Source organism: Enterococcus hailinensis, from assembly GCF_045862035.1.
GTDB classification, from domain to species: domain Bacteria; phylum Bacillota; class Bacilli; order Lactobacillales; family Enterococcaceae; genus Enterococcus_A; species Enterococcus_A hailinensis.
The window spans coordinates 1-115,343 of the sequence record NZ_BAAFRV010000001.1 but is presented as its reverse complement, the minus strand read 5'-3'; the positions used below and the strand labels follow the sequence as shown (position 1 = coordinate 115,343).

The window sequence follows — 115,343 nt, the reverse complement described above, 5'->3', positions numbered from 1 at the left end:
GTCCGTTCAAGCATCAAAGAAGAAAATTTTATGGATAACCCGAAAGTGAAAGTAACTGCCACAAAAAACAAAATCGATGTCGATGTCCGCGGACGTTTGAAAAAGACTTCTGATTTAGTCGGTCGAACAGATCGATGGACAAAAAATGTCGAATCTGATCTACGTAATTTGATCGGAACAAGTGAAAAAATCTCGATCAAAGTTAAATTCAAAGATCTTGAACCAAAACCAACCACAAATACACGCACGCCGGCTGAGCCGCGAGTAGAATAGGAGGAACAGTGATGCAAGACTTCTTTACACGAGAAAAGCTCCCTGTGATCTTCGGTATTCTCGGTTTTATCTTAGCTGTGCTATTCTTTACGATCGGCTTCTTTAAAACGATTTTACTGATTGTGATCACGGCCATTGGGATAGGTGTTGGCATCTACCTAAAAAACAATCATATTTTAGATGACTATTTGAAAAAATAGTCACCACTTACATTCGGAAAACTTTTTTCTTAAAGGAAAACTTTTTTCTTAAAGGAAAAGTTAAAGCTTTATAAAGTCTAGGAGGAAGAAATTATGGATAATACAACAATCAAATCAACAGAAAACACAGATGTAAAAGATGTTAAGGGCGAATTGACTTACGAAGACAAAGTTATTCAAAAAATTATCGGAATTGCATTAGAAAATGTTCACGGTTTATTGACTGTCGATGGTGGTTTCTTCTCTAACGTAAAAGACAAATTAGTAAACAGTGATGACGTTACTTCTGGTATCAATACTGAAGTCGGCAAAAAACAAGTAGCTGTTGACATGGACGTTGTTGTCGAATACGGCAGAGACATCCAAGACATCTATAACCAAATGAAAAAATTGATCGCTGAACAAGTCAACAAAATGACACACTTAGACGTGATTGAAGTCAATGTGAACGTATCAGATATCAAAACGCGCGAAGAATATGAAGCTGACAGCGAAACTGTTCAAGATAAAGTAACAAGTGCTGCGCAAACAACTGGACAATTTGCTTCAAAACAAACAAATCGTGCTAAAAATGCGATCAGCAATCAATCAGACAAAATCAGCGACAACTTAGAATCAGAACCACGTGTTGAATAAAAATTTTTGGACTACCTGCTTTTGTAGGTAGTCTTTTTCTAACAAAAAAACCTCTTACGTACCCGTACGCGAGAGGTTTTTTCAGCTTGATTTCTAAAGGCGATTGATTACTTCGTCAACATTTTTGATGGTCACAGAGATCGTTCCATCAGGATTATTAACGAACTCGATCAGTTCGGGATTGCGATAAACTTCTAATGGAACGATCAACTCGATGCCATTCGATAATTTCAATTTCTGTTTGCCGTATTTCTTTTCTGTTACTTCACGGACTTCTCTCAGTAAAGGTGCTTGGTCGACATAGCCTTTCTCGATCACTTCTTCTTGAAAAGCCATTTGGGCCGTAATATTATCTTTAAAGACTTTTTGTGCCACGACTTTGGCATCGATCTGGCCACTTTCTTCGACAACATCATAAACTGCTTCCTTCACATCAGCGATCACATCATGTTTTTGATTCTCAAATTTAGCACCGATTTTTTCGGCGACCTTTTTGATCACCCGAACATTTTCTTCTAATGAAGGTGCCGGTTGACTTTCAATCACTTGCGTTGAAAAATACAATCGTTTATCGCCCGAGAATGGGTACTTCTTCTCGATCAATTCATAGCGTAGATTCCCCAAGTTGACCACGATTCCTTCATCGGCTTTTTGTGATTTGTTTGATAACAATGCCCGATGGATGATCAGCTCATTTTTTAAACCACTTTCATCGGAATCGACGATATGTGTATACCCCTCATGATAATTGACTTTCAAAAAGGCTAAATACAGTTGAGTATCTTCTTCATACAATGCAACGAATGCATCCGCACTAGGTGCCTCTTCACTTTCTTTATAAGCTTGATACCAGCGATCAACGATTTTTTCACTCGCAGCTAAAAAATCATGCTCTGCTTGTTGACTCAAAAAGGCAAACGTAGAATCTTCAGTCAACGTCCCCGTCTTTGTTTGAGCAGAAGACAATTTTTGGATTTTCTTCGTCAAGTATTCTCGAATATATTCTTTAGTTAAATCTAATTCACTTTGACTGTAGATGGGATCACCTGATTCACGATCTACGATATGCAGTGCTGCTTTTTTTAAATAAATATCCATGTGTTCCCTGCTTTCTAAAAAATTCGATCTTGTTTATCATACACAGGAAACACCAGATTTAGCAACTATTCTTTCATTATCAATTTTCCATCATTCATTTGATAGATTTTATCGCTCCATTGAGTCATTCGTTCATCGTGAGTCACCATGACGATCGCCTTGTTGCGTTCATGAGCTTCTTTAGCTAATAATTTTACTACGTCATAAGCATGATCTGAATCAAGGCTGGCTGTCGGTTCATCGGCTAAAATCAATTTAGGATCATTGAACAAAGAACGTGCGATCGCTACACGCTGACGCTCCCCTCCTGATAATGCTTTAGGATATTGTTCTCTTAGTTCCCAAATATCCAATGATCTTAATAGCTCTTCGATTTTTTCAGGATTTTTTTGCTTCTCGATTTTTTCTACAAATTGGAATTGTTCCTGTACTTTCAAGAAGGGAATCAAATTAGAGGCTTGAAGGATAAAGCCGATTTCTTTAAAACGGGCTTTGGAGCGTTCTTTTTCATTCATTTGACCAAAGTCAGAACCATTGATCGTGATGTTTCCTTCGGTTGGTGTCTGCAACCCACCAGCGATCGTCAAGAAAGTACTTTTTCCAGAACCCGAAGGACCGATCACACTGACAAATTCACCTTCAGTAACTTTAAAATCAACATCTTTCAAGGCCGTAACTTCTGTATGACCTTGGCCAAATTTTTTGATTATTTTTTCCATTTTTAATACATCATTTGTCATATTATTCCCCTCCGATCGCAGTGACAGGGTCGACTTTTGTGACTGTTCGCATAGAGAACAATCCACCGACCATCGCGACAAGAACTAAAATCACTGCATATAATGCCCATTCAGCCCAGTGAACTGCAAAAGGCATAGCACTCGGCAATACCAAACTAGTCACTACGCTTAAGCCAATCGCTACAGCAACACCGATGATCCCTACTAAAAAGGCTTGTGCTAAAATCGAGCGAACTAAATAGCTAGTAGCAACACCTTGTGCTTTCATCACTCCAAAAATCGCTGTCTTTTGAAGTGTGATCACATACATAAAGATTCCGATGATTGCTGCAACAACTACGAATAAGAAATAAATCATTGTGTTCAGTGTTAATTTTTCTGGTTTATAGCCAGGAATATTTTCAATAAAAGTATTAGGTGTCATTTTTTCTAATTTTGTTTGACCCGTTTTATTTGTGATACTGGTTTTGCCTGTCGTTGCAATCACATTGATAGGATCACTTTCAGTAGGTTGTGCTCCATATTTCAATGTTTTGAAAGCTGGAGAACTAAGATAGATGACTGGTGCAATCGAATAAGTAGTCGCTTTTGTGATACCTACGATTTTAAAAGATTGATCGTTGACTTTGAAGGTTTGATTCAATTTATACCCTTCTGCTAATAAGTTCTCCGAAACGATTGCTTCATGATCATTTTTGTATAATTTTCCTTTAATGACTTTTGGTACAACAAAGGCTTGATTGTCCGTTCCAAAAATTGAAACATTAGTTTTTTCACTTCCGCCTTTTTCCTCGATCGCAGTTGAATAAATTCCTATACCTGCTTTTTCTTTTGCTGATACTTGTTCTAAGTCATCAAGATGCAGCTGTGAGGCATTAGCAATTTTATTACTGTCTTCCGATAAAATAATATTAGTTGCTTGCCAATCATCGACTGCTTGTCGATTTCCGTCCGCCAATCCATTGGCTAAACCAGAAAGCATAAATACAACATAAGCTACTAAGAGCATAATTCCAGCAATCAACCCATATCTTAATTTCGCATAACGAATTTCTTTCCATGCTAAAAACATTTAAATCACCCTTTCTGGAATCATCATACATTAACGGTGACACTTTGTCACCGTTTTTGTTTTTATGTTATACTGAAAATATGAAAAATACGAGGTGAGCTCATGCCAAAGAAAACTTTTTTAAATTTACCTGCCTCCCGCCAAGCTGAAATTCGTGACATTTTATTAACTATTTTTTTTGAAAAACCTGTTAGCCAAGTGAAAGTCAGTGAAATTGTTGAAGCGCTGCAAATGTCTCGTGGAATCTTTTATAAATATTTCGAAGATTTGAACGATGCATATGATTATTTAATTCATTACTATGCTGGACAGATCCATGGTGAAATTATTCAGCACATGTTGGAAAAAGAAAATGATTTTTTCCAAGGAATCGAAAATTTCTTAGTTCTTTACGTTGACCTTGATCATGCTTCTGTGCGTTACCGTCAGTTAGCCTTATTGACTCAAAATACTTATTTGTTTTCTTACCGCCCCGAGTCCACTCGCGGATTGGATACTTGGCACGATATGTTGGAGAAAAATCAGTTTGATATTGCTACACGTGAAGAACAGATCAGTTTTTTATATTTTTCTATGAAGCTCGTGATCGATTCTTTGACTGATATGATCGCCAATCACTGGGATAAAGAAACTTTACTTCAAGATTTTCGGTTCAAAAAGCGCTGGTTGACCACCGGCATAAAAAAAAGCTGAAGCATGGGCTTCAGCTTTTTTGTTTATTCCATTCAAACTTAATAGTGTGCACTTTTTTCTTGGGCCTGTTGATTGACCAGTTGGATAAAGTCCGCTTTATCCATTTCGATCACGGCATCACTGCCATGTTTGCGGACTGAAAATTTACCTTCTGCTAATTCTTTGTCCCCAATCACTAATATATAAGGAACTTTTTTCAATTCTGCGTCGCGAATCTTTTTCCCTAATTTTTCATTTCTTGTATCTTTATCTGTCCGAATCCCCGCTTCGTTGAACTCACGGAATAATTTTTCAACGCCAGCTTCATGTGCTTGGGCAACATTGATCAACGATACTTGTTTTGGCGCTAACCAAACTGGAAAAGCACCTGCATAATGTTCGATCAAAATTCCTAAGAAACGATCCAATGAACCAAAAACTGCTCGATGAATCATTACCGGACGAGCTGGTTGATTGTTTTCGTCAATATAACTCAAATCGAATTTACCTGGCATTTGGAAATCCAGTTGAACAGTTGCACATTGATGGCTCCGATTCAAGGCATCTTTGATATGGATATCGATCTTAGGTCCATAGAATGCTCCGTCACCTTCGTTGATATTGTATTTATAGCCTAAATCTGTCAATACCTTACCTAAAGAAGCTTCCGCCTCATCCCACAATTCAATTTCTCCCATAAAATCATCGGGACGTGTCGATAATTCCACCGAGTATTCAAAACCAAAAATCTTATAGACTTCATCAATGATTTTTAAGGCTAAAGCAATTTCTTGTTCGATTTGATCGCGGCGAACAAAGATATGAGCATCATCTTGACAGAATGTCCGAACCCGTAGCAGACCGTTTAGTGCTCCGCTGAATTCATGTCGGTGAACTTGACCAAATTCAGCCATTCGGATCGGCAAATCTCGGTATGAACGTTTGCGATCTTTAAAAATCAGACAATGCCCGGGACAGTTCATTGGTTTCAATGCATAGTCTTCATCACCGACTTTTGTGAAATACATATTGTCTTTATAGTGATCCCAATGACCCGATTGTTCCCATAATCGTTGATTCATGATTAAAGGTGTTTGAACTTCTTTGTATTCATATTTCGCTTGTAGTTCACGTAAGAATTTTTGGAGTTCATTGCGAATGATCAATCCATTTTCTAAATAGAACGGCATTCCTGGTGCTTCTTCAGAGAACATGAATAAATCGAGTTCTTTACCTAATTTTTGATGGCTGCGTTTTTCAGATTCCGCTAAAAATTCTAAGTAAGCATCTAACTCTGGTTTTTCAGCGAACACGGCACCATTGATTCGTTGCAGCATTTCATTCTTAGCATCCCCTTGCCAATAAGCACCCGATACTTTAGATAAAGCAAAGTAGTTGGCTTTTGATAATTCTAAAGCTGCGGGTTCTAAAAAGAACTCACTGACCTCTCCTAATGAATAAACAAAAACTAGTTGCTGCGGATCCAATTGTGATAAAGCCGCTAATTTCAACTCGTTATCTTTAAAGATTTCTTTTGCTTCAGCAACTGAAATGTGTAAACTTTCGATGTGAATCCCTTTTTTGATTCGTTTACGCATATGGTGTTCCAAATCCTTCAATACTAACGCACTCAGCGGTTGGTCTACCCGCATATCTAACCAGATTTTTTTATCTTCTCGTTGTGGATGTGCAAACAATACTTCAGGATATAATTCTTTGACTGCTTCTTCTAATAGCAAACTGACTAATTGATTGATCGCTGTTTGGCCTTCTTTTGAGGCTTGATCATAAAAAACGATTTCAACATTGTGGTCGATCGGAGTTGCTAAGTCAACAAGTTCGCCATCGATGCTACCAACGATTGCTTGTTTCATAAATTGTTTTTTTATTTCAAACAAGGTAGTGTCCTTAACCACCTCTTGTTTACTTCCATCTGGTAAAACGATTTCGATTTCTTTTGACATACAACTCAACTCCATCCTGTATTTTCTCTTATTCTCGTCCTTGAAAGTATCTGCTTATTCAGTGTAACAAATACTAAAAAGGCATTTCAACTGACAGCCTATCCGGCAACCAGTAAAAATAAAAAAACGTCCCTATTAAAAAATAGGGACGTGAATAAACGTGTTACCACCCAAGTTCCCAAAAAGTTTGCACCTTTTGGCTCTCGTGATACATAACGTGCATCAAACGGACTGGCTTTTTCAGTCGCTCAAAGGGAGTAATTTTATTTTGCTCAACCAGAAGCTTTCAGCCGATGACTTCTTTCTCTTGCGGCGAGGTCCAAATAAAATCTTGTCCTTCTCGTAGTTTTTTCTATGTGACTAAAGCATAGACCTCGAATTTTTCTTTGTCAATCACTTTCTTCAAAATTACTCATTTGATTTCAGTGTATCGATTAGATTGAGGGGCTTTAATCGAAAATAAATACTCTACACCACGCTCAACTATGAATGAAGAATTGCACGAAAAAGTGATGGTTAATTTTTAAATGAATGGATGGGTGCAGGTATACGTCCACCACGGGCAATAAAATCAGCCGACCCCGCCGCGTTAACCTTCATTACAGGTGCTCTTCCCAACAATCCGCCGAATTCAACCATTTCCCCGACTTTACGATCTTTAGCCGGAATGATCCGAACCGCCGTTGTTTTATGATTGATCACTCCGATAGCCGCTTCATCAGCAATCATTGCTGCGATACTACTCGCTGGCGTCGCTCCTGGAATAGCGATCATATCTAAACCGACGGAACAGATTGCCGTCATCGCTTCTAATTTTTCTAACGTTAAATGTCCGTTGTTAACCGCATCGATCATTCCCGCATCTTCAGAGACTGGAATAAAAGCTCCTGATAATCCGCCGACATGGTTGCACGCCATCACGCCACCTTTTTTGACGGCATCATTCAATAAGGCTAACGCCGCAGTCGTCCCATGTGTTCCCACACTTTCCAGGCCCATTTCTTCTAACACATGGGCCACCGAATCACCGACTGCCGGTGTTGGTGCTAGTGACAGATCTACAATTCCAAATGGAACACCCAATCTTTCAGAAGCAATCCGGCCAACTAACTGCCCCATTCGAGTAATTTTAAAAGCTGTTTGTTTTACAACTTCTGAGACCACATCGAAAGATTCTCCTTTTACTTTTTCCAAAGCTCGTTTGACCACACCCGGACCGCTGACACCGACATTGATCACACAATCTGCTTCACCGACGCCATGGAACGCTCCAGCCATAAATGGATTGTCTTCGACCGCATTTGCAAAGACAACTAGCTTCGCACAACCTAAATCAGATGCTTCGGCCGTCGCTTTGACGGTTTCCCCCATATGACTGACAGCATCCATATTGATTCCGGCACGGGTCGAGCCGATGTTGACCGAGGCACAGACAAAATCCGTTTGTGCTAATGCTTGAGGAATCGAATCAATCAAAATTTTATCCCCATGTTGATACCCTTTTTCTACTAAAGCTGAAAAACCACCTAAAAAATTGACACCGACAGCTTTAGCAGCACGATCAAGTGTTTTCGCAAATTTTACATAATCTGTATCTGGCGTAGCAGCTGCGATAATTCCGATAGGTGTTACAGAGATACGCTTGTTAATGATTGGAATCCCATACTCTGCTTCGATCGCCTCACCCACTGCCACTAAGTCTTTTGCTTTCGTGGTGATTTTTTGATAGATTTTTTCACAGGCATTATCACTATTGCTGTCGATACAATCGAGTAATGAGATACCCATCGTGATCGTCCGAATATCAAGATTCTCTTCTTCGATCATTCGGATCGTTTCTAATATTTGATTGGTTTCCACAAGAACCCTCCTTATAATTTATGCATCGTATCAAAAATTTCTTGATTCTGAATCGTGATCGTTACTCCTAACTGTTCGCCTAAGGTCGACAATTGTTGGCGAGCCGCTTCAAAATCCTTCGTGGAATTTGTTAAATCAACTAACATCATCATTGTAAAATAGTCATCCATGATCGTTTGTGAGACATCTAAGATATTGATCGCTTGTTCAGCTAATTTTTGACTGACCCCAGCAATGATCCCTACTTTATCTTTTCCTACCACTGTTACTATGCCGCGCATCTGCAAAACTCCTTTCGGATAATTGGTTCAAATTATAACATATTGATTATAAAATAATTAGTTTAAAGTGAATTTATTATGTGCTTTTTATTTTATTGTTCGGGTTTTGTTTCTCTGTACAAGTTACTTTACTTATCGATCTGAATTCCCTATCATAATCAAGATGATATTTTCAAATCAATTTCTGAAAAATGAAATTTATTCTATGGAGGCTTTTTAAATGGAACTTTTTGACACAATGATTCACCACTCATCCGTCCGTGAGTTTACAGATCAAGCAATTACACCGACGGTAGAAGAACAATTGCTTTTAGCCGCTCAAAGCGCCAGCAGCTCTAATTTCTTACAAGCTTTTTCTTTAGTTAAGATCGTTGATCCAGAAAAAAGAAAAAAAATTGAAACGATTGCTCGTTTCCCAATCGATAACGGCACAAATGGAAATCTGTATCTTTTTGTTGCAGATCTAAATAAACATGCGCAAGTCTTGGCACAAGACCAACAATCAGATCAACATCTACGTTCAATGGAATCATTGGTCGTTTCGATCGTAGACACAGCGATCGCCGCTCAATCGATGGCTGTCTATGCGGAATCGATTGATTTAGGGATTTGTTATGTTGGCGGAATTCGCAATGATCTATTTGCCGTCAAGGAATTACTTGATTTACCTGAATTGACTTATCCGCTTTTTGGTCTGTTTGTCGGCCATCCAGCTAAAAAGAATGAAGTCAAACCACGGTTGCCGCTAGATTCTATTTTAAAAACCGATACCTATCATAGCTTGACTCCTGAAATGATCAGCCGCTACGATCAACAAACCGCGGACTATTACCAAAGTCGAAATAGTAATACACAAAAAGCAACCTGGTCACAAAAAGTTCAACAACATTTTGCTGAACCACGCCGACAAAATACAGCGGACTTCTTGAAAAAACAAGGTTTTTTGATTTAACGCAAAAAAGAAGCCGCGTTAAAAGTAGTGTCTACTTTTAGCGCGGCTTCTTTTACTTTATTCATTTACTAAAACAATTTTTCCTTTAGCATGGTGTGTCGCACTTAATTCATGGGCTTCTTTTACACCCTCAGCCGTCAATGGATAAGTATGTCCGACCACACTTTTCACTTTTCCAGCTTCCATCAAGTCAGCGATTTCCTGCAATTGTTTGCCATCCGGTTGTAACCAAATACTTTTGGCGACAGCTACCTTTTTGGCTAGCGCTTCATCGGGGTCTCCAACGATTGAAATCAAGCGCCCATCTGATTTCAAGACTTTGAAACTATCGGCTTGGGTATCGCCGCCCATTGTATCAAAGACAAGATCGATATCAGTCAATACTTCTGAAAAATCAGTCGTATGATAATCGATCACTTGATCTGCGCCTAATTCTTTCAATAAAGCATGATTTTTTTCACTAGCAGTCGTAATGACTGTTGCGCCTGCATTTTTAGCTAATTGGATCGCATAGATACCGACACCGCCAGCACCGGCATGGATCAATACTTTTTCACCGGCTTTCAATTGACCGTGAGTGAATAGTGCTTGGTAAGCAGTCAATCCAGCTAATGGTACAGCTGCAGCATCTTCAAATGAAACATTTTCAGGTTTTACTGCTAACAAGTGATCATCCACAATCGTATAATCTGCGTACGTTCCAAAACGAGTCGTTTCAGGACGAGCAAAAACTTTTTGTCCAACTTTCCAATCAGTGACCGCTGAACCGATTTCAACGATTTCACCGGCAACGTCCCATCCTAAAATAATCGGAAAATCCCAAGGCATCATTTGTGCTAAGTATCCTTCACGTAACTTCCAATCAATTGGATTCACTGAAGTTGCTGCCACTTTGACGACGACTTGATGTTCACCTAACTGTGGTAAAGTAACAGTACTTTCTTTTAATTGGTCTGCATGACCATATTCTTCAATAATAACTGCACGTGTTTCCATTCGTACATCCCTCCATACTCTTCTATTATAGAATTACTTACAAAAAATCAGAAGAGATATGCTTAGTCAAAAAAATGGGAGTCTAACAAATAAGTGATTTGATACTTTTCCGCTAATTGTTTTAAATAAGGCAGTGCCTCATCTTGCTTAGCGGTCATTGCTTGAGACAAACGAAAAAAGGTAGCCCGCTCTTGAGCCGTCGCTATTTTTTTGAAATAGCCCCATACGTGTTCATAGGCATTTCTTCGCGCCTTTAGATTAAATGATAATTTTTTGACGTTTGAAATTTGTTGCTTGAATTGAACTTCTTTTTCTTGTGACCATTGATTTCCAGAAAAAAGCTGACGTAACTCCAAGTAAGCGGACTGAGAGCGGGCCATCACATAATACTTCCACTTGGCCCATTCTTTTTGCGCTGTTTTTAGTTCACACATTGCGATCACCTCAGAAAAAGCATAGCATGTTTTTAACGTTCCTGATATTGATGCGCTTCGCAAAGCAAAAAACAGGCAGTCTATGACTCCCTGCTTTTCTTGCATTATAAATCACTGATCGTGATACCCGATCCAAAAATACCTTCCCAATCATTGGTAAAATCAGTGACTGCCTGACCGATTGATGGCATCAGCAAGGCTTGTTGAATAATATCGACGCCCATCGTTGCAGCCTGACTGCCGTTTTCTAAAGCAGAGTTGACTTGACCAGCATTTTTAAAACTAGCAGCTAAGATTTTCGTTGAACTTTGTGTCCGTTCAATTTCTTGAGCCATTTCAAAAATTGCTTCTCGCGGATCGATATTTAGATTTTCCATCCGATTAAAATATGGAGCAATATAATCAGCACCAGCAGCAATCGCTAAGTAGGCTTGAAATTTTGTATAGATCGCCGTGGCTGTGATATTTACTCCGCGACTTTTTAATTCTTTGATGGCTTTTAAGCCAGGTTCATTGACGGGGATTTTGATAAAGACCTTTTTATCGATCTTCGCTAAAATCGTTTCTGCATCCTGGATAATCCCTTCATAATCCGTCGCTACTACTTGGACATGTAACGAACGATCTTCCCCAATAATTTGGCGAATTTTTTTCATATGGTCAAAAAATTCGATTTTGCCTTCTTTTTTAACGATCGAAGGGTTCGAAGTTACTCCAGCAATCGGTAATAAATCAACATATTTTTTTATCTCAGCCAAATTTGCTGTATCTAACATGAATTCCATTTGAAAAACTCCCTTGTGTTTTATTTGATTTAAGCATAGCATCTGATGAAAGATTTTTGTTTTATTGATCGAATAAAAAAACGAAAAGCTTGATACCAAGCCTTTCGTCAATTTATCCTGTTAAATTTCGCACAAATGTGCATTTAATATTAAAGAGCTACTTTCGTTTCATTAAACGGAGGATTTCTTCGGCCGTTTCTTGATCGGTAATCAAGGTTTTTAAATACCCTTTTTCAAGTAGCGGAGCGATTGATTTCGCTTTTGTGATTCCTCTTGCTACACCGATTGTTTGTGGGACTTTGACTAATTGATCCAATGAAAGTCCAATCGTTCGCTGATTCAGCGACCCATTCAAACGTTTGCCGTAACGATCGTAAAAACGGCAGCAACAGTCTCCGACGGCTTCTCTCAATTTAAGTTCTTCATAATCTATCGGAGACAATAAATCCCGCCACTGACTTTTTTGATAGCTCAGTGGTCCACCTACACCGACGACGACTAAATCAAGTCGATCCCAATAATTTCTCAACTCTTGAAAATATTTAGAGTTGAAGATTCCTTCGGCCAACGCTTTATTTTCCTGAATGACCGTCGCATTGACAAAGAGACTTTGACCATTTAATTTTCTTGCCAATTCATAGACCAATGTGTTGACATGGTACTGTGAATTGATATGGCTCGGCCCGCCGACGACCGGAACAACGGTGATATCTGAAACTTGTTTGGCCTCGATTTGATTGATCGCATTACCGACACTTGCTCCCCATGATAATCCGACCACCATCTCATCCGTTAATTGGCGCCGAATATAAGTACCAGCTGCTTGAGCGAGCTGATATTCTTTTTGCTCTTCGGTCATAGCTTTATCCGTTGCTACTAATTCGACTGCTTGAAGACCAAAAGTTTCTTTTAATTGCTCTTCCAGTTCAAATAAATGGGCATCAAAAAAATTGATTTTTACTTCAACGATTCCTTCTGCTTTGGCTTGGCTCAGCATTCGACTAACGGTCGTTCGATAAATCAAGAGTTCCTTTGCAATTTGAGCTTGCGTCAGTTCTTGTTCATAGTACATATAGGCAACTTTTGCCAATAATTTTCTTTTATCTGCTTTCATGTCTTCGACCTCCTAAGAGTGCTTCACTTTATTCTATCAAATTTTATTTACTTCATTTGTTAAAACGTGTATTCTTTTAATTATTAAAATAAAATTAGAAAAAATACAAACGGAGGTCTTTTATGTCTGTTGAAACGGTTAAAGCTTATTTTTCTCAATACGGAATCGCTGATAAGATTCAAGAATTTCCTGTTTCTAGTGCCACGGTGGCGCTAGCTGCTCAAGCTTTGGGCTGCACACCTGAACGCATCGCTAAAACACTCTCTTTCAAACAGAAAAAAGCCGAACGGGTGATTTTGATCGTCACTGCCGGAGATGCTAAAATTGATAATGCTAAATACAAAGCACGTTTCAACGAACGAGCACTGATGTTGAAATCCGATGAAGTGGAAGCAACAATCGGTCATCCTGTAGGTGGCGTTTGTCCTTTTGCTATCTCTTCAACGATAGCCATTTATCTAGATGAATCGTTGAAACGTTTTGAGACGGTCTTTCCTGCTTGTGGCAGTTCCAACAGTGCGATCGAGTTATCGATTGCTGACTTAGAACGTTATACCAATTTTGATACTTGGATCGATGTTTGCAAAGATTGGTGATAAAAAAGATGCTCTGCATAAATTAGAACCAGTCGCTATCTACTTTCGATTTACTTCCTTCTCTTGACGTTTGATAATTTAGTCAAAAATCAAAAGATACGTGTATTTATTGGTTCTTCGTTATAATAGAAGGAAGCAATTATGTTAAGGAGGAAGTTTTATGAAAATCACGTATCATGGACATGCTGTTCTTTCGATCGTTACTCAAGAAGGCCAAACATTATTGTTCGACCCCTTTATAACTGGAAATGATTTAACTGATTTAAAAGCAGAGGAAGTCAAAGCGGACTGGCTCTTGATTTCTCACGGTCATAGTGATCATATCGGCGACATGCTTCCTATTGCAAAACGAACCGGAGCAACAATCATCAGTATCGTCGAGATTTGTAATTTTGCTGCGAAAAATGGTATAGAAAAAACACACGGCATGAACATGGGCGGTGCATTTGATTTTCCGTTTGGTCGTGTCAAAATGGTCCCTGCACTCCACAGTTCGGGGTATGAAGTCGATGGAGAAACGATTTATATGGGTGAACCAGCTGGATTTATCTTACAGATTGAAGGAAAGACGCTTTACTTTGCAGGTGATACTGCGATCTATGGCGACATGGCCTTACTAGGTAAAACCTTCGGCATCGATTTGGCCTTTTTACCGATCGGCGATAATTTTACGATGGGGCCTGAAGAAGCTGCTCAAGCAGCTGAATTATTAAACGCCAAACAAGTCGTGCCGATCCATTTCAATACCTTCCCATTGATCAAACAAGATCCCGAAGCCTTTATCAAATTATTACCAGAAAAAGTTGGCAAAGTGATGGCTGTCGGCGAAACATTAGAACTATAAAATAAAAAACTTACGTGTCTGAGGATACGTATCAAAAATAAATCCGTCTTGTTTTTCAGTTTAACCTAACTGAAAAAAGACGGATTTTTTACGCTTAATTGAACTAGTATACTTTTAAATACAAAAATAGCTTCTATTCTTATGAGCGATCAGATTATTTTTTCGTTACTCTGACTAATAATCTCAGATAAAAAAGGAATTGATAACAAAAAATTCTGATCTTATATATAGAAGAATTATTTACTTATCATCAGCTATTTTTTTTAATGCTCTTGTAGTCTTTTTGATTTGGCTTGAAAAAGGCCAATAGCTACGTTGACTAGATTTTGTCGCAGCTAAATCTAGCGACCCTAAATCAGAAAATTGACTTAACTGTGTCTCATCCATTCCCAATTGGTCAGCTAATTGCCACATTTCATCTAATTTTTTATCCAGTCGCTTTTGATTCAGTTGTCCCAGACTCATAATCAAAATAAAACTCAAGATATTTAACCCAAAAGATAAGCTTTGGTTATTACCGAAAAAGAAACCTATCATGAATAGCATAGCAATGAAAATAATAAGATAGCTTGCGAACTGTGTCCTTTTTTTCATTTTTTATCCTCATTAAGTAATTTTTCTTTTAGCTTACTATCATTTTGATTTCAAGTAAATATCAAAGTAAAGGTTTGCACTATTTTTTAGCGACAAAAGATAACGATTGATTTAACTATCCCACCTAAACAAGTTAATAAAGTTGCTTTTTAGATCTAACTATCTGCTACAATAATAGAAAGAGGTTATTTGGAAAGGAGTTTGTATGTTAAATTTTGAAAGCGATTATTTAGAAGGTGCTCACGAAAAGATTTTACAACGGATGCTCGAAACAAATGAAGAAAAACTAACGGGCTATGGCCATGATAAATATTCTGCCTCGGCAGTCGATAAGATTCGCCAAGCGTGCCTTTGTCCAGAAGCGGAGATCTACTTTATCTCTGGCGGAACATTGACAAATGCTTTAGTGATCGCCTCGATGCTGAAAAAATATGAAGGAGTTCTTGCAGCAGAAACAGCTCATATTGCAACTCATGAAACAGGTGCGATTGAATATTCTGGTCACAAAGTATTGACCTTACCGCAAAAACAAGGAAAGATCACCGCTGATCAGATCCGTGATTACTTAACCACTTTTTGGGCCGATGCCAATCACGAATTTATGGTTTTCCCTGGGATGGTCTATTTATCTCACCCCACCGAATACGGAACATTGTATACGAAAGATGAATTAAAAAATATTTCAGAAGTTTGTCGACAGTATCAGATCCCCTTATTTTTAGATGGGGCTCGCTTAGGTTATGGATTGGCCAGTCCTGAAACAGATGTGACGTTGCCAATGATTGCAGAGTATTGTGATGTTTTTTATATTGGTGGAACCAAAGTCGGCGCTTTTTTAGGTGAAGCCATCGTCTTCACTAAAAATAATCGTCCAGAATATTTCTTAGCCCATATGAAACAACAAGGTGCGCTATTAGCGAAAGGCCGATTGTTGGGTCTACAATTTGATACCTTGTTTACAGATCAACTGTATTTTGAAATCAGCCAACATGCGATCGCTATGGCTATGCGTTTAAAAAAAGGACTGCAAGAAAAACACTATCGTTTCTATCTGGATTCTCCAACAAATCAACAATTTATCGTGGTTCAAAATGAGCAATTAGAAATATTGAAAAAATCGGTCGCCTTTGGATTTTGGGAACAATTCGATGAGTCGCATTCCGTGATCCGCTTCGCCACTAGCTGGGCAACGAAAGAATCTGAAATCGATGAATTATTAGCATTGCTTTAATCAAAAATCATATACGCACAAAAAAGCAGCCAGAACAAAAGTAGCGAATACTTTCGTTCTGGCTGCTGTACTATTTGATTATTCGTTTGTTGATTTACGTGATTTACGAACAAAGCTGATGCCAAAAGTTAGTCCTAAAATAACTAAGCCCATCAATTGACCGATGAATCCTGTTTTTTCATTTGTTTGTGGTAAAACACTCGCTTCTTTGACAGTTGCGTTTTGAACGTCTGAAGTTGAATCCGTTGCTTCTACGCTTGACGCTTCTTCTTTAGTCTCAATTGCGGGTGATACTTGAGTTTCACTGATAGCTTGAGTGCTGACCGGTGTCGTCACTTGCAAATTTGTCGCTTTAACTGAAGCAGCTGGAGTATTCACAACTTTCACTGCTGTAGTAGAAGCTGCTGTCGTAACTGTTGAATCCGTAACAGCTGAAGCAGAATCTTCGCTAGCTTGAGTAGTCACTGACTCAGTTGAATCGGCTGCCTTAGTATCAGAAGAATCAGTTGGTTTTGCTGCGGTGCTGTCATCTGTACTTTCAGCTGGTTTTGTCGTAGTAGTTGCTTCGGTTGTGTCTGTCGGTTCAGTTGTTGTCGCAACATTTGTATCAGTTCCAGTTGAATCTGTTGGATCAACTGTTTCATCTGTTGTTTCAGCAGAAGTTGATGGTTTTGTATTTGCCCAGCTTAAGTCATTATCCATATTATATTTAACAGTATAATAAAGCTTGCCATCACTGCCCTTGGTGATACCTATACCTACATCGGTTGTCGCCGCATTGTAAAGATCAATCAACGCTTCACTGCCGTTGCCGCCTGATATTTTCAATACCCCATCATCAATAATATCATCAAGTCCTTCACCCTCATCATACTCACTTGGAATAAAGGCGCCGGAAACGGTTGTGGTCGTGTGTACAGGGTCGCTAGAAGTTGTCGTCACTTGTTTCTCAGTGTCGCCAACCGTTAAATTGCCCGCAGCTTCATCCGCTACCTTTTGTGCGTCTGTAGCAAGTGTTTGATCAGCAGTGATCGCTTTAAGCCCATTGTTCTCACGGAATAAATTAACAGCCTCATAAAATGTGTCGCTCAATTCAGTTGAATTGCTGGTGTCTGTCAAGCCATCGGTCAAGTGATAATACATCGTTGCTGTTTTATTCTCATCATCCACTGTCCAATGATCGTAGGTGTATGAAGAAATTGGTAATGGTGCTAAGTCATCGGCAGATTCTTGCGTACTTGAATGAAGTTCAACACCATCATTAGATTTATATTCAACAGTATATAAATTAGAATCTGAATCTTCACTAGCCTCGTCCTTACGCGCATATTCCATGTAAGAAACATACGTGCCCTTTTTAAGTTGACCAATTGCCAAACCATAATCTGTGGCATTACCAGCAATGTTCTTTAAGATTCGGTTAGCCGCATCTTCGTCAGAGGCCACATTCTCAAGGTGGATAGGAATAATAGTAAATAGATTGCCTTGAGATGTTAAACCATCTTGTGCTAGAACTTGATTACGATAATCAGTATCACCCTCGGTAATTGTATCTGCTGTTCGGGCATTTTCTAAATCAGCCTGTGAAACTTGATTTAAATCAGCATTTACTTTGATTCCTTGGTCACCTAGCTGTTGTTCTACTAATTTCGAAATGTTATCTACATTTGGAATATATGCGCTATCTGCACTTAAATAGACTGAGTTATCACCACTTTGATAGTCGTATACATACTCTTTTCCGTTAGCAGATATTACTTGAGCTGGATAACCTTCTTTGGCACCAGGAGTAACGACTGTAACATCACCAGAAATTGGTACAAAACCAGTTTCATTATAATAGGAAATATTATTAGTTGTTGCATTCGCATTGTCTGTAGCGGTATCAACTGTCGGTGATTGATCATCCGGTGTCACTTCTGTTGTATCATCTGATTTTTTCTCTGAAGTCGTAGCTTGTGTATCAGCTGTTGTTTCCTCAGTTGGAGCAGCTTGAGTTGTTGGGGCAACTACAGAAGATGTTTCTGCAGTTGCAGCATCTGTAACACTTTCTGTATTATTATCCGTTATATTTTCAGCATCATTATTGTCTGAAGCGACAGCTGTTTGAGTCGTTGTTCCCTCTGCAACTGGTTGTACAGCTTCAGTTGACGAATCTGATGTCGCTGAATTTGTTTCTTCTGTTGACGAATCTGATGTCGCAGAAGTTGCTTCTTCTGTTGCTACACTAGTTGCTTGTGTTTCTGGTGTTGCTTGAGCAACTGTTGAATCACTGTTTTGTGCATCAGCACTAGTAGTTGCATTTTCCTCAGTTGGTGTAGTTTGAGTATTATTTGCTGCAGCAGCTACTGCTGTTGTTGTGTTCGTATCGATCGAAGCTGCATGAGTGGTTGTCTCATTTAATAGAAAAGCCCCAGTACTAATTGCAGTTAATACGACTGTTGAAAGCATTAAATGCTTCACATCAAATGGTTTAGATGCTTTTTCGTTCACGTAAATCCTTCCTCTCCCATAACTTACATCCAGTAAATCGTAACCATTACTATTTACAAAAGAATGTAATCATCTTAGCTCAACACTTTTATGCTGTCAATATCTTTTGTTATTAAACTTATTTTTTTGAACGAATATCGGATTTTTATTCGTTGAACAAAAAAACAAAGCGACGCTTTTTATGGTCGCTTTGTTTTATAAACTGATTAATCGATAAATCATGCAGGCTACATAGCATTCATAGCTTTCTGAAAAACGCGTAACATTGTATCCTAAGGTCTCACTGATTTTTTTTATTCGGTATTTTACTGTGTTTTTATGGATTTGTAATTGGTCACCACAAGTTTGAAAGTCCGCTCCGGCATCCAATAAAAAACTACATAGCGTTGTCACTTGTTCTTTGCTACTCATGATCGGTGCTAAAATACGCATCGTTTCCTCAACTTCTGATTGTCCCGTTTGAATCAAATGGCTCGCATATGTCACTTGACGGATCTCACTGATCGAAAAAGTCCGCTTGCCTCGAAAAACTTTTGGCAATCTCATGGTAGCTTCACTCACTAAGTGATAGGATTTTCTGACATCATGTGTATTTCGCATTTGGGGACAAAAGACGATACTTTCGATAGCAGCTTCAAAAGGTGTATTTCGCAAATATTTTCTGCCCAGTTCAAGTTCTGAGCCACTATGGACATAGTTGCCTAACAAGACGACCAATTGATCATCCACCATTTGAACGACTGCTGTTTTATAAAATTTCGCAACGTAAGACAACAAATCTTCCCGTAGTTCTTTGGCCTCGCGAATGTCATTTAATTGTAGCAACCACATCAAACCAATACCTTTGACATCGATTTCTAAATGATTGGCTAAGCGATACATTTTTTCACTTTCATCATTTAAAATCGCTTGTACTAAAGCATATTCACTGACTTCTCCATGTTTTTTCCCCCAGAGATTCGTCGCTACTTGCAAGAGTTCGATCGATTGCTCCCATTCGTGTTGACTTAAAAAATCATGTTCTTTAATCAAATAAAAATGCAGAACACCATTACCTTTATGATAGAGTTCCTTGTAGTAGACCGAATAGTCATTTTTTTGGACTTGCTCGCCTTCTTCAATCACTACCCGCCGCAACAAACGCTCTAAATCTAATGATGAATTGCGCGGCCATTTGATTTCGTTGATCACTTCATTATCCGGATTCGTCAAAACGATATTGACCCGCAACATATCTGACAATAGTTTTAATGTCACTTCAACGGTCCGTAGGTGCTCCGGTAATAAAGAAGCTTTTTCCAATACTTCATTGACGATATTTTCAGTTGAGCGTTCTTTCAAAATTTCAGCCATTACATCGGCGATGACTTCACTATATCGAATCCGACTTTGATCTTTTGGCATTTGGATGATCACAAAGTCTAAGTCTTCCGCTGTTTTTAAAACCTCTGGCGCTAATTTTGGCATGACGATCCCAACGTAATATAAAATAATTCCTAGTTCGCCCATTTTATGTAATTGACTGATCGTTTCACACTGTTTTGCGCTATCATCTTTGATGTTGAAAAAAGAGGTCAGTGCCAATTCTCCAGAATGATATTCACTTGTTTCTGTGAACGCCCCCCAATCATCTAAATCAGAGATCTCTAAAAAAGATAAAGCGGTAACGGTCTGATTTAGGCTATTTTTCCCAGTCAATAGCTGTGCTTCGCGTAAAGAAGGTAACTCCAACAATTCTTTTAATTTAGCCCCCAACACATTCCCTCCTTCATTTTTTTCACATCAAATTTTACGCTTTTTCTAACATTATCAGATTCGGATTTGCTTGTCTATTCAGACTTCTCAGAAAAATCAGATTATTTTGACTAAATAAAAAAGAGACTAGCTGTTGCTAGCCTCTTTTAAACTTTTTATTTATTTATCGCATCGTCTGATTCTACGATTTGACCAACGATTCCATAATCTTTAGCTTCTTCTGCTGATAGCCAGAAATTACGATCAGTATCTTTTTCGATTTGCTCTAATGTTTGGCCTGTCGCATTAGCAATCAATTGATTGACCCGTTTACGCATGCGTAAGATTTCTTTGGCTTCGATTTGGATTTCAGTTGATTGGCCTTGGATCCCACCAGCCGGTTGATGGATCATGTAGCGCGTATTCGGTAAGCTATAACGATCTTCTTTTTCAGCAGCTAAATAAATCGTGATCCCCGCACTGGCTACCCAACCTGTTCCGATCATTTTTACTTTTGGTTTGATAAAACGAATCACGTCATGGATCGTATCGCCAGATTCCACATGACCGCCTTGGCTATTGATAAACATCGTGATCGGTTCATCGCTGATCGCTGACAAGTATAATAACTGTTCCGTTACTGTCTTCGCCAAATCTTGATTAATCTCTCCATAAATCAAAATCGTCCGTTGTTTCAATAATTTCAACAACATTGGATTTTTCTCTTCCATTTTTTCTGTTTCTTCTTCATTAAAAAATTTACTCATATTCCGGTTCCTCCTCTTTCTTCTATCCATATTAAGTATAGCCAAAAAATTTTAGAATGAACAGAAAGAGCTTTCAGAACCAATTTATTCTTATCCAGATGAGAAAATATGCTAAACTAACCGTGAAAAGACAGATTTTAGTGGCATATTCTAATTTTTTGTGGGAAGATAGATCGTATTTTGTGTATAGAAGGGGGATCTTCGTGGCCTATCGAAATAAGCCTCCATCATTTGCTCTATTTTATTAAACTTTTACATTTATTTTTTATGTATAATTTTTGCGTACAAAAATAAATACTTTATTATATTACGAAATAGGAGCTTGCTAAATGATCGAGGAAAAGAAAAGTTTTATCTCATGGCCTGTGCTTGCCATGATGTCGTTTGTTACTGTTATCGGTTTTGATGATATTATTTATAATTTTGCCAACCAAGGTTTAGGTGTTATCACTTCTTGGATTATTCTATTGCTATTATATGTGATTCCTTATTCATTGATGGTTGGTCAATTAGGTTCCGTCTTCAATCATGAAGGTGGCGGGTTGACTTCCTGGGTACGAGGAACTAGTGGCGACCGTTTAGGTTACTTTACTGCTTGGACGTATTGGGCAGCATCGATTCCTTATGTTGTTGACACAGCCAATGCGGTAGTTGTCGGTTTTGGCTGGTTATTCAATGGCAATGATTCGTTGGAAGACACGATGTCGAATTCGATGTTTGCCTTATTGACGTTCTGTGTCTTTTTAGCGTTTATTTTCTTACAACGCCGGTTCAAAAAATCGTTAGAAGTCTTGAGTACGATTGGCGGCGGTGCGATGTTTGTCATGGCCTTATTATTTGTCTTTATGACCTTCGCTTCATTATTTATGCCAAACGGTCATATTGAAACACAGCCAATGAACCTCGGAGCAATCATTCCTAAGTTCAATCTGCATTATCTAACGACGATTGGTTTACTGATCTACGCTATCAACGGTGCTGAGCTAGTGGCTCCTTTTGTCACTCGGATGCGCAAACCGCAACGAGAATTTCCTAAAGCAATGATCATGTTGACGGTTATGACGATCTTTTTGACCGTCTTTGGTTCATTCTCACTCGGTGTCTTCTTCAATGCGCATCATTTACCAAATAATTTGAAAATGAACGGTTCTTACTATGCTTTCCAACGCTTAGGTGAATTTTTCCATCTAGGAAATTCATTGATGTATGTTTTTGCGGTCACACAAATTATCTACATGTGTGCTCTTTTGGCTGTTTTATTGGATGCTATGACTCGGATGTTGATCTCTGATACAGGCAAACAGTTTATGCCGAAAAAATTAACCAAATTGAATTCCGATGGTCTACCGATCAACGGGTATATCTTAACCACCGCTTTGAGTGCATTTATCTTATTATTAGGGGTTTTCTTACCGGAAATGAATGATATTTTTAACTGGTTATTGAATCTAAATGGGATTATCTCTCCAGGTGTGACTTGCTGGATATTCTATGCCTTTATCAAAATTCGTTTAGATAGCCGCAAATTCCAATCAGATTATGTCTTTATCAAAAATGATCGGATGGCTGTTTTTGTGGGCGGTTGGTGCTTGGTCGTTACGATCATCGCGACACTATTTGGTGTCTTGCCCCAAGATGCTCCCTACGGCTCTAGTCTGTTCTGGCATGAGCTGATCATCAATATCGTGGGCATCGTTGTTTTGATCGGTTTAGGTTTCATCATGCCGATGTTGGCTAAACGTGAACGCGAAAAAATTGCTGAATAATTAAAGGTTGAGACAAATATATTTTGTCTCAGCTTTTTTATTTTCTTTGTTTTATGACAAGTTAGATGCTTTTACTTTAATTCCCCTTTTGACTATTCAAAAAGTGACTTCAGCATGTTAAGATGAGTTCTAAACATTATTCCATTTAATTTTAATCAAACTAATAGAAACGGGTGTGGGACTATGTTGTTAGGGTCGGTGGTGAATTGTCTTGCCATTATTGCAGGAAGTTTTGCGGGAGTTATATTAAGAAATATCACCGAACAAACCAAAGATACTGTAACCAAAGGAATCGCATTAGGCGTAATTGCGCTTGCGATCCAAATGTCGCTGCAAGCAAGTTCGTTTATTATCATTATCATCAGTATTTGTATCGGCGGGATGATCGGAGAATTTTTGAAAATCGAGGATTCGATGACACGGCTAGGATTATTTTTAGAAAACCGCTTTGCACGAGGCAATAGTAATTTTGCTGAAGGTTTTGTGACAGCAACACTGATCTATTTGATTGGTTCCATGGGAATCATTGGTGCGATCCAAAGTGGTGTGACGGGTAGTCACCAAACACTGTTCACGAAATCAGTCATGGATGGCTTTATGTCGATCATGCTGACTGCATCTCTTGGCATCGGCGTCTTGTTCTCAGCCTTTCCGGTCCTAATCTATCAAGGTGCGATCACGATTTTTGCGAGTATCATCGTACGTTATCTGCCTAAAGAATTATTGGATATGTTGATGAATGAAATCAGTGCAATCGGCGGGTTGATGATTTTAGCGATCGGCCTAAATGTCATGAAATTGACCAAGATCCGTGTCTCGAATTATTTACCCGGTATCGTGGTGCTGATCGTTATCATGATCGTGCAATATTACTATTTTTAAAAGTTGAAATACACCTTATTTGCAAGGTGTCATGTTAAAAAAACTAGTAAAAATTTTGACTGCTAGTCATCATTTTTTATTTAAGAAAGCTAAATCAAAAGTATTTTCTACTTTTGATTTAGCTTCTTATTTTTTTAGCTAGATAGTATTTAGTTGTTCCTACCATCGGAACATCCGCGATTTCACCAAAAACATGATAGCCTTGTTTTAAATAGAATCCTAGCGCTTGGTAAGCTTTCGTCGTCAACGTGATGGTGTGGATCTTTTCTTGGACTGCTTGTACCTCCATCGCCTGCATCAAAGCAGAATCGATACCACTAACTTGTTTATCCAAGTCTACCCCTAGCAATGAAATATGCAAAGTGTCGTATTGGCGTTTGCCAATGACCGCGCCAATTAGCTTCCCTTGATCCCAAGCGCCCAAAGCAATCGTTTTTTCATTTGCTTGCGGCACTTCATTTGCAAAGTGCAGATTATCTTGTTGCTGAAAGACGGCTTCTAAAAATGGCATAAGTTCTGCTGCTTAGTTTTGTCTAATATCCATAGCTGAGCTCCTATCTGTTTTTCTTTTTGTTTACCATCTTTGGACGTCACTCAACAAATCGATCATTTGATGCCCTTTCCCTGTTTTTCCATTGTATACTAAACAAATACTACTAATAGAAAGAGGCATTCTATGACAAACGAGCTAAATGAATGGCAGGCTTTTTGGGATGAGTTTGCTGAAGAATACGAAGAGATCCAACAAGAATCCAGCTTTCCGATTGCTGACGATCTGGCTGAATTCTTGATTCAACAAAACATACTGCCTTGCGCGACATTTTTAGATTTAGCTGGTGGAACAGGACGATATTTAGAGGCATTCCAATCACTTACTGCAAAATACACTTTGGTCGATATTTCAGCGGAGATGCTAAAAATCGCCGCTGCTAAAGCGGCTAAAAATGTAACCCTGGTCCAACAAGAACAAACCATTTTTCTAACTAACAATAATCAGCCCTACGATCTTGTTTTTTCAGCAATGAATCCGGTGTTGCAGACAAAAGACGACCTGCTAGCCTGTTGTCGGGCTAGCCGCAAATGGGTATTGCTCCTGCGCGTTATCAAAGATGAAGACCAGCTTTTCTCGCCTTTTGAAGAAAAGAATCCGGACCTCTTTTTGAATCAACGCTATAAACACTATTTGGAAGAAGAACAGATCGTTTTTCAAACGAAGTGTTTTGAATATACAAAAACGGAACGGGTCACAAAAAGCTTTTTCCATGATTATTTTGCTTTAGACTTTCTTGCGGAGCAAGTAGATGCGATCACCGAAAAAACGTTTGGTTCAGCCCATGAAAAAGACAATCAGCAATCGCTAGTTTTCGAATTGATTTATTTTCAAGTACCAAACGTTTATAATGGAAACGGTATTCAGTAGAAATTAGGAGATGACCTAGATGGAAGAAAAAACATTTCAACGGATCAAAGAATTGACCGAATTACAAGGCACAAGTGGCTTTGAAGAAGATATTCGCAGCTATATGCGCACAGCGATCACCCCTTTAGTCGATGATGTCCAACAAGATGGATTGGGTGGAATCTTTGGTTTGCGACATGCGGCAGCTGACAAACCGCGTGTCATGGTGGCAGCTCATATGGACGAAGTTGGTTTTATGCTGACTGAGATCACTCCGCGCGGCCTATTCAAAGTTGTTCCTTTAGGCGGCTGGAACCCATACGTCGTTTCGGCTCAACGCTTTACATTAAAAACAGCCAACGGAAATTACCCTTGTATTTCCTCTTCTGTCCCACCGCATTTATTGCGAGGTACAAGCGGCCAAGGGCAAGTGAAAGTAGAAGACATTTTATTTGATGCCGGTTTTGAATCAAAAGAAGAAGCATTGGCTTTTGGTGTCCTACCCGGTGATACGATCGTCCCACAAACCGAAACTGTTAAAACAGCAAACGGAAAAAATATCATCAGCAAAGCTTGGGATAACCGTTATGGTTGTACAGTCGTTTTAGAAGCTTTGGAAGCTTTGCAAAAAGAAACCCTTGATTACACTTTGATTGCTGGTGCGAATGTGCAAGAAGAAGTTGGACTGCGCGGAGCAAAACCAGCCGTTACTAAATTTGATCCCGATTTATTTTTCGCAGTCGACTGTTCAGCAGCAGATGACCTAACCACAACCAACGGGACCTTTGGCCATTTAGGCGAAGGAACATTATTGCGGATCCAAGACCCTGGTATGATCTTACTGCCTCGTTTGCGGGAATATTTATTAGATACGGCTGCGACGCATCATATTCCTTATCAATACTTTGTTTCTAAAGGCGGTACCGATGCTGGCGCAGCACACACCGCAAATCAAGGAATCCCAAGTACCGTTATCGGTGTTTGCGGACGTTATATCCATACGCACCAAACTATGTTCAGCATTGCTGATTTTGATGCGGCTAGAGAAATGGTGATCCAAGTCTTAAAAGGTTTGGATGCAAGTACCATCAAAACGATCGTCGCTGGAAAATAACAACTTAATAAAAAATAAAAGGATTAAACCGGTTTGATTTGACGCTATTTTAGCTACATTCAACTATTTTATTGAAATATTTTGCGTTTTTATCTTGCATTTTTTATTTAATTTCGTTATTCTTTAAATATATTAATAACACCTTAGGGGAGTAATCGGCAACATTGTTGTTGCGATGTCAACAGTAAGTCAACCAGTGATGGTTTTCTGGTATCGTATGAAATGGTGAGACCTAAGACAAGTGTGAACACTTGCCTTAGGTCTTTTTTTGTCGAAAAATGACCAACTCAAGTGAATAAAAAAATTGGAGGATCCAAATTGACAAAAACAACTTATCAAAAAGCAACACCTGAATTGATGCAAGAACTACATACCGCGCCAGAAGGCTTGAACCAGACGGAAGCGCAGCAACGGCTGCAGGAAAATGGTCCCAACCAATTAAAAGAAGCAAAGAAAAAATCGACTCTTGCGCTCTTCTTAGACACATTTAAAGATGCGATGGTTGTCGTTTTACTGATTGTAGCGATCGTCCAAATGGTAATGGGTGCTCATGTAGAATCATTAGTAATTTTTGCGGTCTTATTATTAAACTCTGTTGTCAGTGTCATTCAAACAAAAAAAGCAGAAGGCTCATTGGATGCGTTGAAAAAACTATCCGCACCTGATGCCAGCGTTTTGCGTGGCGGTCAAGAGCAAAGTATTCCAGCAAAAGATATTGTCGTAGGTGATATCGTGATTTTAGAAGCAGGCGATTACGTCCCTGCGGATGGCCGTTTACTAGAAGCGGGTTCATTGAAAATCGATGAAGGTATGCTGACCGGAGAATCAACGCCGGCAGAAAAAGAATTAACGACTTTAACCAATGAAGCTCCTGTAGGCGATCGGATCAACATGGTCTTCAGCGGTACGATCGTCACTTATGGTCGTGGAAAATTCTTAGTCACTGCCACTGGAAATGAAACAGAAATTGGTCAAGTCGCTGGCTTATTAGAATCAACGACTGAACAAAAAACACCATTACAACGTGGCTTAGATAGCTTTAGTAAAAAATTGAGTATTGCGATCTTGATCTTGTCACTGATTATCTTAGGTGTTCAATTACTAAGAATCTTCTTAGATGGTTCTACGGATATGACTCAAGATATCGTCAATGCCTTTATGTTCGCGGTAGCGGTGGCGGTAGCTGCGATCCCGGAAGCATTACAATCGATCGTGACGATCGTTTTATCATTAGGAACAAAGAAAATGGCTAAACAGCATGCGATCATCCGGAAATTACCAGCAGTTGAAACGCTTGGTTCTACTAGCGTGATCTGTACCGATAAAACTGGAACGCTTACTCAAAACAAAATGACGATCGTTGATCATTATTTAGCGAATGGTCAAGTTGGTGAATTCCCAAATGATCCAATGGATTGGGACAAAGACGAACAGCGTTTAGTTGAAATCAGTGTTTTAGCTAACGATGCTTCGATCAGTGAAGATGGCACAAAGCTAGGTGATCCAACGGAGATCGCATTGATCGATTTTAGTGAAAAACAAAACCAATCGTATCGTGAACTGCGTAAGAAATATCCTCGTGAAAATGAATTGCCGTTTGATTCTGATCGTAAATTGATGTCGACCTTACACACGATCGATCAGAAAAAAATGATGCTGACAAAAGGCGGACCCGATGTTGTCTTTGAACGCAGTACTAAAGTCCTATTGAATGACCAGATCGTTCCTATGACACCAGAAATCAAAGCGCAATTTCAAAAGCAAAATGAAGCTTTCTCAGAGCGCGCGTTGCGTGTCTTAGCCTTTGCTTATAAAATAGTTTCAACTACAGAGATCACTTTAGCAGATGAAGAAGAATTGGTCCTTGTTGGTTTGATGGCGATGATCGATCCGCCGCGAGAAGAAGTTTTCCAAGCCGTTGCCGATGCGAATTCAGCGGGTATCCAAACAATCATGATCACCGGTGACCACAAAACGACTGCGGTCGCGATCGCCAAAGAGATCGGGATTTTCCAACCCGGGGATCAAGCGTTGACTGGGGCTGAATTGGATCGTTTAACAGAAACCGAATTAACGGAACAATTAGAAGACACGACAGTTTACGCTCGTGTCTCACCTGAAAACAAAATCAGAATCGTTCGTGCATGGCAAGATAAAGGCCGAATCTCAGCAATGACTGGTGATGGAGTCAATGATGCGCCAGCCTTAAAACAAGCGGATATCGGGATCGCCATGGGAACTGGAACAGACGTAGCTAAAGATGCTGCTTCGATGGTCTTGACGGACGACAACTTCGCTTCGATCATCAAAGCCGTCGAAGTCGGACGAAATGTCTTTGATAATATCAAAAAAGCGGTCGCTTACCTCTTCGCTGGCAACTTAGGTGCGATCATCTCGATCATCTTTGCCTTAGTAGTTGGTTGGGCGAATCCATTTACAGCGTTACAATTGTTGTTCATCAACTTAGTCAATGACTCGTTGCCAGCGATCGCTTTAGGAATGGAAAAGGCCGAGCCAACGATCATGCAACGCCAGCCTCGTGACCCTAACAGCGGGATCTTTACTGGTAAGACATTGACCTCTGTGACCTATCGCGGAATCTTGATTGCAGCTGCCGTGATCACAGCTCAATGGATCGGTAACCAACAATCAGCTGAGATCGGTGTAGCAATGGCCTTTTCAACCTTGATTTTAAGCCGGACGTTACAGACCTTTGCGGCGCGTTCAAATACTCAAACGTCGTTCCAAGCTGGTTTCTTCAGTAATAAAATGGTCACGTTAGCAGTAGTGGTGTGTGCTGGATTATTCAGCTTGACACTATTACCTGGATTAAGAGAAGTCTTTGCTATCCCGGCAACATTTACAATCAACGATATCAGCATGGCACTTGGCTTAGCAGTAATAGCTGTTGTCTTGATGGAAATCACAAAATTGATTATCGTCAAAATCCAACAACCTAAAGGAACGATTGAAACAAATAAAAACTAAATCAACAAAAAAAGGATGTGCGACAAAATGGTCGTACATCCTTTTTCTTATAATAATTGTTGCAAGTAGCGTTTGATACGTGGATTCTCACTCGTAAAGAATGATTGGGTATCGCCATCAAAGGTGATCTCGCCATCTTCTAAAAAGACGATTCGATCAGCAACTTTTCGTGCAAACTCAACATGGTGCGTCACGACGATTTGGCCATTTCCTGTTTCGGCCAATTTTTTGATGACTAATAACACTTCTTGTGCCAACTCAGGATCTAATGCACTCGTAGGTTCATCGTAAAGCATAAATTCTGGTTCCATCGCTAGTGCTCGTGCAATCGCAACCCGTTGCATCTGTCCACCAGATAATTGGCTTGGACGTTCTTTCGCTTTATCGGATAAACCAACTTGTTTCAACAAACTTTCTGCTTGAATCCGAGCTTGTTCTTTTGAAACTTTTTTGACTTGAGTCGGTCCTTCCATCACATTTTGAATGACCGTAAAATGTGGGAAAAGATTATACGCTTGGAACACGATACTAAAATGTCCGCGGTATTTTTTTAATTGAGAAAAGGCGATTTTTTGCGGAAACGTCAATTTATCGTCACCGATCGTGATTGTTCCGCTATCGGGTGTTTCTAATAGATCTATTGAACGCAATAAGGTACTTTTTCCAGATCCAGATGGTCCTAAGATCACAGTTGTTTCACCTGGTTGGAAGGTTAGGTTGATGTCTTTCAATACATGATTGCCATCAAATGTTTTATTTAAATTTTCAATTGTTAACATTGTCTGTTCCTCCTCCTAATAAACCATCCGTTTTTCAAGTACAGATTGTAGATAATTTAAAAGAGTACAGAAAATCAAGTAATACACAGCGACCATACAATAAAGCAGTAACGGTTCGTATGTACGAGCGGCGATTCTTTGAGCCGTCATAAAAATTTCTACGATCGTGATGCTGGCAGCTAATGAGGTATCTTTTACTAAGCTGACAAAGTTATTTGACAATGGTGGCAAGGCAATTTTAAAGGCTTGCGGTGCAATGATGCGGTATAAAATCTGCCAGCGACTCATGCCAAGTGACGCAGCGGATTCATATTGTCCTTGAGGAATCGCTAATAATGCTGAGCGGATGTTTTCCGAAGCATATGCACCTGTGTTCAATGAAAAAGTCAAGATTGCTGCTGTCCAAGCATCCATTTGGATCCCGACAGATGGCAATCCGAAGAAGACAATAAATAGTTGGACAAGTAACGGTGTCCCGCGGAAAATCCAAACGTAAATAAAAAAGATCCCGTTGATCAAGCGATTTTTAGAGATTCGAGCCAAAGCCGTGACCAATGCTAAAATCATCCCTAGTGCAAAAGAGATCAAGGTCAATGGGATCGTCATTTTGATCAGCGCCCAAAATAATGGCAATGCTGAGCTTTGAATAATATCAAGTATTCGTTCCATGTTGTTTACCCCTCGTTCATAATAAGCTGTCGATTATCTTTATCAACAACATTTCCAGACTATACCTTTTTACCTCCTGCCGCATAGCGACAAGAGGTAAAGGAGATATACCTATTTAGTGATATCTTTATCGAAATATTTCTCAGATAATTTCGTCAATGTACCATCTTCTTTTAATTCTTTGATTGCTTTGTCGACTTTATCTGCTAAGTCTTTATCATCTTTATGGAACATCGCAGCCACTTCTGTTGATTCATCTGATGTTTTTACGATTTTGATTGGTGCATTTGGTTTTTGTTTCAAGTAATCATAGTAAGTAACATCATCATTCAAGGTTGCAGCAGCACGATTGTCTCCGACTAATTCAACGGCTTTACTGAAACCATCGACACTAGAAATATCTGCGCCTAAGTCCTCTGCCATTTGAGCATAGTTACTTGTCAATGATTGAGCTGCAGTTTTCCCTTTCAAATCAGAAAAATCTTTGATGTCGTCATTATCTTTGTTGACGATCAATGCTGGATGAGAGACAGAGTAAGGTGTACTGAACAAATATTTTTCTTTACGTTCGTCAGTGATCGATACTTGGTTGAACACGACATCTGTTTTCTTTGCATCAAAAGCAGCTAACATTGAATCCCATGGTGCTTCTACGAATTTAACTTCATAGTCCATTTTTTTTGCGACAGCTTTGGCTACATCTACGTCAAAACCAGTTAATTTATCGTTTTCATCACGATAAGAAAATGGTGAATACGTACCTTCTGTCCCGACTCTTAAAACTTTTTTCGAGCTTGAATCGCTGCTGTCATCTGATTTTGATTGGCAGCCTGCTAAAAACAAGACTCCTACTGCTAAAATACTAGCAACGGCAATAAGTGATTTTTTCATTTTTCTACTTTCCCTCCAACGCTTGTTGCAAATCATTTTTTAAATCTTCAATATCTTCTATTCCTACTGATAATCGTATCAAACCATCTTTGATTCCGGAAATTTCCCGCTTGTCTTTTGGAATCGATGCATGCGTCATCACAGCTGGTACTTCGATCAAACTCTCAACACCACCCAAACTTTCGGCTAACGTAATGACTTCCAATGATTCAACGAATGAAGCGACGGTACTTTCATCCGCTAATTCAAAGGCCACCATACCGCCAAAACCACGCATTTGTTTTGCGGCGATTTCATGTCCGGGATGATCACTCAAACCTGGATAGTATACCTTTGCTACCAAGGGATTGTCGACTAAAAAGCTCGCGATTTCAGCGGCATTTTTTTGATGAGCTTCCATTCGGACGCCTAGTGTTTTGATCCCGCGGTGTAACAACCAACTATCTTGTGGTCCTAAGACCCCACCGATCGAATTTTGGAAGAAGCCGATCTGTTCAGCCAATTCCTCATTGTTCGTCGTGGCAACGCCTGCTACCAAATCACTGTGACCACCTAGATATTTGGTTCCGCTGTGAACAACGATGTCTGCACCAAGTGCCAACGGTTGTTGTAGATATGGGGTCGCAAACGTATTATCGACGATCGTCAACAAGTCATGTTCTTTAGCCCAAGCGGCACTTTTTTCGATATCGATGATTTTCAATAACGGGTTGCTTGGTGTTTCCAAAAGTAAAGCTTTGGTTTGATCCGTTACGACACTTTCAAGAGCAGAGATATCTCGACTATCCACCATTGTATAACTTAATCCCAAAGGTTTAAAGACTTTATCCATCAAACGGAAAGTTCCGCCGTAAACATCGTCTCCCAGAATCAAATGATCACCTGGTTTAAAAATCGATAAGGTCGCATGAATCGCGGCAAGGCCTGAGGCAAAAGCAAAACCTTTCACGCCGCCTTCGAGTTCAGCGATCAATTCTTCTAATGCGAGACGCGTCGGATTACCAGAACGAGAATATTCAAAATCACCTGGTTGCCTAAGTTTCTTTTGACGATAGGTTGATGTTTGATAGATTGGAACATTCACTGCACCTGTCAATGGGTCTTCGCTGATACCACCGTGGATCAATTTTGTTGATAAATTCATAGTTGTTTCCTCCTATTTTTTAGGTTTATCCAAAAATTTTTCATCGATCAGTTCGATTTTAAAGTCTTTCAAGAGCGCTGCGACAACACATGGCAACTCCTCCTTCTTCATTAGGACAGATTTAAATACAAAAAAGAGGTACAAGCTATTAAAGCTGTACCTCTTGCAATCGTTAAAAATAAAGTTCATTTAAACGAGTCCAGAACAGTTAATAGGCATGACAAAACGGTATGATGTTTTTTTGCATCATACAACAACACGCTGATTTAACTGTTTGATTGTTCATCACTGTCATGTTGTTTGTCATGAGTTCTGACCTCCTTAATTGATTGGCTTAAATTTAGCACTTTAAAAATGAGAAGTCAATAAATTAATTTCAGCTACTTTTTAAAATAACCTTAATCTAAAAAAGCTTTTTCTCATTCGTTTTTGCTTAATCGATCTTTCTAAAAAGAAAATGGACATAAAAAAACTAAATACGTCGATCAATCAGGTGAAATTTTCTAAAGAAACATTTGAAGAAATGACCATAGATAACGCAGCAAACGGAATAAAATAAATAAAAGAAACAGATTACCGAAAATAAAACTGACAGCATTGCCAGCACTGGCTTTTAAATTTCCCCAAGTAAAACGACGTAAAAAACGCGGCATTGAACTATAGCCGTTGCGCTTCAAGCGAAACTTCTCTTCATAAGTCAACTCTAATATATCGTAATAAACGATCTGTAAAGGCTCGTTCGCAAAGAAAGCTTTTGAGAAACCAACCATCATCGTATAGCGTTTATTGTTTGACGGCAGATTGCGGACATTTTTCTTGCTGATAGCTACTTTGTCATGATCCATTACTTGATAACTATACTCTGTTTCTTCGATCTGAACAATTTCTGCTTCCGGTTGATTCATAGCTAGAAATGCTTGATAGATCTCAGGAAATTTACGTTGTTGGATGATCAAGTAGATCAATCCTCCGGCTAAAATAGCGATCATTAAAAGATTCAATAAAAAATGATCTTCGAAAAAAAAGCTGTAAGCAGCAATAATCAATAATGCTGCAGCACATAAGCTGATTCGTTTCCAATAATATTTTTGGTACATGTTGCGGATCGTTCTTTGATAATAATCAAAATCGGCGGTCGCAAAATCCATGCGTCCCACTCCTTTCATTTGTCAGCTGTTTTACAGTATAATGGACGTGTGGGCAAAAGTCAGGCACTTTTTTCAACTAAAGATAAATGTTTACTCGCTTTGGACGATTTTAAATGCTTTTTGTGAAAAAAACACTTTTTCATTAAAACGCTTTTTTCTTATTAAGGTTAGGGTATAATAACAGTATAAAAAACGATTACTTTTAACCAAGTGAAGGGGTACACTTATGAAAACTGCGATGATTCTCTCAACTATTTTGATGGCTTTGGTCAATCTTTATCTTTTCTCTATTTATTTTAAAGAGAAAAAAATCAAAGATAGTCTGGAGAAATTAGCCGTGATGTTTGGGGTGAACATGAGTGTGCTATTCATCGACAGCTTGATTTTATTTTTTGGCGCACTAGCTGAAGAAGGTTTCGCGCTCATGACGATCTTACTTGAATTATAAAAAATACCTAGCAGAGATTCTGCTAGGTATTTTTCTCTTAATCGCTCTGACTCGCGGTTTTCTTAAATCTGACGTATGATAAAAGAAACAATTGAAGGAGCTTTTTATGACGATCATTAAAAAAATCCCGCCGCTGCTTTTACTTCTAGCAGTCATCGGTGATTTTTCGCTTCCCTATTTTCTAGGTCCAGATTATCCTGGTTTTGATCAAATGACGATGTTGATCAGTCAACTAGGTGAAGCAAGCAGTCCTGTTCAATCAACTTTCAATCACGGTTCAGTTCTTACTGGGTCCTTATTTATTTTAGGAAGTCTCGGTGTTTATTCTTTTTTTGCGGCTGAATCAAAGCGGATGGCTCAAATCTTGACTGGCGCGATTGCACTTTATGGTTTTGGAGACTGTATTTTGACTGGCATTGTTCATATCAGAGAATCAGCGAATTTTTTCAGCCCTGCCTATTTTTTACATGCTGCTTTTTCAGGGATCGCCATGGTCGCAATGATGTTCGTTCCGTTATTATTGGCCTATGAATCCTCACTAAAAGGAAAGAAAGGTCTGGCCGGATTTTATCTTATTTGTTTAGTAATCGCGGTTATTACTTTGATTTTATTTGCGGCGTATTATTTACCAGTGATCGGTGATCTACTAACGACCACCCGTGGTTTTTGGCAACGTGCCTCGCTTTTATTTCTTTATTTGCCGGCAGCTACGCTAGCCATTAGACAATTAAGACATTCTTCAAGTACGACAGAGTGACTTATCTTTATCAAATCGACAAAAAAGTCCTAGATCAGTTGATCCAGGACTTTTTTCATTTCTATTTATTTTAATAATTCTTTTAGTGCTTCTACATGGCTGGTTAAAGGTCGACCTAAAGCTTTTTCAAAATCAGCTGATGAAACATCTAAATGCCCTGCTTTGATATCTTGTTGGAAAGTCAAAAACATCTCAGCCACGGACTGCGGCAACCCAGCAGCGGCCAAGCTATCCACGAATATTTGATCAGAAGAAGCTACGATTTCGATATCTTTACCAGTTGCTTCCTTTAAAGCTTCACCTAGTGCAGCATACGTGATCGGTTCACCGGATAATTCTAAAATCTCAGGATACTCAGTTCCTGCCACGGCTTTGGCGGCTACTTCAGCGTATTCTCTTCTTAATGCCCAACCTGTCTTACCTTCTTCAGCAGCGTAGACAAATTTTCCGCTAGCCAATGCACTACCAATGATCGGCATTTCATTTTCTAGATACCAGTTATTTCGCAAAAACGTATGTGCGATTCCTGATTCTGCGATAACTTTTTCAGTAAAAATATGATCGGGGGCTAAAGAACTTTTTGAGTCTTTCGCATTTGCGATACTTGTATAAGCGATATAAGAAACTCCAGCTTCTTTAGCTGCGCTCACAACATTTTCATGCTCTGCTTGACGATTACCCGGTGCTCCTGAAACAAATAATAGTCGATCAATTCCGCTCAACGCTTCTTTCATAGATGTGCGATCTGCATAATCGCCGATTTTCACATTAAAACCAGCTTTTTTCAAAGCGGCCCCTTTTTCTTCACTGCGTACTAATGCATAAATTTCATCTTGCGGAACGAATTCTTTTAAAAAATCTAATGCAAGTCCACCAAAACTACCATTTGCTCCTGTTACTAAATAGGTCATCTTATAACCACTCCTCTATTTTAATGATTGAATTTTTTGCTGTACAATTATAAATTACACCTTTACAATAAACAGTATGGTAGTATTAGTCAAGTAAAAAAACTGAAAGGCGCTGTTCCGATGAAATATTCTATTCAATTCAGTGATGCGATCCATATCCTTGCTTACATAGAAATATTTAAAGACACCACTTACTTATCCAGTGAAATGATCGCCAGCAGTGTTGAAACCAACGCTGCCAATGTCCGGAAAATCATGAGTCATTTAAAAAAAGCCAATTTGATCGTTACCCAAACGGGAAAAGCAAAACCGTCACTTGCGAAAACGCCAAATGAAATCACCCTATTTGATATTTATCAAAGTATCGAAGGCAATACTAATCTGATCCAAGTCGATTCCAAGACCAATCCCGATTGTGTCGTAGGGGCGAATATTCAAGCTGTTTTAACTTCGACTTATACTCGCTTGCAAGCATCAGTCGAAGCTGAGATGACCCAAATCACCTTGCAGCAAATCATTGAACAAATTGCCATCGCTGAAACAAGACCGAAAAATGATGCCTTTGTAAGACCTTATCTTCCCTAGCATCTCTTTAATTTTACTCACGTGAAAAGACCGCCCTAAAATATAGGACGGTCTTTTTTGCTACAATTTTTTGATTCCGATCTGAGCAGCACCGATAGCTCCCGCAAACTGGGACAGCTCATCTGTTTGGACAGGGGCTAAAACGTAGTTCGCCAGTACTTCAGAAAAAGCTGTACTTTTTGATAAACCGCCCGTAAATAAAATTGTTTCTCCATGTTTTGGTCGTAATTTTGAATATTGACTACTGATTCGTTGTGCAATCGAATGTAGGACACCTAGTGCGATATCTTCCCGTTCTTCCCCTTTTGAAATCAAACTGATAACTTCTGATTCCGCGAAAACAGTGCACATGCTATTGATCGTGATCGGTGTTGCTGCTTGGACAAAGGTATCTAAATCAGCGATCTCTTCCCCTAGTGTTCGCATCATTACTTCTACAAAACGCCCTGTTCCAGCTGCACAACGATCATTCATACTGAATTCAGTCACACTGCCTTTGCCATTTAATTGGATCGTTTTACAATCTTGCCCGCCGATATCGATGACTTGAGTCACTCCAGGAAAAAGGTATTCCGCCCCTTTGCCATGACAAGTGATCTCAGTGACGACTAGATCAGCTGGGATCAATTTTCGACCATAGCCGGTAGTCACTAACTTCACTTGGGATAATCCATGCCGGTCTTTAAAAATAGTCCACGACTTCAGTCATCGCCCCTCTAGGATTGCCGGCGGTAGGGATCAAATAGCGATCGACAAGCTGATCCGCTGAAAAAAGCACTCCTTTGGTTGTAGTCGATCCTGAATCTAAGCCTATCGTGTACATAAAAGCTCTTCTTCCAACATTTCAATAAAGGCAGTTACTCGTGTATTGATCTGCTCGATATCAGCCGTCGAGTAATCTGTTTCTAAATACAGATAGGGAATATTTTTTTCTTCATTCAAGAAGCGTTTGATTTTTAACGATTCGACCGAAAAAGGAATGCAGTTTTGTAAAACCATATCGATCACGCCATCGACTTGATAGTCATCAATCATTTGGCCTAATAAATCTTTCCGCGGTTGATTGTTTGCCATACAGGCACAGCCGATATTGATATATTTATCCGTCAATGCTTGATACACATCGGCTTCTTCTTCATCCACCAAGCGCTCAACCGCTTTTGCCACTGTACAGTTCTCATAGGCCACGACGATACCGCCATTTTCTTCGATCGCACGGATCACTTTTTCAGTCACACCTCCCATCGGAGAGCCCGTCACTAAGATTCTTGGTTTGGTATCCAGACGTTTACCTGCCGCATAGTCTTCTTTGACTCTAGCAGTTGTTTCTTCTAACATCTGGATGACTTCTTCCTTATCAAATTTATACTGTGAACCATACATCACTTTGAAAATTTCTTGCCCGCTGATCCCTGGCGGATTCAATTGACCCAGACGATAAAAATTCTGCTTTGCTTGACGCTCACGATTTTTCAGTTTGATTGCCGCTCGAATTTTCTCATCCGTGATCTCGACATGTAAAAAGTCTTCCAATTTTTCTTTAAAACGGACCATCTCGCTGTACCATAATTGCTTACTGGCTTCACTCGTACGCGTATGAGGCAGATGCATCAGATAGGTCTCTTTGAATTCTTCCATGTATTCATACATTTTCTTTTTGCCGTCGCAAGTCGTCTCGCCAACCACTAAATCAGAAAAATAAAAATACGGACATTTATCGGTTTTGCCAAAGCCATAACTAGATTTGATCAGCGGACAAAGATTGCGAGGCAGGTCTTCCTCAGCATCAGGAATCGTCTCATCGGAAGTCGAACACAAACTGATTTGGATCGCCTCACCTGCTAGTACCAACTCTTCCGGCATAAAAGTACAATACACACCTACGACTGGTACGCCTTTTTCTTTGATCTCTTTGACTGCTAAAAATCCTTGTCTGCGTGCCTCGCCAAAATCATCAAAAATCTCCGGTAAACTTGTCTTTACATCCATGTATTCCAATCCTTTCTTTTTCGATTAATTCTTCTAAAAAGAAATTCATCCATTCACATCTGTTGAAGTATCTTTCCAGAAGGGAAAAACAGTCCTTAGAACCTCTAAGTGGACAGATCGTCATTTTCATATTCGAACCATTTTTCCACCTCCAGATTTCCAAAAGAATGTAACCCTTTTCATAATCAACTTTAGTATAACGAAAGCTTTTTTTACTCACAATACTTCTAAAAGAGAATCGTTCTCACAATGTAGATTAATTCACAATATTTTTTGTTTTATTGATTGATCAAGTTACTATTGTGGATTCAAACTTTTCCAAATAAAAAAACTGCCGCAATTCTGCGACAGTTTTTTCGAATTTTAATTATGATTCTTTACGATTAAATAAAAAGTAAATCGCTGCTAGCAATACACATGAAGCAATCGATACGATGTGTCCGCTGCTGAGACTGCGTAATACATGATGGATAAACTCATCTTCAACAAACATCGAACCGGCTGTGTAAGCAATCAATAATGCCCCAATCCAAATCAAGAATGGGAAGCGATCCATCAATTTCAAGATCATTTGACTGCCAAAGACTACGATCGGAATACTAATGACTAAACCAAAAACAGCTAATAAGAAATGTCCGTCAGCGACTCCTGCGATCGCTAAAACATTATCCAAACTCATGACTAGATCGGCGATAATGATCGTGCGCACCGCTGAAAAGAAGGTCGTTTCACTTTTGACATTGGCTTCCTCACCATTTGAACGTAATAGATCATAGGCGATATAAAACAATAAGACGCTACCAACGATTTTGACATAAGGAATCGTCAATAATTCTACGGCGATCAACATTAGGATTATCCGCAACACCACTGCTCCAGCAGTCCCAATAATGATTGCTTTATTTCGTGATACATCGGGTAATTTCCGGGTAGCTAATGCGATAACGACGGCATTATCCCCACTTAAAACTAAATTCAACACAATAATCGAAAGAATTTTCGATACCATTGCAATACTCATATTCCCACTCCTACTAAACTAATCTGGTCTACCCTAACACTTTTTTACTGAAAAAATCATGAAAAGGCGCTTATGATTCACTATGACCTGTTCTATTGTAGGACATTCATTCCAAAAAGTATAATAGAAATTAATTATTTTTTTAGGCTAAAATTTTATTTTTAATAATTTATTACAATTCGCTAGTTCAAGCCCTTAATAAATCGCTCCGTGATTTCTTTTGGTCTAGTGATCGCACCACCGACTACGATACCGCTAACACCAAGTTTTTGTGCTTGTTTGGCTTGTTCTGGTGTTTGGATCTGACCTTCGGCAATCACAGGAATATCGAGTGCAACTAATTTCTTCATCAGCTCAAAATCGGGACCTTTTGTAGTCCGATCGGCACTTTCAGGTGTATAACCGCTCAAAGTCGTCCCAACAAAATCCACACCAGCTGCATAAGCATTTTTGCCTTCTTCTAGGGTAGCGATGTCTGCCATCAATAATTGATTGGGGTAGTTATTTTTGATTTGTTTGATAAATTGGCTGATCGTTTGGCCGTCATGGCGTTTTCGCAACGTACAATCAAGGGCGATCACTTCGACCTCACAAGCGACTAGTTCGTCGATTTCTTGCATCGTTGCCGTAATGAAGGGTGCTTCTGGTGGGTATTGTTTTTTGATCAATCCAATTATTGGCAGATCTACCAGTGCTTTGATCTCTTTGATATCCCGAACGGAATTCGCTCGGATTGCTTTAGCACCGCCTTCTTTAGCAGCCAAAGCTAGCAGTGGCATGATCCCGCCTTTTTCTGTGTATAAAGGTTCGCCTGGCAAAGCCTGACAAGAAACGATCAATCCATCCTTGATTTGATCCAAAAAAGTTGCTTTTTCCATTGGGTTACAACACTCCATTTCATTTAATTATTCTATGAAAAGGGTATCATTGAAAACGGTCTCTGACTAGCAAAAAATCCTACCACTAAATAGTGATAGGATTTTTTTATTTAAGAGTTGCAGCTGATAACGCAACATCTCCGATAGCAGAACGAATCGCTTCCGTATTGGTAAAATTTTGAGTTAAGACCACGAGTGCGAATGGATTGTCTTTGGTAAGAACTAAGCCGATATCATTTTCAGCATTGTCCAACTCGCCTGTTTTATTCGCTACAACGATATCCGTTGAGAGTTTGCTAGGGATTTTGGTACGAAGCGTTTGCCCTTCCATGATTTCTAGCATCGTAGCGTAGGGCTCTGTTGTTCGTTGTTGATAAAGACGTTTCAAAAAATTCATACAATCATTCAACGAGGTATAATTTTCTTTGCCTTGTGCTCGAGCGTCGTTATCCAACATCAAACGTTCTAAACGAGTATCCTGATACCCTTGAGTTTGGAAAAATTGATTCAATGTTTCAATTCCAAAATGGCTGATCAGTGTATTGGCCGCGGCGTTATCACTTTGCTGGATCATCGGCAGCAGCCAATCAGTCACTGACTTGCCGTCTACTACTTCGTTGGGATCAGCTTGGGTCAAAGCATATTCCATCACGAACACTTTAATGACACTTGCTGAAATCGTGGGAGCTGAGTTGTTGCTGGATAGCTCTTTTCCACTATTAAAATAATAAACACCGTAGTAAACATGACTTGCATTGGCTTCTAAATTACTTACAGCTAATTCTTCACGCGGTTCGCTCGCTGAGCTCGTTGTCGTTGTCGTTGTCGTTGTCGCTTGGATACTACTTGTCATTGAAGACATTGTACTACTTGATGTTGTCCTCGTTGCTTTCGTTGTCGACGACTGACTTGATCTTGCAGTAGCATCAGACGATTTAGTTGGCTGATTTAATAAAGTACGGCCGACACTATAAGAAGCTACGGCGATCACTAAAAAACATGCGCCAATGCCAAACAATCTGAATCGGTGGCTTTTTTTAGGTCGGATATGTCTTCCCAAACGAATTCAGCTTCTTTCTATATATAAGATCAGAACTTATGATATCCAGACTTCATTGACACCGTCGTTTTTAGTGACGCCATCCGTCAAGGCTAGGCGAGAAGAATAGGATACATAGCCATAATACGTCTGGGTGCTGCCAGCATCCCAAGTCACTGTGATACGGACATTTGGATTGATCATTTTTGTATCCGGCATATCCATTGGGTATTGATCATTGGTTTCATAACTCAAAACATCGCCGCTAGCATTAGTGATCGTTGCTTGGCCAAAATACTGCGTCCCGTTGACATTTTTTTGCGTTACGCTGCCATTGGCTCCGATCGTCAATGAGCCTTGTTTTTGGCTTGATTGAGCATAATAGAAATAGTAGGTATTTGCCCACTTCGCATAATCGCCGCTAAAGGCACTGCCTGAAGATGATTTGGCTGAGTCACTCGTCTTTTGACTAGAATCGGTAGTTTTTTCATCATTTTTCAAGCCATCATCATTCTTTTCTTGCAATTCATCAACTTCATCGGCAATCGAGGCAAATTCGCTTCGACCTAGATCACTCGCTGAGATCTGACTTAATTTTAAATTAGATTTTTTGTACTCACCATTGATCGTCAATTCTTTCGCTTCTGCGATCAACTTGTCATATTTGCTTGGATCGATTTTGTTGGAAGCTGAAGTACTGTTCAATGTAACACCAGTAGATGAAGGTGTCGTTGCTTCATCATTAGAACCGCCCGCCAATGCTAGCCCCACACCAACGACGACTGCTACTACCGCTACCCCAGCTAATACCATCAGCCACTTCGGAAATCCCCCTTTTGGATTAGGAGCTTGATTACTCGGTTCTGAATTATTTTTCAAATTCACGCCTTGATTTCTTTTCGGGCTATTTTCGCCAGACTCGAACGCATGCCCGCATTCTTCACAAAAACGTGATTGGTCCTTGTTTTCCGCCCCGCACTTTGGACAATATTTCATTTTTATCTACTCCTTGGATTTTGCTGCGATCATTTTTTTACGATCGCTTTCTTTATCCCGATTTTACCATATCAAACATACAAACGTTACAGAATATTGGTAAGGACAAAAAAACTTATCCACAGAAGATGTGGATAAGTTTTCTATTTCAACATACTTGCGGCTAAACTAAATTCAGCGATTGCTGTCCGCGTACGCACAATGTCTGATACATCACTAGCAAACACGGCGATCGCAAAGGGCTGTTCTTTATCAAATACGATCCCGATATCATTTTCAACCGTTTGCTGCGCACCGGAAAGATTCGCGATCGTCATATTTTTCGGAATCTTAGCGGGAATTTTATTACGGATCTGCTGCCCTTCCATCAATTGGAGCATCTCTTTTTGCGGTGCCTTTTTACGTTTGCTATAAAGTTTTTTCAACAGCGCCAGACAATCATTGACCGACGTATAATTTTCTTTATCGGTGCTGAGAACATTGATATCCAACATCCGCCGCTCGATCCGCGTATCCTGATACCCTTGGTCTTGGAAGTAGGCATTCATCGCATCCATGCCGTAATGATCGATCAAAACATTCGTTGCCGCGATATCATTTTGTTGGATCATCGGAGTTAGCCAATCACTCAATTTTTTATTCTCGATCACTTGCTCGCTGCCCCCAGGTTGGTTCAGGGCATAATCCATGATAAATACATTGATGACCTCAGCTGCCACCATCAGTTGGGGATTCTCGCTGTTAAACGTCGCTTTATCTTTAAAATAATAGACACCATAAGATACCGTTCCCGCACTATTCATCAACGCTGCCGCGTCTAACTTAGCCGTTTGTTTTTCTGTACTAGCTGATTTACTCGTGCTGGCTTTGGTTTCTTTTGCTTTTGTTGTCGAGCTGCTCTTTTTAGTTGTCTTTTCAGCCGCTTTTTTGACGGAACTTTCTGTTGTAGTACTCACTTGTGTCGAAGAACTCTTTTCAGTCGATGACTGCGTTGCTTTGGTGGCAACTGTTGGCGCTTCTTCTGAACTATTAAAAAGCTTAGCCGCACCAAAAATCACTACACCTGCAATCGCCGCAGTCACTACACCGACTGTGATATATTTTTTTAACTTGCTCTCACTTGGCTCGCTATGTCTGCCCAATTCCTTCACCTTCTCCCGTCGGTCACAGACCCACTATTAGTCAGGATAAGTTTATCATAACTGAGAAATAAAATAATTTAATATGCTGAAAAATGGCTGATTTTTAACAAGACCGAGACAAAATAATTTTTTACAGACAAAAAAACCTGTGGAAGTCCCACAGGTTCAAGTTCAACGCATCAATTTTCGAAAGACATATGCCAGTGCGAACCACAGTACGACGCTGACACCGATCGTGATCATCCAACCAGAAGCATTGTTTTGTAATGGCAGCGGCATGTTCATCCCAAAGAATCCAGTGATGATCGTCGGGATCGTCAATAAGACAGACAGAACAGTCAAGATCCGCATCGTATCGTTCAGATTATTGTTCAAGACATTGTTATAGGTGCCGGATAATTGCTGCAAGATTTGTGAAGACAATTTGGTCATTTCGACTAATTGCTGGGCTTCGATCATCACGTCGTCCAGGCCTTCTTTTTCTTCATCGGTCAAACGACGATAAATGCCATGCGTTTTGATTTGTTGCACTAACAAGACATTTTGCCGAGAAGCCGTCACAAAATAGACGATCCCGGTCTCTAAGTCTGACAGTAATAATAAGTTTTGTTTGGTAGTTTTTTGTTTTAACAATTGGGTGATGCGCTTACGGTCGCGATCCATCCCTTCAACAAATGGGAAATACTCGTCAGAGATGACGAACAAACAGCCAAACAAAAACTCATACAAACTACTCTCAGGATTGCGGTCCAAATAATTCTTAAATTTGAAATACAAGTATTTGCTTTGTTGATTGGTCACGGTGATCAAGGTCCGATCCACCACGAGAAAAGTCATCGGTACCGTCTCATAATGGTTATCGATCTTGCGGCGATTTGGCACATTGAAGATCAGCATCAAAACATCATTGTCTTTGTCATAATCTAAATGGGCACGTTCGTTTCTATCTAGTGAGTACTCGACAAAATCACTGTCGATCCCATAATCCCGGTATAAATTTTTTAATTCATCTTTATCTTCCGCATCAGTATTGACCCAGCGGTTCATCTTATGATTGAATACTTCTTTTGTATACATGGATCTATCTCCTAGCTATCGTTTTATCCGTTTGCATTCTATCATAGAAAAGTTAAAATTACTGCTATAAACGTACAATCGTTATGCTAAAACAGAAATTTTTTACTTCTGCTATTTTTCTTTTATACAACTAAAAAAAGCCCAGCGCTTTTCTTGCGCTAGGCCTTGGATAAATTTAAAAAATTTGGGTTTCGATCGTCTCGATGTATTTGGCGCCAGTGACTGTATCAAAGAGTTTTTTGCCGTCTTTTTCAAACAATTCTACTAGACACATCATTTCTAATTGGGTGCGGATCTCATCGTCGGATAGATTCCGATTGGGGTCAGAAAAATTCCATTGGTGAGCTTTTCCATCATTGTTGGCAAAAGTAGCCGATAATTTCAGCATTGATTTTCCTCCTTACTAAGTTATTTGCTGATGCGTGATTGTTGGGTCAAGACGACACTGTCTAAGTCGTGCTCAGCTGACAGATTGGCCATGATCTCTCCTAACAGCAACACTTTTTCTTCGGCGGGGGCATCGATTACATTTGTAAAGTTGACATTGCGTTTTTTACCTTCCTCGTTTTGCAGTTGGACTTGCAGCTTATTGCCTAATTTTTGGATCATCGCAAAACACTCCTTTCTTGTATTTATAAACGTCGCGACGGTTTACACTAATACTAACGAACCCTTCGTTCCAGATGTTCAAGAAGCTTCATCGTTTTCTGTCCAATGTTGGACCAGTCGCTTTTTCCAATTGCAGACTGTTCCAGCACTGACGTGATAACGCTCGCGGATCTGCTGATACGTCAGTCCCTGTATTCGACTATAAAGAAAACGTTGCTCCCCTAGACTCAGCTTCGGCCACAGATGTGCAAGTTGATCGGTCCGTTCGATATCATCCTCGGATAGGAGCGATCGTTCTTGCCAGTTGCTTTTTGCTCGTTGTAAAATTTTTTGCTGCCGTTGCTGTTTTCGCTGGGCATCGCGCAAACGCCACCGTAAAAAATGATAGATCAGGGTGACTTGCTTACTGTGACAGTCTGCAAAACGCAGAGAATTTTCAAATAAGGCGATCCGTAAAATCTGTAGATAATCTTCGTAGTCAGGATTGCTGCTAAATACCCGGCAATCCCTCAAAACTTTCAGGCATAGCGCTTCGTATTGTTGGACAAATCGTTCTGCTTTTTCTGCGTGCATCTTTTAAGTCTCCTTTGCTTTTTGTATTTACCGGCGACTTAAAAATGCCAGAAAAGGCCATTACTTTCGAAAATGAATCATGCACTAAAAAAGATCATGCTGCACCCTTTTTCTCGTAAAAGCCCGTCATAGCGTACACATAGTTCAGACTATCGAAACAACTAAGCAAGATTCGATCTGTCTTTTTGCCTGATCATTTGGCAGACTATGGTCACATGATCATGTAATAAAATTAGCGAAAGAAGGAACGCATTATGATTATCGACATCAGTGAATGGCAACATCCGGACCAGATCAATTATGCCCAACTCGCCAAACAGATCGACCATGTGATCGTCCGTATCCAGTATGGTTCCGCTTATTGCGACAAGTATTACCAAACTCACTTGCAACGATTCCAAGACTTGGGTATCCCAACGGCCGTCTATGCTTGGGTCCGCGGCACGAGTCAGGAAGACATGGCACAAGAAGCTCGAACCTTTTACGAGCGCGCAAAAATTTTCCAACCAAGTTTTTATTGGTTAGACGTCGAGGAACAATCGATGGCTGACATGCGCGGCGGCGTCGAGGTCTATCGGCAAACCTTGAAAAAATTGACCAATCAAAAAGTCGGCGTCTATGTCGCCCATCATCTTTACCGGCAATTCAATCTAGCCGTCGATCGGTTCGACGCCCTTTGGCTGCCAAGTTACGGCCAGAATACTGGCAGTTATCAAGGTGTCGATCCAACAGTCAATAAACAGTATGATCTGCACCAATACACATCCAACGGCCGTTTAGCAGGCTACAACGGTGTTTTGGATCTCAATCGGTTATCTGGCAAAAAGGCTTTGAGCTATTTCATTGGCAAAGCCGGCAGCCCCGCTGCTTGGGGCATCGCTGAAAAAGGTTACTTCACTCTAGGAAGTGCCATTCATCTGCGGACGGCACCCAGCACGAGTGCTCAAAGCATCGCTGTTTTACCCGCAGGTTCCGTTGTCCAATATGATGCTTTCGCTCATGAACAAGGCTATGTTTGGATCCGCCAAAAACGCAGCGATGGGACTTATGCATATCTAGCCACTGGAAAATCAGATGGCAAAAAACGGATCGATGCCAGCTGGGGAATCTTTAATTAACGCAAAAAAATAAGCGGTGAAAGGAAAATTCCTTTCACCGCTTATTTTTTATTTGTCCACGCGCATAAAGCCCCAGTTGGTCGGCATATAGTAGCCATCTACTGTCATGTCCGACAGATTGCTTGAGACCAGCTGCCCCGTGATGTGATAAATGCGTCGAGCTTTGCGCTCAGCGCCGCCAATTTTTGCTAACAACCCTTCCAGATCGTATTGTCCCATCAAAAAGTAGTGAAACTTATAGCCCTTCAAGCGTTCATGAGTGATCGCTCCTTCAAAGGTCAATAATTTTTGTAATTCTTGATCAGTAAACACAAGATCCGTTGGTGTCAGCGTCAAACCTTTGTAGTCAAATGAATCTGCCATTTCGTTACCGCACCCCTTCGACTTATTTTACCACATCAAAAAGCAGAAGCACTACTCTTTCAGCCAAGCCTTGGCTGACTGGACTTCTTCCATCAATAATTGGTGCCCGCCGTTGGTTTCTGCTATCGTTAATGCGGCCCCGCGTTTGTCAAAAGCATCGGCCAAGTCCTTGAAGGACGTCTCACTGACGATCTGATCCCGCCTGCCGCCATAAGAAGCCCAGACTTTCTTGTCTGACAGATCAAAGACTTTGGTGTGCACCCCTAGCGACATCGGATGGAAAAAGATTCCTCGCGCTAAGGCCGTTTGACGTTCCAATAATAGATGAGCCGCGATATTCGCCCCGTTTGAGTAGCCCACAAGGATCCACTCCGCTAAATCGATGTCTTTTTCTGCACTGATCCGAGTGATCTCTTTTAATAACTGATCCGTTTCTTTTTCAAGACTGACCAAATCAAATTGATTCAAACCATTGCGACGAAAGAAACGATTCATCCCATCTTCTTTTACCTGACCTCGCAAAGACAAAATCGTACTGTCGGCATCCAATAACCGCGCCAAGTCGATCAAAGAAGTTTCGTCACCGCCTGTGCCGTGCAACAAAATAAATTTTTTGCCGATTGGTTTTCCTGCTTGATACAAATACTTCATCACTAGCCACCTCGCTTACTAATTGTAAGTTATCATGAACAATCCATCGATTCAATTTTTTTGTTTCAGCTAATAAAAAAGCAGTTAGCTGAGCCTAACCGCTGATTCGTGTTCGAACTTTTTGACACAAGAAGTAACCGATCATACAGCCAAGGAAATTCGTGATGATATCCCAAATATCAAATGTTCCGATATAAAAGACGTATTGGATCGTTTCGATTCCTAAGATCGTTACCAATGCGATCACAACAGCTTCGATTTTGCTCGCGCGAAAACCGTATAAAAAGCCCAACGGAATAAAATAGCCCGTATTCAAAATCAATTCAATGACCTGCTGCTTATTGTTAAGATACAATTCAAATGGATTCAAATTAAAAGAATGATACAACCGAGCTTTGGTAAACAACATGATGAACAATAATAAAATATAACAGCTGTAAAATAAGTACAGATAAACATTCCACATCTTGCGCTGTTCCCACTGCCAGTAAAACAACCACAAACTCAAAAAGATGAACAGCCATAAAGCCTCATCCGTATATTCAAAACGCTGGGCCACCCGATACAAACGGGGATAATTCGCTAAAGTCGGCATGACCAAGTAATAGACCATCCCATAACTTGCGACTAGCGAAACGATGCCGGCGATGATTTTTTTCATCCCAATCTCCCCCTTTTCATCCATTATACGAAACGAACCTTATCCCTGCATTAAAAAGCCCAAGTTCCCAAGAAAAGCTTAACGAACAGTTGAAAACTATTGCTCACTTATCGATAGAATCTTGCACGCCCAATCGCTAGACCCCGCATCTCTACGTGCATCTCCTAGCAAAATCCTTCCAAACGAGCAAGATTCGCCTTCGTCCTTTTCCGAAAAAAACAGTATCTTAAAACCATCAAAGACAGGAGGGATCGACCATGCTTGCTATCCATACCCCAACTCATAACAAGATCACGACCAAGTTAGTCGCGATTTTCTTAGATAGCACCGGCAAAAAACATCAATGGACCTATGCGGATGTCGATCCCAGTCTGTCGCCTGCTCAGCTGCGGACTTACTGTGAGCAGATCGCCCAATTAGACCTATTTGAAAAAGATGGCATCCTATTATTTACCAAACTTGTCCGGGCCAAACTCGTGACGACGATCGAGACTCCGATCTTTGAGCTGAAAGATACACCTGATCAAAACTTTCCAGCCGATCCCTCGCCGACTAATTCACTATCCACTGCGGATATTCAGATAAATGAATCACCCATTCGATCCTTGGTCGAAAGAATGTTGACCACGATAAATAGGATCACTAAAAGACGAAAATACAGACTGCCTGCTTCCGGATTTACGTAAAAAAAAATCAACCAACAAGTAGACTAGAGTCTACTCGTTAGTTGATCTGTATCACGATTTATCTTTCTGCGTGACGGCGTTTTTGATAGAAATAGATCGCTGCCGCACCGATAATGATCAAGGCACCTAAGTAAGGAAGGATTTCCATTACTTGTTCACCTGTCGTTGGCAATGTACCACCGCTGCTGCCACTGCTGCTTCCGCCGCTTCCACTTGGCGTACCAGTTGTTGTACTACCTTTAGTCGTTGGCAAGTTGCCCCCTGGTGTTCCTGGTTCGCTTGGATCATTAGGTTCGCTTGGTGTATCTGGATCAGTCGGTTTTTTGATTGACAATGTTTGTGCTTCGTCATTGATATCTTCGTGCTTACCGATCAGATTACCGCTAGCATCGTAGATACGTTCGAAGACGACTAACGTCACATCATTACTCAAAACGCTACGACTGAAAGCAAAGTCCATCGTCACATAGCCTGTGCCAGTCTCGCTAGCTACGAATGTCGCATGTCCTTCGACTTCTCTGCCAAAAACAGTGAATGGCGCATTTGCTTCTTTCAACATTAGTTTTCCACGAGCAGTATAGCTCTCGCCAGGAATCAAGTTCTCATAGTAGATGATGTCGCGAATGATGACCGTCTCATCAGTATCTTCACTCAATTCGACAGCTTGTGTACCGACTTTTGGATAATGAACCGTTTGGTCTTTGTCCTCAATATCTGAGTGAGTCGCGATTTTCTTGCCCTCTTCATACAGATCTTCGAAGACAACGATCGTCTTACCAGCTAAGTCTCCTTGCTGGATCACAAATTCCAAGTTCACTGTGCCGTTGCTTTGTGTTGCTGTGAATTCTTTTTCTGCACGAACTTCTTTGTTCTCACGCGTCAAGAATGGCTGTCCAGTTTCTTTATCCATCAAGACACCTTTGACAGTATACGTTTTGCCGACGATCAAGTTGCGATAGCTGACTTCATCGACGATCGTCACGTTGTCGGTCGCCAATCCGATATTCGTACCAGTTTCTTTGTCACTTGCTTTTGTACGGATCTCAGGTTGACGAACCGTCTGTTCTTCGTCATCGATATCCTTGTGCTCGCCGACCAATTTACCCTCGACGTTGAACAATTCTTCAAAGACGACTAATTCTAGATCTTCAGTCAATGCACTACGTGGGAAGGTGAATTCCACATCGATCATGCCGCTGCCTTCATGCTCTGCAGGGATCGTTGCTTCACCCGTCACCGTCACTTCAGCACCTTTTTCATCTTTGACCATAAATGGTTTATTCGTTTCTTTGTTCATCAAGACACCTTTGACTGTGTATGGTACACCTAGTCTTAAGTTCTCATAAGAAACTTGGTCCTTGATCGTGATGTACTCATCTTCCAAGCCAGAGACTTGCGAAGCTTTCGTCCCGACTTTTGGATAGCTGACAGTTTGATCTTTATCTTCGATATCAGCGTGGACCGCGATTTCGCGATTCTGATACTCTAATGATTCAAAGACGACAATCGTCTTACCAGCCAGATCACCTTTTTTGATTACGAATTCTAGCGTTTCACTGCCATCAGCTTCCTTGGCTGTGAAGTTCTTCGTTGCAGTGACTTTATCGCCTTCACTCGTCAAGAATTCTTTGCCAGTTTCTTTATCCATCAAGACACCAGAGATCGTGTATTGATTTCCAGGGATCAAGCCCGTGTAAGTCACTGTATCCGTGATCGTCACACGCTCACTTGCCAGCCCTTCGTTCATGCCCGTCTCACTGTCGACGGCACTTGTCTTCAAGTCGACCTCGGTCACAGAGAAGACTTCACCATACTCACCATGTGTTCCTTCATATAGTACGTTGTCATCATCACTCTTGTCGACTACTGTTACGACCCAGCCATATGTTCCAACTGAATCCATCGTTAAGTTTTCTAAACCATGACCTTTCGTATTGGAAGGATACTCTCCCGCTTTTGTGATCGCGATTGGTTTGCTTGATGTTGCGATTTCTTGTGGATTAGAGAAATCTAGACTATCTGCTTTATCACTGTATTTGTACAGTGTGAATGTTGCTTCAGCATTATTATTGATCGGTGAAGCAGTCACATGCAATGTATCATAGACCAAATCACCAATGTGAACACGTTCTTCATTTACTTTAGTGAAGTATTCTTCATTAGTTGTTACATGAACAGTCTCAGAAGGAATCCCATAATCTGTTTGGAAAGTCGCGACACGTCCTTCGTCATCGCCACCAGTCACAACAACCGTGTAGTAACCCGGCTTATCGAAACGTTTGAATTCTGTTGTATTTAAACTTCCAGAAATCAACGGTGCCTTCACGGTATCAAATACGACCGCACCTTCTGGGACATCACCTTGAACTGGTTTCGTTGGTGAATAGTACATCGTGAACGTTGCCGTTAACGCTGTATCTTCTTTACTCTCACCCCAGCCATCCGGCATATTGTATTCGCCATCTGATGATGGGTCTTGGTTTTTCCCTTTTAATTCAGGGTGGGTATTCCAGTATTTATTGGCAGTATTCCCCTCGCCATCACCTAGTAAGCCCCACATACCTGGCATATCAGTAACTTTGATCTGATCGTGGACCTGTTGCCCCACATGAGCAGATGTAGTAGAGACTTTTGTCGTGATACCAGGATCCCACGGTACCAATACATACTCATTCTCACTACCGAAGTGCGAGTTCCATTGCTCAGTATAATCCGTACCTTCGATTGACTCGACCCAGACATACCAGCCTTTGTCTTCTTCAGCGATTGTAACTTCTGGCGTTTCTACCGTGCCATTTCCTGTGATGACTGTTTTAACCGTCTCATATGGTTCAACATTTCCAGGGATAGTAACTGCTTTTCCACCATCATGCTGATTGCCGTTTTTAATAAAATCTGGTTTAGTTAAGAATGGACCATATAACTTACTTACGATCGTAAGTTCTTGATCTGATTTATTATCAGTCACTTTCAGACGGTCTTTGACTGTACCGCCTGTAGCTGGCAAACGATGACCTTCAACGGTAGCACCATTTTCATCATTAACTATCAAATTCTCTGTCACAACTTTAGGCTGCCATTTTACTAAGGATTGTTCATCCTTATCATTAAATGGCTTTTGGAAATCTGAACCTGCTACAAAGTAATTTTGGTAGCCTTCTTGGTCATCAATAGCAAAACGAATGACTGGATAATAGAAACCATATTTAGTTGCCTCTATATCAGAAGTATGCTCGTAGACACCTGTGTTAGTAACTTCGATGACTTCTGATGCATCGTTTAATTTTTGTACACCTTCCGGTAAATTTTCTAATGGATATGACGTATCACCAAAGTCTGTCTCAGAGTAATACCAATCAAGCATCAACTTCGCTGGAACTTTTTCGTTAGCTTTACCTAAGATAGAACTCCATGTTGTGCCACCAATCAATTTAACATCGATGGCATCTTTTAAGTTTTCTCCTACTTTCAATAAATCAGGTGCACTCGTTGTCGCATCGATCTTGAAAGGTTTGATCAAAGGAACTTTTTCTGTCACAGTGATATCTTGACGATCACCTATTAAAGACATCATAAAATCTTGACCTTCACTAAATGAATATTTCGTCAACTTCGTTCCAGGCAACCCTTTGACATTCATAGCGACACTTACATCACCTGTCTCTGTCGGTACTACTGTAATGGTTGGTGCAGCATTTGATTTGAATGTCAATGTCGATGTGCCATTGTTTGTGAATGTTCCATTCGTCGCTGTTAATGTTACATCATAAGGGTCGACGTTCTTCATTTCCTGACCACTGCCTGCATTGGCTTTGATACTGAAATCAACAGTTGCTGATTGTTGATTTGGGTTTTGATTAAAAGTCAATGTGCCAGAATAAGCGCCTAACTTTCCTTCAGCATACTTGGTCATCTCTTGTAAGCGAGCGCTGATTTGTTTCCAATCATCACGATTTTCTAATTTCGCTTTTGCCGCTGTATACGTAGACTTTGTAGAAGCAATTTCGTAATTATCACGGAAATACATTCCCATCGCCGCATGCGTCAGACGATAATCATTTTGTTGAGCTTCTGATAAAGCATCCCATGCTGCACCAGTTGGTGTACCACGATTAATGAAGTGGTCCACTAGAAAGGCGCCTAGTGCATCGTTTACTTTTCCATCATTAGCCATGTTATCCATTTTAACTGCGACACCCATCTCGATACAAAAAGCATACAATGCTTCTCCCGAGACTGAGTTTGATCCAAGTGTTTTTCCTCCGGTGCTATACGATCCAAAGCTCAATGCGATGCTACCTGTATCACTAGCTGGGTAGCGCTTCCCTAAGACTGCATTGTTCCTACCGGCATCGGGACCTGATCCCCACCATTCAACGGCAGCCTCCGCCCTTATATTAAAGAACCCTATATTACTTATTACCATCAGGATCGCCAAAACTATGCGCAACAATTTACCAAAGTTTTTTTTCATTTTTTTCCCCTTCCTTCTGTTCAAAAACCTACAAGCAACTTTAAAACATAGTTCTTTTCAAATAAAAATAGTCATATTATACAAAATATTTTATTTTATAAGACAATACTAACATGATAATAATATAAATTAAAAGTAATAACACAAATATTTTTTAAAATAATACATAACTAAAGTTATAAATCTTAATTTATTGATTTTTCTGAATTATCAAGCAAATAAACAACATTATAATTGTTACTAATATGAACATAAGAAGAGAAGTACTTTATTAAAACAACAAAAAAACTACGACAGAAAAACTGCCGTAGTCCTACTTGCTATTTTTAGTTAAGTAATATAACGAACAAACTAAAATAAAAAATGAAGCACTGCTAAGATAAAGTGGATAATCCTATAAAGTTTTCGCTAATTGTTTCAGATATTTGCGCAAATCATTGCCGATTTCAGGATGTTTCAAGCCTAATTCGACATTCGCTTGGACCATGCCCAGTTTATCACCAACATCGTAACGCTTCCCTGTAAATTGGTGAGCAAACACGCGCTGCGTCTTGTTCAGCGTATCGATCGCATCCGTTAATTGGATCTCATTGCCAGCACCCGGCTGTTGATTTTCCAAAATCTCGAAGATCTCTGGGCGTAACAAGTAACGACCGATGATCGCCAAATCACTTGGTGCTTCTTCTGGTTTTGGTTTTTCCACAAAGTTTTTCACGTTGTACAAGCCTTTACCTAGTTGAGACTCAGGCGCAACGATCCCATATTTCGACGTCTCCTCATGCGGTACTTGCATCACAGCGATCGTCGAAGAATTCGTCTTCTCATAGTTATTCATCAATTGCTTCGTTAGCGGTACTTGATCGAACATAATATCATCACCCAACATCACGACAAACGGTTCATTTCCGACAAACGACTTCGCCTGCAATACCGCATGGCCTAAGCCCAATGGACGACTTTGACGGATGAAATGTAAGTTGATATCAGTGGTTTCTTCCACCAACTTCAACAACTCATGCTTGCCTTTTGCGGCTAAAGTTTGCTCCAACTCAAGATTCGCATCAAAATGATCCTCGATCGGACGCTTAGCCTTCCCCGTCACGACCAAAATATCTTCGATCCCAGAAGCCTTCGCTTCCTCTACAATAAACTGAAACGTTGGTTTATCAACGATCGGCAGCATCTCTTTGGCAACAGCCTTAGTTGCCGGTAAGAAACGGGTACCCAACCCAGCCGCCGGAATAATAGCTTTACGAACTTTTTGCATAGTAACTCCTCCAATAAACTATTAATTAATCGCGTTTGAAAATATCACGCGTTTGAAACTTCAAAAAATATTATATACTCAATTGATTAGTTTTCATTTTTTACCTTTCCCAAGAAAAAATGGGAAATACTTTTTTATGATAAATGTCTTTCAATTATTACTCACTAAATAAATGATATATACTAAATGAAAAATAGGGAATAAGTATCCCATTAATTTTAGTAGACAAAAATGTTTGGTGTTCTTAGTTACTAACTTAACAATAGTAAATCTGAAGTAAAGAAAAATTAAAACACGTAAAAAATATATAAATTTAATCAATTATATTTAGTTTTCATATAATTTCTAGCCATTTTCGAGCAATTAATTCAATATTAAAATCATTTATACGTATCAACGATTTTTTGCTAAACTCTTCTCTTAATTCTTTACTGCTAATTAGCCTTTTTAATTGACTATTCATTTCATTGATATTTCCCTGTTCAACAATTATTCCATATTTTCCATTGCCCAATACTTCTCTAGAACCAGTCTGATCAAATGCTATAATAGGTAACCCAAAACTCATTGCCTCAGCTAAAACTAAGGGCATTCCTTCCCAACGACTAGTCATAAGATAAATTGAAGAATTTTCAAATACTTTTTTTACGCCAAATTCATCTAAAGCGCCTAATAAGTCTATATTTTTTTTAGAATTATATTTTTCTATATAATTATTAAATGTTTCGTTTTCTTTTTTATTTCCATTTCCTCCAAATTTGATTGTCCATTCTTTAGGAAGCATAGATGATATCTCCGCTAAATAATCTAGTCCTTTATGTTGAACTGCAACACGAGATAAGAATGAAATATTTTTCTTGTTTAAATCTGCTTTACCTTTGACCTTCATAGTTACTGGATTATAAATACAGACTGTTTTTTTATTAAATTTTTGATAGGCAGATAGATCTTCATGAGTGAGACAAACATTCTGATCAGAAACAGCTAATCCTTTTAAAAATGATTTTCTAAAAAATCTAGTATAAGAATTTTTATCATTCCCTAAATATACTTTATAGCTATTATGTAACCAGCCAATACACTTAATAGTTGGAATAGCTTCTTTAATAAAAGGAATGTATGAGATAAAAATAGGTCCATTAAGTACTACAGTATCTATATTTTTTTCTTTTAAAAAAGAAATTAATTTCTTTACTACTACGTCATTTTTTTTTAACGTAAATTCTCTATTTAGATTCTTTATAATTTTGCGTTGAATTTTATGAAGAATATTATCCAAGTTATTCATTATTGTATATTTTGCTAAATATAATTTTGAAATTTCTATTTTATAAAAATTTTTTGGATTGATTGCAGATGCATAAAAATATACATCTTGTTTATTTAATACTAATTCTTCTCCTAGATAGACATTAACCTTTTGTATTCCTCCCAAAGAGAAATCGTCATTCACAAAACAAACTTTCTTTTTCACTAATTAATTTCCTCCACTATAAATACTAAATACTTCAATTTCTCCTGAAAAATAACACGTATAGACTTTTGCTTCTACTTCTTGTAATTCTGATTCAAAAAAATTCGTAACAACTCAATATTAATTGAATTATTTAAATTTTTAACTACTCTCAAACGAAAAATTCTTCGTTATCGAATTTTTGATATTAATCGTTTCAAAAGAGGTCTATTCCAAAATAATGTAAATAACAATAGAATTACAAACAATAGGAATGTACAAGTAAATAAAAGACCTTTGTTAAATATTATTTTCGAAAAAATAATTTGAATTACTATTATTCCACTTCCAATTGCAAATTTTTTATAAGATATCTTCATATCAATAAATTTCTTAGTATCTATATATCTAATTATAAATATTATCAAGAAACTGATTGCTGTACCTATACCGGCACCCGTTAAACCTACAATTGGAATAAGAATTATATTAATTAGGACAGACAAAACTGCACCAATAATAGAAGATGTAAAAACACCTTTTGTGTGCATTGCAGCTGTATAATTTGTTCCAATAAAACTTGAAAGACTTTGGTAACAAACAGCAAGTAGTAAGAAAGGAATAATTTGCCAGCTTTCTTTAAAAGATTCTCCAACTATTCGAGGAACAATTGGCTGTAAAAATGGAATTAGGAATGACGTGCTTAAAAAAAGAAATTGATAGTATGCTTCCATAGTTTTTGAGAAGAATGCGTCCTTACCTTTAGAATTATATTCTTCAAAAGCAGATAATTGCCATGCCTGTTGAAATATTGCAGTAAACATTGTCAATATTGCCGGGATCTTGTTTGCCACCGCAAATAAACCATTTGACGACGTTCCAATAAATAAAAGAATTAGGTATCGTGTAGAACTATTTATTAACCACCACATAATTGTATTTGGAATCAACGGAACAGAATATTGACTCATTTTTTTTAAAAGTTTTGAATCAAAAAAGTAAATTTTGATTCTTTTAAATAGATTACTCACTATACCCAAATAAAGAATTGAAAAAATATTCGCAAATATAAGTGATAACATATATCCCGTCAATCCCATAGACAAATTAACAAGTAAAAGAATATTCATACCTGCTGTTACCGCAGTCATCAATAATCCATTTATAGCAAAAGCCTTGACTAATCCTACTCCTCTCACAAATTGTGATATAGTAATTTGAAATTGCGTGACAACCATTAATAAGAAGAAATATGGTAGTAACTTTCCAAATACACCGTAAAACATTAAAATTGGAAGAATAAATAATGCAATAGCTGTACTTATTAAATTAACCACTATTGCATTGGTCAACACTCTATTTTGTTCCTTTGGTAAATGGTGAGCATCCATAGTATATCTAATGACGGATTCTCCAATACTTAATGAAATTAATGGCACAAACAAACTCACTGTAGTCGTTAACAAATCAACAACCCCATATTGTTGAGTACTTAAAACAAATGTATATAACGGAACCATTAACAGACTAATAATTTTACTTCCAAAATTTCCGACTGCAAATATCAATGAGTTATTTAAAAGCTTCTTGTATCTATTCACCTATATCTCCTATCTATTTTTGAAACATTTTCGCAAATAAATGGTAAAATATTATATTCACAAGTTATTTATTTACAAACTAAACGTTCTCATCAATTAACTTTATAGCTATTCAAAGTTTATTATTTAAACATAAATTTTTATTTATACGAATTAAATTCAATATGTAATTAAATTTATATTCATAATATTTTTATTCAAAAAAATAATTAATAAAATCTTGTTGTTCTTGAGATATTATTGAAACATTTTCAAATAATTGTTTTTTTTGAAAATCAGACATATTTATAAAAGAATCTATTATATCAATAGATTCTTCATTATTAAAATCTACACTAAATTCTTCAATGTCTAAATATTTATAGCATTCCCGGCCTTTTTCTTCATATGATATATTAAGAGCAGGAACACCGTTTATTATAGACAATATACACATGTGCAATCGTGTACCAATAACAAATTCAAAATTATCTTGAATCAATTGTTGTAATTCTTCTAAAGTATGATAACTATCGTCAACTGCTACCATAGCATTATCTGCATAGCCGTACTTATTTATAAATTCTTTAGCCACGATAGAATCATCGACATAATCATCTATACCTTGACATGTAGACAAAAATGTAATTTTATACCCGTAACTTAATACGCGTTTTACTATCCTATCAATTAAGTTAAAATACGAGTCCATGCTACGGCCTTCTTTAGCCCATTCTCTTACTGATATGGCTACTTGTTTATCCTTATTTTTATTTGTAAAATTAGACTTAGTAAGTTGTCCTAATAAAAAAGCTGCATCTTTCGTTAAAACTAAATTTTTAAAATTTCCATAACTTAATGCCCGATTATAAGAAAGCTCATCTCTAACTAAAATATAATCTAAATCTTTACCGTACTTATAAAAAAATCTTTTATCTCTATCACTCAAAGACCCTATAGACTGAGAATATATTCCTACTTGTTTTTTTAACCACTTTTTACATATATACAAAATAAACATCCTAGCTTCTATTCCATAATAGCTGTGTATATAACCACCTGGAGCTGAGATAATATTATCTGCTTTTTTATATTCATTTTTTAAAAAAACTAGATTTATAAAGGTATACAACTTCCATATAAAAGTAAATTTATTTTTCCAAAAACATGCTCTATAAAAAAAAGTTCCAATTCTAGATTTATGCCATCTATATTCTGGATATTTAGATTTTACTTGAGTATAATTTAGGCAGCTAAATTCTATTTTGTAGTTTTTTTTCTTCAGTGCATTACTTAAACCAAATACTAAAGCTGCATCTCCGTTATTTAATGGAACACAATTATCAATTAATACATTCTTCATGTTATACCTTCCTTGATGATTATTTAATTGATGCTTCAATTTATCAATTATATTGTCAATAATTAAAAAAAATACTATATGTAAAAGAGTTGATTATATTTATGATTCCTTTAAAACTATTATTCAAGAAATTTTTCTACAATATACGACTTGGATAACACTTTAACATCTATCTATAGATCTGCTACTATACTTTTTTTTTGCCCGTTCCTCATAGCATCACAATCACTTTGGAGTTAAAATAAACATGAACAATCATTACAATATTTTTTATTTTCTGTGTTAACAAGTTGTTATTATAGATAATACAATTACATAAAAATAGATCTATTTAATTATATTGGCTTTTCAAAAATCTAACTTACCGGACTACTCCTTCTAGCTGAATTTACTATCAAAAAACGAATGACAATATAAAGATTAATTTTTTAAATAAAAACTACCCTTCAATAAAATAAAGTGAATCCCGTTAGATAAAATTAAATCCTACCTCCTTTTTTATAATTCAAAATGTATATATTAATTAATCTCTTCTAAAAATATCTCTTGTATAGACTTTTTCTTCAACTTCTTGAAGTTCAGGTTCAAAACGATTAGTAATAATTACATCTGAAACTAATTTAAATTCTTCGAAATCTTTGATTACTCTTGAATGGAAGAATTCTTCATCATCTAAGGTTGGTTCAAAGACAACGACTTCGATTCCTTTCGCTTTCAAACGTTTCATGACACCTTGAATCGAAGAATATCGGAAATTATCTGAATTAGCTTTCATCGTTAAACGATAGATACCGACTACTTTAGGATTTTTCGCTAAAATTTGTTCAGCAATGAAATCTTTTCGTGTCGTATTCGCATCCACAATTGCTCCAATGATGTTACTTGGTACTTCTTCATAATTAGCACGAAGTTGTTTCGTATCTTTTGGTAAGCAGTAACCACCATAACCAAATGATGGATTATTGTAATGATCACCGATGCGTGGATCTAAACCAACACCTTCGATGATTTGTTTACTGTTCAAGCCACGGGATTCCGCATATGTATCTAGTTCATTAAAGTAAGCTACTCGTAGAGCTAAATACGTATTCGAGAACAATTTGATTGCTTCTGCTTCGGTAGAATGTGCCAATAAAACGGGCACACTTTCATCTAAAGCATTTTCTAAAAATAGATCTGCAATCTCTTGTCCACGATCTGAACATTCACCCACGATAATTCTCGATGGATGCAAGTTGTCATATAAAGCCCGACCTTCTCGTAAAAATTCAGGTGAAAAGATAATGTTCTCTGTGCCATATTTCTCTCTTAATTCATCTGTATAACCTACCGGAACAGTCGATTTAATGATAAATGTCGCATCTGGTCGAATCGCTAATGCTTTTTCAATCACATCTTCTACAGTAGATGTGTTGAAGTAATTTTTCTTTTCATCATAATCCGTTGGTGTTGCAATAATCAAATAGTCACCAAACTTGACCGCAGATTCAAAATCTTGCGTAAACTCAACATTCAGATCATCGCGTTCAATGAATTCATGGATTTCTTTATCTTCCAATGGAGATTTTTTATTGTTAAGCAGTTCGATTTTTTCAGAAACGATATCGTATGCTTTTACTTGTTCATTTTGTGCTAATAGTAGGGTATTGGCTAAACCAACATAACCAAGTCCAAAAATAGAAATTTTCATTTTTTCCTCCTAAAAAATATTATTTTCTAAAATTAAAATAATATTTCCTCTAAAATTAAATTAAGATGTAAATATTGAAATTAAATTAAAAAAATTTACTATTACTTTTAATTATATCTACTAAGTTATAAATTCAATTAAAATACCTGATTATTTCTTGACTGTTTGACCAATTTACTTTTCTACAGAAATAGTATTGATTACTAATTCTAATTAGTTCTTCAAGATCAGTGTTCACAAAAACATAAGGATTCCCTCTCTTCCAATCTATATATCTTAAATTAATATTAGATACTTCATTGATAATATTTTCGCTATTCAATGCTACCGTCTGTACTAATAACTCATCACCACAAAAAGAATTTGTTAACAAGAGATCAATAAATTTACTGAACTTTTGAGAAAGTAATTCTTTTACAAGCTTATCAGTAACGCTTACCCAGTTGCTTCCTTTTCCTAAACTAAAATTGATTTCTTTTAACCTATTAATTTTTAATAATCTTTGGATAGGAAACAATAATTTTTTAGTTAAAAATGAATATGGACGTCTACCGAACATCTTTATAACAAACTGTGGCGCCGAGTAAAATTTTATTCTCTCTAAACTACTATTAGACAGATTAGAACGTTCTGCAAATGCAATATATTCAGTTGGATAGTTTTTTTCAATATCTTGATGTATCCTCTTTGCTTGTTTCAAGGGAAAATCTATACCAGAAAGTACATGGTAATATGAATAATTAACATCTGAATAAAAAGCTTTTTTAAATAAAGTAAGCTCTGCTTCTATCTGTGAATAGGTTCCCCAAAAAACGCTATTATCTAAAATTAAGTTCACATTTCTTTCTTCAAATTTCTTTTTTAGCGTTTCAGAAAAATTCAACAAATTTTTCTTATCAATTAAAATATAAAAATCATTATATTCGTAAGTAAGCGATTCTATTAATTTCTCTAATAATTCAAATTGATTATGCGCTATTATCAAATATGCGTGTTTTCTCATGTTTAGACTCTTTTCATAAATTTTACTTTTCAACTGTTTAATAATCTTCTATTCAGATACTTTATGTTTTTTATCAAAATAGCTTATCTTATACTAGAGTTACCATTTATAAACGTAAGCTATAGTTCATAAATAGTTCTATACTCTCATATAAATTTTAACTAAAAGCATGTAATTTATCTATTCCGAATCAATTTTCTTGAATGATTCCAAGTTAGTATTTTATTGGGGATAAGTATCGCTAATAAAGGTTTTAATACATAATGAGTATATTTAGGTAGCATTCCCATCTCTTTAAAGTTTCTATACCTAAATTTGGATTCGCCTATTCTACATTTCCAATTAATTTTAGTAAAATAATTTTGATCCTTATAATAAAAAACCAACTTTTCTTGCAAATTATATCCTCTCATTCCTAATGTATACATCCTTAAGAAAAGGTCATAGTCTTGCCCTCTAACGGTTTCTCTCGACACTCTGTACCCGTCTACACGTTCTAGCGCTTCTTTCCTGAACATCACTGAGGGATTAATAAAAGTACTCGTTTTTAGTAAATCATATTTAGAAGGTTGTTCTTTCTTAATTATTTCTCCGTAAATACCTTCTTTATCCCATAAAAAAACATTAGAACCTACAAAATCGTAACCTAAATTATTATCCAAAAATTCAACTTGTCTAGTCATTCTTGTTTTTTCACAATAATCGTCATCATCTAACTGCATAATATATTTGCCTTTTGCTTTTGAAATAGCATAATTCCTAGTAAAAGCACTTTTGGAGTTATGCTGATTCTGATAGATTCTAACTTGACTATAATTTTTTTCTATTTTTTTCAACAAATTCCAAGTATTATCACTTGAAACGTCATCTACCAATATGATTTCATAATCTTTATACGTTTGATTAAAGATAGAATCTACAGCTCGTTCAATAGATTTTTCTGCATTATAAGTAGGTATTATTACACTAACCTTTACATTATTAATTTTATTACACTTCTTTCTTTTTTATTATTTTAACCACACCGAATAGGGTAAAACCTGAGAGATATTACTGTTTAGTTGAAATAACAATGGTACTAGTAACACACAAAATAAAATAATATATGTTAACCCATATATTCCTAATTCATGTGAACCAAAAAGTTTAAGAAAACCTCTTATAGAAAATGGTATTATTAATATTTGAAATATAGAAAAATAATTTTCGATACGTCCTAGTAATATATCACTACCAAAAAAGATACTGATAATACAGCCAACTATAGACAGAGCAATTATGACTCCGTATTTTTGAGTATCTTTATTCACAACCTTTGTTGAATTAAGATAGAATATAGCTAAAATTATTACCACCATATAAAATAATCCCAAAAATTTTTTATTTCCCTGGCTAATAGATTCAAAATTTTCAGAATTGTATAATGAATAGTGTGTAAATATAGTAGAAAATACCTTAAAAACTTCATTTTTCAATTTTCCTATTACAAAAACCAACAGCGAAAGTATTAAATAAGATTTAGATGACCAATTAATTTTTCTAAATATAAAATAAATTAAATAAAATATTGAAGTGTTATGAACAAGCACTGCCACTAAACAAATTAATAATGGAATAAAAACTTTATTGGTTTTTATAGATAATATTATTGCTAAAAATGATATGCTCAAAGCTAAATATTGCCTGTTTAAATTGAAAGCATTCAAATAAAAATACAAGGAATAGAATAATATTATACTTTCTCCAAAGGATTTTTTATCAAACATATAGATGGCAATTATTAAACACCCTATCATTAATGCAGCTGTAATTAGAAGATATACACCATAATTCGATGAGATATAATAAATTAATTTATTCCAATAAAAATACAAATATGTAGATCCTTCATATTGATTGTATGGTGTTTCCCCATAACTCATAAAAATTCTGCCGTATAACCTTGTATCTGTTCCTACAGAAAAACTTCTTAGTCCCATTGGTACGACCAATATACCGCACAATAAAAAAACTTCTACACCTTTCAACCTAATAAACTTAAATGATAAGACTATAATAACAATTAGTACATACTGTATTAAATATAATTCCATATTTTCACCACATATCTTCTTAATTACATAAATATATTTAAAATAAACACTTACATTACTATATTAATTTTTTCAACTAATTTTGTTTTAAATAAAATTTACCTATCGAATCTATCATTCTACTAAGGCTATAGTTACGTTCAAATTCTACTTGAATTGATTTTTTTTGTAACACAAATGTATTTTTGAACACTTCAAAAATATTATTTATTTCATTTAATTCAATTAAATATCCATTTTCTGACTGATTAATTAATTCTTGATTTCCAACAACATTTGTTGCAATTATAGGTACGCCTGCTCGCATTGCTTCTATTGGTGCATAAGGTAATCCCTCATATAACGAAGTAATCAAAAAAATATCATACCCGGCTACAATTAATTCACTATCTTCTCTATATCCAAATAGATGGATATTATCCTCTATATCATTTTCTTGAATGAATCTTTTAGTATCAGCCATCAACGGGCCATCTCCTACCCAAATAAAATGATAAGAATTATTTTTGTTAATCAACTCTTTCGCAATTTTCATAAAAAGCATGGGATTTTTTTGTTCCGACAATCTTGCATTGTTTCCTATAACAATATCTGTAGACTTTAAACCTAGCTGTTGCTTCACTTCATTTTTTTCAGGTAATTCAATAGCCGGTAGTCCGTTATAAATAACTGAAAATTTTTCGCTTTTATCTATTTTATATGATATAGCAGAATCTTTTTCTCCTTTAGAAACACAAAACGTTTGAGTTGTCGCATAACGGCTTAAGAAATGTTCAATTAAAATGAATAAATTTTTTTTATATCCCCCAAACTCAGGAGCTAAAAAAGAATAAGCATGTGGGGTATAGAAGATTTTCTTTATCCCATGCCTCTTAGCAGCTATCCTTCCAATGACTCCAGCTTTAGAGCTATGACAATGAACAATATCTGGTTTTATATCTTTTATTTTTTTTGATATATATATATATGCTGCCTTGTCTTTTTTAAGATTTATTTCTCTTGTTAGCGTCTCACATTCATATAATGCAGCCTTGTCTTCATATTTTTTTAAATTATCTAAAAATTTAGTATCTGATCGCTCTGGAGAATAAATAACACTAAGTTCAAATAGATTTTGATCTAGGTTTAGAATCAGATCTTGTACATGTCGACCTCCGCCACCTCCCATCGCTTCAATAATTAAAAGTACTTTCTTCTTATTCAATTAAAACGCACCTTCTTTTTTCAGCACTGTTACAAGTGTCAGTACTAAAATCTTGATATCTAACCCTAGACTCATTTTGTCAACATATTCTAACTCTAAATCGCAACGTTCTGGATACCCGATGTTACTTCTACCAGAGACTTGCCACCAACCAGTAATTCCTGGTTTTACACTCAGAAGCTTATTCTTACGTAAACCATATTCTTCAAGTTCTATATCCAAAATGGGGCGTGGACCAACTAAACTCATGGAACCAAAAAAAACATTCACTAGCTGTGGAAGTTCATCCAGACTGGTCTTACGTAAGAAGGCCCCAACTTTAGTTATTCGGGGATCTTCTCCTTCACTCAATTTATAGCCGTTAGCAACAAATTTTTCATACAAGACTGGGTCTGCCATTAATATTTCTTCCGCATTCAGACACATCGAACGAAATTTATACATTTTAAATTTTTTACCATTCTGACCGTTTCGCGTATGTCCGAATAAAATAGTACCTGTTGGTTCCTTTATTTTCATTAAGATAGCAACTATTAAAAATACTGGTGAGAGAAAGATTAGCCCTAATCCACTAACAAAAACATCTAATACTCTCTTCGAATATAGGTACGTAATTCTGTTTTTTGAAATATCGAATTGTTTATATGTTTCTGTATACTCAATTTCATTATTATCTAGTTTCACACTTTCTAAACTATTTTCACTTTTCATTGCTAACTCCCCCAACAATTTTTACTTAAAAAATTTAAAGCGTGTCTCTTTCATCTCCTGATAGGCCGGTCGTGTGACTGGATCGCCATTGACGAGATCTCTCGCCATTTGATCCATCGCCGCTACCATTTTTCGGCCGCCGATTTTTCGGATTTCAGCATAAGCTTCTTTTAAATAGAACGAACGTTGTTTTAAATTGTGTGCATCAGAGGCCACCATATACAGCATCCCGTGTTCTAGCATTTGTCTGGCGGTCTTTTTGATCTCTTTTCCGAATATTCCGACAATGCTTGGTGCGGTCAATTGGGTCAAGACGCCCATCTCTAAAAACGGGATCAGTCGATTCAGATCTGCCCGAAAGCCGGCATTCCGTTCTGGATGCACGATCACTGGTGTATGGCCTTGACTTAGCAAGCGGTAAAAAAGTTGTTCGGCATATTCTGGGATCTCATTAGTGGGAAATTCGATTAACAGATAAGTGTTATTTAGATCGGTGAACAGTATTTCACCTTGTTCGATCTCTGACAGCAGATATTCTGTTAAGCGAATTTCCTGTCCTTCTAATAAGGTCAGCTCGATCCCCCGTTGATCTAGCTCTAGCTGCAGCTGATCGACAGCTGGGATGACTTCACTTGCGGGGTTATTGAACTTGCCATTGTTATGATGCGGCGTACACATCAGATGAGTGATTCCTTGGTCGACAGCTTTTCGGGCCATCGCCAAGCTATCTTCTAACGTTGATGCACCGTCATCAACACCTGGCAGGATGTGACTATGTAGATCGATCATCTAGTCTCACTTCGTTCCTTCCGTACCATAATAATAGTAGGATTCTTCGCCTTGTTTCTTGCCGTTATAAACTACACCGATGATTTTAGCTTTTACCATATCAAGTAAATTTTTAGCTTCAATGATGGCTTGCTTATTGGTCTTACGTTCACGCACGACTAAGATCGTCCCATCGACATAGGCCGACATGATCTGTGCATCGGTGACGGTTACGACTGGAGGCATGTCAAAGATCACGAGATCAAAAGATGCGGCTAATGTATCGACCAATTCTTGCATTCGTTTTGAAGCTAATAGTTCAGATGGATTCGGTGGTGTCGGACCACTTGGGAAAAGATAAAGATTTTCGATATCAGTCTCAACTAAGCGGCTACCGATTTGATTATCCCCTTGGGCTAAGTCTGCGTGGTTTGTCCCATGATTAGTCAAAAAGCTATCATTTGTGGCATTCGCTTCGGTCAGATAGTTGCTTAGACCATTAACGTTAGGAACGCGGAAGCTTAAGGCGATATTGGGTTTACGTAGATCGGCATCGACCAATAGGACTTTACTACCAGCATTGGCAAAGACTACTGCCAAGTTCGCCGCCGTCGTCGTCTTACCTTCAGAAGGACCTGAAGAGGTCATGACTAATGTTTTGATCTTTTTATCAGCGGAAGAAAATTCGATATTGGTCCGGATCTTCCGATATTGTTCGGCTGCGGTAGAAAAAGGATTGATTGCAGCGATCAGATTAACAGGCGTGATGCCTTTACTTTTTTTTGCCATCTAAATTTTTGCTCCTCATTCTTATTTATCTAGACCCGTCTACGCTGACGAGTGGTCGTTTTTCGATTGTGATTATGACTGATTGAGTCATTTGTTGGTTCTTTTGGTGTCGCATCTGCAGCGACACGTGACTTAGCCAATTCCTTTTTGCTGACTTCTGAGACTTGACCTAAGATCGGTAATTCTAAGACTTCGGCGATAAAACGTTCGTCTTTGACTGTTTTGTCTAACAATTCAATCAAGAAAGCTAGTCCCACACCGATCATCAAACCAACTACAGCACCGATCAATAAATTCAATTTATTATTTGGGAAGACCGCACTGGATGGCACGACGCCTTTCGAGGTAATCGTCACTTTATTGACGGCTAAGACATCTTCGGCTTTTTGTTCGAAGACCATCGCTGTCGTATTGGCGATTGTTGCCGCTTTTCTTGGTTCTGGTGATGTCGCCACGATTTGGAACATTTGTGAGTTTTGTGATTGTTCCACTTCAATCATATTTTTTAATTCGCTGTTGCTATACGTGTATTGGTATTTGTCGCTTAATTCTTTTTGGACCGCATCGATCACGACATCGCCTTTGATCATATCTTTATAGGTATTGATCATCAGCACGTTGCCGTTGATATCATTTTGTAAATTAGTATTCGCTGCCTCATTCTGTGAATTTTGCACGATCAATTGGGCAGCAGAATCATATTTGGGTGTAATCAAAAAGAATGTGACGCCTGCTGCGATTCCGATCCCAGCAATTGTCATCATAATAATAAGCAGTGCCTTTTTCTTGAGTACTTGGAATAGTTCTTCTAAACTGATTGTTTCTTCCATAGTCATTTCCCTTCATTAGTGACCTTTATGTAATTTTTTGTTACGCATGTGTTCGCTGATCAAGACTAATAGGATCGCTAAGACGATCAAGATCAATCCAGCAAAGACAAAGGTCAAGTCAAACGCAGTGACATAGCCAGTCACAAAGCGGTACAACCCTTCTGATGAGATTCCTAAACGTTTGATGACACCGCTAAAATAAATAATTGCTGGTAAAACCAAAAGCATCAGTCCAGCGCCTAAGATCGGTATGCTGCTCCAGCGGACTCTTTGATGTCGCATCCGGACCATCAAGATCAATCCGATGAAGACGAATAAAAAGGCCACGCTCATGATGATCAAGATCAGTGTCAACGCTGATTGGAAGGCCATGACTTTTTGGCCGTAACTCAATAGATAGGGAATCTCGATGAACGAAGAATAATTTTTCGCTGCATTTTCAGCCAGATTATTCAGATTGGTTTGGGTCGTTTCATCGATCGTCATATTTTTTTGTTGTGCGTATTGTTGGACATTCGTTAAGATTTTTTCTTTCAACTCGTCCTGTCCTTGAATCTTGAACGGCACATCGTTGTAGATACTGCGAATGTAATTGTCCACATTGGTCGCGACCGTCTTTTCAGTAACGACATCGGCCAATACTTCCGGCGGGATATTACTGCCTCGGCCAACATCTTGGATACTATCGGTCAAGTCTTTGCGGACTACTTCTGTATAATTGGTGCTATGGACTTGGCGGATCATAAAATTTTGATTGAACAGCGTCAATCGGATACAGATCAAAGCAACGGAAGCAAACAGGAGCAAAGACCCGACAAACGCTAAGATCCACCGAGGTATATTTCGTGTTCTGTGACTCATCTTGAGGCTTTCCTCCTACTCGTCTGCATTGATCATCGGCCCAGAGACAAACTCTGCAATGGCAAATAATCGTTCATCCGTCAATCCTAGGCTATCTAGTGGATAGCATGTATACAGGATCAAACGACGATCATTGCGCTGATAGATCATGTTGTCGATTTCTTTATCATTTTTATTGCGTACATCTAATTTGGTGATCCGGTACGTATAATTACCATAAGTCGTTTGGATCTCGATCTCATCACCGACTTGAGCAGCACCTAGCTTGCCGAAGTCATCGACATTGTGACCGCCGATCAACGACGTCCCGATCTCACCTGGGTATACCGAACCCATAAATTGGCCGGCCCCTTTACGTAAAATTTCATCGGTATCTCCGAAATATAAAGGAACATCCATTTTTAACTTTTCTATTTTTACTTTCCCATAAAGCTGACCTCCGACTGGATAGTCGACCTCGCTCGATGGCAATTCATCGTTGGCATTGGTTTTGACTGATTGGTTATCTACAGCAGTGAATGACTGTTCTGTAGCTTGAAAGTCGGGAGTATCTGTCAATAGAAATACTTGAATAGAAGAAGTTACGAATTGGATCACAGGTTTTCCTATCACATACATCAAAGAATAACCGCAGATTAGAAAGATGATCGGGGTGACCAAGGTCACCCCAACCCTCTTTAATCTAGAAGATTTATGCAATCTTCTTACGTCCTACTACTGCTGCACCTGCTGCAACAAGTAATAAGCTTGCGAATGAAATTGCACTAGCAGCGTATGTCGCGCCAGTTTGTTTCACTGCACTACCTGATGAATAAACGATGTTTGATCCTGACGTACCATTAGAACCGTTCGTTCCGTTTGTACCATCAACGCCATCAGTTCCGTTCGTACCATTTGTACCATTAGAACCATTGATCGTGAATCCACCTGGATGGAACGAGATCGACAATCCTAAGATATTAGCCGCAGCTGTGATGATATCCTTCAACTGATTCGTAAGATCTGCCGGTAACGCTTTTAGCAAGTCCTCGATCGAGTTGATATTTGAAACATCAACGCCTGAGTTTGCGATCAACGCACGTGCTTGTTGGATTTTAGCGATTACTTGGTTTGCCTCACTAGCTGAGATATCATTTTGTTTCAAATGATTCTCTGCTTGCGCGATATCAGACGCGCGTAGGTTAAACGTTTTCCCTCCAACAGAAACTCCTTGGTTCAATTCATCTAGAATACGTTGCTCATCGGCAGTGATCGCTCCAGCTGCTTGCGCTGTTGGTGCGAAGAATAAAACGACTGCGACAAGTGCAATGATTCCACTTACAACTTTCTTCATTTACATACCTCCCTTACTCCATATTTTTGTTACAAATTTCACAGTTAGCAAAAAAAACATAATTTTTCTTGCCTTTTTTAGTATACTGACAAAACTAAAAAAAAACAATGTATATAAACGTTTAATTTTAATAAACCTACACTTATTTATTTCTCTAAAAAACATTAAATTATTTTTTTGTTACTATTATATTAACAAATGTGATTAACAAGGTACAAAATACATTAATATTTCTTCTGAATCCCAATGATATTATCCGTAATTATTCTAATAACAGCCTAAATGCGTGTTTTTAACGATAATTTATGTTTTTTTTGCAAATTGTTATGGTTTGCCATTTTTAGCAAATCATCATTAAACCTGTCTAGCCCATTTACTAGCGCTTACTTTCTTATGATTTAGCGGTTGCAAAATGTCAATAATTGATATTTTTTAATTGGTCTATTCTAAAAATAAAATGTGAATTATTTTATAAAATTACAATATAATTCAAATAATCGTTTGGAATGAGAATTGCGTGATAACGATTTACTAAATATGCTATTTTTTCACGAAAAAGCACTGCTTATTTAGCATAATTATAAATAAATAGAAATTAGCTTAAAATTATAACAATTTTGTTTTTGAGCAGTTAAAAGTATTTTTCCACAAAAAAGCTCGGTCTGTGTCGCTTTCGCGTTTCACAGACCGAGCTTTATCTTTTGTTTCTATTTTTCGTAGCTATTTTCGTCTTTTTCGCCAGACGATCAAGCCGATTACTACTATTATAATGACTCCGCCGATGATCGATAAGAAGCGGGCTTTTTCTTCACCCGTTTTTGGATAATACCATTTATGCGATCCCCCGCTATTGGTTGGCGGCGTCTTAGTATTTTTCGCGATCACTTTTACAGTCTCTAGTTTGCCTTGATGACTGACCGCAATCGTGAAGCTGATCGTCTTCGTCGCTAACTGGTAACCAGCCGGCGCTTTGATTTCCTTGAAAGTGTATCGACCTGGGGCAAGTCCATTCACCGTCAATTGACCTTTTCCATTTGTAGTCAGAGCTGCTTGGATAACTTTTTGATTGTTATCTAGCAATTGGAATGTCGCCCCGGCTAAAGTTTTATTCACATCAGCGCTATCGACCTTCGTTAACTCGACATTTCCTTGATAATTCTCAAGCGTGCCTAATTGAATTGCGGTCACTTTACCTGGCTGAGGAGTGACTGTAAATTTATGTGCCGTCGTGTCTAAGACATAACCAGTAGGTGCTTTGACTTCTTTCAACACATAATCACCAACACTCAATCCTCTAGCAAATAATTTACCGTTTGCTCCAGAAGTGATGACCGTTTGTGTCTTCCCGGCTTCATCCGTTGTCGTGATCGGATCAGCTAAATCATCTGCACGGTACAATTTAAATTCGGCACCGGCTAATTTTTTATCTCCACTGACTTTGGTTGCCTCGATGAAGCCTTGATAGTTTTTCATATCGACAGAAACGCCTATCGCCTGATTGTTCTCAACAACGAAATAGACTGGTTGACTATTGAGCAGATAATTGTCTGCCGTTTTTGTTTCGATCAATTTATAGCTGCCATTCTCTAGTGCTAAATTGCTTAAATCAATCGTACCGTCATTTTGCGGACTCAAATGCTCTTTGACTAATTTTCCATCTGTCGAACCATCATCGTAATACAATGCAAATTCTGTCTTCGTTACATCTAAATTACCATTTGGTTCGCCATCAGTCTTTTTGAAGTCTATTTCTTTACGTCCGTTTTGGAAGTCACCAGTATCGACGATGTACTGTCCATCTTCGATCGTATTCAAATATCCTTCTTCATCAGTATACGTACTGTCTGCTGTTGAATTTTCTAAAACTTCCGGTGCGCGTTCAGGAATCACGACTTTCACTGGGAAGGTATTGACTAGATAACCTTTCGGTGCCGCGGTTTCTTTCACGTAATAGGTTCCTGGTGCCAAATCATCAAATTCAACCATACCCGTTTGATCAGAAACCACCTTGACAGGCTGTTGATCGCTGAAATCTGCTTTTGTATATAAGGAGAATTCAGCACCTTCAAGGCCGACGACTTGATCATCATCCTCGATCGAAGGTCCAACTTTATGCAGTAAGATCTTTCCGCGATAATTTTGCACATCGCCTTCGATTTTTTTCACTCCCGGATCGCCAGCCTTTTCAGCTGGAACCGTAAAGGCCAATTCTTTACCTGATAAAATATAGTTTCCTGTTGTGCCCGCTTTATTAGGAGAATCTGTTTCAACAAAACGATAGTCTCCCGGTGCCAGTCCGGTTACTCGGACTAACCCATTCTCATCAGAAAGAGCTGTTTTTCCTGCGACATCTTTGCCATCCGCATCGATGACTTTAAATGCAACACCCGCTAATGGATTGCCTTGGTCATCGGTCTTCGTTAATTCAGCCGACCCTTGGTAATTGATCAATTCTTGAGATGCCGAAATAACTTCTGGATCACCTTCGAAGCGATCAGGAACGGTGACCGAAACAGTGTCTAAGTTTTTGATATAGCCAGTTGGCGCTTTGATTTCTTTAAACGTATACGTATCTGGGGCTAAGTCTTTAAAGACGACCTCACCATCAGTATTTGACCTTTGGATTTTGCCATCTCTCACCTCATCGCCGGCGCTATTTAATAAGACAAATTCAGCACCCGCTAATGGATTGCCGCTAGCATCATTTTTGACTAATTTCACTGCACCTTTATAGTCTTTAAATGGTGCTTTGATTACTTGGGCTTTTGGTTCGCCTGCGGCTGAATTTGCGATCTCAAATGTTACCGTTTGAGTATTGATCAAATAACCGGTTGGCGCTTCGGTTTCTTTGATCGTATATTTACCTGGTGAAAGTTTATCGATTCGGACTAGGCCGTCAGCATTGGAAGTTCCCGTGCCCGCTTCATTGCCTTCACTATCATAAATTGTAAAAGTGGCCCCCGCTAATGCTTGATCGTCAGGACCGACTTTTTTCAATTCTAGGCTGCCTAAGTAATTTTTCAAGCTTAATTTACCATCCTCATTACTTGTGACCACGGTCGGTTTGCCTTCTGCTTCAGCTGGGATCGTAAATGGCACTGTCGTCTCATTGACTAGATAGTGATCATCTTTTGTTGCAACTTCTTTAAAATAATAGTCTCCTGGTGCTAAACCAGTTGCGGTCACCTTTCCGTCGGCATCAGATTCGATACTGTCGGTCGTGACTTTTTGATTATCTTTTGTATAAACATCAAAGCTTGCGCCGGCCAAAGCATTAAAGCTGTCGTCTGACTCAGATTCGGCTTCTTTATAAAGCTGAGCAGAACCTTGATAGTTTACATTTTGATCGTCAGTGATCTCAATGTTCAATACTCCAGGATCAGATTATTCTGCATCATCTATTTCAAATCTAATTACTTTAGTATTCAATACATACCCAGTTGGCGCTGTTTTTTCAATAAAGCGATAATCTCCTGGTGACAATTCTGTCGCATGGACGGTACCATCTAATGTATCAGAAGTAAATAAGCCGTCATTACCCGCACCATGGACTTTATCCGTGATAGCTGTCTACTTATCGTCTTTTTTGATTTCTAATTGATACTTCGCTCCTGGCAATCCATGCCCCTCTTCATCGACTTTTTGGAACTGTGCGCCTTCTTTGTAATTTTTATACGGCGTTTGTTCATCGATGACTTGCTTTTGATCTGCAGAATTGATCGTTACAGCAGTATCACTTTGATTCGTCGCTGGCGTGGTAAAGCGAGCGACTTGTTCATTTTGGATATAACCTGGTGCCGCTTTGGTTTCTTTAAAACTATAAGTCGTGCTTGGGTCTAAGTTTTCAAAGGTGAAGTAGCCATCCTCGCCTGAAGTGACTTCCTCGCCGATTTTATTCGTTCCGCTTGCATCATACAATTGGAACTTCGCACCAGCCAGTGCCACCGTATCGCCTTGATTAAATGCATGTCCATCGACTTTCATGAAACGAGCATTTCCTTTATAGTTGATAAAGTTTTCGCCGGCGTTTAATTCGATCGTCTCAGGTGCTTGATCCCCTTTGCTTACTGGTTGGATCGCAAAGCTGAACTCCGTACTATTTAAATAGTAGCCATCAGGAGCTTGGCTTTCTTTTAGTTTGTATTTACCTGGTGCTAAATTTTTCAGATTCAACAAGCCATCGCGATCAGTGACATAAATTGATTGATCGCCATAATCACTATAATCCTCAGAATTTAATTCCGCCCGTTGGAGTTGGAAGTGTGCTCCCGACAATGCCGTCCCGGATTCATTAGTTTTCTTCAAGACAGCTGAACCTTGGTAATCTCTTAATTGCAAGACACCATTAGCCACTGCTTGGTCATTTACATACACACTGCGGGAATTATTGTCATTCTTCTTGATTTCAAAATTGATCAAAGTTTGATTGATTTGATACCCCGTTGGAGCGACCACTTCTTGGATGCGGTATTGACCGTCTGCCAAACCAGAAAGATCCATGCCATTCGTTGTCGGAGTAAAGCTGCGAACAATCGCATAATTTGGATTTTCTTTTGTCCCTGTATTGCGGAACAAAGTGAACAATCCACCGGCTAACGCTTGACCATTCCCATTCGTTTTTTCAAAGACGACTTTGACTGGTTGGTTTTCGATTTCGGTGATTTCCGTACTATTATTAGTATTCACCGTTACCCGTTTTCCATTCAATAATTCATCTGGAATCGTATAGCCGTCAGGGGCTTCGATCTCTTTGACGTAATATTCATAGAGCGAGCTAGTTGCGATCAAATTCCCGAAAGTCGTCATCCCTTGGCTATCAGTCGTTGTTTGATAAAGTACAACGGATTGATTTGTTTGGGTATTCTTACGGACTAATTGTAAGACCGCTCCCGGTACGACTTCATCCTTGCCATTGACTTTTTGGACAATGACTTTGCCTTTTGTCCCATAGGCCGTACCACTGGAATCTTGGATTCGGACTAAGATCGTCCGTTGGGTATCTTTTCCTGGCAATTCTTTGCCTTCACTCGAGATCGTTGCATTGTTCGTGACATTTTCTGTTTGCGAAGTAAAGTTTGGTTCGGACGCATAGGTCAATACATACGGCTTCTCGATCACACCAGTCAAATCACCATTCGAATCGTCTTTCTCCTCGATCTTTGATAAGTCGACTACAAAGCTCTGCTGACCAGTTGCTGGATCGGTCGTGACCTTGACTGTGTATTGATCACTCGGTACTTCTTGATCTGGTTGAACAGTCGTCGCATTTCCTGACCCGGAATATTTTCCAGTGTATAACTTGAAATTTTCTTTTAAGATTTGGTTGGCACTTGGTGTATCCGTCACTTTGACATTCGACAAGAGTGATTGGTTCGGATTGATGACCAGTGACCAATTGATTTGATTCGTATTCGCATCGTATGATCCATTTTTCAACGCCGATTGCCCACCAAATGCAATCGATACAGAAGCCGACAATTGTTGGTCTACGCCGGCGATTTGAACAGTCGCTGTGTTGGCATAGGTTGCTTGATCATAGACGATTTTTCCTTTTAATGAAGTCTTGAATTGTATTTGATAAACCTTAGGTGAATTGGAAGCATCCCAACCAGGGATAAATTCACCTTGACGGCCAAATTGTAATTCTAAGGTTCCTTGATCGTCTTCCCCACTTACAGTCGGTTCGGTCACCGTCAAATAACTTTTCCCGACTTGGTTGCCGCTATAGTCAGCATCGGTTGTCGCTACAAAATTTCCGCTTCCATTGATCGTGCCGCGTGTGACGTTCAAAGAATCTTTGACATACGATTGATTCCCTGTGATCGGGTCTTTTAGATTAAAGACAGAGACACCTAGATTATTGTAGTTCGTTACGATCGTCCATGTGATTTCTTTGGTCACTGGATTGTAACTGCCTGATTTCATCCCTTGATTGGCTTCTTGGGTACTAGTAGTGAAATCCTTACTGCTGCTCGAATCATAAGGAACATCATTATTGACAAAATTGACTTTCATCGTATTTCCATACTTCAAGGTCGTATCTGGATTAGGTTTTTCATCACTAAACTGATTGTAGTTCACATAGTAACTCATTTGGAATTGATGACTCGTCTTAGCATAGCCATTTTGGAAAGTTACCGTAAAGTTTTTATATCCTCTACCCGATTCATTTACATTCAATCGAACGACATAATCCGCAGTCTCTGGATTTCCAATGATTCCTCGATTCGTGCCATCAGGATTTAATAAAATCAACGAGCCAGTCAAAATCTTATTATCATTAACGTCGCGGATCAAAACTCCCGCATCTTCATTAGTAGGATTTTTTACTTTGAACGGTACACTTACATACCCATCTTCGGTATGATCCATCGTATCGGTAAAGACGGCATTGTCCATTTCGTATTTATTCTTATTGATATCGATCACATAATTCGCTAATTTAGTTCCCGGATCGACAGTCGGCTTGTTTTTGATGACTACTTGTTGCGATGGCCTTTCAGTGATCGTTGTGGTAGGCGGCAAATGATCTGTTTTCGCCGTATTTGTCACTTGAACTTGATTGTTCGCCGAACCTGATACGATCTTGTTTACTTTAGATTTATAATCGATATTGATCGCTTTACCTGCTTGGACATTGTTTTTGAAGCGAATCGTAAATGGATTCGTCGTCGTGTCGATCTCATAATCAGCTGGATCGATCACTGAACCTTTGACAGCATTGCCGTTGCTATCAAAATTGACCGTATACACACTGAAGCTAGCTGGATCGATGGTCATATTCGTATACGTATCTGAAATGACCGTATCATTGGCTAATTCTTTTTGACCATAATTGTAACGAATCTGCCAACTATAGATCTGATTAAGACTGTCATATCCAGTCCGAACTTTCTCTAACGCTTTCTTATAATTCAATTGAACGGTCGCTGAAGCATCCAAACTTACATTTCCGGCTGTCAACGTCACATTATTTGTGATTGGGATCGTTCCGCCATCAGTCGGTTTGACTTCTTCCTTGATCGTTGTAGCATAAACGATTCGATATGGACGATTGATCGTTGTATTGAACTTGATCGAACCATCATCTTGGACCGTATATGAACTAGGATCCAATGGCGTTGTCCCTGTTCCTGTCACATTGCCATTAAAATCAACGGTCAATGGATAGACAGTCACTGCACCAGTTTCGTTTTTATTAAAAGTTACTTGTTGTGGAAATTTTTCAGTGACTACAGGCTGATCTAACGTTGCATAGTCTTTGTTGAAATCAACTTCCCACGTTACTTTATTTGGGTTATTGGCTTTATCCGTATGTCCTGCTTTGCTGATCGATGTACCACTCGTCGGCTTGATCGTCACCGTATACGGTGGAAGATTAGTCTTACTTGGATAAATGATCGTCGTTGTTCCCGGCTGAGTGATTTTTTGGGTATCAAAGTGGACATCGGCATCCACGCTACCTCCTTCTGGCGGTAAAAAGTCTTGGTCGGCTTGTTTCGTGAAAGTGATCCGTATTTTTTGTGTTGCGACATCGAATTTATAAGTTCCATAAATCGTCCCATCGCTATCTGTCAGATTCCCTTCAGGTGAGGGTGCTTCGATTGCTAAACCTGACGGCATATCCATTTCATAATAATCCCCTGGAACCATTTCGACCCGTACTGCTTCTGGAATCGCAAAATTCAACTCAAAATGAATCTCTGAATTGATCGTTGGTGGATTAGGTTTAAATGTCAATTGACTATCGGTCAAAAAATTATCCCCTGGAGCATATTGGGTGAATAATTCATCGATCGCTCCTGCTGCTCTAGGTTCTTCTGCCGCTCGACTGGCTTTTTTTGTTGCTTGTTTCGTCGTTGATTCACTGCTTGCAGTCGTTGCTTCGGCACTAGAATCACTTGTTTTTTCCGAAGTCGATTCAGTCGTCATTTCGGTCGTTGTACTTTCACTGCTCGTTGTTTCATTAGTCGTACTAGAACTTTCACTTGTTGAACTATCGCTCGTTTCTGGTAAAGCTAATTGAATTAATTTCTCATCTGCTTGATAAAAAGTCACGTTCTCGTCCGGGCCGCGTGTGATCGATCCTAATAGAATCAATTTGAAACGATTTTCGCCCTTTGCTAACTTATTGAAGTTCAACGTATATTGGATACGGTCAGCCTTTGTTTCGACTGCATACGTTCCGATCGTTTCTTTTGCTTCATTTAAAATGACTTTTGCATCGTCCTTGATTTCAGCAGGGACAAAATTTTTTGTCGTCTCAAAAGTGATCGCTGAGGTATTTTCAGCTGAACTATCCACTTTGCCGATCAATGTCAATTCCGTTTGTTGCTCTTCTGTCTCTTTCAACTTACTTTTTTTATCGATCGTAAGTTGATTAGTGACCTCCGTGCTCGTTTCTGTTGTACTGCTCGTAGAATTCTCTGTTGTCTTTGGACTGGAAACAGCTGTCTCTGACGAAACAATTGATGTCGGGTCACTGGCTACTGATCCAATTGTTTTTGTTGTACTCGTCTGAGTACTTGAAGGAGTAGTAATTTCTACAGCTGTCCCAATTACCGGTGATGCAATGCTCCCCACCAATGTGAACAACATTGCTAAATTTACCCATTTTTTCATACCGCACCAATCTCTAATCAAATTTTAATTTAAAAATAAATAATGCTTAAAAAGATAATTATATTATCCTATGACCTATTTTTAATTACAAACAATAACGCTCGGAATATAACATTATTCCTACTAATTATAATAAAAAGGACTGAATAATAGCCAGCTTATTTTATAACTTCTTTTCTTTTTCGTATTTTTTCTACTTATTAATGAATAGTTGCACATAATATTTTCTTCTCACAATCCTATTTCTTTTTTCTATTTGATTCTTCGCCATAAACGAAGCAGCTTTGTTCGTAATCCCTATCAAATAAAATCATAGTCATTATTAATCGTCATTTTATTTACTTGTTTGCCTTCTAAAATATAGAATAACTATTATTAATTACGTTATATTTAAATAAACATTTACTAGATTAAAACCAGAAAAACGTTTGCAACTACTTTTCTTTTTGTTTATAATTATTGTAAATAAGAGGTCAAGCTTCTCCAGTTCTAGAGACCTATTATTATCAACTATGAGAAAATTTTCTCAATTTAAACTCAGGAGGGTTCATCTATGTCATTAATCGGAAAACAAGTCGAAGCATTCCAAGCACAAGCGTATCGTCAAGGAAAATTCATCGAGGTCTCAAATGAAACACTTCAAGGTAAATGGTCGATCATCTGCTTTTATCCCGCGGATTTCACCTTTGTCTGCCCAACTGAACTAGAAGATTTACAAGAACAATACGAAACATTGCAAACACTTGATGTGGAAGTCTACTCTTGTTCGACGGACACTCATTTCACACATAAAGCATGGCATGATACATCCGACGCGATCGGTAAGATCAACTACACGATGATCGGTGATCCATCCCACCATATTTCACGCATTTTTGATGTTTTAGATGAAGAAGCTGGTCTAGCACAACGCGGGACCTTCATCATTGATCCAGATGGCATTGTCCAAGCTATGGAAATCAACGCCGATGGAATTGGACGGGATGCTAGCGGATTGATCGATAAAATTCGTGCAGCTCAATATGTCCGTACACATCCAGGAGAAGTTTGTCCGGCTAAATGGAAAGAAGACGGCGAAACCTTGAAACCAAGCTTTGACTTAGTTGGAAAAATTTAAGGTGGCCCTATGTTAGATAATGAAACCAAAGAACAACTCAAACAATATTTAGCCTTATTAGAATCAGAAGTTGTCTTTTCTGCTAGTTTGGATCAATCAGAAGATTCGAAAAAGGTCGAAACATTTTTGACTGAAGTTGTAGAAATGAGCGATCAACTATCACTTGAAGCAAAACCTTTACTACGTACACCGAGCTTTGAGGTCAATCAAAAAGGCGCTCCAGCTAGCGGCATCATCTTTGCTGGTTTGCCGATGGGCCACGAATTTACTTCCTTTATCTTGGCGCTGCTGCAAGTCAGTGGACGACCGCCGAAAATCGAAGACAGCATCGCTCAACAGATCCAAAGTATTGAACGATCTTTGACTTTCGAGACATACGTCAGCTTGACCTGTCACAATTGTCCGGATGTCGTTCAAGCATTGAATATTTTAGCGGTCTTGAATCCTAAGATTTCTCATACTATGATCGAGGGCGGCATGTACCAACAAGAAATCGATGACAAACAAGTCATGGCGGTACCGACTGTTTTCCTAGATGGGGCCGAATTCGACAGTGGTCGAATGACGATCGAACAAATTTTGACAAAAGTAGCGGGACCACTTAGTGCCGACGAATTTGCTGACAAAGACATTTTTGATGTTTTAGTCGTCGGTGGTGGACCAGCTGGTGCTAGTTCCGCTATCTACGCAGCACGAAAAGGCATCAAGACTGGGATGGTCGTAGAAACTTTTGGCGGTCAAGTCTTAGAAACTTTAGGGATCGAAAACGTCATCGGTACTCCCTATATCGAAGGCCCGCAATTAATGCGTCAAGTCGAAGAACACGTTAAACAATACGATGTCGACATCATGAAAGGCCAACGTGCCACAGCGATCACTAAATCTGACTTAATCGAAGTGACATTGGAAAATGGTGCGCGATTAAAAGCTAAAACTGCGATCCTTTCCACTGGTGCTCGTTGGCGTGCGATCAATGTTCCTGGTGAAAAAGAATTCAAAAACAAAGGGATCGCTTATTGTCCTCACTGCGATGGTCCTTTGTTCAAAGACAAAGAAGTCGTCGTGATCGGCGGTGGAAACTCAGGGATCGAAGCAGCCATCGATTTAGCCGGCGTAGCGAAACATATCTATGTCTTAGAATTCTTACCGGAATTAAAAGCGGATCAAGTCTTGCAGACAAAACTGCATTCGCTAGACAATGTCACCGTCATCACCAATGCCGCAACCAAAGAAATTACTGGCTCTTCACAGGTAGAAGCCGTGACTTATACAGATCGCTTAACCAATGAAGAACATACTTTGATGGTCGAAGGCGTCTTCATTCTGATTGGTTTGATGCCAAATACTGAATGGCTGAAAGACTCGCTTGAGTTAAATCAACGTGGTGAGATTTTAATCGATGGTCATGGTGCGACCAATGTACCTGGTATTTTTGCTGCTGGTGATTGTACTGATAGTATCTACAAACAGATCATTATTTCGATGGGCTCAGGCGCTACTGCAGCTCTAGGAGCTTTTGATTATTTGATCCGTCACACGTAAAAAAACTCATTCAGTTTTCTTTTCGAAGAGACTGAATGAGTTTTTTATTGTTTAATGCAGTAAAAAATTCTTCGCCTCAGCATAATCAAGCGAATTGTTGGTTTTTCAAGTCCATATAAAGCAGCTGTTCGGTCATTCTTAATGAAGTCATCTTGCGAACTTCCCGGGGAATAAACTGATGGATATCTTCTTCGTTATAACCGATCTGTAATTTCTTTCCATCAGTAATGATCGGACGGCGCAAAAGACTTGGATACTTCACGATAATCGCTACCAATTCGCTCAATGATAATTCATTGAAATCCAGCGCCAATTTTTCATAAACTTTTGAACGAGTCGAAATGATTTCATCCGTCCCAAATTCTGTTAAACACAAAATACGTTTAATCTCTTCTTCATTTAATGGTTCAGAGATAATGTTGCGTTCTTCGATTTCTAATCCTTGCTCTTTCAGCCAAGCCTTGGCTTTACGACAAGACGTTCAACTTGAGGAGCTATATCCTTTAATCATCTGCAGCACACCTTTCCTTCATCGAATTCAGTAGTTTTTTTATGAAGTAAATACTACAATATTTTTCTATGTATGTTAAATATTTCACTATAATATTTTTTGAAAAAGAATATTTTTTATAAATTACAGTAATTTATATAACTTTTATTCGTATTTTTATTTTAAAGGCTTGCTAGCAATGATTGATCTATTGGTTGTATGGCTTAATTTTTAAAAGAAATGGTCTAAACGTTTTTATAACAACTAGTAGGTAGTTCTGCGTTTTTTATCAAAAATTTCCTAAAAACGACAAAAGCTGATTGGTGTTTAACCAAAAAAAGTTGGTCCAAAAGTATTAACTACTCTTAGACCAACTGCTTCTATTTAACTAATGATCGTTACTGTGACCGAACGTCTGCCCCACTGGATGCATTCAGCAACAGTCGAGAAATGACAATCAATAATATTTCCTTTGATCGCCCCACCCGTATCACCAGCGATCGCAATCCCATAACCTGAAACTTCCACCATCGAACCTAATGGGATCACACTTGGATCAACAGCGATCACTTGCGGATTTTGACGTAAGTCAATGCCCATCGCCGTAAAATAAGTATTGACCGATTCAGCACATGAATAAGCTGTCGATTCCATTTGTAAGGTTCGACCAGAAGTTGTCGGCGTACTTGGGGTTGTCGCTTGGGCCGATGATTCTGTTGTTTGTTGACTTGTTGATGTTGTTGCTGCGGTACTGCTTGATGCAGCACTCGACGCTTTAGCCGTTGCTTGGGCCGCATCTTTGGCGGCTTGTTGTGCGGCAGCTTTGGCCGATGCTTCTTTGGCGGCTTTTTCAGCTGCTGCGGCTTGCGCGGCCTTTTCTGCCTGTGCTTTTTCAGCTGCCGCCTTTTCTTTGGCTTCTTTAGCCGCTTTTTCAGCCTGAGCTTTCAAAGCTGCTTGACGGGCTTTTTCGACTGCTTTATCTTGGCTGATTTTTTCTAAACTAGCTTTATTGTCAGCCAACTCTTGTTTTAGATTGGCCATTTTATCATCTAACTTAGCCGTTTCAGCTGCTAGATTTTTGCTATCTGTTTCTAACTGAGTCTGGGTCTTTTCTTGTGTTGCTTTCAATTCAGTTAATTGTTCTTTCGCTTCACCTAAACTAGCGACTTTCGTTTTTTCAGTATTTTGGATGACCGACATCGCAAAAGCTCGGTTCAAGAATTCACCTAAATCTTTCGCATCTAATAATGCAGTGATCGACCGTTCATTCATCCCATTGACTTGGGCCGTTTTCATCCGTTCAGCGATCGCTGTCTTGCGCCGCTCGATTTTTTGTTCGGTCGTTGTGATCTCCGTTTTTGTTTTAGCCAATTTAGTCTCATTTTGGCTGATTTTTTCCCGAATCTCATTCACTTCTTGGTATTTTTCATTCACGTCATTTAATGCTAATTGAATTTCACCGCTGATTTTGTCGCTTTGACGTGTGATCGCGGATTCTTGTTTATCTAATTCGTTCAGTGACTCTGCTTGTGCAAAGACTGGGAAAAGTACGTTAACACCCAACAATAGTGTTGCAACGACCCCAAATACCTGCTTTTTCACTTAAAAAGTCCACCTTTCTATTTTACCCTTTGTCATTATACGAGAAAAAAACGCTCAGATTATTTCACCAACATTACATTTGATTACAGATTGGGAATAAAAAGTAAGTAAAAATAATTTTTATCTTTACATTCATCATAAAAAGAGAGTCTCTTCAAGGAAGAAAGGACTCTCTTTTTTGTCATGTTTCTGTAATATTTCAGTCTTATCCGCGACATAGTTCGCAGGACGCTCACATGGATCGTCTCATTTCCAGCTAAATTGTGGGCAAACTCGTCTTTTTCACTATGAAAATAGGTATGATAATTTTCTAAATGTTTTTCATTTTTAAATATCTTTTGATATGATACAACTGATGACCCGTTTTTATTCTTTCTATAGAAGTTTATTTTTTTAGAATCCTTAGAAATAAGCTACAATGAGAGCAACATGCTGATTGTCGATTTTTTACTTTATATAATGGAGGAACTTATATGATTCAGCTTTTACGTTATGCCAAAGATTATCGTAAACAAGTGATCCTTGGCCCTTTTTTCAAATTTTTAGAAGCCATCTTCGAGTTGGTCTTGCCTTTGTTCATGGCGAAACTCGTCGATGAAGGCATCTCGCAACATGACCGCAGCAAAGTGATCCAAATGGCTTTGATCATGTTAGCCTTATCAGTCGTTGGATGGATCTGCGCATTGATCTGCCAGTACTATGCCTCGGTCGCTTCCCAAGGATTCGGGACGGAACTGCGCAATCGTTTGATGGAAAAAATCAATCAATTCTCCCACAACGAATTGAACCGCTTCGGCACTGATACCTTGATCACGCGCATGACCAACGATATCAACCAAATGCAAGGCGCCTTGGCAATGATGATTCGTCTAGTCATTCGGGCACCCTTTCTAAGCATTGGTTCAGTGATCATGTCCTTTTATATCGATTGGCAAATGGGACTGATCTTTTTGATCTTATTACCAATTTTTTGTCTGATCCTTTACTTGATCATTCGCTACTCAGTACCCCTTTATAAAAACATCCAACAAAAATTGGATCAATTGAATCAATCAGTCACCCAAAATTTAACTGGGGTTCGTGTGATCCGGGCTTTTGCTCGAACAGAAACAGAAACGAACCATTTCAACGACGAAGCGGAAGAAATTTCTCGTTTGAATCAACGTGTCGCCAATATCTCAGCCTTGCTTTCACCTAGCACGACCTTGATCATGAATGCTGGCGTTGCTGCTTTGCTTTACTTTGGCGGTTTCAAAGTCAATGTTGGCCACTTAGAGCAAGGCCAGATCTTAGCTTTGATCAATTATATGAACCAAATGTTATTAGCCTTGATCGTTGTTTCAAACTTAGTGGTCCTATTCACGCGCGCCGCCGCTTCGGCTAACCGGATCAATGAAGTCTTTGCGACAGATACGACCCTAACCAATGAGGGCACGATCCAAGAAACCAATCCGCAAGCTGCACTTTTAGCTTTTGACAAAGTTGATTTTCGTTATACAGAAAAATCTGGTCTAGCTCTTGAAGGCATCACTTTTTCAATGAAAAAAAATGAGATTCTGGGGATCACCGGAGCGACCGGCAGCGGAAAATCGACCTTGATCAGTTTGATTCCGCGCTTTTACGATGCGACAACAGGAACGGTTGCTTTCACCGGCAGCAACGTCAAAGAGTGGGATCTTGATAAACTGCGGTCTGAGATCGCAATCGTTCCCCAAACGGCGGTCTTGTTCAGCGGAACGATTCGGGAAAATCTCCTGTGGGGTAAAGCAGATGCTAGCGACGAAGACTGTTGGACAGCCTTAGCCACTGCTCAAGCGAGTGAATTTGTCGAAACATTGCCTAAAGGTTTAGACACCGTGATCTTAGAAAATGGGAAAAATTTCTCTGGTGGACAACGTCAGCGCTTAACGATCGCGCGCGCTTTGATCCGTAAACCAGAATTATTGATTCTTGATGATTCGTTATCCGCGTTGGATTATCAAACCGACCTTGATCTGCGTCAAGCATTGAAACAAGACCTGGACTGTGGTGTGATCATCATCTCGCAACGATTGCGTTCGATCCAAGCAGCAGAAACGATTTTATTGATGGATAGCGGAAAAATCGCGGCTCAAGGCAATCATGAAGCGCTATTGAAAAACTCAGTCTTATACCAAGAATTAGTCGCATCACAAGCGGAAGGAGTCGAATCACATGCGTAAACAAAGAAACTTCTTCCATTCAATGAAACTATTTATCCCTTATTTAGCTGCTTATCCGAAACAATTGATCAGCGCAGTGATCTTAGGGATCGCAAGTGGGATCACTTCGGTCTTGATGACCTATTATATCGGGGTCGCAGTCGATCAGATGGTCGATAAAGGCCAAGTCGATTTCACGCACTTGTTCCAGATCTTGCAACTATTCATCGGGATCTTTTTAGTCACGGTCGTCAGTCAGTATTTCATCCAACGCTTGGGCAATACCGTCGCTTTTGACTCGGTCGCCAAACTACGGGAAGAAACATTTACCCACTTGAATAAATTGCCTTTGAGCTACTACGATCAAAGTACCAAGGGCGATATCGTCAGCCGTTTCACTAATGACATGGATAATATCTCGACAGCGATCTCAGCCGTCTTCAACCAAGTCTTTTCAGGCATGACTGTCGTCGTAGTCGCTTTAGTCTTTATGCTGTTTCTAAGTCCGATGCTGACTTTAGTCGTTTTAGTCGCTACGCCGATTATTTTCTTACTGACTTATATCGTCGCACGAGCATCGCAACAATCATTTACCAATCAACAACAATTAGTTGGTTCGATCTCTGGTTTTATCACTGAGATGGTCGGTAATCAAAAAATCGTCAAAGCCTTCCAACGAGAAGAACAAAATCAACAAAATTTTGAAGCCTTGAATCAAGAATTATATGTCCGAGGACAAAAAGCCCAATTCATTTCTTCATTGACCAACCCGTCTTCACGGTTCGTCGATCATTTGGCTTATTTATCGGTCGGTTTAGTTGGTGGACTATTAGCATTACGGACCAATAGCGAGGTCACGATCGGGATCATTTCAAGTTTCACGATCTACTCAAGCCAATTCACCAAACCATTTATTGAATTGTCAGGTATCACGATCCAGATCCAAACTGCGATCGCCGGATTGGATCGTTCCTTTGAATTATTAAAAGAACCGATTGAAAAACCGAATGCGCTAAATGCCAAAGTTTTGACCGACGCCAAAGGAAAAGTGGTCTTTGATCACGTCGACTTTGCTTACCAAAAAGATCAACCATTGATCGAAGATTTCAATTTAGTGGTCGAGCCTGGCCAAACGATCGCGATCGTCGGAAAAACGGGTGCCGGTAAATCAACCTTAGTCAACTTGCTGATGCGTTTTTATGAAGTCGATTATGGCACGATCACTATCGATGGCACCGATATCCGCTATTTGACCCGTGACAGTCTGCGCCAGCAATTCGGGATGGTCTTACAAGAAACTTGGCTGATGGACAGCAGCCTACGAGCCAATCTTCGTTATGGTCGCAAGTCAGCTAGCGATGAAGAGATCTATGATGCCTTAAAAGATGCTTATATGTATGATTTCGTGATGCGTCTGCCGGATAAATTGGATACGATCGTCGGTGAAGCTGGCGTGAAACTATCGGATGGGCAACGTCAATTACTCACGATCGCACGGACGATGATCAGTCGTCCTTCTATGCTGATCTTGGATGAAGCCACCAGTTCGGTCGACACGTTGACTGAACAAAAAATCCAAAATGCCTTTCTGGCAATGATGGAAAATCACACGAGTTTCGTGATCGCCCACCGCTTATCAACGATCCAAAGTGCCGACAAGATTTTGGTCTTAGATCACGGAAATATCGTAGAGATTGGCAGCCACGATCAACTACTCCAAGTAGACGGCTATTACAAAAAACTTTACCAAGCACAATTTTCTCAAAGTTAATAAAAAAAGACGGAGGCAAACGCATTGCTGCGTTTGTCTCCGTCTTTTTTGTTTTACCTTACATGATCGTTCCCATAGCAGTATTTTGGTCTTCTTCAGTCGTTACTGCAGCCGCAATCGCAAATTCTAATCCTTTTGCGATTGTTTCAACTGGTAAACTAGACGTTCCAACTGGTAAGCCAACTACTTGTTCTGGTAAATATGGCACATGGATGAAGCCTCCGCGAAGATCCTTGCCTTGTTTTTCTGCTAAATACAACAAACGATACATGATATCGTTGCAGACGAAAGTTCCTGCAGTATAAGAGACACTTGAAGGAATTCCCGCTGCTTTTACATTGTTGACCATTGCTTTTACAGGGATAGTCGCAAAATAGGCTGTCTCGCCATCTTCATAGATTACTTGGTTCAATGGTTGTTGTTGCTCATTATCTGGAATACGTGCTTCCATCAAATTGATTGCTACTTTTTCAATCGAAATATCTGAACGTCCGCCCGCTTGTCCTACACAGATCACGACATCTGGTTGAACATCTTCGATTGCTTTAGCTAAAACTTCTCCGTCTTTTTTAAAGACCGTTGGGATCTCTAGCTTAGTGATACTTGCTCCTTCGATCGTTTCTGGTAATAATTTCACTGCTTCATAGGCAGGATTTATTTCTGCCCCGCCAAAGGGATCAAAACCGGTAATCAATACTTTCATAACTCTCACCTTTCTTTATCACTTATTTAAATAAAATCATATAACAGATTTGGAACACTAAGAAAATCACAGCCAATAAGGCTTGGTTTTTGATGACACCAAAGCGGTCTTTCATTTCTAACATCGCAACGGGTACGATATTGAAGTTGGCCGCCATTGGAGTACACAATGTACCGCAATAGCCACAAGTCAATGCGACCATGCCGATCAATACTGGATCTGCTCCATAAGCTAATACAAATGGTGCCCCGATCCCGACTGTCATGACGGTGATAGCCGCAAAGGCATTCCCCATGATCATCGTGAACAACATCATCCCGATTGCAAAAACAATGATCCCTAAATTAACATTGCCTTTTGGAATGACCTTAGCTACTAGATCAGAGATCACTTCACCCACACCTGCAGCAGTGAAGATCGCCCCTAAACTTGCTAACAACATTGGCAACATACTTAATGGACCGACCGTTGATAACATCCGCTCCGCATCATCTAAGAAGACGATTGGTTTGTTTGAGTGAGAATAAACCATCAAGATTACGATCGCTACTAAAACACCGACACCCACACCGACTAATGCACCTAAGTTCGTAAAGACCGCAAAAATAATTGCGAAAATTCCCATTGATAAAGCTGGAATAAAAATCTTCATTCCGATCTTATCAGCCATTTTCTTCGTAAAGACTTCATTTGGAGCACTTTCTTTTCCTTTGTTAACTTTTTTGAAGATCGGCGGCAAAGTCATGATAATTACTAAGACACCATCGATCATCGGTGGGATCCAACGACCAAACATCATTACGATCCCTAATGCGCACCAGAAAATAGCTGTACCGATCGGCGTAGGATTTTCTTTATCTCGTGCGTTTTTGATCCCTGTGTAGACCGCGACCGCACCCATAATAATATAAATAATTTCAAGTAATTTTTCAGATAATAGTACATCTTGGCTTAGAAAAAATGACATCGACGTTCCTCCTTATTTACTGTTCCCGTAATATTTTTTGTATAATTTTCGATCTTTTAGGAAGTAATAAACAATCGCAACGATTACCGCAAAGAGCGCGACTGGAATTTCTACTTTAGCCAAATCAAGCAAACTCGTTTCATAGCCTAAATCTTTCAACGTTGCTTGGACTAATAATGCTCCCGGACCGCCGACAAACAATACTTGGAAGAAGAACCAAGCAATATTTTCCATCCCAGATGACATGCCTTTCAATTCTTCAACATAATCTTCTGCGGGTTCTTGACCTTTCGCTTCGATCGAACCGATAACCATCGGCATAATGATTGGACGAACAAATCCAGCAACGCCGCCAAAACTAATATTGAATGCCGCAAAGAGTGAACGCATAATGCCATAGGCCCCGATCACAGCTCCAGCAGACGCATTCTTGATTTTACCAATCAATTTAGCAGCTGATTCTTTCAAGCCATTTCGTTCCAACGTTCCCGTTACTAACATGATCAAGATAAAGATCGCCATCGAACGATTCGAAACAAAACTTGTTCCTAATGTCGTTAACAAACCTTCTACACCTAATCCTCCAGTGATTGCTGTCACTACTGCGGCAACTAAAATAATCAAAATTGAATCTAATTTTAGTGCAAACCCGATGATAACAATCAGAATTCCAATCAATTTTACTAATTCCATACTAACTATTCCCCTTTAATTAAAATTAATCTATTCATTTACTAAAATGAGTTTGATTCCGTTTCTTTAAAGCTACTAACGTAATATCAGATTGATTTTTTCATGAATTATCCAACAAACGAATGATTTTTCAATCTTCTGAATTTTCAATTTAAATAAAATAGCTCAGCGCTTGAACAACGTACCGACTTCTTGACCGGCCAAAATATCAAATAGTACTTCTGGACGTTTTCCGTTCGCTAGGATCATCGAAATGTTCGAGGCTAATGCTCCGGAAGCAGTCTTTAATTTACTGCGGATACCGCCACGACTAAGTCCATCCAATGCCGGACTCGCATTTTCAATCAAGGTTTGATCAATACTCGCTAAATGCTGAAACATCGTTGCTTCTTCATTCATGAAAGGATTTTCTGAATACAGACCATTGACATCTGACAACATGACCAGTAAATCGGCTTGGATCGCCTTTGATACTAACAGTGCCAACTCATCATTATCCGCAAATTTTGCTAAATGATTTCCCTCATCGATCGTTACTGCATCATTCTCATTTATAATAGGTAAGATTTTATTGGCTAATAACTCATGGATCGTTTCAGCGAAGTTCGCTCGGCTCTCCGGATATGCTAGTACTTCACGACTCAGCAATAGCTGACCGATCGGTTGTTCTTCCTTACTAAAAGCTTTTTCGTATAAACTAGTCAATTTTCCTTGTCCGACTGCTGCGGCTGCAGATCTTGAGACAGCCCCTAATTGAGTCAAGCCGATCCCTACTGCCCCAGATGAAACCAAAACGACTTGCTTGCCTTCTGCCGTTAATTCGGATAATACACAAGCTAATCGCTCGATGACAGACTTCGCGATCCCTTGCTCGGGTGATACTAATAAACTGGTCCCAACTTTTATCACAATAACATTTGCTTCTCGTATTTCTCTTCTCAACATTCGATTCACCTTTTTATAATAACATCAAATAATAATTGTGTTTTACGATTTCTAATTATACTATCATAACAGCTGAGAAAAAAACAGATTTTTTATGAAATAAAATTTTAAAACTGTATTATTTATTATGGAAAAATAATTCAAATCGAGCTATATAGAGCGTTTTTATTCATCATAACTCATTAATAAAAGTAAAAAATTCTATTTTAAAAAAATTCGATAGAATTATTGATTAATTCCATCCGTATTCAAGTTCTGTTCACCAGTTATATCCAAGCCATTATTTGGTACATATAAATAAAACATTACGGACATTTTCTTCATTATAATCTAATCTTTCAGCTCCTGTTTTATTTAATAACTAAAAAATTGATATATTTCTATTTAATATTAGTAAATGTATAACAAAAAACCTTCTATTGAATAATCAATAGAAGGTTTTTTTTTAAATCAATCCCAAATTCGCTTTCCAAGTCAATAAACGTTCCACGGATTGGTCCAATTGTTTCTCACTGTACTCACCGTTTTGGATTGCCGTTAAAATATAAGGAATCTGTGTACTGTAGCTCGAAGATAGGATCATGTCATTTCCAGCTTGTAATGCTTGTAAACCAGCTTCTTCTTGCGAGATAAAATCAGCTAAGCCCGCCATATCCATATCATCCGTCATGATGACACCTTTGAAGCCTAACTCATTACGAATCGTATCATGCACAGGTTTCGAGATCGAAGCTGGGCGCTCGCCATCGATGGCTTGAACGATATTGTGTGACACCATGATGCTGTCAGCACCTGCTTTGATCCCTGCTTCAAAAGGCAAGAAATCATTTTTGCGTAAATCCTCTAAGGAACGATCATCAGTTACGATCTCAACGTGCGAATCACGGTTATTTCCATAACCAGGAAAGTGTTTCAATGTAGAACCGATCATTTGTTTTTTCATTTCGTCAACACTCAGTGTAACATATTTACTTGTTCCAGCAGCATCCATCCCGATTGTCCGATCATAGATAAACGATTGAGAGTCAGTCGAAACATCCGCATCTGGGAACATCCCGATCTGAATGCCTAATTCTTTAAAAACTTGAGCTTTGCGATCGATATCTTGGGTAATTCCATCCCAGCCATTGGTTTGATATTGAACTTGGGGACTTTCAAATGCTGGTGAAACGATTTGATTACGACTTAACCGACTGACTGTTCCACCTTCTTCATCTGAACCAATAAACATCGGTGTTTGGCTGGCTGCTTGATAACTAGCAATGATTTGCTTCAAATCACTTTGTCCCTTGCCTTCCATATCTCGATCAAACAATAGATACCCACCTAGATGATATTGTTGGATATCTGCGATTTGATTTGCTTCCGGTACACGCGCCATAAATAATTGCCCGACTTTTTCTTCGATAGACATTCCATCCATGGTTTGTTTCACTTTTTCTTTAACACTTTTATTTTCAGTTGTATCCTCTTTTGATGTTTTCGTCGTCGTTGACTTACTTGTAGTCGTTGAATGACTGCTGGCAGAAGATTTTTTCTCTGAACTGCCGCAAGCGGTAAGTGTAACGACTGAAGCCAACACCAACAAACTAAATAACAGAAGCTTCTTCATGTTTATCCCCCTTTTACACATGGCTATTTTAGCACAGCTATATGTAAGAAGCGCCTATTTACTATTAACGATTAGAATCCGCTCATAACAAAAAAAGGAACAAAAGTAGCAGCTACTTTTGTTCCCGCACTTCTTTTATCTTGTTTGGATCGCTACGTCATTACGTACACGGTAGCCTTTTCCCCAAATCGTTTGAACGATTTCCTGATCCGTTTCTAAACATTCTAATTTTAATTTGATATTCTTAACTAGTGAAGAAAGTTGTGCCAAACGTGATTGAGAGATATCCCCCCAAAGTGCCATACATAAGTCATCACGAGAAACGATCTCACCAGAATGATTACGCAAGATTTCTAAAACTTGTAATTCTAATGAAGAAAGATTGATCAATGTCATCGAAGTGATATCGTGCTCCTCTTCACCTGCAAAACAACGTTTTACGTGAAGTGGTTCAAAAGGTTTTCCTTGATATTGGGTCGCCACTTCGGCCAATTGTTCCCGTAACAATTCGATCGAGTCGCTGCTTTGGACAAAACCATTCAATCCTTGTTCATATAAAATCGCTTTTTCATCTTCTGTCAGCAAGTGGTCGACTTCTCGTAAAATACTTTGACCGCCGGCTTGTAATTTTGGTAATAACAATTCCATCTCATAGCTAGAAATGTTTTCGCCGATGATCACGATTGGAAAATAGTTAACAAATTCGGAAATTTGACCAGTTGCTTGTAATTCTTCCAAGATGCTTGTCGAACAAAAGAATTCATAGTTTAGATGTTGTAATTTTGTTGCTAAAATTTCTTCTGCTAAAATATTTTTGGTTAAAACTAATACTCGAACCATTTAATCGCCCTCATTTTCTAATCAATAATTATTATAAAAAGAATATAACTTAAAACTAAGCGAATAAATGGTCTTATTTTAGATGATATTGAATAAAATTATGAACATTCCTCATTTTTCTGTTTTTTTTAACATGAAATAAAGAAAAAATCGCGATTTTACTCGCGATTTAAGCCGTAGCATTGTTTAAGTTTTTCTTACGATTAAGAGCCTTTGCAAAAATTGGTAAGTTAAACTGCTTATATAAGGCACCCGCTACAAAATAGGCGATATTAAAGTCAATCAAGCTATGGATCAAGCCGCCAACCCCCATCAAAATGAAAATGGTATACATGTAGCCTTGTGAGTAAAATGTCTCGGGCATATTTCCCATAAAGTAAAAGACGGAAACGACCAACATTTCTGCCGCAGCATGGATCAAACCAATCACCAGATTAAATAACTGGAAACGACCATTGGCTAAGGTAAATTTGCCATTTTTCAATACGATCTCAGGATGTCTTTGCAAGTAAGCCGCTCCGATCACGGCAAAAATTATATGTGATAATGCCCGCATCGCAATAATCGGCGTAGTTGATAGAAAGAACCCAAAAGTCGTTCCTAAAACTACTGCAACAGCAACTGCTGGCGAAAAGAACATCGCAATAAAGACTGGTACATGACTGGCTAACGTAAACGAAGCCGGTCCGATCACGATTTTCGGCATGACCATCGGAATCAAGACTCCTAACCCAATCAATAAAGCTGAAATCGTCAAATTTCTTACTGAATTATTTCGCATGTTTATCCCCCATTAAGTGTCAAGACACTTAGATTTGACTTTAGTTTAGTCCAAACCGCACTAAGTGTCAAGACACGTGGAGTTTTTTATTATTTTACGAATTGGCTTTCTAATTCTTTGATCCGTTGTTCCCATTGATCGGTACTGATTTGATGTTTTTTTACATACCGATTTTGCGGATAGCGCGCGCACTCGATCGAACAAGCCCCTAAGTATTTAGCCTCATTTTCTTCAGAGACTAACATTTGACGATTGCATTCGGGATTGCTGCAATTGATATAACGTTCGCACGGTGTCCCATCGAACCATTCTTTTCCGACCACATTTTTGTCTACTTGATTGATTTCAACACTGATACGTTCATCAAAGACATACATTTTGCCATCCCAAAGCTCTCCACGCGTTGCTTCGTCTTTCCCATAAGCAGCGATTCCACCATGTAGCTGAGCGACATCTTCAAAACCTTCTCGTAATAACCAACCGGAGAATTTTTCACATCGAATACCGCCAGTACAATAAGTAACGATTTTTTTATCCATGAATTGTTCTTTGTTGTCACGAATCCAGGCAGGCAGTTCTCTAAAATTACGGATTTCCGGCCGAATAGCGCCCCGAAAATGGCCTAGATCATATTCATAATCATTGCGTGCATCGATCACGACTGTATCTTCTGAAATCAAAGCTTCGCGAAAAGCTTTAGGCTCTAAATATTTTCCCGTTAGTTGCTGTGGATCAACGTCTTCTTCCAAATTCAAAGCGACTAATTCTGCTCTTGGACGGACAAATAGTTTTTTAAACGCATGCCCTTCACTTTCGTCCATTTTAAAATAAGTATCCTTGAAACGTTCATCAGCTAACATCGCAGTCCTATATTGTTCTGTTGCTGCGATCGTCCCTGAGACGGTCCCGTTGATACCTTCTGGAGCAACTAAGATCCGACCTTTCAATCCTAAATCACGACAAAAGGCTTTGTGCTCTTGAGCAAAAGCTTCGGGGTCTTCAATTGTTGTATAGTTATAATATAGTAATACACGATAGTCCATGGTTGTTCCTCCTAAGTTGTCTCACCCTTTTTTGTTTAAAAGAGCTCTCTGATTCTGTAGATTCGTTCACTAACCCTTTTTCGTCTCTACATTTGATCAGCTGATTTTTTAATCTTTTATTACTATAGGAGATAGAAATCGTTTTTTCTAATTTGATGCTTGTAAAACTTTTTACAAAGATTGACAAAAACTTCATTTTCTAAAAAAAGAGCGCGAGCAAAGTTTTTTATCCTTTGCTCTCACTCTTTGGCTTATTGGGCTGTTTGGGATTGATCCGGATGAGCGGCAAGATATTGTGCCACTCGATTTTCAGCATTGGCTTGCAAGTTATAATAATAGAAACTGATATCATTATTAAGGTACGAGCCTTGCGGGAAAATCTTACGAGTACTTTCCGGCATTGAGTATTTAGCTTCATCCGCAGTGGAACAAACAACTAAACCGCGGGTCGTATCGACTGTTGCATCTGCTAGATTCATTTCTTTCATATAATCACCAGAATCATTTCGCACATATGAACCTAAGTTTTCTGCTGCGGTCGCCGTTGTACCATCAGTGGTCCAATTGATCGGATTGATTGCTAATGCCCCTTCATCCCAGGTTGGTAATTGACCCGTGAAATCAGAAGCGACCGTATTGTATGAAATCACGACGCCGGTATCATCTGCGCCCGTTGCAAATTTAACTTGTGGATTGTCCGTCATTTCTTGTTGGGTCACAGATTGACCAATCACATATGAGGCGATCATTCGATCACTTACACCAGGATTTGCTTTGAAATAATCATACATGACCGCTTTAAGCATCCGAGCGCCCTGTGAATGGCCCACTAAGATAAAGGGACGGTTATTATTTTCATGTTTGATATAGTAATCAAAGGCAGCCATGACATCCGCTTTAGGAACACCATCGATATATTCATTTTGTTCCGTTTTAGATTTAGACAATAACCAGTTAGAATCTAATTGACGATAATACGGAGCATAAATATTTCCGCTTGTCTCAAAGGCAGAACCTTGACTCGCTAAAAATACTTGCGCGCCTGCACGCATACTGGCGTTGTCGATCTTGGCGATTGGAGACGCATCCGTATCTTTTCGAGCATACGCACTTGGATACAACATAAAAACATCGGCCTGATTCGTAATTTCCGTTGGTTTGGCCAGCCAATTGTCTGCATCACTATAATCCGTTGCTTTGATTGTTTCCCCGGCTTTTTCTGGATCTTTGGTTTTGACTGAGGTCTTGCACGTCTCTTCTTTGGGTTCTTCTTTATTATTCATCGTGGTATACGCATAGTAGCCCCCCGCACCAAGTACCACTACTACAAGCAATCCTAGCATAAATTTTTTCATTTCTTCCTCCAGATAAAAACTATTTTATTGTTACTATTATAAGGGAGCTGGGTTTTAATTACCAAATTATCTGTGGATTTAATGAAAAAATAAAAAGAGCCGCAGCTCTTTTTATTTTTGTTTATTCTGTTCCAACGCATTTGATAAACGGGCAAATTCTGCTAATGAAAGCGTTTCGCCTCGGCGCTTTGGATCGATTTCGGCTTGTTGCAGGCTTGCTTCTAACCAAGCTTTTGTTGCATCGTCTTTACCATAAGTATTCAATAAATTGTTCCATAATGTTTTACGGCGTAAGACAAACGCTGATTTTGTCAGTTTGAAAAATTCTTTTTCATTTGTGACCTCGACTGCTGGGGTCTCACGGCGAACTAAGCGTAAAATCGCAGAATCCACATTCGGTTGCGGGATAAAAACTGTTTTAGGTACGATGAAAGCCGTTGTTGCTTCCATATAATATTGGACAGCGATCGACAATGAGCCATAGGCTTTTGTTCCCGGTTTGGCAGAAATACGATCGGCGACTTCCCGTTGCATCATCACGACCATTTCATCGACTGCCAATTCTGATTCTAAAATATGCATCATGATCGGCGTTGTAATATAGTAAGGCAAGTTTGCGACCACTTTGATTGGACCTTTTTGATCGAAGTAGGCGGTCTCTTGATTCAAATCGACTTTCAAGATATCGTTGTGGACGACTTTGATATTGTCATAAGGACTTAACGTATCGGCTAAAACTGGAATCAAACGATCATCGATCTCAAAAGCCAAAACTTGATGGGCTGCTCGGGCTAAATGTTCCGTCAATGCACCGATTCCTGGACCGACTTCGATCACATTAGTCTGATCATCGATCTCTGCAGTCGCGACAATTTTTTGTAAAATATTGGGTTCCGTCAAAAAATTTTGTCCTAAACTTTTTTTGAAAGAAAAACCATATTTTTGTAGGATTTCTTTTGTTCTAGAAGGCGTTGCTATATCTTTGTTCACAAGGTTTCCTCAACTTTCTTCATGGCCTCATGTAATTGATCTTCCGTAATACGAAACATCATCAAACGTTTTTCTAATTGTTTGGCATTCGTATATCCAATCTTTAATTCATCCCCAAGCTTTTCTCTACGTTCCCGCGCTTGAGCTCCCGCTATTAAACCATATCCTAATAAAGTTTGTCTAGTTATTTCGGGTTCGTCTGTCTCTGCTGGGGTCACGACTTTTTGCAACGCTTCGATGATCGCTTCATCACTAGCATGCTCGACCCCTAAACTTGCCCCTCTTTTCTGTGGTGCCGCCATTCGACGAGAAAGAAAAGCGTGTTGGGCATCAGGAACTACTTCCATGATCGTTTTCCGGATCTTTTCGCCTGAAAAATCAGGATCGGTAAACACGATCACCCCTCGTGTCGCTTGAGCGTGTTCGATTTGTTCTAAAATATTCTCATCGATCGCTGAACCTCTTGTTTCGATCGTATCGACCTCGAATACTTCTTTTAAACGTTTTGTATCGTCTTTGCCTTCAACAACTATGATTTCTTCGATTTTGTCTTTAGCCATGATCACTGATCCTAAATAGACGGTGTGCATTTTCAGTCGTCTGACGTGCGACTTCTTCCCAAGGTAGATTACGTAATTCCGCGATTTTTTCGACCACATAACGCGTATAGCCTGGTTCATTACGTTTGCCGCGATATGGCATGGGTGCCAAATAAGGCGCATCCGTCTCAACCAATAATTTATCCATTGGGACAACAGTCGCTGCTTCTTGGACATCCAAAGCTTTTTTGAAGCTCACGACGCCAGAAAAAGAAACGTGCATCCCTAAATCTAAGAAACGTTTGGCCCATTCGCCGCTGCCGCTGAAGCTGTGCATGATTCCGCCGATATCTCGAATGTCTTCTTCTTTTAAGATTTTATAAGTATCTTCTAGTGCTTCACGCGTATGGATACTGATTGGTAGATTCATTTCTTTAGCGATCGCGATTTGACGCCGAAAGACTCGGTCTTGAACTTCTTTTGGATCTTCCATCCAATGATAATCTAAACCGATTTCGCCTAAAGCGACCACTTTTGGTAAAGTCAATTTTTGGATCAAGTCCGTTTCGATTTCTTTCGTATAGCTGCCCGCTTCAGTCGGATGCCAGCCAATGATCGAATAAACTCCTTCATATTGTTGGTTTAATTCTAGACTTTTTTCGATCGTGGGTGTATCGAATCCTACAACTGCCATCTCAGTCACACCTAATTCTTGTGCGCGTTGGACAGTTTCCGGAATATCATTTTCAAATTGCTCTGCATTTAAATGCGTATGCGAATCAAAAATCATTTGTTTTCCTCTTTTCTTTCAATTTCCTAGTGGTTCTTCACTGAACAGATGTCTACCATACAATAGCACAAAATCAAGATTTTCTCATTCTCTATGAAAATCCGCCGAAAGTCGGATGTGCAATCATCAAATTCCTTTTATACTTGCTTATACCTTTATTTTAAGGGTTGAAATGAATCAGTTCGTTCTATCCAAGAATTTTACTATATGAAAGCGGGGATCGTATGCCTAATTTTCAACGCGATTATCCAGAAGCGGCACGTTACTTAAAACAAAAATATCCAGAAAAAGTCCCGACGAACAGCGTCTGGCACTGGGGTACGCTGGCTTTATTCAGCTTGTTAGCCATCGCCGTCATCAAACAGCAGTTACTATTGATCGGCCTTTTGATTTTAATCAGTGCCTTAGCTAAAGGTCCGGGAATGTTGATCTTCGGTGCCGTTTATTCTTTACTAGTCAGCTTCTTCCCGCCAATCGGGATCGTTTTATCCGCCTTGTTCTTTTTATTCAACCTGCGCTTATTGACTAAAAGCTGGCGGGTCAACTTAGTAACGACGTGGTTTTATTTATATCCTCTAGCAATGAGCTTGCTGCGTTATTTCACCCATTGGGATGCTTCGTGGCAAGTTGGTTTAGAGTTGCTGCCGGGCTTGCTATTATTGCATCTAGCCTTGGTTAAAGTTTATGACTTCCACCCAAGTGCCCGACAAGTCTCTTGGACGATCTTAGCTGCGCCTTTCGAATTGGTTTCTTTGCTGCTCCCTAAACGGTTCAAAAAACCGTTCAATAAAACAGCAACTACGAAAAAAGCGGATCTACCAAATCGCAAACTATAAAAAAACAACACTAGAAAATGGCCTATTTTCTAGTGTTGTTTTTAGTTTAGCCAGCCAATTGACTGACCAGTTGTTGAAGTTGGAACACATTTTGATTGGTTAAAAAGGGGTCGATCACGACTGTCGGATATTCAGCGGGGATCTCTTCGACACTGCTGGAAGTAACTAAAGCATCATACTTTTCCAATTCTGAGCGTTTGATCGCTGCATGACTTAATTTTTTCTCGACATAATGGACTTCAAAATTGCCATAGATTTGATTTTCGATTTGACTGCCTAAAAAGAATTCTTCCGTTGGTGATAATTCTGAAAGCAATAATAATTTCAATGGCCGATCACAGCTGGCAAGCAGAGTCAGACTTTGTGGAACCATCGTGATCAATAGATAGACATAATTCCAGACAAAGTCCTCTTCCTGATAGATTTGGTGACGTCTGACAAATTGCTCGACAATTTTTTTAACTTTGCGGACAGCTTGTTCATGGGTCTCTGCTAGTTTTTCTAAGAAGATCCGCCGTTGAAGAAAGAGGATATCGATCAATTGGCCGTCAGGCGCGTAAAGCCGGTGTTCATTCAATAGAACCAGCGTCACTGCTTGTTTTTTTTCATTCCCTAAAGAAAAGTTCAATAAGCGGTCAAAATTTTCTACCAATTCTAAATGATGATAATAACTTTCGATGTATTCACCACCTTTTTTAAAGGCGCTATGCAGCTGTCCAATACTCGAAACAACGCTATCACTGTACACTAACCACAGACAGTCTTTGACTAAATCAGCCGATAACTTCAAGCGAAACACTTCCATCGCCATTCGTTTGAAAGCATCCAAGATCGGAACATCCGGCAGCATTAAGTGGCTGCCTAATTTTTCTTTAGGATAATAATGACCGTTTTTGATCCGCCATAAACTGATAAACAAGGTATATCCTAAGCGTTTACGCGAAATAAATTGATCATCTAGTCGATTGACTTGAATAAATTGATTGACGAAATCGGTGATTGAGCGAATTTGAAATTCACGCAAATCATGATACAGAGAATCCAATCGATCCGATTTTTCAAGAAAATAACGATAATACATATGACGGATCACGCTTTCTTTCCCTTCTAATCGCAACGGCCGATAGTGGAGCGTGATTCCAGCTCCTGATAAAACGCTTTCTATTTTCTTTAGATTGCGTTGTGTCTTAGATGAACTCAAAAAGAGTTTTTTTGACAACTCATTGATGTTCTCACAACTTTCATACAATAGTTCCTCCAAAATTTGAAATTCAGGCGATTGCTGGATCGTTTCTGCATATAAACGATTGATACTGATATGCGATTTGACCCTTAACTGATACAATCCTTTGTATTTAAAAATTTGGAAAGCATCTTGCTGGCTATTGATCAGTTTGACATCCTTTAATAAAACAGACAATGAACATTCCAATTCTTCCAATAATTGATCGCTAGGCAATCCCGTGCGACAAGCATATAATAATTCCACTAAGCGTAAATGACGTAATGTACTAACACTCAATATCTCCCTAAAATTCATTTCATCCCCCTCATTTCCCTAAAATCGATCGTGACGCTTATGTTCTTTTGTTAAATGGTACCTGATATTCGCTTGAACTGCTTTGGTAGCAAAACGAATAAGTTTTGTTATTAAATTTATTTTAAAAACTTTAAAGAGTGGGTCTGTTAAAACCACCTAGTTATTTAAATCACTTTCTAAAATTAAAATAAATTTTTTTCTAAATTAATAGTTAAATTTTTTTTGTTTCGTTTGAATTATTGTTCAAAAATAGTATTTATTGCGATATTCGTTGACTTCCTGCCTTTTTAGCAACCACCGACTATTCGAACGGCTGTAACCATCAAACGGATAGTTAACGACGATCTAAACGACCAATATATTTTGATTTTTTTGATTTCTTATATCAAATTAACTCATAATTAAGCATGATGACTGAATCGCTAGCTAGATTATTTTTAGACAATAAAAAAGCTTACAGCCTTTAACTTTGCCGTAAGCTTTTTTGTCATCTAATTATTTAGCTGTGCGAATATTGACGAATTTCACTTCGACATATTCTTCCACTCCGTACGTACCATTTTCACGGCCGAAACCAGAATGTTTCACTCCGCCAAATGGCGTTGCTGAGTTAGAGATGTTAGTGTCATTCACACCGACCATCCCGTATTGTAATTTATTGCTGACATTATCGATCGTATGGATATTCGTCGCAAAGAAATAAGAAGCCAAGCCAAATTCTGTATCATTCGCATCTTTGATAACTTGTTCTTCATCGTCAAACGTAATCAATGGAATCACGGGACCAAAGGTTTCTTTATAGAAAATATCCATTTCTTTTGTAACTCCAGCTAAAATCGTTGGTTCAAAGAAGAAACCATCTGCATATTCGCCTTCATCCAATTTATGGCCCCCAGCTAAAATCTTAGCGCCTTTATCCGTAGCATCTTTGATTTGTTCAACTACTTTATCGACACCGTCTTGATTGATCAATGGTCCGACCGTTGTATCATCCAAACCATTGCCGACAGTTACTTCTTTGATCGCTTCTACCAACAAATCGGTCACTTGATCTTTAACATCCTTGTGGACAAAGATCCGATTTGGCGACGTACATACCTGGCCATTATTGATAAATTTCGTTTTGATCAACGTATCGACAGCCCGTTCGATATCGGCATCCGGGAAAATAATGTATGGTGCATGACCGCCAAGTTCCATTGAAACATTTTTCAATGTTGGCGCCGCTTGTTCGTTTAATTTTTGGCCGACTTCAGTCGAACCAGTAAAGGTAATTTTTTGTACATCTTCTGATTCAGATAAGATCGTACCGATGGTTGAAGAATCCCCCATCACAATATTGACTACCCCTTCAGGAAAACCTGCTTTGTCAAATAATTCCATCAAAGCTATTGCAGATAACGGGGTTTGTTTCGATGGTTTTAAGATCACGGTACAACCAGCTGCGATCGCTGGTGAAATTTTTCGAATGATCATATTCGACGGGAAGTTCCAAGGAGTGATCGCACCCACGACTCCAACCGCCTGTTTTCGAACCTGCCATTGATTAGTTGCCGGTGAAGGAACGATCTCGCCTAATAAACGTTGGCCTTCTGCCGCATTCCAACGCAAGTTTTCAACGTTGGTTTGGATTTCACCTTTAGCTTGTGTCAAAGGTTTTCCTTGTTCCATCGTCATAATAGTTGCTAAGCGTTCTGCGTCTTCTTCGACTAAATCCGCCATTTTATTCATTAATTTGGCCCGTTCAGCTGGTGCTTTACGTGACCATTCAGGAAATGCTTGATTTGCTGCCTCAATCGCTGCCTTAATTTCTTTTTCTCCGCCCGCTTGGATCTTAGCCAATGTTTCGCCGGTCGCAGGGTTTGTTACAGGTACTGCGTCTTCTGAGCCGTTTTCCCATTTTCCATTGATATAGAGACGTGTTTCGACTGCTGGTAAAGCTTGATGTTTTCCCATATGTCTAAATCCTCCTTATTATCTGGTTCTGGTCAATCGTAGTTAAACATTTTCCTATTTCCTACACTATTCACCCTAACACGGAAAAAAATAAAGCTCAAAAAATCAGCTCATCTTTCTTTTATTTGCGATCGATCGAACGCTTTCAGTGAAGAGCCTTGGTCACTGAAGTGTTTCTTTGTTTACACTTTATGTGATCGTAGTCGCTTTGATCAGTATTGCGACCGGTTTTTATTGGAGCAAAAAAATGCGTTCAAAAAAATAATTTTATCCGTAAAAAAACGAGTGAAAAGAATTTCTTTTCACTCGTTTTTACTTATTTTGCTTACACTTCAAATCTTACACGACGGTAGCGGATCATCGCTGTGGCCATCAAGCCAAGACCGATCACGATAAATGCTACGATCCCCATACCACCAGTACCTGGTAATAAGCCGCCTTTAGGCGTATTAACTACATCTAATTTTTGATCATCCGCATAAGAACCTTTTGATACTGTGAACGAAATATCGTTAGTTAATAATTGGAAACCATTTGGTGCTTTGATTTCTCGTAAGTAATAGGTGTCATAGTCTAATCCAGTGACGCTAAAACGTCCGTCTTGATCGGAAACAAATTTCTTCGCATCCGCATACGTTTCGTTTGCACCGACTGCGATCCAGCTATTGGCATTGTTTTCTACTTTTAAGTAGTGGTCTACGCTGTTGATTTTTTTGATCACTACAAATTCAGCACCAGCTAATGCATCTTTGTCTTCATTATCTTCATGTTTGTAGAATTTTTTACCACCCGTGATGATTGGCGGTACCACAGGATCATTTTTCTTTTCTTCATCTTTGCCGCCATCATGGTTGATCGTCACAGAGAATTCATTGTTGATATCTTTATCAACCGGTGTGCTTTCTGTGAAAGATACCGCGTAGAAAATCTCTACTTTTTTACCTGCAAAATCAGCTAAATAATTCGCTGTTGTCACTGCATTAGTGCCAGTCAAGTTCATTGAGATATTAAAGCCTGCTAAACCTGAAAATGGTGCCGTCAGATTGGTATAAGTAGTTGTTGCATGACTTAAGAAAATATTTTTGTCGATTGCGACACCATTAACGACGATTCGTTCGATTTCTTCAAATTTTACGCCTTCAGTATCTACCGCATCTTTTAAGTCTAATTTGCTGTAACGAGGATCACCATTGCTTAAAATATCACCGATTTGACTTGGCATAGTAAATGCCGCACGGTAATGGATTTTTGCTCCGACTTCAAAATCATAGCTGCCAGCTGGCCGTGATGGTAATGGTTTACCCTCTGCATCGACTAGTTCCTTTTCAGGATTTTTAGCTTCAACTTTGTTTTTAGGATATAAATGGATATCCGTATTTTCTTTCCCATCATTTTTCAATGGCAACATCAAGATCAATTTGTATGAACCAATTTCTACACCTGGAGAAGCATGCTCTTCAAAGTAATAAACTTTATAGGTTCCATCTGCATTTTTTGCTGGTAAATTATTAAATGTCGCTTTTCCGTCTGCATCTGTTGTTTGGTCTCCCGGAACTTGTGTGGCCGTTTGTTTGTCTAAAGTAAAGTTCTCCATGACTTGTTTGGTTTTTGCAGCATATTCAGCATCGGTCTCTTTGCCAGTCAAAACAGCATTCAATGCCGCATAGAAATCTTTTGAGATGTCCCACGCGGTAAAGGTGATACCTTCTAACCCTTCGTAGCGATCAAATTCAGTCATTTCTTTCCCCGTATTTTCTACGCTATTCGATGGGAATTCATCCATTTTTTTCTTGTGTAACGTTACATCCACTGTGTTTTTTGAAGCAGCTTGCGCGCTAGTCCCACTGCCTAGTACCCCTGCTAGTAGTGGAACCATGCACAACATCGTCGTAACTATCGCGACCCATTTTCGTTTGTTTTTCATTATTCTTTTCCCCCTTGTTTTTTGAACAAACCGATAAAACCGATCGCTAGTAGCGATCCCCCTAAAAGACAATAGTTTTGGATTAAAGTATTTGTTGCTGGAAGTACTTTATCTGGGTATGTTTTTGTTCCTTGCCAACTATCACTTGGTATCGTGATCGGCGGTTCTGAACTATCTATTGTCGGTGGTTCTATTGGTGTTGGTGAGATTTCTCCATATTTGCAATAAATCACCCATTCGGATACTTCCTCTTTTGTTTCGATATCTATCTGCGGCAAATAGATGATGACAGGAAGCATCTGGTAGTTTTTCGTTTCCCCAGAAGCAAGGATCAGATAGGCCGCATCTCGCTCGGCTTGATAACGTGGCAAATTAAGTGCGACTCGCCCTGCTTCATCCACCGGTATCGCTGTCTGATTCACTTTCTTCAATTGCTCATTTTGTACAAATGATGCCAATTTTTCTTTTGTAGGATACTTATTTAAGATGTATTCTTTATCGGTTTTTTCATCGCTCGCTCGTTTGACTCGCCACTCAGTCAAGTCATAAATATCTAAGACGAGCGCTTCCGTTCCTTCATAACGTGAACCATCTGTTTTCTGTGTATTTACCTGTACTTCCACTTGACCTTCCTCTGCAAAAGCAGTAACCCCCATGTTACAAATTCCCAGAATTAGTCCCAAGAGAAGAATCATTTTTTTCATTACGATCCCCTCCTTCTGTTACAACGCTGATCTCGACCAACGAGTGAGCCGCCAATCAACATAAAACACTCCACAAACACGATGTAAGATCTTCCTGTGTTGTCTAACTTCCACTCGATCCTTTGAATGAGTGATTTTGATTCTTTTAAAACGATCCTCCTTTCTTTATTTTTTAGCTATTCACTGCTCACTTCCTTTCTTTTCGATCATCTTTAAATTAAGGCGACACACATCAGTGCTAGTCTGATTTTTTTCGTAAGTAATCGCAAAGTGACCGCAAAAAATCAGCTAGCTATTAAGAGTAAGTTCTATAGATTTACTCTGTAAAAAGCCTGCAAATCACTTACCCTTGTTCTTTATAGCAATATAATAGCCGATATTATTTGCGGCTGCTTTTTGTATCTTTTTATAAAAAATAGTTATTAAAAACACTATTTTCGTTTATTATCCAATCTTTGATATAACAATTGATGTTATCGAATCCAATTACTTAAAAACGGATAAAGATTAATAAAGTTTGAATAGACCAAAAAAAATTTATCTTTTGAATTATTCATTATCCAAAAAAAAAAAATAAAGAAGACAGCTTAGACTGTCTCCTCTATTTGAAGCGCTATCATTTTAAACGAAAAATAATTTTCACGCTCTTTTATTGTTTAGCGATCTGATAGATCACTGATTAATTGTTGTAATTGACCGATATTTTGTCCTGTTAGATAAGGATCAATGATCACAGTCGGATAGTCGTAAGGGACTTCTTCTACACTGCTAGAGGTGATTAATGCATCATATTTATCTAATTCTCGTTGCGTGATTCGCGCATCCCGTGAACGTTCTTCGATGAAATGAACATTGAAATTACCATAGATTCGTTCTTCGATTTGCTCAGCTAAAAAAACTTCTTCGGTTGGAGAAAGCTCAGATAATAGAAGGATCTTCAGCTTTTGGTCTGCGCTCGCCAATAAATTTAGGCTTTGGGGCACCATCGTGATCAATAAATACGCATAATTCCAAATAAAATCATTTTCTTGATAAATGCGATAGCGTTTTACAAAGCTTTCCGAGATTCGCAAAACTTTTTTGACCGCTTGATAATGTGTCTCCATCATTTTTTCTAAGAAAATACTACGTTGCCGATAAAGAATGTCGATGTAGCGCCCTTTAGTCGTATACATCCGCTGATCATTTACCAAAACGATCGCCAGCTCACGTTCTTCGTCTTCATTCAATGAATAATTGATCAAACGATTAAATTCTCCCACTAGTTCAACATGCTTTTGATACAAATCGCGATAACTTCGACTTTGTTTCATCGCTGATTTCCATTGATCTTCACTGAAGACTAGCATATCCGCATAAGAAAGCCATAAACAATCTTTGATTTGCTCAGTAGTTAAACGCAACCTAAACACTTCTAAGGCCATTCGTCCAAAAGCATCTAATATCTCTTCATCTGGTAAACTCAACGGACTGATCAGCTCTTCTACTGGATACAGACGACTATTTCTGATTCGCCACAAACTAATGTAGATATTGTAACTAAGACGCTTTCTAAAGATATGCCGATTCTCTAGATGATTTACCTGGATAAACTGATCTACAAGGTCAGTGATCGTTTTTATTTGATGCTCTTTCAAATCAGCAAACAATGACTCCAATCGATCCGATTTTTCCAAAAAGTAGCGATAATAAAAATGTCGTACGACGCTTTCTTTCCCCTCGATCCGCAATGGTCGATAATCTAATTTGATACCGACTTTTTTCAGTGCTAATTCGATTTTTTTTAAATAGCGTTGCGTATTCGATGCACTCAAATACAACTTATCTGCCAGGTCGCTGATACTTGAACATTTCTCGTACAATAGTTCTTCAATGATTTGAAATTCTGGCGAATGTTGCAAAACATCCGCATACAAACGGTTGATACTTACATGTGGTTTTACTTGTATTTGATACAGCCCTTTGAATTTTTCAATATGGAAATCATCCTGATCGTCATTGATCAGTTTGACATCCTTTAATAAGATCGGTAAAGAACACTCCAATTCCTCAAGCAGTTGATCACTTGGTAAGCCGACTTTACTCGCGTACAATAATTCGACAAAACGCAACCTTCTCAAACTGCTCGTTCCCAAGACTTCTCTAAAGTTCATCTCCTCGTCCCCTTTTTATACTCTCCTCGATGTATCTTTTTATACTATGTAAAACAAGTTCTTAATATATACTCATTTTTTCTCCTACCAACATAGTAATTCGATAAAATAGCTTATTTCGCTAGATCTTCCGTTAGGGCTTCACGCTCCTCTTTGACAAAATAATTTATGGCAGGAATAAGATCTTCTTTAGCGACTATTCCTTTTCCCTATCCGACTGATTCCGTTTTCAACTATCTCTATGATAACCAAACTTATTTTTTTATGTATTTTTAGTTATTTTCAATTTCACAGTTATAATATGCTCTTATAAGTCAATTAAATAAGTATCTATTCTGTTTATATAGAGTTATTTAATCCTTTTAATTAATTCGGTATAAATTTTACAAATAGTCAAAGTATCTGGATTTATTAAAAAAAAAAGATTCACTAATAGCAAAAAAGACGATAACTTTTTTGTTATCGTCTTACGTTTACTAGCTCTGTTTTTTTATTCTAGGAACCACATAAAAAAGCGAGAGTACTACTCCACTAATACTTAAAAGCAGAGCACTAAAAGCAAATACTGATTTTCCTTTCCCGCCGGTCTGAGGGAGCATCGCAACATATTTTTCATTCAACAAACGAAAAATACCGGCATATTTTCCTTCAGTTAGCAGTGTGAATTGGGGCGGAGCTTTGCCATCGCTACCTGCGATTCCGATGAAGCTATCCTGATTGATCACTCCACCTTCTTGTAAGGTAAAGCGCCATTGTCCACTGGGTTTGATATATCCATTAGGCGCTTTGGTTTCCACCAATTGAAAGTACATTCCTTCTTTAGCCGAAACAAAAAATTCAACTACTCCTTCTGCTTGACTCGTCTGTTTGCCTAAATGTTTCCAATGTTCCGATTCATCCGTTACGAGTTCTTGTTCTGCTGGTTTTTCTTCACCCACCCAGGCATACAGATTAAACTCTGCTCCTTGCAAACCATTGCCATCTTTCGCTTGTTTGACGAAACGGAAATTATAGCCGACATACCGCCACTTGCCAACAAAGGTAACATCTTCTCCTTCAATCGTCTTTTGTGCTTTGTCCCAACCAGTAAATTCCCACCGTTGTCCATCCTTCGTATCAACAAATTGCGGAATCGTTGAATCGGCAGTGAATACATGTTGATCGGCATAACCACCCATGGTTCCTGGTTTTAATTGAGTGATTTCTTCTGGCAATACTTGTTTCGGATCAGTTTCATTTTCAAAAATATGATGGACCAAATACCTTTTCAATTCCGGCTGTTCTGAAGACGTGATACTTTCATCTTCTGCTCCCATCGCAAGATTGGTCGGCAAAGTTCCTGACGCAGACAATTCAGTTCCTGCTTTTAATTTTACTTTTATTTTTAGGGTGTGGATGATCCCTGCTTCACACCCTGTCAGATCCCAAGTGATACTTTTACCATCGATTGTTGTCGTTTTTTTTCCATCTATATCAGTAGATGCTTGAATATCTTCGACGTTTCCTGTAAATTCAAATTCCTCGCTTAAGATATCTTTGATTTTAAGATCTAGCGGTGGAGCAGGTTCTACTAATTCATCCAATACTTGTTCCATGATTTTTGCCATTGCAGCACTGTCTTCGGCCAAATATTCGGTTTGCTCATCATAAGAAATAGCTTTTAGACTATTCCCAAGTCCCCCTTTAGATACATAGATCCCGATTGGGTATACACGAACACCCAAATCACGCAAAACTTTAGCTTGAGCGATTCCTTCTCCATTTTCACTAGGATAGCCGTCGCTTAAAAAAATCACTACTGGGATGCGATCAGGATCTTGATTGGCTTTGATGATATCGATTGCCCCTTGCAGTCCACCACCATAATTCGTAGCTCCGCCTAACATATTAGGCTTCGTCAGCAGTGTCTGGGCGATCTCCTTTGTATCTTTAGTAAAATCAGTTTTATAGATCGGTTGATTCGCATAAGAGAAAGCTACCAACGACATTCGATTATCGTATCCGGGCTGAGGTGTCTCCAGTAATAATTTGGCTGCCCCATTGATGATATCATTCAAATAAAGCGAACGATGGAACTTATATTTTTCGCCATTGAAGGCACTGACAGCTTCTGCCCAATATTGCATCGAGTCACTGAAATCTTGCACGACTACTACATCCAGTTTTGCTTTTTGATTCAATTTTTTACCATAATCAATGCGAATCTCTGCAGTTGTCCGATCCTCGTCTAACCATTTAGCTGCTTTATGCAAGACATGCTCTTCGTTTGAACTATCCACTTGGCTTTCGTAATCTTTTGCTTCTTCTGAAAGCTCTGGGATCGTACTTTGAAGCGTTGGTAAGTCTCCAGTCAATTCTAAGACCGGGTTATGTTTTAATTCTGAAAATCTCTGCTGGTTACTATCAAGTAGAAAGGCATGTTTCCCTAAAATACGCAAACTATCAGGAAGCCTAACTGGTTTTCCGCCTAATCCATTTGCTGATTTGAAAGCAGAATTACAGATTTCATTCAGTGTAGAATTTTCACCGAAAACTAAGCCGGTGATACCTGTATTTTGAAAAGCCCAGTCCCAAATGATACGTAACTTGGTACAATTAGAAAAATCCAAAGTCCCAGTCAAAGAAGTTCGATCCTTGAAAGCACTCGCTCCGATCACTTCAAGATTTGAACCTTGGGCAAATTCAATCCCTGTAAGTCGTTTATTAGCTTCACTTGTATTCTCTTTTGTAAAAGCATTGTCCTCGATTTTGATGACAGCATAAGCTTCATTATTATAAGTCACTGCATTAGGGATCCGTGCCACACCAGAAAAATCAGCTCTAGGTTCATACAACTCAGCGGTTTTGTCTGAATAGAACTTAAACCAAAATTTATCTGTTTGAGCGGTATGGATGTGTTCTCGAGCTCTACTATTACTATTTTCTATTTTTTTCTGCTCACTGCCTTCAATCACTTCCGGATAGATCTCAGATAGCTCAGTAGGCTTTTTTATTTCCGCCGCCTGTACTGGAACAGTATGATCTACAGAAAAAAAAGCTGCAAAAGCTGTACTTACTGTCTGAATGGTGAGTACTATCACCATTAAACCAAGCCAAGATTTAAAATAATTGTGTCGCCTTCTTTCTTTATTCATGTTTTCACCCTTATTTTCGTATTCTATATCTTTAAATTCAGTATAATATAGGGCTACTTTGATTAATTGTTCATTTTTTTTAAGCTTTATTCGTAAAAAGCTTAAATAATCTAAGATAAAATACACGTCTATAAATTAAAATAGAGTTATTCGTAAGAATAATACTTATAAAAATAACTAATTCTGCTAGTATAAGTCGTTTAGCTTTTGCTAATTTTTTCTCTTTAAAAAAATGAATACAAAAAAATAGTCTGTTGATAGTGCATCAAACAGACCATTTTTATCTTAATGAATATTCTTTTTTACTACATTAAAAGTATAAACACCTGACAATCCCAACCCGATCAAACTGCAAATAACTGTCAGTAAGGTAATACTGGCTTTACCTTTACCACCTGTTTCCGGCATAGTAGGTTGTCTTGTCTCATTCTTTAGGCTCAAATAGCCCGCATATTCTCCAGTAGTCAGCTCTTTGAATTCTGGCGGCAGCCGACCGTCATCCCCAGCAATCCCGATCAGTTGATTATCTTTGATCAAACCTGTTTCAGCTAAAGTAAAACGCCATTGGCCGCTAGGTTTTAGATAACTATTTGGCGTCTTCGTTTCAACTAATTGAAAATAGGTCCCTGCCGCAGCCGAGACAAAGAGATCAACACGCCCGTCTGCTTGACTGACTTGTGTTTCTAATTGCTGCCATTTTCCAGCAGTGATGCTTTCTGTCGTGACGAGCTCTTTATTACTAGGTATCCCAGCGCCTTTCCAGGCATAAAGACTAAATTCAACATCCTTTAACCCTTTTTCGTGATCATCAAGTTTGATAAAACTAAAATGATAGCCTACATATTTCCATTTACCAACAAAAGTCACATCGGCTCCATCTATTTTTTTCGTTGTTTCGTCCCAGCCGACAAATTCCCAGCGTTGGCCATCCTTGGTATTGACTGTTGTCGGAAAGTTGTTGTCAGCATTTACGACTGTCTGATCAGCATAACCTCCTTTAGAATCAGGTTTCAAATCCATGATTTCTTCTGGTAACGGGGTTCCTGGATAAGTCGCATTCTCAAACTGATGATGAGCCAAGTAACGTTCTAGTTCTGGCTGATCTGTCGAGGTGATCCGACCGTCTTCAGTACCCAACTCATCATTTGTCGGCAACACACCTGAAGCAGTCAATTCTGTCCCTGCTTTTAATTTCACTTTGATTTTCAATGTATGAGTAACACCTTTATCACATCCATTCAAATCCCAAGTAATGGTTTTACCATTTACAGTCGCAGTCTTTTTACTTGGTGTATCTGTCGAAGCTACGATATCGTCAATCTCTCCAGTAAACTCAAATTCTTCGCTTAAGACGTCTTTGATTTTCACATCCAGTGTCTCAATTGAATTGACTACGTCATCTAAGACTTGTTCCATGATTTTAACGAATGATTCGCTATTTTCTGCCAAATACTGCGTTTTACCATCATAAGAGATATTTTTTAAATTTTCGCCCAGTGCATTGTTCTCAACATAGATACCGATTGGATAAACTTTTACGCCTAAGTTTCTTAGTTCCTCAGCAGCTTTTAAACCATAGAAATCTTCGCCATCGCCGAATGGTTGACCATCACTTAAAAAAATAACTACGGGGATTCGATCAGGATCTTGATTGTCTTTGATGATATCAATAGCGCCTCGTAATCCCCCAGAATAATTGGTTGCACCATTGTTCATGTTTGGTACGCTGATCAATTGATTGGTAATATCTTGCACCTTTTTCGTAAAATCAGTGGCATAGATAGGCGTTGGATCATGCGAAAAAGCGACTAATGAAACGCGATTATCATAACCAGCTTTGGGTGTATCCAACAATAATTTAGCCGCTCCATTCACGATATCATCTAAATAGAAAGAACGATGATAGGAATATTCTTCGCCGCCTACTGTACTGTAGGCGGTAGCTGGTAATTGCATCGAATCACTATGGTCTTGTACGAATACTACATCTAAATTAGCTTTTTTTTCTGCCTTCTCTCCATAATCGATGCGAATTTCTGCGGTCGTCCGTTTTTCATCCAACCATTTGGCTGACTTATGCAAAATATATGGATCTTTAGAGCTGTCTACCCAACTTTCATAGTTTTTTGCATCATTTGATAGCACCGGATTGCTGTTTTGAAGGGTTGGTAATTCTCCTGTCAATTCAAGCACGGTGTTATGAGTCAAGGCTGAAAATGTTTGCGGCGCACTATTTGTCAAAAATGCTCGGTGTCCCACATGACGTAAGCTAGCTGGCAAATGGACTTCTGTGTTCAATAAAGAGTAGCATTCTTGAAACGAATACGAGCAGATATCTCTTAAAATCGATTTTTCACCAAAAATCAGACGCTCTATTTTCGTATTTCTAAAGGCGTAGTCCCAAATGATCAATAATTTTGTACAGTTGGAAAAATCTAAGCTCCCAGTTAGATTTTCACAATTTTGAAACGCTCGTGCGCCAATCACTTCCAAGTTGGAACCAGGACTAAAACGCAGTCCGGTAATTTTTTTGTTAGCTTTGTCATTTGCTTCATTTCCAAAAGCATTGTCTTCGATTTTAACGACTGGATAGCTCGTACCATTATGCGTTACCGTATTCGGAATCTGTGCAATTCCCGAGAAACGATCTAGCGCGTTGATCAATATAGCCGTTTGATCGGAATACAAATTGTATTCAAAATCGCCAACTTGGATTTTTGTTAATAACGTACCCGCTCTAGCAAGACTATTTTTTGTCGTAGTCGGTTCTTTTTCTGACTCAACGATATCGGTTTTAATTTTTTTTTGACTATTAATGTTCTCGACTGCATGGACTTGATTTGTTCCATTGATAAGCTCTACCAATGAAAAACTAAGCAATTGAAATACAATCATTGATGCCATCACGAACAGACAATAGTTAAAAAGTCGCGTTCCCCTTCTTTCCTTATTCATTCGTTTCACCCTCAATTTATTATTCTTAACGTCAGTATAAGGGATAACGTTTTTATTATTTGTTCATTTTTTTTATGTTTTTCACGGAAAGAATTGACAAAAATAGAGGAATTGAATGAGTAAATTTATAATTATATTAGTTATATACGTTAAATAATTTATTCGCCTTTTGTATCTCTCAAAAAATTATTTGCTAATTATTTATTTTTTTCTTTTTTCTTAATCTTATCCAAAAATAAACTGCTTTTTTGTGTAAAATTTATTCCCCATAAAAAGAAAAAACAGCCTTTGCTCTATGAGCAAAGGCTGTTTTTTTAGGCAGTCGTTAAATCTTCGCCATTTGTTGCAATGACTTTTTTGTACCAATCAAATGATTTTTTCTTGCTACGTTTCAACCTGCATTCCCGAATTGTGTAACGATAATCACTCGAAAAACCGCTGTAACGCTTGATATATAGCGGTTTTTTTGTAGACTTATAACTCGTTATATAATATAATGTATAACGAGGAGTGTTGATAT

General features: G+C 38.8%; 101 protein-coding genes (1 of these 101 running past the window's edge). 23 read left to right on the top strand and 78 right to left on the bottom strand.

Features of this window, described 5'->3' with window-relative positions; genetic code table 11:
* The 3 genes from amaP to ACKTSC_RS00495 all read left to right on the top strand — a co-directional run.
* Positions 1-273: the 3' portion of an alkaline shock response membrane anchor protein AmaP gene (gene amaP / locus ACKTSC_RS00505; protein WP_332653841.1), read on the top strand. 306 nt of this gene lie to the left of the window's left edge; the window shows 273 of its 579 coding nt (coding positions 307-579); its start codon lies off the left edge, out of view; it ends in the stop codon at positions 271-273.
* 11 nt (positions 274-284) lie between these two features.
* Entirely contained in the window at positions 285-473 is a 189-nt protein-coding gene (locus tag ACKTSC_RS00500) for a DUF2273 domain-containing protein (protein ID WP_071856667.1), read from the top strand.
* A 93-nt stretch (positions 474-566) separates the two neighbouring features.
* Positions 567-1,109: an Asp23/Gls24 family envelope stress response protein gene (locus ACKTSC_RS00495; protein WP_332579975.1), complete on the top strand. Its 543-nt coding sequence runs from the start codon at positions 567-569 to the stop codon at positions 1,107-1,109.
* 93 nt (positions 1,110-1,202) lie between these two features.
* On the opposite strand, the gene ACKTSC_RS00490 is transcribed toward ACKTSC_RS00495, so the two are convergent.
* The 3 genes from ACKTSC_RS00490 to ACKTSC_RS00480 all read right to left on the bottom strand — a co-directional run bounded on the left by ACKTSC_RS00490 (position 1,203) and on the right by ACKTSC_RS00480 (position 4,019).
* Positions 1,203-2,207 (bottom strand): nucleoid-associated protein, encoded by a 1,005-nt coding sequence (locus tag ACKTSC_RS00490; RefSeq protein ID WP_332579974.1) that lies wholly within the window; start codon positions 2,205-2,207, stop codon positions 1,203-1,205.
* 65 nt (positions 2,208-2,272) lie between these two features.
* The gene (locus ACKTSC_RS00485; RefSeq protein WP_332579973.1) at positions 2,273-2,947 is read right to left on the bottom strand and encodes an ABC transporter ATP-binding protein; all 675 of its coding nucleotides are present in this window, start codon (positions 2,945-2,947) and stop codon (positions 2,273-2,275) included.
* A 1-nt stretch (position 2,948) separates the two neighbouring features.
* The gene (locus tag ACKTSC_RS00480) at positions 2,949-4,019 is read right to left on the bottom strand and encodes an ABC transporter permease (RefSeq protein WP_407856541.1); all 1,071 of its coding nucleotides are present in this window, start codon (positions 4,017-4,019) and stop codon (positions 2,949-2,951) included.
* A gap of 102 nt (positions 4,020-4,121) precedes the next feature.
* On the opposite strand from ACKTSC_RS00480, the gene ACKTSC_RS00475 reads away from it, so the two are divergent.
* A complete protein-coding gene (locus ACKTSC_RS00475) occupies positions 4,122-4,712 on the top strand; it encodes a TetR/AcrR family transcriptional regulator (RefSeq protein WP_332579971.1) in 591 nt (196 codons plus the stop codon).
* A gap of 38 nt (positions 4,713-4,750) precedes the next feature.
* On the opposite strand, the gene thrS is transcribed toward ACKTSC_RS00475, so the two are convergent.
* From thrS to ACKTSC_RS00460, 3 genes are all read right to left on the bottom strand, one after another.
* Positions 4,751-6,655, bottom strand: a complete 1,905-nt coding sequence (gene thrS / locus ACKTSC_RS00470) for a threonine--tRNA ligase (protein ID WP_407856540.1) — start codon at positions 6,653-6,655, stop codon at positions 4,751-4,753.
* A gap of 516 nt (positions 6,656-7,171) precedes the next feature.
* Positions 7,172-8,515 carry a PFL family protein gene (locus ACKTSC_RS00465; protein ID WP_407856539.1) on the bottom strand — a complete coding sequence of 448 codons (1,344 nt, stop codon included), beginning with the start codon at positions 8,513-8,515 and terminating at the stop codon, positions 7,172-7,174.
* Positions 8,516-8,526: 11 nt separating this feature from the next.
* Positions 8,527-8,796 (bottom strand): ACT domain-containing protein, encoded by a 270-nt coding sequence (locus ACKTSC_RS00460; protein ID WP_332579968.1) that lies wholly within the window; start codon positions 8,794-8,796, stop codon positions 8,527-8,529.
* A 220-nt stretch (positions 8,797-9,016) separates the two neighbouring features.
* On the opposite strand from ACKTSC_RS00460, the gene ACKTSC_RS00455 reads away from it, so the two are divergent.
* Positions 9,017-9,748, top strand: coding sequence for an NADPH-dependent oxidoreductase (locus tag ACKTSC_RS00455; RefSeq protein ID WP_407854929.1), 732 nt, complete (start codon positions 9,017-9,019; stop codon positions 9,746-9,748).
* A gap of 57 nt (positions 9,749-9,805) precedes the next feature.
* Here the strand turns inward: ACKTSC_RS00455 and ACKTSC_RS00450 are convergent, their stop codons facing one another.
* The 4 genes from ACKTSC_RS00450 to ACKTSC_RS00435 form a co-directional block, all read right to left on the bottom strand.
* Entirely contained in the window at positions 9,806-10,744 is a 939-nt protein-coding gene (locus ACKTSC_RS00450) for an NADP-dependent oxidoreductase (protein ID WP_407856538.1), read from the bottom strand.
* Positions 10,745-10,806: 62 nt separating this feature from the next.
* Positions 10,807-11,178: a DUF1722 domain-containing protein gene (locus ACKTSC_RS00445; protein ID WP_407854931.1), complete on the bottom strand. Its 372-nt coding sequence runs from the start codon at positions 11,176-11,178 to the stop codon at positions 10,807-10,809.
* Between the two features lie 104 nt (positions 11,179-11,282).
* The gene (locus ACKTSC_RS00440; RefSeq protein ID WP_407854932.1) at positions 11,283-11,963 is read right to left on the bottom strand and encodes a fructose-6-phosphate aldolase; all 681 of its coding nucleotides are present in this window, start codon (positions 11,961-11,963) and stop codon (positions 11,283-11,285) included.
* 157 nt (positions 11,964-12,120) lie between these two features.
* Entirely contained in the window at positions 12,121-13,077 is a 957-nt protein-coding gene (locus ACKTSC_RS00435) for a sugar-binding transcriptional regulator (RefSeq protein ID WP_332579958.1), read from the bottom strand.
* Positions 13,078-13,199: 122 nt separating this feature from the next.
* Here ACKTSC_RS00435 and ACKTSC_RS00430 point away from each other — a divergent pair, with 122 nt between their 5' ends.
* Complete coding sequence (locus ACKTSC_RS00430; RefSeq protein WP_407856537.1) at positions 13,200-13,673, top strand: YbaK/EbsC family protein; 474 nt, start codon at positions 13,200-13,202, stop codon at positions 13,671-13,673.
* A 160-nt stretch (positions 13,674-13,833) separates the two neighbouring features.
* Positions 13,834-14,517: a metal-dependent hydrolase gene (locus ACKTSC_RS00425; RefSeq protein ID WP_407854934.1), complete on the top strand. Its 684-nt coding sequence runs from the start codon at positions 13,834-13,836 to the stop codon at positions 14,515-14,517.
* Between the two features lie 240 nt (positions 14,518-14,757).
* Here ACKTSC_RS00425 and ACKTSC_RS00420 read toward each other — a convergent pair whose 3' ends face one another.
* Positions 14,758-15,111 (bottom strand): hypothetical protein, encoded by a 354-nt coding sequence (locus ACKTSC_RS00420; RefSeq protein ID WP_407854935.1) that lies wholly within the window; start codon positions 15,109-15,111, stop codon positions 14,758-14,760.
* Between the two features lie 205 nt (positions 15,112-15,316).
* Here ACKTSC_RS00420 and ACKTSC_RS00415 point away from each other — a divergent pair, with 205 nt between their 5' ends.
* Positions 15,317-16,342 (top strand): threonine aldolase family protein, encoded by a 1,026-nt coding sequence (locus ACKTSC_RS00415; protein WP_332579955.1) that lies wholly within the window; start codon positions 15,317-15,319, stop codon positions 16,340-16,342.
* Between the two features lie 78 nt (positions 16,343-16,420).
* Here ACKTSC_RS00415 and ACKTSC_RS00410 read toward each other — a convergent pair whose 3' ends face one another.
* The 3 genes from ACKTSC_RS00410 to ACKTSC_RS00400 all read right to left on the bottom strand — a co-directional run bounded on the left by ACKTSC_RS00410 (position 16,421) and on the right by ACKTSC_RS00400 (position 21,366).
* Positions 16,421-18,835, bottom strand: a complete 2,415-nt coding sequence (locus tag ACKTSC_RS00410; protein WP_407856536.1) for an LPXTG cell wall anchor domain-containing protein — start codon at positions 18,833-18,835, stop codon at positions 16,421-16,423.
* Positions 18,836-19,030: 195 nt separating this feature from the next.
* On the bottom strand, positions 19,031-20,590 hold the full coding sequence (locus ACKTSC_RS00405; RefSeq protein ID WP_332581447.1) for a PucR family transcriptional regulator: 1,560 nt from the start codon (positions 20,588-20,590) through the stop codon (positions 19,031-19,033).
* Positions 20,591-20,745: 155 nt separating this feature from the next.
* On the bottom strand, positions 20,746-21,366 hold the full coding sequence (locus ACKTSC_RS00400; protein WP_407854938.1) for an ATP-dependent Clp protease proteolytic subunit: 621 nt from the start codon (positions 21,364-21,366) through the stop codon (positions 20,746-20,748).
* Positions 21,367-21,665: 299 nt separating this feature from the next.
* Here ACKTSC_RS00400 and ACKTSC_RS00395 point away from each other — a divergent pair, with 299 nt between their 5' ends.
* Together ACKTSC_RS00395 and ACKTSC_RS00390 are read left to right on the top strand one after the other, a co-directional pair.
* The gene (locus tag ACKTSC_RS00395; RefSeq protein WP_407856535.1) at positions 21,666-23,102 is read left to right on the top strand and encodes an amino acid permease; all 1,437 of its coding nucleotides are present in this window, start codon (positions 21,666-21,668) and stop codon (positions 23,100-23,102) included.
* 183 nt (positions 23,103-23,285) lie between these two features.
* The gene (locus ACKTSC_RS00390; protein WP_332581444.1) at positions 23,286-23,984 is read left to right on the top strand and encodes a DUF554 domain-containing protein; all 699 of its coding nucleotides are present in this window, start codon (positions 23,286-23,288) and stop codon (positions 23,982-23,984) included.
* A 118-nt stretch (positions 23,985-24,102) separates the two neighbouring features.
* On the opposite strand, the gene ACKTSC_RS00385 is transcribed toward ACKTSC_RS00390, so the two are convergent.
* Complete coding sequence (locus ACKTSC_RS00385; protein WP_407856534.1) at positions 24,103-24,495, bottom strand: GNAT family N-acetyltransferase; 393 nt, start codon at positions 24,493-24,495, stop codon at positions 24,103-24,105.
* A gap of 165 nt (positions 24,496-24,660) precedes the next feature.
* Between ACKTSC_RS00385 and ACKTSC_RS00380 the strand changes: the two genes are divergently transcribed.
* The 3 genes from ACKTSC_RS00380 (at position 24,661) to ACKTSC_RS00370 (ending at position 29,485) form a co-directional block, all read left to right on the top strand.
* A complete protein-coding gene (locus ACKTSC_RS00380) occupies positions 24,661-25,404 on the top strand; it encodes a methyltransferase domain-containing protein (protein ID WP_407856533.1) in 744 nt (247 codons plus the stop codon).
* A 19-nt stretch (positions 25,405-25,423) separates the two neighbouring features.
* Positions 25,424-26,497, top strand: coding sequence for a glutamyl aminopeptidase (gene pepA / locus ACKTSC_RS00375; protein ID WP_332581441.1), 1,074 nt, complete (start codon positions 25,424-25,426; stop codon positions 26,495-26,497).
* Between the two features lie 318 nt (positions 26,498-26,815).
* Positions 26,816-29,485 carry a cation-translocating P-type ATPase gene (locus ACKTSC_RS00370; protein WP_407856532.1) on the top strand — a complete coding sequence of 890 codons (2,670 nt, stop codon included), beginning with the start codon at positions 26,816-26,818 and terminating at the stop codon, positions 29,483-29,485.
* 47 nt (positions 29,486-29,532) lie between these two features.
* On the opposite strand, the gene ACKTSC_RS00365 is transcribed toward ACKTSC_RS00370, so the two are convergent.
* The 5 genes from ACKTSC_RS00365 to ACKTSC_RS00345 form a co-directional block, all read right to left on the bottom strand.
* Positions 29,533-30,264, bottom strand: coding sequence for an amino acid ABC transporter ATP-binding protein (locus ACKTSC_RS00365; protein ID WP_332581439.1), 732 nt, complete (start codon positions 30,262-30,264; stop codon positions 29,533-29,535).
* 15 nt (positions 30,265-30,279) lie between these two features.
* Complete coding sequence (locus tag ACKTSC_RS00360; RefSeq protein WP_332581438.1) at positions 30,280-30,933, bottom strand: amino acid ABC transporter permease; 654 nt, start codon at positions 30,931-30,933, stop codon at positions 30,280-30,282.
* 111 nt (positions 30,934-31,044) lie between these two features.
* Complete coding sequence (locus ACKTSC_RS00355; RefSeq protein ID WP_407856531.1) at positions 31,045-31,824, bottom strand: amino acid ABC transporter substrate-binding protein; 780 nt, start codon at positions 31,822-31,824, stop codon at positions 31,045-31,047.
* A gap of 4 nt (positions 31,825-31,828) precedes the next feature.
* Positions 31,829-32,968, bottom strand: a complete 1,140-nt coding sequence (locus ACKTSC_RS00350; protein WP_407856530.1) for a cystathionine gamma-synthase — start codon at positions 32,966-32,968, stop codon at positions 31,829-31,831.
* Positions 32,969-33,471: 503 nt separating this feature from the next.
* Complete coding sequence (locus ACKTSC_RS00345) at positions 33,472-34,116, bottom strand: hypothetical protein (RefSeq protein WP_407856529.1); 645 nt, start codon at positions 34,114-34,116, stop codon at positions 33,472-33,474.
* A 226-nt stretch (positions 34,117-34,342) separates the two neighbouring features.
* Here ACKTSC_RS00345 and ACKTSC_RS00340 point away from each other — a divergent pair, with 226 nt between their 5' ends.
* Together ACKTSC_RS00340 and ACKTSC_RS00335 are read left to right on the top strand one after the other, a co-directional pair.
* The gene (locus tag ACKTSC_RS00340) at positions 34,343-34,564 is read left to right on the top strand and encodes a hypothetical protein (protein ID WP_332581624.1); all 222 of its coding nucleotides are present in this window, start codon (positions 34,343-34,345) and stop codon (positions 34,562-34,564) included.
* Between the two features lie 106 nt (positions 34,565-34,670).
* Positions 34,671-35,321 (top strand): DUF998 domain-containing protein, encoded by a 651-nt coding sequence (locus tag ACKTSC_RS00335; RefSeq protein WP_407856528.1) that lies wholly within the window; start codon positions 34,671-34,673, stop codon positions 35,319-35,321.
* 65 nt (positions 35,322-35,386) lie between these two features.
* On the opposite strand, the gene ACKTSC_RS00330 is transcribed toward ACKTSC_RS00335, so the two are convergent.
* Positions 35,387-36,232 (bottom strand): SDR family oxidoreductase, encoded by an 846-nt coding sequence (locus ACKTSC_RS00330; RefSeq protein ID WP_332654464.1) that lies wholly within the window; start codon positions 36,230-36,232, stop codon positions 35,387-35,389.
* Positions 36,233-36,352: 120 nt separating this feature from the next.
* Here ACKTSC_RS00330 and ACKTSC_RS00325 point away from each other — a divergent pair, with 120 nt between their 5' ends.
* Positions 36,353-36,817, top strand: a complete 465-nt coding sequence (locus ACKTSC_RS00325; RefSeq protein WP_407856527.1) for an Rrf2 family transcriptional regulator — start codon at positions 36,353-36,355, stop codon at positions 36,815-36,817.
* Positions 36,818-36,877: 60 nt separating this feature from the next.
* Here the strand turns inward: ACKTSC_RS00325 and ACKTSC_RS00320 are convergent, their stop codons facing one another.
* The 12 genes from ACKTSC_RS00320 to ACKTSC_RS00265 all read right to left on the bottom strand — a co-directional run bounded on the left by ACKTSC_RS00320 (position 36,878) and on the right by ACKTSC_RS00265 (position 46,141).
* Positions 36,878-37,477 (bottom strand): acyl-CoA dehydratase activase, encoded by a 600-nt coding sequence (locus ACKTSC_RS00320; RefSeq protein WP_407856526.1) that lies wholly within the window; start codon positions 37,475-37,477, stop codon positions 36,878-36,880.
* Between the two features lie 22 nt (positions 37,478-37,499).
* On the bottom strand, positions 37,500-37,640 hold the full coding sequence (locus ACKTSC_RS00315) for a hypothetical protein (protein WP_407856525.1): 141 nt from the start codon (positions 37,638-37,640) through the stop codon (positions 37,500-37,502).
* Positions 37,628-38,806 (bottom strand): double-cubane-cluster-containing anaerobic reductase, encoded by a 1,179-nt coding sequence (locus ACKTSC_RS00310; RefSeq protein WP_407856524.1) that lies wholly within the window; start codon positions 38,804-38,806, stop codon positions 37,628-37,630. The genes ACKTSC_RS00315 and ACKTSC_RS00310 overlap by 13 nt, the downstream gene beginning before the upstream one ends.
* 367 nt (positions 38,807-39,173) lie before the next feature.
* Positions 39,174-39,827, bottom strand: a complete 654-nt coding sequence (locus ACKTSC_RS00305) for a TerC family protein (protein WP_407856523.1) — start codon at positions 39,825-39,827, stop codon at positions 39,174-39,176.
* A 182-nt stretch (positions 39,828-40,009) separates the two neighbouring features.
* Positions 40,010-40,705 (bottom strand): N-acetylmannosamine-6-phosphate 2-epimerase, encoded by a 696-nt coding sequence (locus ACKTSC_RS00300; protein WP_407856522.1) that lies wholly within the window; start codon positions 40,703-40,705, stop codon positions 40,010-40,012.
* A 106-nt stretch (positions 40,706-40,811) separates the two neighbouring features.
* On the bottom strand, positions 40,812-41,765 hold the full coding sequence (locus ACKTSC_RS00295) for a serine hydrolase (protein WP_407856521.1): 954 nt from the start codon (positions 41,763-41,765) through the stop codon (positions 40,812-40,814).
* Positions 41,766-41,801: 36 nt separating this feature from the next.
* Positions 41,802-42,740 carry a zinc ribbon domain-containing protein gene (locus ACKTSC_RS00290; protein ID WP_407856520.1) on the bottom strand — a complete coding sequence of 313 codons (939 nt, stop codon included), beginning with the start codon at positions 42,738-42,740 and terminating at the stop codon, positions 41,802-41,804.
* Positions 42,741-42,883: 143 nt separating this feature from the next.
* On the bottom strand, positions 42,884-43,891 hold the full coding sequence (locus ACKTSC_RS00285; protein WP_407856519.1) for a serine hydrolase: 1,008 nt from the start codon (positions 43,889-43,891) through the stop codon (positions 42,884-42,886).
* 162 nt (positions 43,892-44,053) lie between these two features.
* Positions 44,054-44,959, bottom strand: a complete 906-nt coding sequence (locus ACKTSC_RS00280) for a magnesium transporter CorA family protein (protein ID WP_407856518.1) — start codon at positions 44,957-44,959, stop codon at positions 44,054-44,056.
* A gap of 175 nt (positions 44,960-45,134) precedes the next feature.
* The gene (locus ACKTSC_RS00275) at positions 45,135-45,347 is read right to left on the bottom strand and encodes a DUF2922 domain-containing protein (RefSeq protein WP_332654372.1); all 213 of its coding nucleotides are present in this window, start codon (positions 45,345-45,347) and stop codon (positions 45,135-45,137) included.
* 20 nt (positions 45,348-45,367) lie between these two features.
* Positions 45,368-45,568 carry a DUF1659 domain-containing protein gene (locus ACKTSC_RS00270; RefSeq protein ID WP_332654370.1) on the bottom strand — a complete coding sequence of 67 codons (201 nt, stop codon included), beginning with the start codon at positions 45,566-45,568 and terminating at the stop codon, positions 45,368-45,370.
* A 78-nt stretch (positions 45,569-45,646) separates the two neighbouring features.
* The gene (locus ACKTSC_RS00265; protein ID WP_407856517.1) at positions 45,647-46,141 is read right to left on the bottom strand and encodes a sigma-70 family RNA polymerase sigma factor; all 495 of its coding nucleotides are present in this window, start codon (positions 46,139-46,141) and stop codon (positions 45,647-45,649) included.
* A gap of 254 nt (positions 46,142-46,395) precedes the next feature.
* Here ACKTSC_RS00265 and ACKTSC_RS00260 point away from each other — a divergent pair, with 254 nt between their 5' ends.
* A complete protein-coding gene (locus tag ACKTSC_RS00260) occupies positions 46,396-47,259 on the top strand; it encodes a GH25 family lysozyme (protein ID WP_332654366.1) in 864 nt (287 codons plus the stop codon).
* Positions 47,260-47,307: 48 nt separating this feature from the next.
* On the opposite strand, the gene ACKTSC_RS00255 is transcribed toward ACKTSC_RS00260, so the two are convergent.
* The 3 genes from ACKTSC_RS00255 to ACKTSC_RS00245 form a co-directional block, all read right to left on the bottom strand.
* On the bottom strand, positions 47,308-47,622 hold the full coding sequence (locus tag ACKTSC_RS00255; protein WP_332654364.1) for a hypothetical protein: 315 nt from the start codon (positions 47,620-47,622) through the stop codon (positions 47,308-47,310).
* 51 nt (positions 47,623-47,673) lie between these two features.
* Entirely contained in the window at positions 47,674-48,273 is a 600-nt protein-coding gene (locus ACKTSC_RS00250; protein WP_407856516.1) for an alpha/beta hydrolase, read from the bottom strand.
* A 94-nt stretch (positions 48,274-48,367) separates the two neighbouring features.
* The gene (locus ACKTSC_RS00245) at positions 48,368-48,934 is read right to left on the bottom strand and encodes a VanZ family protein (RefSeq protein ID WP_407856515.1); all 567 of its coding nucleotides are present in this window, start codon (positions 48,932-48,934) and stop codon (positions 48,368-48,370) included.
* Between the two features lie 257 nt (positions 48,935-49,191).
* Between ACKTSC_RS00245 and ACKTSC_RS00240 the strand changes: the two genes are divergently transcribed.
* On the top strand, positions 49,192-49,620 hold the full coding sequence (locus tag ACKTSC_RS00240; RefSeq protein ID WP_407856514.1) for a DUF2922 domain-containing protein: 429 nt from the start codon (positions 49,192-49,194) through the stop codon (positions 49,618-49,620).
* 58 nt (positions 49,621-49,678) lie between these two features.
* On the opposite strand, the gene ACKTSC_RS00235 is transcribed toward ACKTSC_RS00240, so the two are convergent.
* The 20 genes from ACKTSC_RS00235 to ACKTSC_RS00140 all read right to left on the bottom strand — a co-directional run bounded on the left by ACKTSC_RS00235 (position 49,679) and on the right by ACKTSC_RS00140 (position 79,661).
* A complete protein-coding gene (locus tag ACKTSC_RS00235) occupies positions 49,679-54,094 on the bottom strand; it encodes a VaFE repeat-containing surface-anchored protein (RefSeq protein ID WP_407856513.1) in 4,416 nt (1,471 codons plus the stop codon).
* A 394-nt stretch (positions 54,095-54,488) separates the two neighbouring features.
* Positions 54,489-55,361 carry a UTP--glucose-1-phosphate uridylyltransferase GalU gene (gene galU / locus ACKTSC_RS00230; RefSeq protein WP_407856512.1) on the bottom strand — a complete coding sequence of 291 codons (873 nt, stop codon included), beginning with the start codon at positions 55,359-55,361 and terminating at the stop codon, positions 54,489-54,491.
* A gap of 334 nt (positions 55,362-55,695) precedes the next feature.
* On the bottom strand, positions 55,696-56,835 hold the full coding sequence (locus ACKTSC_RS00225) for a glycosyltransferase (RefSeq protein WP_407856511.1): 1,140 nt from the start codon (positions 56,833-56,835) through the stop codon (positions 55,696-55,698).
* A gap of 170 nt (positions 56,836-57,005) precedes the next feature.
* Positions 57,006-58,415, bottom strand: a complete 1,410-nt coding sequence (locus tag ACKTSC_RS00220) for a lipopolysaccharide biosynthesis protein (protein ID WP_407856510.1) — start codon at positions 58,413-58,415, stop codon at positions 57,006-57,008.
* A 193-nt stretch (positions 58,416-58,608) separates the two neighbouring features.
* Positions 58,609-59,757, bottom strand: coding sequence for a polysaccharide pyruvyl transferase family protein (locus ACKTSC_RS00215; RefSeq protein ID WP_407856509.1), 1,149 nt, complete (start codon positions 59,755-59,757; stop codon positions 58,609-58,611).
* A gap of 523 nt (positions 59,758-60,280) precedes the next feature.
* Positions 60,281-61,447: a nucleotide sugar dehydrogenase gene (locus ACKTSC_RS00210; protein WP_407856508.1), complete on the bottom strand. Its 1,167-nt coding sequence runs from the start codon at positions 61,445-61,447 to the stop codon at positions 60,281-60,283.
* Between the two features lie 133 nt (positions 61,448-61,580).
* Positions 61,581-62,450: a beta-1,6-N-acetylglucosaminyltransferase gene (locus ACKTSC_RS00205; RefSeq protein ID WP_407856507.1), complete on the bottom strand. Its 870-nt coding sequence runs from the start codon at positions 62,448-62,450 to the stop codon at positions 61,581-61,583.
* Between the two features lie 176 nt (positions 62,451-62,626).
* A complete protein-coding gene (locus tag ACKTSC_RS00200) occupies positions 62,627-63,409 on the bottom strand; it encodes a glycosyltransferase family 2 protein (RefSeq protein WP_407856682.1) in 783 nt (260 codons plus the stop codon).
* Positions 63,410-63,460: 51 nt separating this feature from the next.
* Positions 63,461-64,543 (bottom strand): EpsG family protein, encoded by a 1,083-nt coding sequence (locus ACKTSC_RS00195; protein WP_407856506.1) that lies wholly within the window; start codon positions 64,541-64,543, stop codon positions 63,461-63,463.
* A gap of 76 nt (positions 64,544-64,619) precedes the next feature.
* A complete protein-coding gene (locus tag ACKTSC_RS00190) occupies positions 64,620-65,747 on the bottom strand; it encodes a glycosyltransferase (protein WP_407856505.1) in 1,128 nt (375 codons plus the stop codon).
* The gene (locus tag ACKTSC_RS00185; RefSeq protein WP_407856504.1) at positions 65,748-66,458 is read right to left on the bottom strand and encodes a sugar transferase; all 711 of its coding nucleotides are present in this window, start codon (positions 66,456-66,458) and stop codon (positions 65,748-65,750) included.
* Between the two features lie 21 nt (positions 66,459-66,479).
* Positions 66,480-67,247, bottom strand: coding sequence for a tyrosine-protein phosphatase (locus ACKTSC_RS00180; RefSeq protein ID WP_407856503.1), 768 nt, complete (start codon positions 67,245-67,247; stop codon positions 66,480-66,482).
* 6 nt (positions 67,248-67,253) lie between these two features.
* Positions 67,254-68,015, bottom strand: coding sequence for a CpsD/CapB family tyrosine-protein kinase (locus ACKTSC_RS00175; RefSeq protein WP_407856502.1), 762 nt, complete (start codon positions 68,013-68,015; stop codon positions 67,254-67,256).
* 29 nt (positions 68,016-68,044) lie between these two features.
* Entirely contained in the window at positions 68,045-68,845 is an 801-nt protein-coding gene (locus ACKTSC_RS00170; RefSeq protein WP_407856501.1) for a YveK family protein, read from the bottom strand.
* Positions 68,846-68,860: 15 nt separating this feature from the next.
* Complete coding sequence (locus tag ACKTSC_RS00165; protein WP_407856500.1) at positions 68,861-69,706, bottom strand: hypothetical protein; 846 nt, start codon at positions 69,704-69,706, stop codon at positions 68,861-68,863.
* Between the two features lie 15 nt (positions 69,707-69,721).
* A complete protein-coding gene (locus tag ACKTSC_RS00160; RefSeq protein ID WP_407856681.1) occupies positions 69,722-70,324 on the bottom strand; it encodes a class D sortase in 603 nt (200 codons plus the stop codon).
* A gap of 73 nt (positions 70,325-70,397) precedes the next feature.
* Positions 70,398-71,039 (bottom strand): hypothetical protein, encoded by a 642-nt coding sequence (locus ACKTSC_RS00155; protein ID WP_407856499.1) that lies wholly within the window; start codon positions 71,037-71,039, stop codon positions 70,398-70,400.
* A 720-nt stretch (positions 71,040-71,759) separates the two neighbouring features.
* Positions 71,760-74,408 (bottom strand): MSCRAMM family protein, encoded by a 2,649-nt coding sequence (locus tag ACKTSC_RS00150; RefSeq protein ID WP_407856498.1) that lies wholly within the window; start codon positions 74,406-74,408, stop codon positions 71,760-71,762.
* Between the two features lie 15 nt (positions 74,409-74,423).
* Entirely contained in the window at positions 74,424-74,603 is a 180-nt protein-coding gene (locus ACKTSC_RS00145) for a prealbumin-like fold domain-containing protein (protein WP_407856680.1), read from the bottom strand.
* A 6-nt stretch (positions 74,604-74,609) separates the two neighbouring features.
* On the bottom strand, positions 74,610-79,661 hold the full coding sequence (locus tag ACKTSC_RS00140) for a SpaA isopeptide-forming pilin-related protein (RefSeq protein ID WP_407856497.1): 5,052 nt from the start codon (positions 79,659-79,661) through the stop codon (positions 74,610-74,612).
* A gap of 553 nt (positions 79,662-80,214) precedes the next feature.
* Here ACKTSC_RS00140 and ahpC point away from each other — a divergent pair.
* Entirely contained in the window at positions 80,215-80,778 is a 564-nt protein-coding gene (gene ahpC / locus ACKTSC_RS00135) for an alkyl hydroperoxide reductase subunit C (RefSeq protein ID WP_407856496.1), read from the top strand.
* A 9-nt stretch (positions 80,779-80,787) separates the two neighbouring features.
* Positions 80,788-82,320, top strand: coding sequence for an alkyl hydroperoxide reductase subunit F (gene ahpF, locus ACKTSC_RS00130; protein ID WP_407856495.1), 1,533 nt, complete (start codon positions 80,788-80,790; stop codon positions 82,318-82,320).
* 85 nt (positions 82,321-82,405) lie between these two features.
* Here the strand turns inward: ahpF and spx are convergent, their stop codons facing one another.
* Together spx and ACKTSC_RS00120 are read right to left on the bottom strand one after the other, a co-directional pair.
* Positions 82,406-82,831, bottom strand: a complete 426-nt coding sequence (gene spx / locus ACKTSC_RS00125; protein WP_407856494.1) for a transcriptional regulator Spx — start codon at positions 82,829-82,831, stop codon at positions 82,406-82,408.
* A gap of 363 nt (positions 82,832-83,194) precedes the next feature.
* Positions 83,195-84,412 carry a 3D domain-containing protein gene (locus ACKTSC_RS00120; RefSeq protein WP_407856493.1) on the bottom strand — a complete coding sequence of 406 codons (1,218 nt, stop codon included), beginning with the start codon at positions 84,410-84,412 and terminating at the stop codon, positions 83,195-83,197.
* A 473-nt stretch (positions 84,413-84,885) separates the two neighbouring features.
* Between ACKTSC_RS00120 and ACKTSC_RS00115 the strand changes: the two genes are divergently transcribed.
* Both ACKTSC_RS00115 and ACKTSC_RS00110 read left to right on the top strand, forming a co-directional pair.
* Positions 84,886-86,613 carry an ABC transporter ATP-binding protein gene (locus ACKTSC_RS00115; protein WP_407856492.1) on the top strand — a complete coding sequence of 576 codons (1,728 nt, stop codon included), beginning with the start codon at positions 84,886-84,888 and terminating at the stop codon, positions 86,611-86,613.
* Entirely contained in the window at positions 86,606-88,363 is a 1,758-nt protein-coding gene (locus ACKTSC_RS00110) for an ABC transporter ATP-binding protein (RefSeq protein WP_407856491.1), read from the top strand. Before ACKTSC_RS00115 ends, ACKTSC_RS00110 begins: the two co-directional genes overlap by 8 nt.
* A gap of 58 nt (positions 88,364-88,421) precedes the next feature.
* On the opposite strand, the gene pcp is transcribed toward ACKTSC_RS00110, so the two are convergent.
* The 12 genes from pcp to ACKTSC_RS00050 form a co-directional block, all read right to left on the bottom strand.
* Positions 88,422-89,066, bottom strand: coding sequence for a pyroglutamyl-peptidase I (pcp, locus tag ACKTSC_RS00105; protein ID WP_407856490.1), 645 nt, complete (start codon positions 89,064-89,066; stop codon positions 88,422-88,424).
* Between the two features lie 22 nt (positions 89,067-89,088).
* On the bottom strand, positions 89,089-90,033 hold the full coding sequence (locus ACKTSC_RS00100; protein WP_332581661.1) for a DUF979 domain-containing protein: 945 nt from the start codon (positions 90,031-90,033) through the stop codon (positions 89,089-89,091).
* A 12-nt stretch (positions 90,034-90,045) separates the two neighbouring features.
* On the bottom strand, positions 90,046-90,726 hold the full coding sequence (locus tag ACKTSC_RS00095) for a 5-oxoproline transporter, DUF969 family subunit (RefSeq protein ID WP_332581660.1): 681 nt from the start codon (positions 90,724-90,726) through the stop codon (positions 90,046-90,048).
* Positions 90,727-90,891: 165 nt separating this feature from the next.
* Positions 90,892-91,671 (bottom strand): glutamate 5-kinase, encoded by a 780-nt coding sequence (gene proB, locus ACKTSC_RS00090; RefSeq protein ID WP_407856489.1) that lies wholly within the window; start codon positions 91,669-91,671, stop codon positions 90,892-90,894.
* A gap of 445 nt (positions 91,672-92,116) precedes the next feature.
* Positions 92,117-93,283: a glycoside hydrolase family 3 N-terminal domain-containing protein gene (locus tag ACKTSC_RS00085; RefSeq protein WP_407854993.1), complete on the bottom strand. Its 1,167-nt coding sequence runs from the start codon at positions 93,281-93,283 to the stop codon at positions 92,117-92,119.
* A gap of 135 nt (positions 93,284-93,418) precedes the next feature.
* The gene (locus tag ACKTSC_RS00080; protein ID WP_407854994.1) at positions 93,419-94,123 is read right to left on the bottom strand and encodes a winged helix-turn-helix domain-containing protein; all 705 of its coding nucleotides are present in this window, start codon (positions 94,121-94,123) and stop codon (positions 93,419-93,421) included.
* 169 nt (positions 94,124-94,292) lie between these two features.
* Positions 94,293-94,904, bottom strand: a complete 612-nt coding sequence (locus ACKTSC_RS00075) for a hypothetical protein (protein ID WP_407854995.1) — start codon at positions 94,902-94,904, stop codon at positions 94,293-94,295.
* A gap of 89 nt (positions 94,905-94,993) precedes the next feature.
* Complete coding sequence (trhO, locus tag ACKTSC_RS00070; protein ID WP_407856488.1) at positions 94,994-95,947, bottom strand: oxygen-dependent tRNA uridine(34) hydroxylase TrhO; 954 nt, start codon at positions 95,945-95,947, stop codon at positions 94,994-94,996.
* 251 nt (positions 95,948-96,198) lie between these two features.
* A complete protein-coding gene (locus ACKTSC_RS00065) occupies positions 96,199-97,302 on the bottom strand; it encodes a DUF3089 domain-containing protein (protein ID WP_407856487.1) in 1,104 nt (367 codons plus the stop codon).
* A 111-nt stretch (positions 97,303-97,413) separates the two neighbouring features.
* Positions 97,414-98,292 carry a 16S rRNA (adenine(1518)-N(6)/adenine(1519)-N(6))-dimethyltransferase RsmA gene (gene rsmA, locus ACKTSC_RS00060; protein ID WP_332654157.1) on the bottom strand — a complete coding sequence of 293 codons (879 nt, stop codon included), beginning with the start codon at positions 98,290-98,292 and terminating at the stop codon, positions 97,414-97,416.
* Positions 98,289-98,852: a ribonuclease M5 gene (rnmV, locus tag ACKTSC_RS00055; RefSeq protein ID WP_407854998.1), complete on the bottom strand. Its 564-nt coding sequence runs from the start codon at positions 98,850-98,852 to the stop codon at positions 98,289-98,291. The genes rsmA and rnmV overlap by 4 nt, the downstream gene beginning before the upstream one ends.
* Positions 98,845-99,621, bottom strand: coding sequence for a TatD family hydrolase (locus ACKTSC_RS00050; protein WP_407856486.1), 777 nt, complete (start codon positions 99,619-99,621; stop codon positions 98,845-98,847). Before ACKTSC_RS00050 ends, rnmV begins: the two co-directional genes overlap by 8 nt.
* A gap of 224 nt (positions 99,622-99,845) precedes the next feature.
* Here ACKTSC_RS00050 and ACKTSC_RS00045 point away from each other — a divergent pair, with 224 nt between their 5' ends.
* Positions 99,846-100,457, top strand: a complete 612-nt coding sequence (locus ACKTSC_RS00045; RefSeq protein WP_332581170.1) for a hypothetical protein — start codon at positions 99,846-99,848, stop codon at positions 100,455-100,457.
* Between the two features lie 46 nt (positions 100,458-100,503).
* Here the strand turns inward: ACKTSC_RS00045 and ACKTSC_RS00040 are convergent, their stop codons facing one another.
* The 8 genes from ACKTSC_RS00040 to ACKTSC_RS00005 form a co-directional block, all read right to left on the bottom strand.
* Entirely contained in the window at positions 100,504-101,997 is a 1,494-nt protein-coding gene (locus tag ACKTSC_RS00040) for an AcpB/EbpR/MafR family transcriptional regulator (protein ID WP_407855001.1), read from the bottom strand.
* A gap of 495 nt (positions 101,998-102,492) precedes the next feature.
* The gene (locus tag ACKTSC_RS00035) at positions 102,493-103,953 is read right to left on the bottom strand and encodes an NAD-dependent succinate-semialdehyde dehydrogenase (RefSeq protein ID WP_407856485.1); all 1,461 of its coding nucleotides are present in this window, start codon (positions 103,951-103,953) and stop codon (positions 102,493-102,495) included.
* Positions 103,954-104,278: 325 nt separating this feature from the next.
* Positions 104,279-105,877, bottom strand: a complete 1,599-nt coding sequence (locus ACKTSC_RS00030) for a SpaH/EbpB family LPXTG-anchored major pilin (RefSeq protein WP_407856484.1) — start codon at positions 105,875-105,877, stop codon at positions 104,279-104,281.
* Positions 105,877-106,581: a hypothetical protein gene (locus tag ACKTSC_RS00025; protein ID WP_332581166.1), complete on the bottom strand. Its 705-nt coding sequence runs from the start codon at positions 106,579-106,581 to the stop codon at positions 105,877-105,879. The genes ACKTSC_RS00030 and ACKTSC_RS00025 overlap by 1 nt, the downstream gene beginning before the upstream one ends.
* A 656-nt stretch (positions 106,582-107,237) precedes the next feature.
* Positions 107,238-108,734: an AcpB/EbpR/MafR family transcriptional regulator gene (locus ACKTSC_RS00020; protein WP_332581165.1), complete on the bottom strand. Its 1,497-nt coding sequence runs from the start codon at positions 108,732-108,734 to the stop codon at positions 107,238-107,240.
* Between the two features lie 476 nt (positions 108,735-109,210).
* On the bottom strand, positions 109,211-111,868 hold the full coding sequence (locus ACKTSC_RS00015; protein ID WP_407856483.1) for a VWA domain-containing protein: 2,658 nt from the start codon (positions 111,866-111,868) through the stop codon (positions 109,211-109,213).
* Between the two features lie 285 nt (positions 111,869-112,153).
* Positions 112,154-114,823, bottom strand: coding sequence for a VWA domain-containing protein (locus ACKTSC_RS00010; RefSeq protein WP_407856482.1), 2,670 nt, complete (start codon positions 114,821-114,823; stop codon positions 112,154-112,156).
* Between the two features lie 314 nt (positions 114,824-115,137).
* Positions 115,138-115,343, bottom strand: a 206-nt coding sequence (locus ACKTSC_RS00005; RefSeq protein ID WP_407856481.1) for a hypothetical protein, incomplete at its 5' end; no start/stop codon positions are given.

Excerpts from the sequence above, each read along its gene's own strand:
- ACKTSC_RS00500 (WP_071856667.1), top strand. The coding sequence starts at position 285 with ATGCAAGACTTCTTTACACGAGAAAAGCTCCCTGTGATCTTCGGTATT.
- ACKTSC_RS00495 (WP_332579975.1), top strand. The coding sequence starts at position 567 with ATGGATAATACAACAATCAAATCAACAGAAAACACAGATGTAAAAGAT.
- ACKTSC_RS00490 (WP_332579974.1), bottom strand. The coding sequence starts at position 2,207 with ATGGATATTTATTTAAAAAAAGCAGCACTGCATATCGTAGATCGTGAA.
- ACKTSC_RS00485 (WP_332579973.1), bottom strand. The coding sequence starts at position 2,947 with ATGACAAATGATGTATTAAAAATGGAAAAAATAATCAAAAAATTTGGC.
- ACKTSC_RS00480 (WP_407856541.1), bottom strand. The coding sequence starts at position 4,019 with ATGTTTTTAGCATGGAAAGAAATTCGTTATGCGAAATTAAGATATGGG.
- ACKTSC_RS00475 (WP_332579971.1), top strand. The coding sequence starts at position 4,122 with ATGCCAAAGAAAACTTTTTTAAATTTACCTGCCTCCCGCCAAGCTGAA.
- thrS (WP_407856540.1), bottom strand. The coding sequence starts at position 6,655 with ATGTCAAAAGAAATCGAAATCGTTTTACCAGATGGAAGTAAACAAGAG.
- ACKTSC_RS00460 (WP_332579968.1), bottom strand. The coding sequence starts at position 8,796 with ATGCGCGGCATAGTAACAGTGGTAGGAAAAGATAAAGTAGGGATCATT.
- ACKTSC_RS00455 (WP_407854929.1), top strand. The coding sequence starts at position 9,017 with ATGGAACTTTTTGACACAATGATTCACCACTCATCCGTCCGTGAGTTT.
- ACKTSC_RS00450 (WP_407856538.1), bottom strand. The coding sequence starts at position 10,744 with ATGGAAACACGTGCAGTTATTATTGAAGAATATGGTCATGCAGACCAA.
- ACKTSC_RS00445 (WP_407854931.1), bottom strand. The coding sequence starts at position 11,178 with ATGTGTGAACTAAAAACAGCGCAAAAAGAATGGGCCAAGTGGAAGTAT.
- ACKTSC_RS00440 (WP_407854932.1), bottom strand. The coding sequence starts at position 11,963 with ATGGAATTCATGTTAGATACAGCAAATTTGGCTGAGATAAAAAAATAT.
- ACKTSC_RS00435 (WP_332579958.1), bottom strand. The coding sequence starts at position 13,077 with ATGAAAGCAGATAAAAGAAAATTATTGGCAAAAGTTGCCTATATGTAC.
- ACKTSC_RS00430 (WP_407856537.1), top strand. The coding sequence starts at position 13,200 with ATGTCTGTTGAAACGGTTAAAGCTTATTTTTCTCAATACGGAATCGCT.
- ACKTSC_RS00425 (WP_407854934.1), top strand. The coding sequence starts at position 13,834 with ATGAAAATCACGTATCATGGACATGCTGTTCTTTCGATCGTTACTCAA.
- ACKTSC_RS00420 (WP_407854935.1), bottom strand. The coding sequence starts at position 15,111 with ATGAAAAAAAGGACACAGTTCGCAAGCTATCTTATTATTTTCATTGCT.
- ACKTSC_RS00415 (WP_332579955.1), top strand. The coding sequence starts at position 15,317 with ATGTTAAATTTTGAAAGCGATTATTTAGAAGGTGCTCACGAAAAGATT.
- ACKTSC_RS00400 (WP_407854938.1), bottom strand. The coding sequence starts at position 21,366 with ATGGATAGAAGAAAGAGGAGGAACCGGAATATGAGTAAATTTTTTAAT.
- ACKTSC_RS00395 (WP_407856535.1), top strand. The coding sequence starts at position 21,666 with ATGATCGAGGAAAAGAAAAGTTTTATCTCATGGCCTGTGCTTGCCATG.
- ACKTSC_RS00390 (WP_332581444.1), top strand. The coding sequence starts at position 23,286 with ATGTTGTTAGGGTCGGTGGTGAATTGTCTTGCCATTATTGCAGGAAGT.
- ACKTSC_RS00385 (WP_407856534.1), bottom strand. The coding sequence starts at position 24,495 with ATGCCATTTTTAGAAGCCGTCTTTCAGCAACAAGATAATCTGCACTTT.
- ACKTSC_RS00380 (WP_407856533.1), top strand. The coding sequence starts at position 24,661 with ATGACAAACGAGCTAAATGAATGGCAGGCTTTTTGGGATGAGTTTGCT.
- pepA (WP_332581441.1), top strand. The coding sequence starts at position 25,424 with ATGGAAGAAAAAACATTTCAACGGATCAAAGAATTGACCGAATTACAA.
- ACKTSC_RS00365 (WP_332581439.1), bottom strand. The coding sequence starts at position 30,264 with ATGTTAACAATTGAAAATTTAAATAAAACATTTGATGGCAATCATGTA.
- ACKTSC_RS00360 (WP_332581438.1), bottom strand. The coding sequence starts at position 30,933 with ATGGAACGAATACTTGATATTATTCAAAGCTCAGCATTGCCATTATTT.
- ACKTSC_RS00355 (WP_407856531.1), bottom strand. The coding sequence starts at position 31,824 with ATGAAAAAATCACTTATTGCCGTTGCTAGTATTTTAGCAGTAGGAGTC.
- ACKTSC_RS00350 (WP_407856530.1), bottom strand. The coding sequence starts at position 32,968 with ATGAATTTATCAACAAAATTGATCCACGGTGGTATCAGCGAAGACCCA.
- ACKTSC_RS00345 (WP_407856529.1), bottom strand. The coding sequence starts at position 34,116 with ATGGATTTTGCGACCGCCGATTTTGATTATTATCAAAGAACGATCCGC.
- ACKTSC_RS00340 (WP_332581624.1), top strand. The coding sequence starts at position 34,343 with ATGAAAACTGCGATGATTCTCTCAACTATTTTGATGGCTTTGGTCAAT.
- ACKTSC_RS00335 (WP_407856528.1), top strand. The coding sequence starts at position 34,671 with ATGACGATCATTAAAAAAATCCCGCCGCTGCTTTTACTTCTAGCAGTC.
- ACKTSC_RS00330 (WP_332654464.1), bottom strand. The coding sequence starts at position 36,232 with ATGACCTATTTAGTAACAGGAGCAAATGGTAGTTTTGGTGGACTTGCA.
- ACKTSC_RS00325 (WP_407856527.1), top strand. The coding sequence starts at position 36,353 with ATGAAATATTCTATTCAATTCAGTGATGCGATCCATATCCTTGCTTAC.
- ACKTSC_RS00315 (WP_407856525.1), bottom strand. The coding sequence starts at position 37,640 with ATGTACACGATAGGCTTAGATTCAGGATCGACTACAACCAAAGGAGTG.
- ACKTSC_RS00310 (WP_407856524.1), bottom strand. The coding sequence starts at position 38,806 with ATGGATGTAAAGACAAGTTTACCGGAGATTTTTGATGATTTTGGCGAG.
- ACKTSC_RS00305 (WP_407856523.1), bottom strand. The coding sequence starts at position 39,827 with ATGAGTATTGCAATGGTATCGAAAATTCTTTCGATTATTGTGTTGAAT.
- ACKTSC_RS00300 (WP_407856522.1), bottom strand. The coding sequence starts at position 40,705 with ATGGAAAAAGCAACTTTTTTGGATCAAATCAAGGATGGATTGATCGTT.
- ACKTSC_RS00290 (WP_407856520.1), bottom strand. The coding sequence starts at position 42,740 with ATGAAATATTGTCCAAAGTGCGGGGCGGAAAACAAGGACCAATCACGT.
- ACKTSC_RS00280 (WP_407856518.1), bottom strand. The coding sequence starts at position 44,959 with ATGTATACAAAAGAAGTATTCAATCATAAGATGAACCGCTGGGTCAAT.
- ACKTSC_RS00275 (WP_332654372.1), bottom strand. The coding sequence starts at position 45,347 with ATGCTGAAATTATCGGCTACTTTTGCCAACAATGATGGAAAAGCTCAC.
- ACKTSC_RS00270 (WP_332654370.1), bottom strand. The coding sequence starts at position 45,568 with ATGATCCAAAAATTAGGCAATAAGCTGCAAGTCCAACTGCAAAACGAG.
- ACKTSC_RS00265 (WP_407856517.1), bottom strand. The coding sequence starts at position 46,141 with ATGCACGCAGAAAAAGCAGAACGATTTGTCCAACAATACGAAGCGCTA.
- ACKTSC_RS00260 (WP_332654366.1), top strand. The coding sequence starts at position 46,396 with ATGATTATCGACATCAGTGAATGGCAACATCCGGACCAGATCAATTAT.
- ACKTSC_RS00255 (WP_332654364.1), bottom strand. The coding sequence starts at position 47,622 with ATGGCAGATTCATTTGACTACAAAGGTTTGACGCTGACACCAACGGAT.
- ACKTSC_RS00250 (WP_407856516.1), bottom strand. The coding sequence starts at position 48,273 with ATGAAGTATTTGTATCAAGCAGGAAAACCAATCGGCAAAAAATTTATT.
- ACKTSC_RS00245 (WP_407856515.1), bottom strand. The coding sequence starts at position 48,934 with ATGAAAAAAATCATCGCCGGCATCGTTTCGCTAGTCGCAAGTTATGGG.
- ACKTSC_RS00240 (WP_407856514.1), top strand. The coding sequence starts at position 49,192 with ATGCTTGCTATCCATACCCCAACTCATAACAAGATCACGACCAAGTTA.
- ACKTSC_RS00235 (WP_407856513.1), bottom strand. The coding sequence starts at position 54,094 with ATGAAAAAAAACTTTGGTAAATTGTTGCGCATAGTTTTGGCGATCCTG.
- galU (WP_407856512.1), bottom strand. The coding sequence starts at position 55,361 with ATGCAAAAAGTTCGTAAAGCTATTATTCCGGCGGCTGGGTTGGGTACC.
- ACKTSC_RS00215 (WP_407856509.1), bottom strand. The coding sequence starts at position 59,757 with ATGAAGAATGTATTAATTGATAATTGTGTTCCATTAAATAACGGAGAT.
- ACKTSC_RS00210 (WP_407856508.1), bottom strand. The coding sequence starts at position 61,447 with ATGAAAATTTCTATTTTTGGACTTGGTTATGTTGGTTTAGCCAATACC.
- ACKTSC_RS00205 (WP_407856507.1), bottom strand. The coding sequence starts at position 62,450 with ATGAGAAAACACGCATATTTGATAATAGCGCATAATCAATTTGAATTA.
- ACKTSC_RS00195 (WP_407856506.1), bottom strand. The coding sequence starts at position 64,543 with ATGGAATTATATTTAATACAGTATGTACTAATTGTTATTATAGTCTTA.
- ACKTSC_RS00185 (WP_407856504.1), bottom strand. The coding sequence starts at position 66,458 with ATGAAAAGTGAAAATAGTTTAGAAAGTGTGAAACTAGATAATAATGAA.
- ACKTSC_RS00180 (WP_407856503.1), bottom strand. The coding sequence starts at position 67,247 with ATGATCGATCTACATAGTCACATCCTGCCAGGTGTTGATGACGGTGCA.
- ACKTSC_RS00175 (WP_407856502.1), bottom strand. The coding sequence starts at position 68,015 with ATGGCAAAAAAAAGTAAAGGCATCACGCCTGTTAATCTGATCGCTGCA.
- ACKTSC_RS00170 (WP_407856501.1), bottom strand. The coding sequence starts at position 68,845 with ATGGAAGAAACAATCAGTTTAGAAGAACTATTCCAAGTACTCAAGAAA.
- ACKTSC_RS00165 (WP_407856500.1), bottom strand. The coding sequence starts at position 69,706 with ATGAGTCACAGAACACGAAATATACCTCGGTGGATCTTAGCGTTTGTC.
- ACKTSC_RS00160 (WP_407856681.1), bottom strand. The coding sequence starts at position 70,324 with ATGTATGTGATAGGAAAACCTGTGATCCAATTCGTAACTTCTTCTATT.
- ACKTSC_RS00155 (WP_407856499.1), bottom strand. The coding sequence starts at position 71,039 with ATGAAGAAAGTTGTAAGTGGAATCATTGCACTTGTCGCAGTCGTTTTA.
- ACKTSC_RS00140 (WP_407856497.1), bottom strand. The coding sequence starts at position 79,661 with ATGAAAAAATGGGTAAATTTAGCAATGTTGTTCACATTGGTGGGGAGC.
- ahpC (WP_407856496.1), top strand. The coding sequence starts at position 80,215 with ATGTCATTAATCGGAAAACAAGTCGAAGCATTCCAAGCACAAGCGTAT.
- ahpF (WP_407856495.1), top strand. The coding sequence starts at position 80,788 with ATGTTAGATAATGAAACCAAAGAACAACTCAAACAATATTTAGCCTTA.
- ACKTSC_RS00115 (WP_407856492.1), top strand. The coding sequence starts at position 84,886 with ATGATTCAGCTTTTACGTTATGCCAAAGATTATCGTAAACAAGTGATC.
- ACKTSC_RS00110 (WP_407856491.1), top strand. The coding sequence starts at position 86,606 with ATGCGTAAACAAAGAAACTTCTTCCATTCAATGAAACTATTTATCCCT.
- pcp (WP_407856490.1), bottom strand. The coding sequence starts at position 89,066 with ATGAAAGTATTGATTACCGGTTTTGATCCCTTTGGCGGGGCAGAAATA.
- ACKTSC_RS00100 (WP_332581661.1), bottom strand. The coding sequence starts at position 90,033 with ATGTCATTTTTTCTAAGCCAAGATGTACTATTATCTGAAAAATTACTT.
- ACKTSC_RS00095 (WP_332581660.1), bottom strand. The coding sequence starts at position 90,726 with ATGGAATTAGTAAAATTGATTGGAATTCTGATTGTTATCATCGGGTTT.
- proB (WP_407856489.1), bottom strand. The coding sequence starts at position 91,671 with ATGTTGAGAAGAGAAATACGAGAAGCAAATGTTATTGTGATAAAAGTT.
- ACKTSC_RS00085 (WP_407854993.1), bottom strand. The coding sequence starts at position 93,283 with ATGAAGAAGCTTCTGTTATTTAGTTTGTTGGTGTTGGCTTCAGTCGTT.
- ACKTSC_RS00080 (WP_407854994.1), bottom strand. The coding sequence starts at position 94,123 with ATGGTTCGAGTATTAGTTTTAACCAAAAATATTTTAGCAGAAGAAATT.
- ACKTSC_RS00075 (WP_407854995.1), bottom strand. The coding sequence starts at position 94,904 with ATGCGAAATAATTCAGTAAGAAATTTGACGATTTCAGCTTTATTGATT.
- trhO (WP_407856488.1), bottom strand. The coding sequence starts at position 95,947 with ATGGACTATCGTGTATTACTATATTATAACTATACAACAATTGAAGAC.
- ACKTSC_RS00065 (WP_407856487.1), bottom strand. The coding sequence starts at position 97,302 with ATGAAAAAATTTATGCTAGGATTGCTTGTAGTAGTGGTACTTGGTGCG.
- rnmV (WP_407854998.1), bottom strand. The coding sequence starts at position 98,852 with ATGGCTAAAGACAAAATCGAAGAAATCATAGTTGTTGAAGGCAAAGAC.
- ACKTSC_RS00050 (WP_407856486.1), bottom strand. The coding sequence starts at position 99,621 with ATGATTTTTGATTCGCATACGCATTTAAATGCAGAGCAATTTGAAAAT.
- ACKTSC_RS00045 (WP_332581170.1), top strand. The coding sequence starts at position 99,846 with ATGCCTAATTTTCAACGCGATTATCCAGAAGCGGCACGTTACTTAAAA.
- ACKTSC_RS00040 (WP_407855001.1), bottom strand. The coding sequence starts at position 101,997 with ATGAATTTTAGGGAGATATTGAGTGTTAGTACATTACGTCATTTACGC.
- ACKTSC_RS00035 (WP_407856485.1), bottom strand. The coding sequence starts at position 103,953 with ATGGGAAAACATCAAGCTTTACCAGCAGTCGAAACACGTCTCTATATC.
- ACKTSC_RS00030 (WP_407856484.1), bottom strand. The coding sequence starts at position 105,877 with ATGAAAAACAAACGAAAATGGGTCGCGATAGTTACGACGATGTTGTGC.
- ACKTSC_RS00025 (WP_332581166.1), bottom strand. The coding sequence starts at position 106,581 with ATGAAAAAAATGATTCTTCTCTTGGGACTAATTCTGGGAATTTGTAAC.
- ACKTSC_RS00020 (WP_332581165.1), bottom strand. The coding sequence starts at position 108,734 with ATGAACTTTAGAGAAGTCTTGGGAACGAGCAGTTTGAGAAGGTTGCGT.
- ACKTSC_RS00015 (WP_407856483.1), bottom strand. The coding sequence starts at position 111,868 with ATGAATAAAGAAAGAAGGCGACACAATTATTTTAAATCTTGGCTTGGT.
- ACKTSC_RS00010 (WP_407856482.1), bottom strand. The coding sequence starts at position 114,823 with ATGAATAAGGAAAGAAGGGGAACGCGACTTTTTAACTATTGTCTGTTC.